The organism is Allobosea sp. WAO (assembly GCF_001509835.1).
Classification (GTDB): Bacteria; Pseudomonadota; Alphaproteobacteria; order Rhizobiales; family Beijerinckiaceae; genus Allobosea.
On the sequence record NZ_JXTJ01000010.1, the window covers coordinates 1 to 113,735 of the forward strand.

Consider the following 113,735-nt stretch of genomic DNA (forward strand, 5'->3'; position numbering starts at 1 on the left):
GAAAATCCAGAAAGCGCAAAACGTTGGGCGGCCGGGCCTCTCAGTGCCGGCATTGGCGCAGGTTTGCCGCCCGAGATCGTCACCACCTCGATTGGGCGTGAGAAACTCGATGTCGACACGAGAACAGCTTGAGCGCGCCCGAACCAACATTTGAGGAGAACGCGCCAACTCCGGACATTCGAGGCCTGCCGGAAAGCGGACTTTCAGCCCAGGCCAGAAGACCCTCCTGATCCTGCCTGGCTTCGGTAGCGCAAAGCGTCAACAACGACCTTGAAGGCGGGAAGGTTCTGGCGGCGGCTGGGATAGTAAAGGAAATAGCCGTCGAAAAAGGGCGACCAGTCGTCCAGTACCAGGACCAGTTCGCCCGACGCGATCTGCCGCTCCACTATGTCGTCGGGGACGTAGGCGATGCCATAGCCGTTCACCGCCGCATCGATCATGGCGTAGGAGTTGTTGAAAGTGAGCTGGCCGCTCACCCGGACACGCAATTCCTTTCCGGCTTTTGCGAACTCCCAAGCATAAAGCCCGCCGGCTGTTTCGTGGCGCATGTTGATGCAGACATGCCCGACTAGGTCCTGAGGATGGTCCGGCACTCCGTGCGCAGCGAGATATCCGGGCGAAGCGACCGCTACCAGCCGCCAGTCCGGGCCGATGCGGACCGCGATCATGTCCTTCTCGACGCTCTCACCCAGACGGACCCCTGCGTCGAAACCCTCCTCGACGATGTTGCGGAAGGTGCTGTCGAGGATCAGTTCGACATTGATTTCGGGATAATCCCGCAGGACCGGCCTGAGCTTCGGCCAGACCACGCTTTCAAGCGCATGGTCGGATAGTGTCAGCCTGACCAAGCCCGACGGCTTGTCGCGCAACGCCGTCAGCGCCGCGATCTCGTCCTCGATCTCCGCGATCCGCGGCGTGATCGTCTGGAGCAGGCGCTCGCCCGCGGTCGTGGTCGCGACATTGCGCGTGGTCCGGGTCAGAAGGCGAACGCCCATGCGATCTTCGAGCTGCTTGATCGCGTAGCTGAGAGTCGATTGCGCGACGCCAATCTTCGCCGCCGCCCGGGTGAAGCTGTGCTCCTCGGCCACGATCTGAAACCACCGGAGCTGGTTGAGATCGGTCTTGTCCATGAGAACTCTCGGTGTCTGCCCGCCGAGATTAATCGATCACATCGATCAGTGCATTCCAATTTCGGCGGGTAATCGTTCCGAGCCTGAACCGCTATTTTGCACCGCATCAACAGATGCAGGAGCGACCCAACATGGCGGCTACCGCCGTATCGGAGGAAGGAACCAAGCCGACCGCCGCCTGGGGCGCCGTCCTCTCGATGGCGCTTTGCGTGGCGATGCTGATCGCTTCCGAGTTCATGCCGGTCAGCCTGCTGACGCCGATGGCCGAGGGGTTGCGCGCGACCGAGGGCCAGACGGGTCAAGCGATCTCGATCAGCGGTCTCTTCGCGGTGGCGGCGAGCATGGTCATCACCACGGCCGCCGGGACGCTGAACCGGAAATGGGTCCTGGTCGCGATGACGGCCTTCATGCTGGTCTCGCTGGTCCTGGTCGCGGCCGCCCCGAACTTCGCGGTGCTGATGCTCGGTCGCGCCCTGCTCGGGATCTGCATCGGTGGCTTCTGGGCGCTCGCGACGGCCGTGATCATGCGCCTGGTTCCCGAGAGCGAGGTGCCTCGCGCGCTGGCCCAGATGTATGGCGGGCAAGCGATCGCGGCAGCCTTCGCCGCGCCCGTCGGCAGCTATCTCGGCGGTCTGTTCGGCTGGCGCGCGGTGTTCTGGGCGCTGACGCCGATCGTCGCCGTCAACCTCGTCTGGCATGTGATCGCCCTGCCGTCGCTGCCCGCGCGCCAGCCGCAGGATTTCCGGACCATGTTCGGCCTGCTGAAGCGCCCTTATTTCCTGCGCGGCCTGATCGCGTCGATGCTGTCTTGGGGCTCGGCCTTCACGATGTTCACCTACCTGCGCCCGTTCCTCGAACAGGTGACGGGAGCCGACGTGACGACGCTGTCGATCCTGCTGCTGGTGCTCGGCTGCGCTGGCTTCGTTGGAACCTGGGGCTCCGGCCGCTTCCTGCATGGCAGCGTCGCTCCTCTCCTGAAGCTGCCCGCGCTGCTGATGGGCGGCTGCACGATTGGTCTCCTGCTGCTCGGCGGCTCGGTCGCCGCAGTGGGCCTCTTCCTGGCTCTCTGGGGTGCGATGAACACCGCCATGTCGGTGATCTGGATGACCTGGATGTCGCAGAACGTCGACGATGCGCCGGAGGCCGCCGGAAGCCTGATGGTGGCCGCGATCCAAGCCTCGATCCTGCTCGGGGCCGTGGTCGGCGGGATCCTGCTCGATGGCCTGTCGATCTTCGCGACCTTCCTGGGGAGCGTCGCCCTGGCCGCCATCGGCATCGCGCTGATCGGCAACGGAAAACGTCTGCTGAAGCCCGAATAGTCACAGAGAACGGGGAGATAACGATGGATACCTGCAACACGATCACAGCGTCGTCCGCACGACTGGACCGTCGCGACTTGATGAAGCTGACCGGTGCGGGCGTCGCCGCCTTGGCAGCCGCATCACTCTTCAAGCTCTCCAAAGCAAAGGCTCACGGCATGACAGCGGACTGGGACAAGACTTTCCCGAAGAGCGAGAAGGTCGATCATCGGAAGGTCACCTTCAAGAACCGATACGGCATCACCCTGGCGGGCGATCTCTATTTGCCCAAGGGCCAAGGCGATCGGCGGCTGGCGGCGCTGGCCGTTGGCGGGCCGTTCGGAGCGGTGAAGGAACAGTCGTCAGGCCTCTACGCGCAGACGATGGCGGAGCGCGGATTCGTCACGCTGGCCTTCGACGCGTCCTTCACGGGTGAAAGCGGTGGCGAGCCCCGCAACGTCGCCTCGCCGGATATCAACACCGAGGATTTCAGCGCGGCGATCGATTATCTCGGCCTGCACCCCTCCGTCGACCGCGAGCGGATCGGCGTCATCGGCATCTGTGGCTGGGGCGGCATGGCCTTGAACGCCGTCGCCGTGGACAAGCGGGTCAAGGCCGTCGTCGCCAGCACGATGTATGACATGACCCGCGTCATGTCGAAGGGCTACAACGACAGCGTGACGCTCGAACAGCGCACGCAGATGCTGGAGCAGATGAGTCGGCAGCGCTGGGAAGACGCCGCGAACGGAACCCCGGCTTACCAGCCGCCCTACAATGATCTGAAAGGCGGCGAGGCGCAGTTCCTGGTCGACTACCACGACTATTACCGGACGCCGCGCGGCTACCATCCGCGCGCGGTCAACTCGGGCACTTCCTGGACCCGGACGACGCCGCTCTCGTTCATGAACATGCCGCTCCTGACCTACATCAAGGAGATCTCGCCGCGCCCGGTTCTGCTGATTCACGGCGAGAAAGCCCATTCGCGCTACTTCAGCGAAACCGCCTATGTGGCGGCCGCGGAGCCGAAGGAACTGATGATCATTCCGGAAGCCAGCCACGTCGATCTCTACGACAAGGTCGACGTGATCCCGTTCGACAAGCTGGCCAGCTTCTTCGGCCGGCATCTCGTCGCCTAATCTCGACCGGACACGAAGCGATGGGGCCGCCGCCCTCGGGGGTCGGCCAAAGGCTCGCAGGCCGAGCTCCCGCCGCTGGACCGGCGGGAGCTCGGTGAACGACAATCACTACGGAGGATCGGACAATGCCGCTCAAAGCCACTCGGATCGCCGGCGCCATACTCCTCGCAACGATCGGAACAGCCGTGGCTCAGGAACGCATCAAGATCTCGTCGGAGTGGGGTTCCGTTACGGCGGAGCTCGCCGATAACGCCGCGACCAAAGCGCTGCTTGGCATGCTGCCCCTGACCATTCCGATGACGGACCACCTTCGTCAGGAAAAAACGGGAAGCTTGCCGTCGGGTCTGCCCGCCGCAGCGCGGCAGCGCGCCTTCAAGAACGGGACGATCGGGCTTTGGGGCCCGGACCACTTCGTCGTCTACTATCGTGTTGGCCAGGTCCCTCAGCCCGGTATCGTCATCCTCGGCGAAGTGAAGGGCGGGGCTTCGATCTTCGACCGACCCGGCTCTATCTCGATGCGGGTCGAGCGGGCGGATTAGATGGCTGGGAGGCGGCAGTGACCAGACTGATGGCTTGAGCCAAAGTTGCGGACAACCTTAGGCCACTCCGGAGCGCATCATCGAACGATATCGGCGGCCGAGCGCCAACAGGGGACCTTGGGGCGTTGCCTTAAAGCGGACGCCACAAATCCCGCCGCGGCACCAGACCAGGAGTCGCGCCTGCGCTCCGCGATCGAGCAGCCTGCTGTCGCTCGCCCCCATTGCGCCCGCATCCGGCTACCGCAAAGATGATCGCATAGATTCTCGGGGGGGATACGTGCGCGTTCGCTCAAGCAAGACCGCAGCCAGTTGGGCGGAGCTCTCTTTTCCGAACGGAGACGATGAGCTCCTTGAAATTGGCTATTCGGAAGCAGTTCGTCATTTCTCCCAGGCCGTCCGATCCCCCAATCTGGCGATCCTTTCTGGGCTCGGAACATCGCTATGTGTGTTGAACGGCAGTGTCCGAGTGGCACCAACGATGGATCAACTCAGGAACCTAGTTGTCGAGAAATTCAAGGAACTCGATGAACAAAGCCCACTGGAAGATCGCTCCACGCGCTGGGAGACATTCAAACGGCTGGCAAGAGTCGATGATGATCACCTCAATCTCGAAGCGCTTCTATCGAAAGCAAAGATTGCCTCTGATTTTCTAGGGGGCGCTGACGGCAAAGCTGAGGCCGAACTGCTTGAGATCGCCGAGACTGTCATATGTGAGTCAGTCGACTTCATTACAGAGAAGACCAAACTTGGATTTCATGAAACCTTTCTTCGCAGGATAGCGAGACGGTCCAGCCGCAAGCCAAGAGTGAAACTGTTCACGACAAACTATGATAATTGCTTTGAGGAAGCTGCGGCTCGGTCCGGTTTCATGGTAGTCGACGGGTTTTCGTTCGGTTCGGATGGCCAATTCAATCCTGATCAGTTCAATTTTGATGTCGTGAGGCGATCGTCCGACGAGCGTGCTGATTACGTCGAGAATTTATTCCATCTCTTCAAAATTCATGGGTCCATTGACTGGGAATGGAACGAGGCGACAGGCAGCATCCGCAAATCCCCCGGCACGAAGAAACCTGTGCTAATATATCCACGGTCCACAAAATACGAAATGTCGTTCAGCCAACCTTATGTTGACATGATGGCGCATTTCCAGAGCACTCTAAGAGTGAGCAACACCACGCTTCTTGTTCTCGGATTTGGCTTCAACGACAAACACATTGCCGAGCCAATCATTTCGGCTGTTCGCTCAAACTTGTCTTTCAGTATGATTGTGGTTGACCCTCAACTCGGAAATAAATGCGAGAAGGGCCACCATCTCGAAAACGAGTACCTAACCAACATTAGCAGCTACATCGACAGCGGGGACGGCCGATTCGCATTATTAGAAGCCAAATTCGAAGATATAATCCCCCTGATACCTGATATGGTTGCCGAGACAGAGCTTGAACGTCATCAAGACCGGATGCGGAAGGGCACGAAGAATGCCTAGGCTTCCTGTCGCTCCCTTTGAGCGATCCCGATACATTGGCAGCGTCACTTCAGTCTCTCCATCAGAAATTCGGGTCAATCTTCCTTTCGCGACTGAAATCAGCGCTGCTCAGTATGCTGGCCATGCCATCGCTCGCGGCCAAGTTGGAGAGCTGGTGACGGTCGAGGGACAGGGCTTCGCTGTTCTCGGCCGGATAACCGAGATACGCCTTCCCGACCACGATCGGCTGTCCGTTGAGCCAGAACGAGAAGACAAAGGCGAGATCGCCAATCCCGTCGGAACAATCAGACTCCTGGGGTCAATAGACCTCGCTACCGGCAAGGCCTCACGCGGAATTCCCGAGCCGCCCCGCGTAGGTGAATACGTCTATGTCGCGCACCCCGACTTCATACGCCATGCCTTGGATGCATCTGCCAGCACCAGCAATCGAACTGTCCAGTTAGGTTACCTCAGCGGCTCGCCAGACAGTGATATCTCAATGTCAGCCGCCACGATTTTTGGACGGCATTGTGCGGTCCTCGGCTCTACCGGTGGTGGCAAGAGCTGGACCACAGCGAGGCTTGTCGAGGAAATATCTCGCCTCAAGGGGAAAGCACTGTTGGTCGACCCAACAGGCGAGTACCACGAACTAGAAGGCGCAATTCATGTCCATCTCGGTGGCCGCCGGATAAATGACAAGGATATGCGGACTTTTGTCTCCTTTCCTCATCAGCACCTGAGTGAACTGGATTTATTTGCGCTTTGGCAGCCAAGCTCGGGGGTCCAGGCACCTAAACTTAGGGATGCGCTGCAAAGCTTGAAGCTTTTAGAAATCGAGCCGAGCTTGGCAGAGGATGGCTGTCTTATAAAGCAACAGAGGGAGAAGAAGCCGATAAATCAAGCCCTTATGCGGAATGACGCCAAAATTCGCGCCGCGGGAGCAGCCTACAATATCAAAAGACTGAGCGCTCAAATTGCCAGGGAATGTGTTAACCCATCGGGTCAAAACTATAAATCTTGGGGCGGCGTGCATGAGATATCAATGAACAGTTGCGTATCTCTATGCATGAGGATCGAGAATTCAGTCAATTCTGAACATCTAAAGCCAATATTCTCGCCGGACGATTACATGTCTGACGTGACCGAAATCATGAGTGAATTCCTAAGAGGGAATAAGACCGTCCTTCGCGTATCAATGCAGTATATGCCGTTCGAGCACTCAGCGAGAGAGCTTGTTATCAATGCTCTCGGCAGATACCTGCTATCGCAAGCTCGCGAAGGCGCGTTCCACGATAACCCGCTTGTAGTTGTCCTGGATGAGGCTCATCAGTTTCTGAATAAAACCGTCGGAGACGAGGTCAACAAGGTTCAACTCGACGCGTTTGGGCTTATCGCCAAAGAGGGCCGCAAATATGGTCTGACATCGGTGTTGGCGACGCAGCGCCCCCGCGATGTGCCGGAGGATGTGCTGAGCCAGGTCGGCACGTTGATTGTCCATCGACTGATAAACGAACGTGATCAGAGCGTCGTAGTCAACGCGAGCGGAGCGATTGACGGTTCGATGGCTTCGTTCCTGCCGAACTTGGGCGAAGGAGAAGCAATCATCGTCGGATCCGGCACTGTTATGCCTCTGCCAGTACAGATGTATGCCCCGACGATGCGGCCTTCAATCCAGCAAGGCGAAGGCGGATCGTGGATGCGAGAGCCTCGCGCGAAAGCTCCTGACCGAACAACTGAATAAGCACCGCCCGCCTTGCTCCCGTTCGGCGCCAGGCTGCCCTGAAGCAGACATTCCAGGCGTCGGCTATGGGCCAACTTCCGCCAGGACCCGGCACACGATCGAATGTCTGACTTGGGTTGGTTTTGCTCCTTCGACCTCGCCTCACCGTGGTGAGCTATCCGATGAAATGAGCTCGGCATAACCAGCAACCCGACGATGCCGACGATCAACGCGAGAACACCCAGTTCAAGCCGCTTCTCGGCCGTCGTCAGAGCGGTGTACGCATTCTGGAAGGGAGCCTGAAACTGAAAGCCCAACAGGATCCGGGCTCAGCGAGTTGCAAAGCCTGCTGATCGATGAGGTGAGGGCTCAACCCCTACGCGCCCTTGCGTGGGCTGCGGCCGCCGGGGTGGTCATCGGCTTCTGGGCGGCGAAATAGGCTATGGGCGGCCTTGTCGCCCAACTCGTGTCATCGGCGACGGCAGCTCTCAAGCGTCGGGCAATCGTTTACGGCCTCTGGGTTGTCAGCGGCCCGTTCGTACTCTTCGCGGCGGGCTACGCGCTTGATGCGCTCCAAGCCTGGCTCATGTTCCGGTGGGGTTCGATAGCGGCCAGCCTGGCTGTGGCGGGCGGTCTGCTGCTCTGCGCGATCGGCCTGATCATCACCAGCTATCTTCTCTCGCGCACAACAGCGCCGACGCTGTACCAGCGTCTGGAAGCGTTTCCGGAGATCTCCAGAACGGCGAAGCTCCTGATGCGCCCGAAGCGAACGATGGCGCCGGCCGCTGCCGGGGCGATTGCGGGCGCCGTTGCGGTCGGCACGTTGGCCTTCTTGAGGAGGCGCAGGCCTCCGTCCAAGAGGCTGTTTCGCCGGTGGGCTACCGGATTCGACTAGCGCAGGATCGGCCTGACGGCGGCCAGGTCGTTACGGATTGTGGTGGCGGCGACGCCGGCCTCACCCATCGCATGGCTGATTTGGTCCAACCCCACCACGACATCGCCCGCAGCGTACAATCCCGGGACATTCGTCCGCTGATGGGCATCGACCCGGATGCATCCCTCGTCGGTCAAGGTGGCACCGAGCGATGCGGCCAGTTCCGAATGGATCTCGGAGCCGAGGGACGGGTAGACGGCATCGAATGCCATCCGTCGGTCACCGACAGCGAAGTGGATCCGGTTTGGACCGAGGGCGAACTCGCTCGGCCGTCCTCGAGCCAACCTGATGCCGACCTTGTTGATCCGGTCGGCATCCTGCTCGGTCAGTTCACCGTCTTGATCGAGGATCAGCGTGACCCGATCGGTGAAGGACCTCAGGAAGATGGCTTCGGTAACCGCGCGATCACCGCGGCCGATAACGGCTACGTTCTGGTCGGTCACTTCAAAGCCATCGCACACCGGGCAATAGCGCAGCCTGCCCGTGTGCAGTGCCTCGGCATGAAGGTCCTCGGCAATATCAGGTCGCCTGTTGGTCACTCCGGTTGCGAGAAGCACAGTTTTCGCAGGGCCTATCAACTCACGACCGCGAGACACGAACCCGAGGGGACCTGTCACCAACTCGTCGACATGCCGCTCGAGCAGGCGGGCCCCGTATTTGAGCGCCTGTTCACGCATGCGCTTCAAAAGCTCCGCTCCGGCAATGCCGTCCGGAAAACCGGCGTGATTGTGGGTGCAGGGGATCTGTCGCGCGCGGCTGTTGCCATCGTCGGCCACGGCCACGGAAAGATGGAAGCGCGCCAGGTAGATCGCCGCAGTCAGCCCCGCAGGTCCGCCTCCGACGACCAGGGAATCAAGCACTTCGGGCATCGCTCGCCTTTCACCGCGTGAAGTTCGCTCCCTGTCGGCCCTTCGCGTCTTCAGGCGCCGGTCTCGTCGTTGCCGGTCGCCACCGGTTTGGATTCGGGAGAGCCACGTTGTCGCAGGAAAATCGACAGGATGACCAGAAGTCCCGTCGAGAGGAATTCGGACTGCCAATTCTGGAAGGACTCGAACCAGAGCTGGGAATCACCCAGGTATCCGTATGCCGACTGAGCCGCCCGGCCATGAAGCGCCGCCTCCTGATTGGCAGCGACCAGACTGAACCACCAGTGCAGCAGGAACGACGCAACGAACAGAATGCCCAAGGTGATGCCGAGCGAACGTTCGTAGACCCAGGCCAGGACCGGATGACGGTCGCGCCAAGGAACTTCGTCTCCCTCGCGGTGGGGATCGTCCGGATCGCGCGACTCTGCCGAGCCGCGCTGGAAGAGCATTGCCGTCAGGACGACGTAGACCGCCATCTGAAGAAATTCGCTCTCCCAGTTCTCGAACAGGGCCGAAAGGAAGACGCCTCCGGAAAGGTAGGCGCTCAAGCCGATTGCAGTTTGACCATGGTCTCTGAGTTCTTGGTTCCGGGCTGCGTGACCGGTCAGGGCCATGCCTGCCAGTGAAGCAAGGAACATCGCCGAGAGCGCCAACGTTAGGCTGTTGTCGCGCAGGAAGTGCCGCATCTGACGCCGCCCCAGTATTCATGGATCCGGTTGGAGAACGCCGCCCGTGAATCCATGTTCCGCGTCGATGGACTTCCCGGAACTTCACGAGCGAGCTCCGGGTTGGGCTGCATTGGCCCAAGCACGGAGACTGCCGTGGATCGTATCGCCATCATCGGAGCTACGGGGCTGATCGGGAGCAGTATTGCGACCGCGCTAGCCACCCGCGGCAGCCGCGTCGTGGGCGTTGCCCGTCATATGGGGTGCGCCCCCCGACGCCACCCGGCGATTGAATGGACCGCTGCCGAACTGGGACGTACCGACAGGGGTGAATGGAAGATCCTGCTCAAGGACGTGACGGCAGTCGTGAACTGCGCAGGCGCTCTTCAAGATGGGCCGTCTGACGATCTCGAGCAGACCCATCGAACGGGGCTGGCCGACCTTGTCGCTGGATGCAGCGCAGCGGGGGTCAAACGTTTCGTCCATTTCTCCGCGATGGGCGTCGATCGAGCGACGCCGACGCGGTTCTCGGCGACGAAGCGGGCAGGTGACGATGTGCTTTCGGCCAGTGAGCTGGACTGGATCATTCTGCGTCCATCCGTCGTGCTTGGCCCGTCTGCTTATGGTGCCAGCGCGCTCATTCGCGGCCTGTCGAGCTTGCCGTATTTGCCCGTCATGCCGGATACGGGTGCGCTCAGACCGGTCGCACTCGAGGACGTCGTCGCGACGGTTGAGTTCTTCCTCCGGCCGGGCGCAGCGACACGGCTCGCGGTGGAACTCGCGGGGCCCGAGCGCTTCGAGTTCGTCGAACTCGTCCGGCTGTACCGTAGTTGGCTTGGCCTGCCGCGCGCGGTCGAGTTCGCCATACCGAGGTGGCTGGCAGCGCTTGCGTATCTTAGCGGCGATCTTGCAGGAAGACTGGGCTGGCGACCGCCGGTCCGCAGCAATGCAAGGCAGGAAGTGGCAAGAGGTGCGATTGGGGACGATGCCGAGTGGAAGAGTATTACCGGCATCAAACCCAGACGCATCGGCCAGACCCTCGAAAGCCGACCCGCATCGGTCCAGGACCATTGGTTTGCCGCACTCTATCTGCTGAAGCCCGTCGTCATCGGCAGTCTCGCGATATTCTGGATCGGCTCCGGATTCGCCTCGCTTGGTCCGGGCCTGCCCACCGGCATGAGCTTGATGGGGCAGGGTGGCGTCGCCGAGCCATTGGCAAAGCTCGTCATCGTCGGCGGCGGCGTCGCGGATCTGTTGATCGGCATGGGAATCGCATTCAGGAAGTCCGCGCGCCTCGCGATGCTCGCCGGGATAGGTGTTTCCCTTGCCTACGCTCTTGCTGGGTCGGTGGTGACGCCGTGGCTCTGGATCGACCCGCTGGCACCGCTTCTGAAGATCGGACCGGTTATTGCGTTGATGTTGGTCGGCCTCGCCACCCTGAGGGATCGCTGATGACCTATCTGCTCCTCAAGTACCTTCATTTGCTCGGCGCGATCGTGCTGATTGGGACCGGGGCCGGGATCGCATTCTTCATGGTAATGGCCCACTTCACCGGCAATGTGAGCAAGATCGCCGGTGTCGCCCAGATCGTCGTGACCGCTGATTTCGTGTTCACCGCCAGCGCGGTCATTGCCCAACCGATCACGGGGGTCCTCCTGGCCCGGGAGGCGGGTTATGACCTGTCAGAGGGCTGGATCGTGTTGTCGATCATCCTCTATTTCGTCATCGGAATTTTCTGGCTGCCCGTCGTGGTCATGCAGATGCGGATGCGCGATATCGCCGCGCGAGCCGAGCACGCAGGCACTGCATTGCCGCGGCGATATGACGTGCTGTTCTGGACTTGGTTCATCTTCGGGTTTCCAGCCTTCGGCGCGATCCTGGCCATCCTGTGGCTCATGATAGCCAGGCCGTCGATCACTCTGTTCGCGTAGCCGCGTCGGTGTCCCACGCTCGCCCGATCTCAACGACCAAGCTCTGGTAGTCCAGTTGCGCTTCTGCCTGGCGGAGCGCGTCCCTCAGAAACCGGATCCGAAACCGGGTCGCTTCGGCGTTCGCGGCGGGAAGATCGGTCGTCCGCTGCGAGGCGCCCCGTTCGGCTCCGTCGCGCCGCTTCGATCTCCGTAAGGTCGAGCGAACCCTTTCGCTTCATTTCGCCAAACAGCGCGGCGACCGCGAGCATCAGGCCCTCGGGTTGCAGATTGGCGGAGTTCATCCATGACCCTCCGGACGGTCCTTCAGTCGCTTTTCGGTGCTGGTGGATCGAGAAAAGCTCGCGGTTCGCGAGCGTTCCAGTTCCCGCAAGCTAGCGGTCAACGCAGCCCCCCACACGAGATGCGCGATCAGCATCAGGCCGTTGCGACGGGCAGGGTGACGCGTTGCGGCCTTGAGACGCCGCGACGCGGGAATCCAACCGAGGTAGCTGGCGACCCAAACCGCGATTCCGTATGCGGCGCCTGCCGGGAGGTCCCTGCGTCGGCTGAACCCTCCGAAGAGAGCTCCGGCGGCGGCTCCATACAGAAAGTGGAAGACCAGCGTGGCTGTTGCCGTGCCGACCGCCAGAGATGGCAGGTCCTCGGCCAACTCACGGGGTGGAAGAGGGTATCGCTCCGACGAGGGGAGGGTCTGGTGAAGCCGTGACATCGTGGCCGTCATTGGCAGGGTGGCGACGAACCCCGCCAAGGCACCGAGGACCACTGTTCCCCGGCTCATCGGTTGGCCTTCCGCGCCGATGTTGCCCAGAGGGCGAGCGCCATCACGCCGTATGTCAAGGCGATCGAGCGCGGGGAGACAACCTTCTCCCATCCCGGCGTCAGGCGTTTGGGAACGACGACGTAATCGACGAAGGCAGCCAGGGCGGACACGCTGATGGCATCCACGGCAGCCGGGCGCCGAGGGCCGAGTTTCTGGAAGCCTTGGAAAATCGCTGCCCAGAAGATCGAGGCACCTTCGTGCGTCGCGAAACCGAGCAAGGTATGCTTGGCATCGACGTTTCGGGAGGCCGCCGCCTCATCGCCCCGAAACCAGTGTCCGGTCGCATTGGTCGGACGGACGGGATGTCGGCCCTCAGCCTTTGCTGCGAGCGCCAGTGCGATCGTTGAAGCGACACTCACCGCCGTGCCGGATAATGCGGCTCTTGCGAAGGTCTCAAGCATCTGCACCTTCCTTTTTTCATTTCCCGTGATGCGTGACGGCCTCGATCTTGTTGCCGTCTGGGTCGAGAACGAAGGCGCCGTAGTAGTGAGGGTCGTATTCGGGCCGCAACCCCGGAGCTCCCGCATCCGTTCCGCCGTGCTGCAAGGCGACCCGATGGAACGCGTCGACCATTTCCCGCCCTCCGGCGTCGAAGGCGATGTGGACGCCGTTACCAGCGGAAGCCGGTTTGCTGTCCACGGGGGTTTCGATACTGAATATGATTGTCGACACTCCATAGTCGGCGGATTCGTCGGATGCTTTGAGGAGACGCAGTCCGAGGACTTCCATCACCGCGTCGTAGAAGCGCCTGCTTCGCTCGACGTCTTTCGTTCCGACCGAGACGTGGTGGATCATCGGCCTTCTCCGGAATCCGTCGCTTCGACATCAGTGAGTGGACCGATTGCCGGAGCGTTGAGAACAGTCCCGTCCGGCGCGAAATGAGATCCATGGCATGGGCAGTCCCAACACATCTCGAACGAGTTCCAGTGGAGATGACAGCCGAGGTGAGTGCAGGCGGCTGACTTCTCGATGACGTCGCCGTCCTCGGTCCGGAAGGCCGCGACCTTGCTGAGCCCGCGCCTGATGATTGCGCCCTGGCCAGCTTCCAGTTCATCGATCGAGGCAAGTTCTCCGGGAGCGAGATATTCGGCGAAGTTCTTCACAGCCGTGATGTTCTCGCTGACATAGGTCGTCGCAGCCTTCAGCGGCTTCCGGTCGGGATCGTAGACCGCGATGTATTCGTTCTCCTGTCCAAGGATGAGATCGGGGATCAGCAAGCTGGCCACAATGCCGTGGGTGATGCCTTGCCCCGAATCCCCGGTGGAGACGAGAACGCGTTCGCTGCCCGACACGCGCCCGATGAAGCCGCAATAATCGAGCGTATCCATGACTTGACCCGACCAGCGATAGCGTTCTGGGCCGAGCTCCGGGACAAGCGTCTTGATCCAGGAGGTGAGGGCAGCGAACCGAGCATGAGCATCGTCGGCCTCGCCCGTCTTATGGTCCTCGCCCCCGACGATAAGGATGTCCTTGCCGTCGTCACCGGATGTCAACCGGACATAGTGATAGGGCTCCTCCGTGTCCCAGTAGAGCGCGTCATCGAACGTCCCGGTCTCGATTTCAAACCCCATCGCGTAGGTGCGATACGGCGCCTGCTTTGTGTGCAGGGCAACGAGATCGTGGATCGGGGAATTCGTCGCGATAACGGCGTGGCCGGCGGTAACCGTGTGGCCGGACACCAATTTCAGCTCGACCCTGTCGTTCTCCTCCTTCACCTCCACGACGGCGGTGTTGGCGTGCAGACGCGCGCCTTTGTCCGTCAGTGCCGTAGCCACGCCCCGCAGATACTTCAGCGGATGGAAGGTCGCTTGAGCGGGGTAGCGTAGGTACGAGCGATCCTCCAGCGTTCGCAGCGGCAGACCCTTTCCGCGCTTGACGGTGACGCCGATGTCCTTTGCCGCCGAGACCTCGTCATCCAACACGCTCTCTTCGCTCTCGGGATCCAGGAACAGGATTCCATCGAGACGGCGGAATTCGCAGTCGATTTCCAGCTCCGCTTGAATGGCCTCAATTCGGTCGACGGCCGCGCTTTGACTCATCTGGAACGCCTTCGCCAGATCCTGCCCCCGCATCGACAACAACTCGCTGAGCGAGTCATCACAGATGGGCGCAAGATGGGCGGTCGTGCGCGCGGTCATTCCGCCGGCGATCTCACCACGGTCGAGCACCACCACGGAAAGGCCGCGCAAGACCAGCTCGTAGGCGATGGACAAGCCAGCGATTCCGGCACCCACCACGGCAACGTCTGTGGAATGATCTTCCTCGAGGGGCGCAGCTTCCGGAGCCACCTCGACATGCATCCAGACCGACCGACTGCGTTCCCGTTTCGCGTTCATGGCAGACCTCCCTGGTCTGCCTCAAACGTCTCCCTGCAAATTAAGTTCGAACCGTTCTGAAGTTGATGAGCGAGAAGGGTGAAGCCTTCCGTTCAAGCTGATTTTTTCCCCTGCACCCTGTTTTCGAAGCTGGCGTTCCCGAGCCCGGTCCCGATTGTGAGAACGCCCCAATGCTGGACCTCCTGCATGAAGGGCATTTCGCTGAGGCCCTGGATCACGGCATCGTTGTGCATCGTCACCATGGTCTCATGCTTCCCGATCATCGGGACGGTCTCCCTCACGCTGTCGATCAGATTGAAGCGACTGCTTTCCCAGTTTCCCGGGAGATTCTGGGCGCCGCGATCGATGGTGCCATCCGGTTGAATGATACCCGGGCACCCGATGCCGATGAACGGCGCCACCCTTAATCCAGCACGCTCCGCGGCCTTGATCTGGCTGCGGATCATCTCACCCATCCGCTCCACCGCACGATCACGATCCGTGGTTTCGTCGGCATGGCGCCAGAGTTCGAACCCGAACACTTTCGCCTTGCTCAGATCCGACGCCTTGGCCTGGCGCAGTTCCACGATGCCTGCCCGGATGTTGGAGCCGCCGATGTCGACGGCAACCAGACTATCGAACGCCTCGAACATCCACTTCGGGGCGATGTGTGCGTTTCCGATGAGACCCGCTTCATCGGGATGATGCCTTATTGGTTGTAGTTCGATAGCCTGGCTTTGCGTGCGCAGGATGATGCCGGCTCTTGCTATCGCTAGTTCCCCGACGCGGCTTTGCCGAAACCCGCCTCCCACAATGACCCGTTCTATCTGCGACCAAGCCTTGCAGCGGCAAAATCGGCGAACGACCGTCGCCAGGGATTCCGCGTATCGCTCGACGGCCGTGTGGACTACCGCAGCCTCCTGAGGGTCGCCTTCGGCGAGCAGAGCGTCCAAATCCTTCTTCTTGAGGTCTTCGCTGGGTACTTCGAGCGGATCGTCGCCGTTCTCGCGCAACACCTCGCGCACGTCCTCCAGATGCTCGAAGATCGCCGCTCGCCTCGCCTTGTCGCCAACAAAACCGTCCTCATCGCGAGCTTCAAGATTATAGCTCGTCACCAGGACGGAGGGCAGTTGCGACGCGCCATGAGGTCCGTCGCCGGGTTTCGATTTCGCGTTCTTTGCCATGGGAATCTCGTGGCTGCGAGATACTCAACCGAGCCGAAGCGTCCAGGTTCCAGCCATTCGAAAGGCGTGGCCCCTTCCTAATCCTGGCTCGCGTCTTGGCGTTTGAAGCATGTAGACCGGTTGAGAGAACTGCCGAGCTTCGTGCCGGGCGCGTAGGGCGTTTCTCAGGACGGCAGATATCCATTCCTGCTGCCTCGGAAGAAGTCATCGAGGGCCTGAGCCAGCTCTGCGGGGGCTTCCTCCGCCATATGATGTCCGCTCGAGATCGAGGCGCCCCGAACATCGTCAGCCCACCTTTTCCAGACTGCCACGACGTCGCCGTAGAGGTCCGGCAGATCGTCCCGCTCCGACCAGAGAGCCAGCATCGGACACCGAATCCGACGACCCTGCGCACGGTCCTCGCGATCATGCTGCGCATCGACGCTCAGGCCCGCGCGGTAATCCTCGATCATCGTGTGGATCGTGACCGGGTCCGAGATGGCGCGGATGAAATCAGCGAAGTTCTCCTCGCCCATGGCTTCAGGTGAACCTCCGTACCAAGCCAACGGATCGGCGCCGATAGCGCGCTCTGGCTTCGCCGGTTGAGCATAAAAAAACCAGTGCCACCAGCGCCGGGCAAAATCCGCGCGACAATGGTCGAGCGCCTCTAGGATCGGAACGCCGTCGAGTACCGCTAGCCTTTGGATTCGTTCCGGGTGATCCATGGCCATCCGGAATGCGACGTAGGAGCCTCTGTCATGGCCGGCGACGCCGAACGTGTCATGTCCCAGGCTGCGCATCATCTCGACCAGAGCCTGAGCCTTCGCCCGCTTTGACGAGTTCGCGTGATCGGGCCGGTCAATTGGTTTGAACGATCCTCCGAATCCCGGCAGATCCGGACAGACGACCGTATATCCGGTCCGGAGCACTCCGGCGACTTCATGCCAAGTTGTGTGGGTACGAGGATGCCCGTGAAGGAGTAAGAGGGGCGGGCCGCTTCCGCCCACGCGGAAGCGGATCCTTCCATCGGTCGTCTCCACAGTTTCAAGGGTGAAGCCTTCAAACATAGGAAGCGCCCTCCATATCGTTGCGACCCTGGCTCAGCCGTCTGGCAAAACCCACTTAGACCTCGATAGAACGGGCGAAAATGCGGCATTAGGTAGTACAACCACCAGATTTGATCGCGCTTGTTTGATCGGTCTGCTTCCCGCTTTCGGACGTTTCAGTACGACGGCTGGTGGCCACTTTACGCGCTGAGATTGCGCGGTTCAGGCAGCTCAAAGCCCAGTGGCGAGGGGGAACCAATTTTTGGATGCACCGTTCTCCCCGAGCATGGGCCTTCAGGCTTGGCCCGCTTGGGAGGAACGCTATGAGAAAACTTGTCATTACCTCGATCATCGCATCGGTGCTTTCTCTGGGGGCTTACGCCCAGACATCCACGACCTCGCCCGCCCCGACGCCAGCTCCGGCCGATGCCAATGCGCCTCTCCCGGGCGCCAACAGCTTCACCGAGGGCCAGGCCAAGAGCCGCCTGGAGGCCAATGGCTATAGCGCTATCAGCGAGCTCAAGAAGGACGACAACGGCGTCTGGAAGGGCAAGGCCACACATGGCGGCCAGCCGGTTACCGTCAGCGTCGACTATCGCGGCAACATCACTCGCCACTGACCATAGCGCCTGGAGGAGATTTGCAATGACCCGCACGATCACCCGTTCTTACGATGATTATGCAGACGCGACCGCAGTCGTGGAGGATCTCGAACGTGCCGGCTTCTCGAATTCAGAAATCAGCGTGATCGGCCGGCGCGGCGAGGACGTTGACGACAGCAACGCCGGCGAAGGCGCAGGCATCGGCGCAGGTGTAGGCGGAGCCGCCGGGCTTCTTGCGGGCTTGGGCATGATTGCCATTCCGGGCATCGGACCAGTCGTGGCGGCAGGATGGCTTGCGGCAACGGCCGCCGGGGCGGCGGCCGGAGCGGCTGCTGGGGGAATTATCGGTGCCATGACGAGCGCTGGCGTCGACGAGCGCGACGCTCACGTCTACGCCGAAAGTGTCCGACGGGGCGGCTCGGTGGTTTCGGTCCGAGCCGCTGAAGGCCGGGCCGCCGAAGCTGAGGCGATCATGGATCGAGCGACGCCGATCGACATGGCAACGCGTCGCGCTGATTACGAGCGCGAGGGGTGGACGCAGTTTGACGCGAACGCCAGCCCATATGCGAGGCCCGTAATCTAACTGGTTTCGCTTCTTCATCCCTGTCAGGCATCTGCCTGACAGGGCGCTTCATATGGATGGCCTGCCTTCGTTGGGCGTCCAAATCAATTAGTTTGAAGCCCCACAGGAAAGCCCGCGTCCCTCGCTCCTTTGATCCGGATCGCACGGTCACGGGCGTTAAAGTTCCGGGCCGACGGCTCGCGACTGAAATCGTCAAAAAACCGTGGCCTCATCGCCATGAACGCTGAGGCGCTCGCCTTTGCATCCCGTTCGAGGCCCGAGCGAGCAAAGATGAGGGCGGCGACGAAGTAGTAGATTGAGAATTGCTTCAGGTCGGCTCGCCTGATCCACTCGACGGCGCAACTATTGTCGTCTTGCATGTAGTAAGCGAGCGCAACCGTCCCGACATAATAACCAGACTGAACTGCACCTCTCGCGATGGCCTCCTCCATCATGACTGCACCTCGCCGCCAGCCCTCGCTCTCAACCCCAACGACACGCTTGCGGAGTTCGGATCACGGCTTGCCCACAATGTCGCCCTGGGATGCCCGGGTGCGCAGCGGGTAGCTCTTGGCCAGGCGGGTCTTTAACAACCGGTTCTCGCGACCATCGCGCCTTCGCGCCGCGTAAAGGTCGGGGTGTAGGTGCCCTTCGGAATGTCGATGATGACCGGGTCGTCGCTGGCCGACAGCAGATAATAGCGTTCCAGCGCTCGGCGCAGCCGTCCGGCTTCAATACGCACAACCGGATCGTTCATCGCATCAAAATCGAGGCCGCGGCCGAAGACATCGGTCGCAATGGCTATAGCCTTCAATCGATCGCCGCGGCCCGTCAGGGTCTCCTCAACCACGTAGGGAGAAAGCCTTGCACCCGCTGGGGCACCACAAAATCGCGACTTGCAAGGATTCGCGCTAATTGGTCCCGAACTGCTTGACGTTTAGGCGTAGCATTCAGGAGGACACTACTCGGCTGCATGTATAGCCCTGTCCGCATTCACTCGATTGTAGCCACAAGCATCCTCCTGGCGCAACGCAACATCGATACGACGCCGCTCGCGGACAGCTTGTCCAGCGATGATTGCCGCCGTCAACGAACCCATCGGCTACGAGTTCTCGTGACGACTTAAGTGCCCAACTACTCATCAGCTAATATCGAGCGCTCAGTCTTCCCCTAAGGCCAATTGACCGAAAGGTGCCGGCTGTCAGCGTCGCCTGATGGTCAGCTCGGACAAACCCAATAGAGCGACACTGTGCGAGCACGGGCGGCAGCGCCTCATGCTTCGCATGCCGCAACACCGCCGCGCTTTGGCCGTTGCAGGGGGCGAGAACTTTCTCGATTTGTGTGAGGGCTATGAGCTGGCATGGGCCGGCGTCGATCACTGGTCACACAGGGCTCTGACGGGCGACGAGATCCGGGAATATTTCGTCCTGATCGAAGCCCTAGAGGCCGAGGTGATCGCTCTTGTTGCCAAGCATTGAAGGGAAGAGCTCGCTACCCGTGAGGGTAGCGAGCAAGTTGTCCGCCCGCCGGTTACCTCCAGGGCAGAAGGCGACCGGCGTGACCGGCACCCGCCAAGGGCCGATCTTGCGGAAAACCGTCTCGTCTCAACAAGGTTCCTGCACTAGGGAGTGCATACCTAACGCAGGCGCGGAACCAGCGGGCGAGAGGACAGTTCCGGGGATGGCTAACTGGTTTCGGAGGCCCCGCTGATGTCATCTCCGACGGCCCTCTGGTTGCTCGCAGTCGTGCTCGTGATTGCCACGATCTGCATCATAAGCTGCGGGATCCCTGGCCTGAACGGCGCTCCCGTCAGCTTGCTGAATCGCTAGTTGCGTCCTGAGGCTCGCTGCGCGACTTCCCCCGAAAGTGCGCGATGGCCCGCTCGACGAGATCATCTTCGTCTAGAGCGAGGGGCGCCAAGGACGCCACGATGAATTTGAGACGTGTTTGCTCGGCCTCCTCCGAGCCAAACATCATAATCTGCTCGTCTTTGACCCTTGCCCATGCGGCCTCCGAAGCCGACAACGCCCGTGCAATTACGACCGGATCGCTCAACGAACTGAACGGCATGGTACCCTCCTCCTTCCCAGGGCACTGTTTGAGATTGCGGCCATAATAAGATGACAGTTCGCCTCGTTTTCAAGAGGCCGCGCATGCCTATAGGGGCCAGCGCCGGGAGGCCCACCAAGTCACTGCGGCGACGCCTAGCATTCCGCCGGTGACAATCAGCGCGGTCCAGATTTTAGCCTCCTGGCTGGAAAGGACCAGGGCGTCTACGATCGGACCGTTGCGTCACTTCAACAGTGAAAGCTGGCCGGCGGCGAAGCGCCGCAGTCGGCGGAGCGCGGGCGATTACTTGGTCGATCCGCCGTCCACACCTCGTGCCTTTATATCGGCGGCTGTCTCGCCTCGAAATGTCAACGAGGCCTGATAGATGATTGTCCCCGCAGCGTCCTCGACAGCAATGCGGTATTCGGCGCGAGCGCCAGCCGGCAGATCAGCACCAGCTCGGCAAGAGCTCGGTGAGCGTCCTTCACGGCGACGATGTCGCTGGGGGTGTTCAATGGCGTCAGCCAGATCAAGATGACGTCCATCATTCACGACAAACCGGTATAGGGGCACAGGCACCTCCGACCAATCCGACCCGAGAAGAATTCAGACCCCGCTTGCCGGTGCCAGATCGAAGGCGGCTTTGCAGAAGGTCATCGGGCGCCATGCAACTTCCCTGCCTGTTCCGCATTGGCATCGAGCGGAGGGCCGATGATGGACTTCGACGTTTCTAGGACTGCGCCCGGCCATTGGGTACTTACCGACCTCTTGGGACGGCCTGCCGGACATATCGGCACCCGCTTGTTCCGTTTTGCCCCGGTAGGACAATCAGGCAGCGCCCTGCGCGAAGTCGCCTCACATACATTCGAGAGCCTCGATAACGTGCTCCGCGCCGTTGAAATCGTCAGCCGCGGGTCATGCCATCTGAAGCCGTAGCGCTTCAGCTAATGCGGAAACACCGGCTACAAATCCGTCCCAACGGTCCGCAGGGTAGCTTGGCGATCGAAGTCTATGAAGCGCGTCATCGCGGTGAAGACAGCCGGTGACGGCCAGTCCTAGCCTCAGGATAACCCCGCAGGTGGTTTTATCGACCGTGACGCAAGCTCGAAAACCCGCGCGTCGTAATACACCTCCGCGGCCCTCCGGAACCGCTGCCACGCGGGCAGTGGACTTCGAGCGGGCGACATCAACGCATAATCGAGTTCAGGAGGAAGAACGGCATCAGGGTCGAAGCCGGCCGACCGGCAAAGCGCCCTGGCTATGGCCTCTACGCGATCTGCTTCCATGACACGCCACCCAACGCGACACAGAGCGCCTGCCGCCTTCCCCGGCAATTGAGACAGGCGGCAGGCTTGGCGCTCGGAAGGGGCATGAGCGCCATCGTCCGAAACGCACGATGGAGCGGGCGGTTCCGTTCTGCGCTAACGAAAAAAGCCCGGCCCCGCGTGAGCGAGACCGGGCCTTTGTTTTTGGCTTGCCCTGCTTACTCGATGACCTGGACGATCTTGCGAGTCTTCGGCTCGACCAGGACCGTGCGGTTGTTAACGACGGTATAGCGGTAATCCTTCACGCCATACTCGGCCGGCACCGCGTGGTAGGTCACGCCGCGCTCGGGCAGGACGGCGCCGACCCGAACTTCTTCACTGTAGGTATAGGACGGGACGCGCTGCTCGGTGACATAGGTTTTGAAGCGCGGCGTGTTGTCGCCAATGATGCCTCCGACGACAGCACCGCCAACGCCACCGACGACGGCGCCGACCGGGCCGCCAACGACCGCTCCACCCACCGCGCCAGCAGCCGCACCACCGGCCGCACCACCCTGGGCGCCAGAGGGATTCTGAGCGAAGACCGCCATCGGCGCCAAGGCGATAGCGGCAGCAAGAATGATCCTCTTCATGATCAGAACTCCAGTTGCTCCCCAGTTACCGAACAAACTTAGAATCCTTGTAAAAAGTTCCACTTGGGATCGGTTGACCGACACCTCTATCGAGCGGCCTTTACCAACTGCAATTATCGAGCGCATGGTGGAGCCGGGCATTCACCGGAGCTGCTGCGTTCGCGGCATGAGCCGCGGTCCCGTTCTCTTCGCACTCGTGGCGGAATGGCTACGCAGAGGATAACATAGTCCTCAAATCCCAGGTTCGAATCCAGGGCGAGGTCTCCGGGTACGCACAGTTTGACGCAGCGGAACTCTCTTGAGAAACCCGCGTTGTCAGCCGCCCATTTTTTATCGAGTCCCGCCCATGTCGCTTGCCGCATCGCTATGGCTGGTCACCCTTGCTCTCATCCTCGGGATTCTCGCGGTGTTGTCCTTCGGGTGAACGACGGCGTCAGTCACATCGAAATGACGCAGGGAAGGGAGCCCGCGCAAGGAGAGAGCGCCTGCACGTGGGCTAGGCTCCGCAGAAAGGCGGCCTAGCTTGGCGATGGCTCCGGCTACCATGCCGGAGCCAATCTCATTCCCGCGATGATGAATCAGATGATGGCTCCCAGGGTTCGTAACTCTCTGAAAGCCCCCATTTGGGGGGCGAGCTCGATCGACAAAGTGATATCGAGAGCGATTATGCGCTCTTCTGATGTGCGGCAAAGCAACCCCTGGGTAGTCCGCATTTTGTGGCTGGCGGCGACGCTAATCACTGTGCTTGCAATAGCTATTATCCTGGAGCCGGTGTCGTTTTGAAAGCATCTGACGCCCCACTCTGACACAGACAAGATAGTAAAGGTCGACGACGTCCTAAGAGCGCTTGAAAGGATCAAGCAGCTAGAGGCAAAGCTCCAGCCAAGCGAAATCGAGCGGTACGAACTCGATTGCCTAAGAGAGAGCGTCGAGAATTGGCGTCGAGACCCGATGATTATGAAACGGGGAAAGCGTGTCTGATCGGGACGCCTGGCAACGCTGAGCTGGCCGGCTTCAAACCGCCAGTGGATTGTCAAATGCTAAAGACGGGAGGTTCCGGGCCGACTAGCTTGCCCTTTGGGGGCAAGGGGCAGATGGCGATGAAAATGCGCTCGACGGCCTACTATCGGAGGCGTGAAGCATTTCGGGCTCGAATGAGCAAGAAGCGCGCCTTGCGAAATGCAACAGCTTTGGTGGGGGCCGAAACAGAGCTTGCCGCTCCATCCGAAGAAACCGTTTGGAGCTCGTTGCTTGAACGCGTTCGTCGGCAGATGGCACGCAAATAGGGCCCAGCCGTTCCGGTAGGTTCGCGGCGCCCTTGGCACTTGACCAAGCTGAAGGTCATTTGCCGACTGCGCGGAACAGCGGGTGAGCTGGACCGTTCCACCGCGGGGGGCACAAGGGAGGCTCCCATGTTCAATGGCGGAAATCGCAGGGGCATCGACGCGACGGACCTGGAGAAGATCAACATCGTGCTCAGCACCATGTACCTCTGCATCGACTACGCAATGGGGTACATCGGAACGCGCGGAGGTTCGGCGTTCGCCGCCGACTGCAAGGAAGAGATGCTCAAATCTCTCAAGAGCGGGGATATCAATATGGCGCTGATGGAAGATGCTGCGACCTTTGATTACGTCGTCGCCAAGATCGAAGCGCTACCCCGGCATTAGTTTTCCGAGGCGGGCACGCGTTACGGAAATTCTAGGCCGCGCCGATCGGTCGGAGATGCTCCCGAGTCAGGTACTCCGCGGCCTAGATGGTCTATGCGACCTAACGCCGGAAAAAAGCGTCTGGATCAGGGATGCCAACGGCCGATGATCTCTCCGACCGTGACTGCCGAGATTTGCTGACTGAAGCGTTCCCGGAAGAGCGCTAGCAGGCTGTCGTGTCCGGCGTCGGAGAAGCTGCACACGGCGTCGGTCGCGATCACGACGCGGTAGCCGTGGTCGACGGCTCCCAGCGCGGTGGAAAGAACGCAGACGTCTGTCTCGGCACCGGACAACACGACGGTGTCGATCGAGCGCGCCCGGAGGTATGCGAGCAGCTTGCTGCTCGTGAAGGCCGAGTAGACGGGCTTGTCGAACACGGGGGCCGGGGGCGTGAACCGGGCCAGTTCCGGGACGAGTTCGATGAGCGCGGGGTCCAGCCGTTGACGGGTCGTCTCCGGCCATCGGCGATAGAAGTCGCGCCATGCGCCGATGGTCGCCTCCGGCGAAGCTGGCGTGACGAAGCGTGTGAACAGGGTCGCCAGCGGGCGTGCCTCCGCGAGGGCAACACATTGAGGAAGGACACGTGTCATCCAAGGCGTGGCCCAAGGGCCTTCCGGGGCGAAGAGTCTCTGCATATCCACGCAGAGGTGGATGGTGCGATCGGTGAGCGACGGCAGTTGCTCGCCCATCTCTTCCTCCCCGGGACGGCGCGCCGGCTCCGTAAGAGCCGACGCGCGTTCGGCCTCAGGCAGCTTTGCCCTGCGCGCTCTTGTTGATCATTGCAACGCCGAGCTTGGTCAGAAGCTGGTCGGTCGTCTCCTCCTCCCGGAGCGTCTGATCCAGCAAGTCAGCGGCATCCTTGAGGCCGAGCTGCGCCGCCCAGGTCTTCAACGTGCCGTAGCGGGTCATTTCGTAGTGCTCGACGGCCTGCGCCGAAGCGACCAATCCCGCATCAAGAGCTGGGCTATCTGCGTAGTCCTCGATGATCTCCTTGCCTTCCTCGATGATGCCCAGGATGGCGTCGCAGGTCTTGCCGCGCGGAGCCTTGCCGGCGATCTCGAAGACCTGGGTGAGACGTTCGACATGCGTCTCGGTCTCGTCGCGGTGCTTCTCGAAGGCGGCCTTGAGGTCAGGTGACGACGCGGCCTTCGCCATCTTTGGTAGCGCCTTCAGGATCTGTTTTTCGGCGTAGTAGATGTCCTTGAGGGTGTCGATGAAGAGATCGTTGAGCGTCTTGGGTTCGCTGGCCATGGATTGCGCCTCCGGTGAGGTGAAACCGATCTAACGCCGGCTTCGTATCGAGGTTCCGCTGGCCATAGCCCCACCCACAGCCGGAATGTTTTTCCTCGGAGCATCGCGCCTTTCCCGGCGAACCGGGCGCACCCGGGCGATAACTCGTCGAACCAATTCATGCGGTGGCTCCGACGCTCGCAATGGGAACTCGCCCAGAGAGCGGGCGGTTCAAACGGTGTGCGGACGAAGCCTTCAAATTGCTCTCGAGGTGGCATCATGTCGAGTTACGAACACATCATTCACAAGGACAGCAAAGTGTCCTTGTTCACGCGGGTTGCGCAGTCGGTCTCAAGCTGGACCGGAAAGCCGATCACCTTCTTCGGCGCGGTCGGCCTGATCCTCGTCTGGGCGGTCTCAGGCCCCATCTTCGGCTTCAACGATACATGGCAGCTCGTCATCAACACCTCAACGACCATCATCACCTTCCTGATGGTGTTCATCATCCAGAACAGCCAGAACCGCGATACGGCCGCAATGCAGATCAAGCTCGACGAACTCATCATCCGGCTGGAAGGAGCGCGCGAGGAACTCCTCGATCTGGAAGAGATGGACGAGGAAGATCTCGTCGTCATCAGACGTGACTTCTGCAAGCGGGCATCCAAGGCGCGTCGTGCAGCCGAGGACGGGAACTCGGGTTCTGCCTAAGCCTCCGCGGCTGGTGGAGCCGCCGGCTTCGACGCGATCGAGGTCGCTAACGCCGAGGCGGCGATCGCTCCCTTGAGCAGTATGCCGGGACCAGAATCGTACCGACGGATGTCGAAATGCCCGGTTCGGCTAACGGGGCGAGCTGGCCTTCGCGCCTCCCGTCCACATGATCGTGTTCTCCGGGCGGATTAAACGCGTGGCGGGCGACCTGCCCGAGCACATCCCTTTCAACGCGAAGCCCTATCGCCCCGCCCAGCTCGAAGCCGCCCTGCGCGCAGCCGCTAGCCTAGGATTGCTGTCAGCGGCAGCTTGATCGACACGACCACGCCTTCCCGTCGCCAGTCGTGCGAAAGAGTGCCGCCAAACTGGCGCACGATTGTCGTGTCCAGCAGACGGCTACCGAAGCCGATGCGCTCGGGGACGGCTTCGATCGCGGCGCCCCCACGTTCTTCCCAACGCACATTGAGCGCGTCGTCCTCCGTATCCCACGAGATCGAAACCTGCCCCTCGTCGGATGCCAAGGCACCGTACTTGATCGCGTTGGTGGCGAGTTCGTTGATGACCAGAGCCAGCCCGCTGATCGATTGCGGTCGGACCGCCATCGTCGTTCCGTTTAACAGGAACCGTGTCCCTGCGTCGTGCTCATGGGGTTCGACGATCGAGCGGATGACGTGATCAAGATCCGCAGCGTCGACCTTGTCCTTAGTCATGACCATCTCGTGGGCGCTGGCGAGCGCCAGCATGCGGCCCGTCAACGTCTGGGAAAAATCATCCTTGTCACGAGCGCTTTTGGCCCCGAACCGGATCATCGTGTTGACCAGCGCGAATAGGTTCTTCACCCGATGGCTCATCTCTCGGGAGACGGTTTCCTGTGCCTCGAGCGCACGTTTGAGTTCTTCCTCGGTTCGCTGGACACGCAGAACGGTCCCGACGAACGACGCCAGATCTCCGGCCACCCTCGCGTGCCCGCTGTGGAAGTGGCCAATGCTGTTGGAAACGATCCAGAGCGTGCCAACAGGTTCCGTGCGCCCGACGAAGAGCGGAACGAGCAGCACTTCCGGGACAACGATCCCGGCTTCAGCCACCCAGTCATAAACGCGCTCGACATGCTGCATCAGCACGGGACCGGTCCGATCGAGTGTGACCCCGCAAGGGCTGTTGTTGCGGGGCGTCGTGGCATTATTGAAGCGGGCGAGCTCGCCGATTAGATGGTGCCAGCGGAACACGCCGGGCGCGGGTTCGGGTTCGTACAGGCTTAAGCCCGCGGAGTTGGCTCCCGACATGCGCATCGCGATCTCGACGAAACGCGGCAGCACCTCTTCCGGAGCCTCGCCCAGCCGAAGTGCCAGATCCTGGATGTATTGCTTTTCCTTGAGATGGTCGGCTGATCCGACCGGGCGGCTCGTGAGCTCGTCCGTGATGTCGAATTCCAAGGATTGCGTTACTGCTATCGACATAGGATCCCCGCTGGTGAGTATAGATAATCACCCGAGTCTCTTCTGACCATCCGCGGCTTCAGAATGGCCTCTGGCGTTCAGCGTTCGGGATGCGCCGCTCAGGACAAGCGTTGCCGACAAGCGATGCAAGGCGGCCCCGCCACTGCGCGAGATCGTTCCGTGTTTCCCTGTCCTCAACGACAAATGACTGGGACGAATTCGTCTCCGCCCTGAAACTTGTCGAGCAATTCGGTTGGCGGGGGACCTGCTTCGTCTACGCAGCCATCCAGCGGCCGGCGACAACGAAATGCAGGCGGTCGAGCATCGCCGGGCGCTCACGCGAACTCACGCCTGCCCCACAACCGGCACCTCATCCAACCGTGTCGTGTATCTTGGCGACCGCATCTCGAATTTGGCGGTCCATGCCTTGCGCTGGCGGGCGACCCCCGCCGCCGCCGGGAAGACAACGCCACGTCCGTGCTTCTGGTTGCAAGCATCCAAAGCCTCCATGAGGCGGCCGCTCTTGTCGCGATCGAGGGCGCCGATCAGGGCGCGCTGAGAGTTCTCCAGCGGCACGATGTCGACGGTCATCAGCCCGGCCTTGGCATAGAGATAGCCCGACTTCCAGATCCGCCTCGCGCCCCACTTCGCAGCGCGCACTAGCACAAGGGTGTCGTTGCTTGCCTCCGGGAAATCCACCGTGGTTGAGACCGATCGCGACGGCCCGTTGTCGAAGGGCGAGGTGTGGAAGAACACCGTGACGTGGTCGGTCGCGAGGCCATGGTCCCGAAGCTTCTCGCCGAGCCGCGCGGCATGGGCAGCGATGGCTTCCTGCATCATCTCGAGGGTGTCGACGCGCCCGCAGAAGGAGCGGGTGACGGCGCAACCCTTCCGGGTCGGCGCCACGGCTTCGAGATCGATGCAGGCCTGCCCGCGCAGCTCGTGGATGATGCGCTCGCCGACGACGGTCAGCGTCGTCCTGGCATGCTTGGGATCGAGTGCAGCGACATCGGCGGCCGTCTTGCAGCCGAATGCGCCCAGCTTGGCCTGACTGGCACGGCCAATGCCCCATACGTCCTCCAGCGCGACGAGCGGCAGCCACTCGCGCCTCGCCTCTTCGCTGGTCAGGTCGCAGACGCCGCCGAGTTGCGGCGTGTTCTTGGCGATCTTGTTGGCGAGCTTGGCGAGCGTCTTCGTTGGTCCGATGCCGACGCAGGTCGGGACACCCGTCCAGGTTGACACCCCGGGCGACCGCGCAGCCATCGTTGTTGGACAGCACGATGACGGGCCGCCCCTTCAGTTTCGGATCGAAGACCCGCTCGCAGGAGCAGTAGAAGCTGTTGCCGTCGATCAGGGCGAACGAGCGGGTCATCTCCGGAAGCGCCGCACCGTGTTGGTCACGACGCCGAAGATCTCGATCTCGGCGTCCGGCCCGGGGTCGTAGTCGGGATAGCGCCGGTTGCCGAACGCGAGACTTGATCGGCCCCCGGTGGACTTGAAGATCTTGATCGAACGCTCGCCGTTGACGTCGACGACAACGGCGTCGCCGTCACGCGGCTTCAAGCTGCGATCGACCGTGATCAATGAGCCGTCGAAGATCCCGACATCGATCGCGCTGTCGCCCGCGACCGTCATGATGAAGGTGGCCGGGGCGTTCTGGATCAGCGCCCGGGATAGATCGATCGGGGCGTCGAGGTAATCGTCCGCCGGCGAGGGGAAACCCGCTCGCACTGCCTTCAAATAGACCGGCAGATAGATCGGCGGTCCCAAGACGGCGGGCGACATGTGCATCGGAACGGGCTCCCATTTGAAGGAACAAAATAGGAACATTGCCCTCTGCCAAGTCAAGATGCGAGTTGGCAACAGCCGGGGAGCGCGGCTAGGCGTGCCGAGGCTGGAGAGGGTGAAATGTTCAATGAAAACATCGCCGTCGAGATCAAGGACGGCAGGATCTTCATCGATGACCAGGACCAAGGCTTGGAGCGCGACGATCAGGAGCGCGTTTTGCTGCTACCACGAGCAGGTCGCCGATCCGCTCGTCGCAGGAGGAAACTCTCCAACGGCGAGCCATACCCAGATCGGCCAACCACCTACTAGCGGGCTACCCTGATCCGCAGAAGCAGGAACGTGACGCCGATCGCGTCGCTGTTGTTCTGTTTGCCAGCAGTACCGCTCGCTGATTTCGATTTGATGCTCTCAACCCAAGGTGGAGCAGCCGATTAAAGCGCCGATCGGGTTGGGGGCTCGGTGGGCAAGCGAAATCCAGCCCCTTCGTTCGCAGTAGCCTTTAGAAAGACGATGCCCTTCCGTTCGAGCGCGCGCTCGACGGCGATAGCGCTTCCGAGCGGACGCTGGTCGTCGCCACGACCCTCTACCCGGCTCACGGTCCTGCGATCGATCCCGGCTTCCGCCGCGAGCTCGTCGAGGCTGAGCCCGAGCGCAATCCTGGCCGCTCTCAACAGCTTAGCAGTCGCAACCATTTCGGTGGAATGGCACGCGACCGCCCTGGAATCCAGCTTGTCAACAATTTGTCCCAAACAGGAAAACTATGCCCATGTAAGAATTAATTTGTCCTGATCGGGACATTTATGTATGCGGGATTCAATCCTGATCGGAGACATGCCCCGAATCACGGTTGAGGACGCGTCATGGAACTCTTGGTTTTGGCCAGATCTCGTTGCGCCGTTGGCCGAATGACAATCGGTTTGCTGCTGGCACATGGGATGGTCGAGCTCTGCCTGAAGCCATTGCTCGTGCATGTTCTCGCGGATGGCGAATCCCTCTCCTTAGCGAGCGAGGAGGCGGCGCGGTTCTCGGGGATCACGTTGAGGCAAGTTCATGGGCGCTCAATAGGTGCCGATGCTCGCGCACGCCCGGACGATCATTGCTTACGTCGTGCCGAGCGCGGCGGGCAGTTCGCTAGTCGAGTTCCCGGGTGAATCTAGCAGGAACGGCATTCCGATGGATCCAATAGATTTGGCTTGGGCGGAACGGCGGGCGGGAATTGAACTTGAGATCGAGCGGCTGCTGCGGCTCGTCGCCGATTTGAAGGCGTTCTGCGCGGCGAAGGAGCCAACCGACGCGCAACTCGCGGAAGCGCCTGTAATCGAGCGATGGCGGGTGACGTCGAAGCCCGCCTATTGCCTAGTTGGCGAAGTCTCCGGACATCCGCTGCTGGCGGGATCGGGGCGCAGGGTCGTTACGTCGGATCTCGTGCTGATCGACGGGATTCGTGGCTGGGCGAGAACGCGGTCTCGCTGGTATCGGCTCGGCACGCACATCAAGTCGACGTCCAGCGGCTGAAGTTTCCGCTCAACGAAATCCATCGAGGGGGCCGAGAAAATTATCTCCGGCTTCCAACTCATCGTCGCGCGCGTTCCGCACCCGACGCGGCCAATAGGAGTGATGCATGCGGCTTCTCGTCCTATCCGACATCCATCTGGAATTCGGCCCCTTCGAAATTCCCAGTGACATCGAGGATTTCGATGTCGCCGTATTCGCCGGCGACATCGGGCGACCGATCGCGGACGCGATCGCGTGGATCGATCGGCAACGGCACGGCCCGCTCAAGGGGCGGCCCGTCGTTTTCGTACCGGGGAATCACGAATTCTATGGAGCAGAGCTCGCCGAATCCTTGAGCACGGGAGAGATCTTGGCCCAGCGGGCCGGAATCCACATGTTGGCGCCCGGAATGGTCATCGCCGGCGGTACGCGCTTTATCGGCTGCACGCTCTGGACCGATTACGCCCTTCTGGGAGACGCAAAAGAGGCGCGACGCGCGGCGCTCCTGAGAATGAACGATCACCGCCAGATCGAGGTGGTCGAAGATCGACAAAGAATGCGCTTCCTGCCTCCGCACGCCGCCGCGCTCCACGCCCAGGATCTGAACTTCATCCTGGAGAATCTCCGGAAGCCATTCGAAGGGAACACGGTCGTGGTCACGCACCACGCTCCCCATCCTGGCTCCGTTCAACGCCGATTCCGAGGCAATGCGCTATCGCCTGCTTTCGCCTCCGACCTCACCGAGGTCATTGAGCGGTATCGCCCCGAACTCTGGATCCACGGCCACGATCACGCGTCCTACGACTATTGGGTCGGTGAGACGCGAGTCCTTTCAAACCAGGCTGGCTATCCGAACCGAGGGGGAGGACGCGAGAACCCCGAGTTCAATCCACGGCTCGTCGTGGAACTTCCGCCATTTCGCAATTCTCGCTGACCGGTGCCCAATCCGATGAGAAAACGGAATGGCAGAATCTTGCGGGACCGCGCCAACATTATCCGCAGCGCTGGCCGCCTTCTGGCTTATTGCGCGACGATCCGTGGTTGCCGGCCGTATCTGCGCCGCGGCGGTACCCTCGCACTGGTCCTTATCGTCCCCGACGACGCCGACGTCGAAGACTACCGGCATGCAACCAACTTCGCGTTTTCGAAACCTGATCGGTTCGGCGGCTTTGATTTTGGCGACACCGCGAAGATCGTGGTCGCTCCCGATCACTGGCGAAAAGAGCGAAAAGAGGCCGCTCAGGACGACCTGCTGAAGCACGATTGCCTTGTCATTCTTGCGAAAGATGTGGCCGAGATTCCGAACGCGGTGATGGCAGCAATCGACGACGTGGTGAAGTTGGACCGCCCTCAGGTCCGGCACCTCGTGGCGGCGGGGCGCGTCTGCCTTAAGCAGCGGATGAGCGTGGAGCAGGCCGAGGAGCTTGCTGCCATGCCCCTGGCTCTCGTCGGTTCGATGCTATGGCGCACCCGGCCAGTCTCCCAATCTCTCGATTATATGAGGGAGATTCTGAAGGAGCGCACGCCGGTCAAGGATCGGGAACTCCGGATAGAGAACCTGCATGGCCTTGGCGAGGCAGGGGGCTGGGCGCTCGATCTCGCCCAAGATCTCAATGACTGGCGTGAGGGCAAGATCGGGTGGCAGGACATCGATCAGGGGATTCTTATCAGCGGCCCGACTGGGACAGGCAAGACGACCTTCGCAAAGGCTCTAGCGGCAAGCTGCGGCGTGCATCTCGTTCTAGGGTCACTGGCACGCTGGCAAGCGCACGGCCATCTTGGCGATTATCTTCGGGCGATGAGGGGCGCTTTCGACGAGGCGCGCAAGAATGCACCGTCCATCATCTTCATCGACGAGGTCGATGCCGCTGGCGACAGGGAGAAGTTCAGCAACGAATACAACAGCCAGTATCACAATAAGGAGGTGGCGGCTCTCCTTGAATGCATCGATGGTGCCGAACGGCGAGAGGGAGTGATTGTCGTCGGCGCGTGCAACTATCCGGAGAGGCTGGATGCCGCTCTCGTTCGTCCCGGACGTCTCGATCGTCATGTCCGGATCCCTCTGCCCGATGGCCCAGCGCGCGAGGGTATCATCCGCTGGCATCTGGCTGGGGCACTTCAAAGCGACGATCTCTCTGTCATTGCAGAGCGGACCGAAGGCTGGAGCGGCGCTGCCTTGGAGCAACTCGTCCGCGACGCCCGTCGATCCGCCCGACGGGCTCGACGGATGGTCTCCGTCTGCGATCTCGAAGCATCGCTTCCGCCGACAGTCTCGATTCCCGCCGCGATGTTGCGCCGGGCGGCCGTGCATGAGGCCGGACATGTTATTGCCGCCGTCGCTCTGCAAAAGCCGTTCGAGTTTGCCGAGATCCGGGCCAAAGAAATTCCGGCTGGCGGGCATCAATCATTGGGGGGTGTCCGGATCGGCAAGACGCCGATCACCGAGATCACCGTCCAGAGCCTGCTCGACGAGATTTGCTTTCTGCTGGCTGGCATAGCTGCGGAAGAGGCCATCCTGGGCAATCGTTCTATTGGAGCCGGGGGAACTCGCGGAAGCGACCTCCATCTGGCAACCCTGGCTGCGTTGCGGCTCGAAGCGTCATACGGGTTCGGCGACGGGCTGGCTTTCCTGGCGGGTGACGGAGAGCCGGAGCTGCTTCGATTGCTCCATACATCACAAGCCATTCGCGAGAGGGTCGAAATCGTTCTTGCCGAGCAAATGGCGAGGGCGCGTTCGCTCGTGGAGAGCCACCGAGGCGCGGCGGGACGCGCGGCGGAGAAACTGCTCGAAGGGATGCGGATCACAGGTGCTGATGCAGAGAAGATGTTCGCAAGCGTCAGATCACGGCCGGAGAGCAGCCGAAAACTTGTTGGCACCAGTGCGGCCCGATGAGGATCCATTGCGCGACCAGTTCGCTCAGCGAGTTCGCCGTGCCGCCCGTCGAACGTGTAATCGCCCGGCGTCGCTGCGCAGCATTCAAGCATTGTTCTGCACCCGGCGCTTCACGCAGGAGTGGGCCGGCTACGGCGCTATTGGGGGCGCGCCGGCCCACCCCCGCGTGAACCACCTAATCCCCTTTGCCCTTCAATCGAGCATGGAGCGCAAGAGGGTAGGGTGGCGGGCGAGGGCCCAAGAGTGCGAATGCAGGGTTGGTTGGTATGAGATGGTAGGTCAGAGGAGGGGGGCAAAAGGACGTCGCCCTCTCACGGCGAAAACAGGGGTTCGAGTCCCCTAGGGAGCGCCATAGCGACCAAATGAGCCTGTTTTGTAAGGCTTTTTTCCTCCTCTTGTCCCACCTCGGAATCCGGTGGGACAATTATCGATCCAGCCTGAAGCTTCATCATCGCTGAATCCGCCATCTGCGGTTTGCGTGCTGCGCGGGTGTAGCGTTCCACCTCCTCAAGGGTCCTGTGGCCGGTAACGGACATCAGCTCGTGGGCTGTGGCTTGGCTCTCGGCCAGCCTTGCCGCGATGGCCTTGCGCAGACCGTGGGCGCGGCCAGGAACGCCGGCATCCTTGCATCGCTCGCGGAACCAATTGCCGAAGCCGTTCGGCGTGAACGGCTCGTCGTATTGAGTTTCTAGGAACGTGTCCCCACCGCGCGGGCCGGCGGCGATAGCCTCGAGCAAATGAGGATCTGCTGGGATATCGATATCTACCGGCGAGCGGTGCTCGTTCTTCGCCTGTGTGAAGCGAAGCCGGCCGTTCTGAATGTGCGAAGGTCCGAGCCGCACAGCATCCTCCCGGCGGCCTGCAGAGAAGTAGATCAACATCATTGCGAGCCGCGGCTTTGTGCCTAGTGGCCAACGCTTCTCAAAGCGCAAAACCTCATCGACGGTCCACGAGTGGTGGCCATTGGTCTTGTACCTCACGAGCTTCACGTCGCGGGCCGGATTGGCGGAGACCTCCTCGGCTTCGACGGCCCAACTGAAAAGTGCCTTGATCGCTTTCAGGCGCTGATTGGCGGCGCCCTTCTCGAGTTCGTCGCGCAGCCGCCTGACGTGCTTAGACTCCATGCGATCGACCGGGAGGCTGCCCTTGGTCTGGCAAACCAGATCGAGCGCGCGCTTGCGCCAAGCCCGAGTGCTGACGTCTAGAATCTTGAACTCCGGGCTGGCGTAGTACTTCCCGCAAAGTTCGCGGAAGCTGCCCTTTTCGGCCTTCTCAGGCGCGACCACCTTGCTGGGCGATTTGCCCGCCAGGGCGTCCCGGTAGGCGCCCCAAAACGCATCGGAGCCGTATTCCTGCGTGAGCCGAACCTTTGCTTTGCCAGGCACGCGGACGTACCACCGCACATTGCCGTGCCGGTCCAGGTCCTTGCTAAGCCGAGGAGGGTTTGGGCGAGGCATCAGGCGACATCGTCCCATGGCTTCGCAGCGGACGGGCTGTCTCGATACGGCAGGCTGTCAAACGCGGCATCTAGATCCCGAACATCCCAAACGGTCCGGGTATTGACGGTGCGAGGGGAGGGCGCACGACCCTCCTTTACGAGGCCATCAAACAGCGAGGGAGAGATACCGAAGTAGAACGCTGCTTCGGCACGCGAGAGCCCACGCGGCATGAAGCCATGGTTCCGTCGATTGTCATTGGCTGGCTGCATTCGAGGCTCCGTGGCGGGCGAATGCCCTTACATAGGGCGAATCCTAATTTGCAAAGTCAAGGCAAATCGGCGGGCGAGGCGCTACGCGGCGCGCCAAAATGGGAGCGTAAACACCTTCCAGTGAAGCTCCTCGCTATCCTCTGGGTTGAGGACACCGACTGCCCGACGTAGCGCCGCGAACGCGAGTTGGCCGCCCTCTTGCGCGCGGGGATCAGCGTGCTCGAGCGTGAAATCGAGGTAGCCGAGGCGACCTTCTTTGGCGCCGCCCACCTCCTGCGTAAGGCAGCGGAGGACCATGCCCTGGCCGCAAGGAGTGGGCAGATACTCCGACTCGACGATCTCAAGGGTGTCTGCTCAGGCGGCATGGGCTGGTAACCGCTACACGGGACGTCGGGATTGTAGGTATGTGCGATGCTGGTCACGGCTGGGCTCCTAATGGTGATTATTACACCATTAACGGTAATTCCATCGCCAATTTGATGTCAGCCGCCTTCGGTGATAATTTCACCATATGAAGGGTTTTCAATGCCGAATGGCTCGCGCCGCGCTGGACTGGACAACGGCTGACCTCGCCGCGGCAGCGGTCGTCGGCGTCAATACAGTCAACCGGTTCGAAGCGGGGCAGGACGCGCGTATGAGCAGCGTGGAGAAGCTCAAGGTCGCCCTCCAGTCCGCCGGCGTCGAGTTCATTGACGATGCACGGGGCGAAGGCGTCTTAAAGCTGCGCCTACCGGCCCGCCAAGCGGCCACCGAGGCGGAAATGAACGCCAGCGCGGACACGGTGAGATCACAAGCCGCGGCTGCCGTTGACGAGGCCCTAATCGGCTCTGACGCAACTGCGGAACAGAAGGCGGAACGCCGGGGAGCGCTCACGGACGAACCGGCAGTGATCGGGCGGGCTCGCGGGAAGGGCCGGGGCAAGCTTCTGTGACCGGGCGCCCTGGCCTCGACGTGGCGTTGATGGCTAAGGAATGAGCGAAAACGACGACCGTCCCCGGCTTATGACCAAGCAACAGGCCGCAGCTTATTGCGGCGTGAGCGGCCCGACTTTCACAAAGTGGGTCTTGGCCGGCGATATGCCTGGGCCGTTCAGGTCAACACGCATGTATGACCGTCGGGTGATCGATTTGGTCCTCGACAAGGCCGCAGGGATCTTGCAGGGCGCTCCGCCTAAAGAAGACGCTTTTGACAGGTGGAAACGTGAAGAAGCTGAGAAGGCTGCCGCAGCCGCCAGCATGACGCCCTACCAAGCTGCGCTCGCTGCCTCGGAAGAGACCAGCCACGAGAAATGGTACCGCGAGAGCCAGGCTAGGAAGGCGCGGAAGGCCGAGAGGGCTAGGGCTCGAGAGAAGCAAGAGGCCGAGGCTGAGAAGGTCGCGCCCAGCCGGCAGAACCGCACCCCCAAGCCTTGACCGCGCCCTTGCCTAACCGGTGTTCCGTTGCGAACATGCCGTGCCTCCGGGCTCTTACGAGCTTGAGGCAATCGCTGGCGGAGCGGGAGGTCGAACCGCTCTGTCAGCGATCCCCACCCAACCTGCAGCTACTTTGGCTTCAGGAGTCGGTTGAACATCTCGGTAATCGGGTTGCGAGGGCTGCGAGTCCTGGCGGGAGAGCTTGGCTTGCCCGACCAATCAATTTGCGCCTCGCCTATAACCCGCTCCCGGTCATCCATGCCTCTAACTCGGTATTGCGGATCGCCGTCGTCGCTTGTCGGCAATAGGCGGGTGACGGCATAGGTTCCTACGGCATCTTGATCGTGGAAGCCGAAAGTCAGCCGGACTTGGTCTCCGACCTTAAAATGGTGGTCCATAGCCGCTCCTTTGTGCTGTCAGCATTCAGAGCTGAAAGGCACCTTAACACGCCGGAGGGCTGTGGAGGGCGGATTTCCTGCGTGAGGGCCTCGGATGGCGCAAGGATTTGCGGGGCGCGCTACCCCGCCAGCCAGCGCGGTTGAGCCGTGCCCGGGCAGCCCCTACATACCTGCGATGACAGAATCCCCGAACATCATCCGCTCGCCGCTCTGCCAGAGCTTCACCGCCGACGGTGTCACAGCCCAAATCGAGATCTACCGCCTTGAGGACGGTACCAGCTGGACGCTGGAACTGATCGACGCGGACGGCGGGTCAATCGTCTGGGAAGAACAGTTCGCAACCGACGCCGCCGCGTTCGCCGAATTCACCGAAGGGCTAGAAGAGATGGGCTTAGCTAATCTGATTGAGCCGGATGAGGACGACGTCGCTACGGTGCACTGAGGGCGGCCTGCTGACGGCGCTTTATTCGTCGGCCGGCGTCCCACCAGGTTAGGGAACCCACTGCAAAACCTGGGCTTTCTGACGGATTTTCGTCCCTTTTGAAGGTGGTAAGCCCCTAGGGCGCGCGAATTCGTCCAGCAATTCCCAAGGCTTAGCCGCCGCCTTGGAACTTATCCCCAAAACTCACATCTACCCACCAGATGTCGTGTCAACAGGCTTTGCAGCGCACTAATCCTTGACGCTAGGGGGGATGTGCGCAAGAAAAAGGCAGGCTTGTATCAGCAAGCCTGCCTCGTCTTTCGGGTGGCGCCCGGAGGGCAACCGCCCACTACGTAGTGTGCAAGCACGTGGTAGCGCGGACATGGGGCTCAGATCAAGCCACACGGAGGCCTCAATGGCCACGAAGCAGACTGGAAACAAGGCCTCGACGATCGCCGGTAAGGTGCTCGGTGGGGCCAAGCCCACGCAGGCTCAGGTGAAGACGCTCGCCGCGTCGGTGTTGAGCCAGGACGAGAAGAAGGGGCGTCGCTAACGCGGTAACCTCTTTTGACTAGCGCGCGGCAGGAGCCATCCTGCCGCGTTTTTCTTTCTTTCCTCGGAGGAACATATGAGCAACGAGATGGATGAGGTGCGTCTCAAGCTGGCGCAGACCGCAGCCGAGCTTCATACCTTCACTCTCAAATTTGGAGATGAATTAGGGCGTAAGCCGCCGTACAAGGGCCTGGACGGCATGGACGCGATCGTCCTCTATCTCGTGAACAAGCATCACTGGCTCCCGGCAGATGTGAGGGCGATATCGCAGGAGGATCTGCGGATCGTGCTGAACGAGGAACTCAGCACAAAGCCGTAAGCGCTCAACGGCGTAGCGTAAGATTCCGCCCGTGCACTGGCGGATCCGCAGTCAGGTTAGTGGCTGCCTAAGCGGCTTCCCGCAGTCGGGCAGGCTTTATCCGCCTACCCACCTCATCCTCCAGCCAGCCGTGGATAACGCTACCTGACACGCCGTCCGGCCCTACGATCGCATGCCCAATGAAGCCGCCCACGGCGTGCGCCAGGACGGGCTCAGGGCCTGCGCCATAGCGGATATCCTCGAGACCTTCCCGAGCCCGCTGAAAGGCCGCTATTGCGCGCTGCTCCGACCACTCATCGCCGAGGTCCAGCCGATCGACGCCAAAGCCGGAGCGCTTCCCCATGACGTAGATTACCCCCGGCTCGCAGTCGTCGCCGTCGCGATGATAGGTCTTGCGAAACAGGACTCGCCCGACGTTCTCGGGGTCGGACCACCCTGCGATGACGATCTCTCCAAGGAGGTCGCCCATCAATACGTCGAACACCGCGAAGATGTCGTCGAGTTTCGCAACAAACTCGTCGAAGCCGTTATATTCGATGCATTCGCAGGCTGTTTCGAAGGCTTCGAACGCGAAACGTGCGCCCCGGCTTGAATACGCAGCCTTGGCTCGTGGCACTGCCCAAACCTTCGGCTCGATCGCGGTGAGGATGCCCGTGTCATCATAGAAACAGGCGTCGGCCAGAAGACGCACACGGTCGTGCTCGATCAATGTCGCTATAGCGCTCACGCGAGCACCTCCAAATTGTCTGAGTTTACGGCGCCGGTATATCCGCCGTCTGCGTAGAGGCCGCCTGAGCCCGGCGTCAGGCCGCCTCCTCCGAAGCCGCCGGAGAACATGCCGAACAGGCCGCCGGGCGTACCATTGCTGCCGGTTGTGCCGAAGAACCCCGCCAGCGGGCCTGAGCCCATCAACGACGCCTGCAGAGCAGCTTTGGCTAGTTGTTTGACGAGGTTTTTGAGAACGTCTTCGGCCTTTTCGCCGTTGATGATCAGGTCTTCAAGGCCGTCAGTTATTGCGTCGCCGAAAAAGTTCTGGGCTTCCTGCGCGCCCTCGATAGCCTTCTTGACTTCTTCGACCTTCACTTTGGCGTTCGCATAGCCAGTCGCGGCCCGGTCGATTGCAGCGCGCATTTCATCAGTGATGGGGATGTTTGCGCGTTTCGCGGCAGTCTCTAGCTCAAGCGCCTCGCGGGCCTTCGCCTTCGCGAAAGTGCCCTTTCCCTCCATCTCAGCTTCAAGCTGGAGCGCCTTGGTGCGCTTCTCGCTGGCGACAAGAGCTTTCTCATAGGAGTCCAGCGTGTCCTTGCTGGAGCTGCCGCCGCCCTTGCCTTCTTTACTGCCGGGGACGGCATACTTTGAGTCCTTGATGGAGATAGCCCCGGCAACCGCAGTCGGGGGCTTCGGCGCTGCTGTCTTCGCAGCATCGGCCTGCTGCGCGGCGAAGGCGCTCTCTGCGGCCCGGAAGCTGACCCGGGCTGCATCTGCCGCCGCGCGAGTGGCTGCGGCCTGCTCGGCAGCCACCGTATCCCGGCCGCCGGCGTTGGCCGCTCCCATCTCGCGGGCGGCGCCAACACGGGCAGCACGCTCTTCCTGATAGGAAAGGCCCTGCTGACGCTGCAGCTTGCCGTTGGCGGCGTAGGCTTCGCCGAGCTTGGCAATCAGCGACTGCACGCCGTTGACCGCGCCGGCCGCTGCCGTGCCAATGCCCGCCAAGCTATTGGCGACGCTATCAAGGCCGGTTGCGAGGCCCTTGCTAAGCCCGGTCGCCTTATCGAACTCGCCCGCCGCCTTCTCGAACTCTGTCTTGAGATTCTGGGTAGCCTGGGCGGTCGTAAGGACCGAGCCGGCGAGCTTGTCCTGAATGACGCCAGCCCCGGCGCGAGCGGCGTCATAGAACGCCTTCGATGATACCTCACCGTCCTTTACGAGCTTTGTGAGCTTGGCGACGTCGCCGCCTGCCTCCTTCATCCCCGCCGCCACAGCCTGCAAAAGCGGGTACTGGCTATCGAGAAGCGAATTGTACTCCTCGGCCTGGACCTTGCCGCCCGAGAGCGCTTGGCTCAGCTGCAATAGGCTGCCCGAGGCTTCCGACGCGGACGTGCCAGAAACACGAAGGCCCTGCGCGACCAAGTCCGTGAACTTCAACAGCTCCCCGGAGCTCGTGCCGAGCGTTATCTGCGCCTGGCTGACGCGCCCGAATAGCTGGGCTAGCGCTTCCATCGGCACGGCGTTTTTGATTGCGGACTGATAAACCGCGTCCAAGGTCTTCGGCAGGTCGGCGTCGCCGACACCAGCGACCTTCAGCGAGTTTATGACCTTCTGATAAGAGTCCGCCGCCTTCTGAATATCGTTCAGCGCCGCCCCGACAGCTACACCGGCGAACACGCCAGCGATCCGCTTGCCAAGGGTGCCCAGCGAGCCACCGACGGACTTTTCCATCTGGCTTGCTCGATCTTCGAGCGATTTGAAGATTCGATAGGCCTGCGCATTTTGACGCTTTAGTTGATTCTCAAATTTCTGTCCCTGAACTTCTAGAATAAGCTGTAGTCGTTCGGCGTCTACTGCCATAAAAAAACCTTGTCGTGATGAGCCTAATTATTGGAATTCTGCGCGAATGACCGCGCCACCACAGTGAGAAAAGTGATGAATAAAGAGGAACTGGCAGGTCTGGTCGCTAACGTCGTGTCCGCTTTCGTGTCGCATAACAGCGTCCCTCCCGCCGACTTGCCGGCCTTGATCGCCAGCACGCACGCTGCTCTTGTCGGGCTTGGTCAGCCGCCAGCCCCCGCTCCGGAGGAAAAATTGGCTCCAGCCGTTCCAATCAGGAAGTCGGTCACGCCGTCTGCCATTACCTGCCTCGAATGCGGGCTGAGCTTTCGTACGCTGAAGCGCCATTTGCGCACCTCGCACGAGCTGACGTCCGAGCAATACCGCGACAAATGGAGCCTGCCGGCCGACTACCCGGTGACCGCACCGGCGTACACGGAGGCAAGGTCACAGCTCGCGAAGAAGATCGGGCTTGGACAGGTCAGGCCAAGGCGGGCAGGTAGAAGCAGCGTCTGATTTCGGCAGTCCATTGGGCTGCCTGTGACGTCGCATGCGGCATACCAACCAATAGGGTTGTTAACCATTGAGTTAATCGATAGCATAGGGCTTCCAGCGTTTAGTACAGGAGAGTCCGATGCATCCGATTTTAGTGAAATGTCCCCAGACAGGACGTTCAGTCGAGACCGGCCTCCGTACCACGAAAGCCAGTTTTGACGCTCTGAGTATTCGGCGGATATTGAGGTGCCCTGATTGCGATCAGGATCATGCTTGGTCGTGCACCGAGGCGTTCTTGGGCGAAGAGGAAATGCGGGTGCGCGGAGCCCCGAAGGCGGCTTAATCCGTAGGGACAGGCGCTCCGACCTCAGTGGCTGGAACGCCTGCGCCTGCTGCCCGGCGGCCCGAACTCGCGCTCGGCCCAATAGGGGCGCTCTGGCGGTGCGAAGCCTCGGTAGAAGTCTTCCAGGTACTGGATGACCTGCCCCCCAATGCGGTGCCAGGTCTCCTCAGCGAGAGGCCGCGCCGTAGCCTCGGTGAGGCCGACCCGTTCCAGTTCATCGAAGTAGTCGCGGCCCATTTCCAGATACCCCGCCCAAGCAGGTATCTCCCCTGCGCGAGCCTTGGATTTCCTATGCCGAACCGGCATTAGCGCCTCGCTCCGTAATCGGGCGTCCGCGGCGCGCGCGGTGCGTCGGGAGCGTCAACGCCGTCCAAGGCCAGTTCACGCAAACCGCGGAAGAACGCTGTTCGACTATCCCGCTCGATCGCGACGCATGGATGCGCCTTCGGGATACCGGCCCGGTCGTTGACGGTGAGGCCGCCAACCAGTTGCTCCCGCGCCTGCTCTGACCTGTCCCAAGCCTCCGCGGTCTTCACCAGCACGCGGAAATGGTGCGGCTCCAGATCAAAATCGGCAATGACATCCCGCACCCACTTGCGCGTTTCGGGGCGCAGATGGGCCGGGACCTTATGGTTTTCGGCCATTTATGGCCCTCTTTCTTGATTGTGGGATTACGCATCGATTCGGGGCAAGCGCCGCGCGCACGTTCGGATGGCTCCGTTGCGGGCGGAGCGAGTGCCGCAAGGAATAGACGTCCCCCCGGGGGGCTTAGATTGGCCAGCCAGAGGCGTCATAGCGCACGATGGTCTTGCCGTGGTCCTCGAGTTGGCCTCTGCGCGCATGACAGGATTTACACGTGCTGACGAATGGCCCGGACCAGAACTTGGTCTCGTCCCCGCGATGCGCTTCCGAGTGATGAACCTCAGTGGCCTCGGTGACCCGCTCCGACTCCAAGCACCATTCGCAAAGGGGCTCGGCCATCAGCTGGGCCTCTCTGATGCGCTTCCACCGCGCCAGGCCGTACCACCTCGACCACGGGCGCTTGCCATCCGTCACCCGAGGCAACGGCGGGCCTCGACCTGCTCGACCGTCAGCACGCGCACGTTGAGGGCAAGGTGCCGGCGATTTGGAGTCCGGTATGGTGTGAACTCGACAACAGCTCCGACCTCAGCCTTGCCGTGAAGGAAACAGCTGTTGTGCGCGAAGTTGCCTCTGTTCGTCGCGAGTCCCTCTGGCCGGATGACGGCGCCATTCGGAGTCAGTCGGATAACCTCGCCGATCATCGGCGAGTTGTTGAATGTCATGTGTTTATCCAGTTGCTCTAGGCCAGCGTCAGATCGATCGCCCATTCCTGGCGATCGACATCGCGTGTCGTGCTGAAGGTGACTTCGTCGCCTGGTCGGAACGGTACGGTGCGGTCGCGAACTGCAAACGCCTCATTGCCGCCGTCGCGCCTGACGAGTCCGGTGGTTCGGCTTAGGACCACGACCGAGCCGCGCATCCGGTCCTGCCAATAAACCCGGTCGCCTGGATTGGCCGATAGCACGAGGCGCTGCCCGGCATGGTGATAAGTGAAGTCGGCGGGCTCATTGCCGATCGCTAGGAGTCCGGCTTTGCCGATTTGAATGTCCCAGAATGGCCGCCCGAACCGATTGGCGTCGGGCGCCGCATTGATGGTCACGCCGCCCTCGGTCAGGATTTCCGTCCACGCCGCCTTGCCCAACGGGCCATTGCCCGGTGCCGGGGCATATCCGCATGAAATGCTGACGATCATGCGGAGCGGATCTCCGACTTGAGGCGTTGGAGCTTCTCTAAAATCCTTTGCACTCCGGCTTGGATATTGGAGTGGAGCTTGTCGCGCACGAAAGAGTTGGAACGCGCGGCGGCCCATAACCAAGGGTCTTCGTTATCAAGATCGACGACGGTTGCGTTCGTGCCGGGGACAGCACCTTCTTTGACCAAGGAGATTTCTTCGAGACGTGCCGATGAGACAACGTCGACTTTGTGTCCTGACACCGTAATCGTTTCATAGTCGATGAACTTGATTCCCACAGAAACACATGGGCGCTCCTGATTGTTCACGGTTTCGTAAATTAGCGAGGATTTCGGATTGCTATCGGAAAGAGGCATTCGGAATGCTAGGCCATTGATCTGGTTCGCCGGACTTGTATTCGCGAACTAAAGCCCCGTCTGCGAACTACCGACTTGCTTGCTATCATTGTGGTCCAGCAGGAATTTTTTGTTCTGGTCGTACAAACCGTCAGAGAAGCACCCACTTTTCAGGAAAACGAAGCCTGCATTTGCCAAGAACGTGGTGTCATAGAGGCAGGCGAACCCCTGAATACCGGGCTCCCTCAGGAGCCTGCCGTCTGATCCACGAAACTGCGGATGGGTCGCCGCAGGCTTGCGACTGGGGCCAGCTAGGTAACCGCCTGCACCACCCATCCGCTCACGAAATGCCGCCACACCGCGCGGCATGCTAATCGAAATGGTCATCGCAGCTCCGCCGGAATGTCACGGACTGAGATCGCGCCGGCCTTGGCGGCCTCGGCGAAAAAGCGCGCGAGCGGCCCGTCCTTGTCCTTCGGAGAGCCGATGCTGTTCGGGACGCGCAGGTCTTCATGGTGCCGATTGCACCTAGCAGCTTCTACGGCGTCTTCCAGTTCCCGGAGCGATAGATTGGCAGCATGGACACCGGCGAGCGCCTTGCAGAACATACCCATGCGGCGAAGGAATTCGGGGCGAACATAGGCGCGCTGGACGCGCATGGCTTTCGACCGCTCGACGTAAATCTCGTGCGACAGTCGCTCACTGGCTTGCCGAAGGTCCGACAGTTCGCGCGTCAGTTTACCCAAACGCTCCCGCCTGGAACCGGTTATTGGCGCCGGCGGCCTGCCTAGAAGGGCAGCGACTCGTGCTTCCGCGGGATCGACCGGAGGCGCATCGTCAGGCTCAGCACCGACCGCAAGCTGCTCAGCGAACTTCTTCTCGATGAGCTGGCCGATTTCGAGCTGCTGAGTCTCAAGTCCAGCAAGAACGTCAGAGCAGGTTTTGATGTTTGGAATATCGATTGGTTTCATAGGATCTCAAATAGTGAAGTGAATTTGGCAACGATTGGCAGCGGGATCGTCGTCGTCTGGGAAATGCCTGCCGGGTCTGCGCCGTACCGAATGCATGCGCGTTTTCCGGTCAGCGTCAGGCATTCTAGGGTGACGCTAGTGGGACCGACGTGCAGGAAGCCGTCCTCAACGTCGAAATCGCCTAACACCGGCCCGTTCTTGCGGGCTATCAGGAACGCCGCCAGCATGGCTCCGGCTGTCGGAGGTAAGCTGGTGGCCGAGGTCTGCGGCATGGCTGACAGGGCTCGGACGCGCTCGGGGGCGGCGACGAAGGTATCAGCACTGATAGCCAGGACAATGCTGGCGACATCGGCAGCGGTGGGGATTTCGCCATGCCGCGGGACGAGCCGGGCTTCACGCAGGGCCCGCAGCAACTGCCGCGATGACGAAAAGCTGCGGCCGGTGATTTCGGCTAGGCGCTGGCTATAGGCACGCTCCACGATTGCTCCGTGATGAGGTGCCCGGCGGAGCCGCTTGGCTCAGACGCCGGGCTGCCGCGCAGCGGGACGCACTACACGGTGACGGGTGCGGCACGCCGCATTGACTAGGCGAAAGAAAACGGCCTGCTGGGGACGCGGCGCGTTAGCGCGAGTGAGGGGTTGCGCACACGCATTTCGTGCGCTTACCTAGCGTCGGGTTGCTGTCGGCAACGTCTAACGAGTGAGCGTAGCTCACACCCACACACGTCACGGCCAAGCGTCCTGCGAGGCTGGGGCGGCGGGGCTCAACTCCGCCGAGGTGATGACGGAGACCGCGGGCGTGTACAAAACGTTCAAGTCAAAAGTCGTTCACGTGCGTGACTACTTGCGCGTGAGGTTTGGAAAGCTGGAGCATGTGCGTGCTCATTGGCGTTCCTTGCCGGGGCAGCTGTCTTTCGACTTTTAATCTCAGCTTTGTAAATTGAGACCGCCGGCAGCAACCCACCGAAAAACACGCCCCGGCCGAATGGCCAGGGCGCGGAAGTCGAAGGGGTCTACAGAGAAGATGTTTTTCTACATCTCCTATTATGACCCGTCTCAGTGGCTGCGGAATCGACTCGGCTACGCTGCTTCCGAGCGAATTTCTTGATTATCGTTCGCTGGCGCTCTCATAACGCGCTTAACCACGTCAACGGCAGCCAGCAGCGCTGGCTTCCCGTGACGAGCCGCGGTGCTGGCCGGCGCGCCGAGGTGCCGACCAATGTCCTCAAGCGTGCCGCCGGACAGGGCGATCTCCAGAACAGCCACGGTCTCCGTCTTCAGCTCATCGCGCGGATCGCGCACGGGCATCGGCACTGGGAGCGACTTGTCCGCGTTGTGGGCTTGCGTCACGCCTCCGAACTCAGCACCGCGTGCAATCGCAGGCCGGTGGTGTACCGCAAAGCGGCGTGCTTGAAGCCGCGCGATATCGAACGGAACCGAGCCATCAACGCCAAGCCGCTGCAAAAGCGCCCGGCCTTCCGCCACGCCGAAGCGATTGGCAGACTTGGAGCGAGGCAACCCGTGCAGCCCACCCGTAACCGCGCCGAGAGGCATGCAAGGCCGTGTCCAGCCCTTGGCGGCGGGGTCGCTGGCCGGTAGCCGCAAGTATGCCCAGACAGCCGCATGTGAGCGCTTCGGCTTAGCAGGTCCGCGGTCGCCGTTCATTCGGCATGAAGGGCGGCTGGGCCTGCCCTTCGATGTGCGGCCATATTCGACGATGAAACCCGTATCGATCGGGCGTTCCTGGCCGGGGATAAGGTCAAGCACCACTGTCCCGCATCGGGCAATAACGGGGTCGTCCCGGTGGTCGCGCTTTTCAAACGTGACAGGCGAGCCGGGAGGCGCCGCCGTTAGCAGCTCGTCGACACTCGGGCGGGTGCGCAGAATGCTGTCGGTGTCCATCACGATGCCCGCAGGCTTCGCATGCACATCGGGGTCGGCATATCTGCCGCGCCGGTTGTCATCGTTCTCAACCGTCAGGTCGATGTTGTCATTGGCAGGCGCCGACGTCGCCCGGTCGTACTGAATCAAGGCTAGCGCGCCGGCTGGGTCGGTTCCGACCATCCTTTTGACCAGGCGGGGAAGTTCGGCGCGATAACGCGTAGGGACGAAATCAACGTCCGGTGCGCCTGGATGGAGCATTGAGTTTGTAACCGTCATGTAGTCCCCATTGAGATGAAGCGCCGTTCTCGGCGTCTGAATTGCGCGACCGCGGCCCAGAGCGGGCCGGTGGCGGCGATGTTGAAGTATTGGGTAGGTGGATGGCGGAGACGCGAAGAAGCCCGCGTGCGGCTTTCTCTGGCCTGATGTCATGGCGGGCCGAGCTGGTGCCTTAAAATTTAGTCCTGAGGAGCGGAAAACGTCAAGGATTGGTGCCTGACGGCGCTCCGCGAACGACATCTGGTATGTAGATGTGGCTTTCGCAGGGAATTTTCACGTGCTTCGACTAGCTTACTTCTACTGTAACTCCATTGCCACACAGACCGCAGGTCGCGAGCAAACTAAAAAATGAAAGTTCGGGTTTTAGTTGCGCGTGCGAACAGGGCAGGTGCGTGTTTTTCGCCAATCGCCAAGGATGCCGACACGCACCCCTCTCCAGCAGGTCACACGATTATCCTTGCTATTCGTTATGAAAGGGCGCCTTTTAGAAAGGCAGTTGTCTCCTCCCTTCTGGATATGACCGTGTGCGGCACAAATGATGCCGCCAAGCGGAGACACTTAATGATTACCGGAAATGGATATCTAAACCTGCGCGATGGGCGTGGCGCCGATGTCTCGTACCAATTCGCCAGCGAATACGACGACCAGCGGTCCGGTTATTTAATCTTTGAAACAGAAGATTTTGACGACGGGCTGTTTGGCCATGGAATGACACTGGATTGCGATGACGGCACCACTGTCCTCGTTGTCGTGGTCAACCGTAGCGACCGGCATCTGGCGGTCGCGGGACGCCTAGTACCTGTAGAGGAAGCTCTAGCGGCTTAGTCTGACTGCGCCTGCATTCTCCAACGGCCGACATTGGCAGTGAGGGTCTGATGTTCAAGCGTGTGGATAGGCTGCGATATCTCAGGATACGGGCGCGCGCGCAGGAAAGGCGGAAACGAGCAAATAAAGATGCTCGGGATCTCATGCTTCAGAATGCGAAGATAGCTCTTGATGCGCAGAACGACAACGCGCCTCCGGCGCCTCCACGTCGGACGCTTATTTGACGTTCCGGGAATCGACCGACGCACCGACATCGCACCGCGGGGCGGAGCTAGGTTGATCGGAAGCGACCGCGTTTGGGGCGTCCTGCTGAGGGTTGCGATCGTCGCGGTCCTCGGGGTTAGCATCCTCCTGCCGCTGGTTTTTCTGCGCTAGCCCTCGCGCGCGCTGTGCGTGATCGCGCGCGCATGAGCCCAAAAATCTGCGTTAGCGCTATCGCTCGATTACCCGGCCTTTCCGGTGGCGGGCCGCCGGAGAGATCGAGGCTACCCCTTTGGGGAAACGGCGAATTCACGTAGTCGTAACCATATAAGTCGATGGCTCTGTCACGCCCCGCGTGAGAGTCGCCTATGCCGAGCCGCCGATCCTTTACCCTGTCCTCTTTGTCCCTCGCTGCAGCTAGTCTCGCCGGATGCGGGACTGGGAGCATCGTCGCGCTGCCCGAGATTGGTCCAAGCAGGCGGAGTCTGACTACACGCACACTAGCGCGCCCGAACTACGCCGAGGTCTACGTCGAGTACCCCGGGGAGCGTTTTCCAATCTCTCCGATCGACTATCGGCGCATCGATCCGCAATACCTTCGTCAGACGGTGGCTTTTCCCCGAAATGAGCCGCCGGGCTCGATCGTGGTCGACCCAGCAGGCTATTCTCTCTACTTCGTGGAGTCGCCGCAGGTTGCGACACGCTACGGCGTCGGCGTCGGCCGCGAGGGCTTCGGCTGGTCCGGCACCGCGCGGATCAACATGAAGCGCGACTGGGCGGACTGGGTGCCGCCGCCTGAGATGGTCGAGCGTGAGCCGGAGATCAGGGCACAGCTCGAGATGACGCCGAGAGGTCCTGGCGTACGCGGTGGACCGAAGAGCCCGCTGGGAGCGCGCACGCTTTACCTCTTTGGCGAGGGGCGAGATCTCGGCTATCGCATCCACGGTACAACTGAGCCCTACACCGTTGGCACCAACGTCTCGTCGGGATGCATCAGGATGATCAATCAGGATATCGCGCATCTCTATGCGCGTGTCGCGCTCGGCACTCCTGTGTCGGTGCTGCCAGCGTAGAGCGGAAATCATAAGCGCGCTCCGTTGCTGTTGGCGGCGCCAATTTCACCCGTTCTGGTGAAGGCGCTCGGAGCCCCGGCCGGTACGCTCACGCCGTTTCGAGCCATGGAGCTACACATGTTCAAACGACTGCGCACATTTGGTCTGGTTTCCCTGGTTGCTGTTCCTGCATTCTATTGGGACGTCCAGACTGAAGCTAACGCGCAACGGCAAAGCGTCGGCGAAATGCGCCGCAACATGCAGCGCCGAGCGGAAGAAAATCGGGCATTTCATCGTCGTAATGCCCCACTGTATCAGCAATGGCGGGAACAGAGTGCACGACAGGACGCTGAGGCCCGCCGGCGCGGTCCCAGTCGCGGTGGATCTGGCGTGCCCCGGTAACGTCTGAGACGGGGCACCTCGAGTGCTATCGCGCGCGCGCTCGACTAGCCGGTCGCCCAGTTGCTGGCGGCTGGAGAGTTTTGGCGGTCCCCGGGATGTGCCATGTTCCAAATCCGTTTTGATTGCTGCTCGCTCGCGCCATTCAGATCTGGTTTCTGAGAATTGGAGTTCGAATGCATCGACGCCTGTTTCTAACAACCCTACTTGGAGGCGGCCTTGCGGTGGCGACCAGCCGCTTGGCAGCCAGCGAGTTACCGGCGGATACCGCTAAAACGCTCGACGAAATCCCGGCCCAGTTCACGCAGGGGCCGCCGCAACCGAGACAACCCGGCTCCCCGCCAGCCACCGGATCGCAAGGCCCGACGCGGCGCGTCCACAGCTGGCGAGCGCGCAGACGCCGCGCATTGCCGCCGCCGCCCCGGCATCGGCGGAGATCCACAGCGCCGAACTGATTTGTTTCCCAGGGGGCAGTATCAAACAGTCCCTCGTTGGTAGTGGGGCGGGACATCGTTGAATTCTTCGATATCCACCCATCGGGACAGGGACATCGGGACATACCCTATAGAGGGGTATGTCCCTGTCCCGTTGTCCCGGTCTAAATGGGCACTAGCGGGACATTGAAATGCCCCGATGTCCCGCGTGTCCCGGTCAAATGTCCCGCTTATGCAGGCCACACCCATTGCCCGGTTTCTCGAATAATGTCGCCGCGCAGCAGCGCTGCCTTTGCCCGCTGAAACGACTTCCTCTTTGCATCCGGGCTAGCGTCGCCAGCCGCTGCGTAACAGCGCTCGCGCCACGCCTCTTCCTTCACGACCATCGCGCCATCGCTGAAGTCCGGATCCGGCGGATAGACGCCCTCCGCCGCAATCGCCTCTTGAAGATGGCTAAGCGCTATGTCGCGCTGCGTTGGCTTGGCGGGCTCGACGTCGCGGGTCACCCCGGACAGGTTGCCTAGCTTCTGCGGAATGACCACGGGTGCGCTCGTGCTAGGGCCGACCTCTACGGACTGCATCGTGAAGGCGGCGACGGGGCCAGGCTCGCCGTCGTTCGTGCCGTCGCACACGAGAGTGAAATTCCCGCCGCTGTTCTTGACGTAGAAGCTGGTATCCACCGCGCCGTCGAGGTCGATAGCACCCTTGCCGCGCTCCTCGCCCCAGCCGCTGTGATGGACCACGGTGACGTGGCAATGCAGGGCTCGGATAATCTCATCGACGGACTGCACGTACTTGCCCATGTCCTTCGACGCGTTCTGGTCTCCGCCACCGAAAGTCCGGCTCAGGGTGTCAATGATGACCCAAGCACACGGAACGCCGAAACGCTCCTCCACGCTGCGCACAGCCTGAGTGAGTGCCGCAGCGTCCAGCACGTTCGCGGTCATGTCGAGTTTGCCGCCGAAGACAGCCAGGGGAAGGCCTGAGACGCCGTGGTGCTTCCGAAACGCAGCCATTCGCCGAAGCGTCAGCTTCCGGCGCTCTGCGGCAAAGTAGACGACCAGGCCCTTGCGGACAGCGCGCCCATGCCACGGCATCCCCGCCGCGATGTGACAGGCCATGTCGGTGACGATGACGGACTTGCCGGAGCCGGGCTTGCCAATGACGTCGGTGAACTCTCCCTCGCCAAGGATGCTCTCAAGAATTTCGACCTTGGGCGTCTCCTCCTCGATGTCGTCGAAGAACGTGATCTCGAAACGATCGCGCTTTGCCGAGTTCTTCCGGTTGTCATTACTGGCGGCGGGCATCCAGTTGGACTTGCCGGTCAGGGTCGCGACCTTAGCTAGATCGCCCGATCGAGCCGCGTCCGCGATGTCCCGGTCAAGTCGCAGCTTCGCCATACGCTGGTCGCGCTCTCGCTCGCGCTCAAGGCGCTCAAGCTCTGCCGCGGCCCAGTCCCGCCGACGCATGAACTCCAGATGGTGAGCATGTTCAGCTGCGGACGGCTCTGGAGCGCCCGGCTCGAGGTCGGACAATTCCGCCAGTGGACCTATGAAATGGTAGAGACCGGTGTCTTCGTAATCGTCTTCGTCGATGTCAGGCGCAGTTTCTGTCACTGGCATAGAGCCCTCTGTAAGCCGCCTCAGCGGCCGAATTGATCTGGCGAAAGAGGTCAGGCTTGAAGTTCGCAACGCGCATGCCGTCTGTGGCGGGCGCGGCGACGATGAATGTGCCGTTGGGCCTGAGCCGAAGGCGGAACCCCGAGAGCTTCATGTCGGGAAAGGACAGAGAGAAGCGCGCAACCGTACGCGCCGTGCTGCCGCCTGGATCAGGCAGCGGCACGAAGTCGATGATCTGCATAAGCAGTCTCTGATGTGCGAGAGTGCCCGCCGGCGGATGCGGGCGGGGAGGGGAGTTGTCCAAAAATCAGTGGGACAGTGACGAAAGAAAACGTAGCGATTTCATGGGAAGAAATTTCGTCCCACTTTCCGCTAACTACTTGTCATCACTTGGCTCTTTGGCTCCCCTAGGGAGGGCCAGAAATTTCAGCGACTTAGCGTCGTTCGAGCTGACAGGCCACACGGTCACGCCACATAGCGGACGGACGCGTTGGCGCTTTCGCCTTGCTGCCCTTACGCTATGCCTCGCCGCCGCCGGCTGCACGACGAGCGCCGATCGCCGCACAGCGCGATGTGCAATTCCAATCCCTCGTCGGCGGCACGATGGCCGATTTCATGCGACGAACCGGCCTAACGCCGACTGACATGTAGCAGCAGCATTCGGGATCGCGTTCTGTCTGCGGGAATGACCGGATCGGGTCGATTGCGGTTGCCACGTACCTCACAGCGCGGTCTGCCTTCCGACAACGAGCCAATGTCCGGAAGTGGCGCGCAAGGCCCCTTCGTCGATCCTCAACCGCAGCCGCTGTCCTCGCCTTTCCCCGCATTGAGGATCGGCCAGAAGCCGATGAGCCAGATGGCGAAGGAGGCCGACCACAGCATCGCCGCCAGGGCATAGTGCAGCCCGGCCAGGGCTGCCCCGATGCCGACGTCCGCAAGGACGAGCTTGGAAGATTGGTCTGAGCGCCTATGAAACCCGTGCCATCTGGGCACGGACCCGTTCGAGCAAAGAGCGCCAGACGGTTCCCTCACATGGCGCGGCCGGTTCTGCGTCGGCAGCCAAGGCAGCGGCGGCATCTCGCCGGGCGCGCTTCTTGCTCATTCGAACCCGAAGCGCTTCACGCCTCAGGTAATAGGCCGTCGAGCGCATTTTCATCGCGATATGCCCCTTGCCCCAAAGGCACGCTAGGCGGCCCACGACCTCGCGTCCTTAGCATTTGACATCCCGCCAGCGGCTGGGAGCTGCCATCACCCTAGAGATCATCATGAAGCTGTTCGCCTATCTGGGCGCGCTGGCGTTCGCCTGCGTCGTCGTCATGCTCGCTGTTTCGGCCGAGGCTCAGACGGCTGTGCCGGACCAGACCTTGTTCGGCCTGTTCCGGCCGCTCCTCACCGAGCTGGCGATTGTGGTCGTGCTCGGCCTCGCCGGCTGGCTCTGGAGGTTCATCGTCGCGAAGCTGAAGCTCGCCATCGAAGCTCGCCATCGAGACGCATTTCAGGCTGCGGCGACCAACGCTGCCGGCATTCTCCTGGCCACGGGAGACATGTGCCGAGCGGTCTCCTATCTGGCTGGTGCTGCCGCGGACGCGGTGAAGGCCTTCCGTCTCTCCGAGGCGGCGCTGCCTGAGAAGATCGGGGCCAAGGCGGGTGTGCTGGCAACCTCCACGGACAAGCCTCTCTGAGCCTAAACCTCCCGCCTTCGGAGCAATCATGACCATGCGAGCGAATGAAGACGGTCGTCTTTAGCCGGGGATCGCTGCCGCCGCCATCTCGGCCGGCATCTCCGTGGCGATCTCGATTGGAGCGTTCGCACTCATATTCTGGTCCGAGAGCGAGACGGTCGACGCCAAAACGGCCGATGCGATCACCCGCATCGAGCGCCGGATCGACACTGTCGAGGCTGAGGCCCGCTAGGCTCGCTGCGCGGCTGCCGAGGATCATCAGAAGATCGCGGAGATGGTGGCCGAGCTGCGCAGCACCTCGCGCGGCGTCAGCAGGATCAAAGCCCTACTTGACCGGATGATGATGGAGCGCACGATCAAGCCGCCCTGATCGAATTCCGTGAGCCCCTCCGGCGATCACCTGGCCCTCGCAAGGGGCTACCCTCCCTGGGGCGTTTCCTCCCTGACTGGCCCGGTCTCGCTCACGCGGGGCCGGGCCTTTTTCGTTTGGTCGCCGGATGTCAATAGACCCAGCGGCAGACCCGACGACGGCGACCGAACCGGTCCCGCGTGACAGTGCAGACCTGGCGACGCCGGCGCGGCCCGCGGTAGTACTGCGTGAACTCCGCAGGCGCTTCGTCGAGCTTGGTGGTCAAGTCGAGTGGCAGGTCGGACGCCTTTGCCGCATCGCTCGCGATCACGCTCCCGACCGCAGTGGCAGCGACGCCGCCGAACATGGCGGTGAGAAATGAACGTCGATTCATGGGAAGCTCCTTCGGTTGGGAGCCCCAACAAAGGCGGGCAGAGTTAACAAATGGTTGCCCGGATTGTGGGCTGTTGAGCCTTGACTTGCCTGAATCGCGCGATCTCACCGTGCAGCGCCGCCACTGCTGCTTCCCCTCGCACGCCCTTGATTCCACGCTCCTCGCGGTCGGTCGAGCCTGCCACGCCGTCGAGCACGACGCTCAGCTTCGGCCGCGATAGCCTGGCGGACCAACCGGCTTCAAAGCTCTAGCCCCTTCGGTTTGGCCCCTCCGGGTTGGTCTTGCCCCGCGAGGTAAAAAAAGGCCTGACCGGACCTAAAGATGACGAAGGCAGTCCCCGAGCGTCCCGAACTCTGCATCGTCATAGCTCCTCGACCGAACGCTAAAGACTTGGCCCGCCGACGAAGCTGCCCGCACATCGCTGGGACTGACACCGAACTCGAGCTTAAAGGCGCGTGCAAAACTCGACCCGTCCGGGAAGCAGAGCGCTTCAGCGATTGCTCTGATGGAGCTGTCATTCGACGCGTCCGACAGCTCCGTGTGAGCCTGAAGGAGGCGCAGCCGCTGGATATACTGGGCTATGCCACCATCGTTCTGCAGCAAGCGATAGAGCTGACTTCGGGACATCCCTAGCTCTCGGCATAAGCTGGACGGGTCCAATGAGGGTGAGCGCAGATGGCTCACAATCACCTGCTTTGCCCTCTCGCGCCGGCTGACGTGGATCTGGCCCGCAGCGCCCGGGTCGGCAAGCGGCGTTAGGCAGGCTAGCAGCATCGCCTTCACAGCATCCGCCAGCTTTGCCGCATCTGCTGGAGCGAGTTCCGGAAGGCTCTTTTCAAGGAGGACGAGATAATCCCCAAGCAATCGACCTAGAGGCGTGCTCAGCGCTCGGCCCTGCACAGCGTCGAGCACAGGCGCCAGATCACCAAAATTGTCCCTGGGCAGGTAGAGCTGCAAACGCTCATCCTGAGCCCGCTCGCTCACCAACTCCTGCCCCAACGAGGCAACGAAGGGAACGCCCGCCGGGACCTCGAATGAATTGTCGCCCCCGGCGATTCCGAGAGTTCTTTGCCTACCGACTGTGATGACCCAGTGATCGACGGGGTTTTGACGAGTAAGAGCCTTCGTTCGCACCGCTCTCAATGCCGGAGCAGTGACCCGGCTGAGAGACATGCCATCGAGTGCCCAGTGCACGCTCTTGGCAGAAAAGCCGGCGTTGGGATCCAGCACATGAAGATCGAAGACCGTCTCGAACCACCCGCGCCATGCATCGAGCTGCTGCGCTTCGGGGAGGCCGTACGTCGAGATTTCGATCGGCTCCAAGGTTCCCCCTGATGTCGAGGTTGAGCACCGCGGCGTAACGCTGACATCGCAGCTCACCGCCGTCCATCTACTTTGAGGGGCCAGCCACCCCCTCTTTCGGGATGGCAAGCACATATTTGGGATTCTCGGCGATAGCCGCCTCCGGACCGTCAGCTATGATCTGATCGATAGCGAGACCTTCGAACGCAATGGCCATAAGGGCGAGCCCAATGATCCGAGCAATCATCCTCTTCGGCTTGGCCCTCGGTGCAGCAGGCTGTAACCCCGATTCTCAATCCCAGCGAACACTCGGCGGAGCCGCGATTGGCGCAGGTGGCGGCGCGCTCATCGGCGCGGCGGCGGGGGGCGGACGGGGCGCTGCAATAGGCGCGGTGGCTGGCGGTGTGGCGGGCGCTCTGATCGGGCGAGCGACAACCCCCAACAACTGCATCTACCAGGACGGCGCGGGTCGTAGATTTATGGCAAGGTGCCCATAGCCAGCTTCTGGCTCAGCTAGGCATTTCGCAGGCTTCGGCCGGAATAGTCGGCGGCTCCGGTCGTCCGTCTGACTGCTCCTTCTGAACCAGCCGCCGGTCCCTTCAAAGGGGGTGGCCGCCTTTTTGTTTGGTAGCTGTACCTACCTGATTGTCGCATTGTAGGTCAGCCGGGCGCACCCGGAGGCGCCTGCCGATGAGCCGCAAACGTAGATGACGAACAGGTCCTTGCCTCTGAATCCCGTGTTAGGTTTGTAAAAGAACGAGAAATCACCGGTCTGTGTTATCTTGCCGTTCGCGGGATCTTTCATAATGATGGCTTTCTCAAATACCGTTGCGCGCATGTGAGGCTGGCCTTCAGGAGCACTCGTGTAACTATATCTGCAACCGTTCTCATCCATCTGCGTTGTAAATTCTACTTTGCTGTTCTGGGTTACAAAATACCACGGACCTTGCGTTCTACAGCTTTCTCGTTGGATCTGCGGGCTCGCGGCGCCCACGCCAGCCAGAAATAGGGGAACTGCCAAAACAAGCCGGTCGATCATTGAAGCAGAGCTCCATTTGTCCTTGCAGGGTTAGCTGCAGACGAAGCTTGGTCAATCGGGACGTTGAGGTAGCCCAGTTTGCTTTGCGCACCCCTGTTGATTGGCCCCGCTTCTCGCGCCGGCCGGCCGTTTTTGTTTGCCGAGGACCGCTTACTGTCCACTGTTCGGAGCTCGGAGGTTCCGTTAGGTTCGGCCTGGCGATTTCGCTACAGCGGCTATTCGAGAACGGACGAGGCGAGGCCGACGATACTCGGCGCAAGTTTCGAGAGAAACTCGATTGGGCAATTGAGCCCCATTTCGGGCATCACTATGCCGACGGCGATTTCAGCTTCAGCAGAAAGGCCGCCGCGTGACAGGGCGCGGACATATTCAGCGCTTTTCATATCGAAGTGACTAGCTACTGGGCCCGGTCTCACGCGGGGCCGGGCCTTTTTTGTTTCACGTATCTGGACTTCGATCCGAACTCCAGTAACGTCAACCGCTGTGAGCTATGCACCCGAAGTGGAGCCTGGCATGCGCCTCCCCCATGCACTTTTTCTCGCGTCGTTGGCGTTCTTCGCGTCCCCCGCGGACGCTAGGCAAGGAGGCGGGGGCGGCGGCGATGCTGCCCGCGAGGCCTGTAGAGAGGAAGCCCGCCAAAGCATCAAGCCAGGCAGGACATCCCGGGTCGACCGCGAGCAAATCAGAGAGATGCGCCGCGAATACACGCGAAACTGCCGAAAAAAATCCAGATCAAGCTGATTTTCTGCTGGTCTGTTTTAACTTTTCAGCGACCCCGGTCTTGCTCGCCGCGGGCCGGGGTTTTCGTTCGTCGTTAGCGTGGCGCGAGATCAAATTGCTTCGCGCCTTCTATTCCGATTGGACGCTCCCGGCCGCGACCGCCCCCCACCGCAGCTTCAACGCGAGATGCTGATGACGACGCCTCTTCCCGATTTGCGCCTGAATGGCGCGAGACTGGCCGACGGCCGGCTGCTGTCGATCGACATCGCCGGAGACCAGGTCGCGGCGCTGCGGCCCAACGGTGAGGATGCTCCTGAAGCTCGTCGTTCGATCGAGCTCGGCGGGGCGCTGGTACTGCCCGGCCTCACGGACGGCCATGTCCACCTCGACAAGACACTGCTCGGAGTGCCCTGGCGCCCGCATCAGGCGGCGGCCTCGATCCGTGCTCGGATCGAGGCCGAAAAGGACTACCGACGCTCGACGCGGACGCCGCTGGCGGAGCAAGGCGCGGAGGCTCTGCTCGAAGCGGCGCTGCGCCGGGGCACGACGAGCCTGCGCACCCATGTCGACATCGACGACGTCGCGAAACTCGACAATCTCACACAGCTGCTCACGTTGCGGGAACGCTGGGCCGATCGGATGCAGATCCAGATCGTCGCCTTTCCGCAGAGCGGCATCCTGTCCTGCGCACCCGCGGCGGCCTATCTCGACGAGGCCCTGCGTATGGGGGCCGACCTTATCGGCGGCCTGGACCCGGTCGGCATCGACGGCGACCGGGACGGCCATCTCGCGATCGTCTTCGCGCTGGCGGAGAAACATGGCCGCGGCATCGACATCCACCTGCATGATGGTGGCTCGGAAGGGCTCGACGAGATCGACGACATCATCGCGCGGACGCGGGCCGGGGGCCTCGGCGGCCAGGTTACGATCAGCCATGCCTTCGCGCTGGCTGATGCAGACGAGCGGCACCTCGATGCAACCGCCGACGCGCTCCGCGAGAGCGGCGTCGCGATCCTGTCCAGCATCCCAGGCGGAGATCGCTGCCCGCCCATCCCCCGACTGCGAGCGCGCGGTGTCGAGGTCTTCTTCGGCTCCGACAACATCCGCGACTGCTGGAACCCCTCGACCGTGATCGGGATGGTCGACCGCGCCATGCTCGGGGCGTATCGGTTCGGGCTCCGGCGGGACGAGGATATTGCAGCGTTGCTCGACCACGTCACGACCATCCCGTCGCGCATCTGCGGTCTCGGTGCGGGCGAGATCCGTCCCGGAGCGCGCGCCGATATCGTCGCGTTCGAAGCCCCGCATGCCCCGCAGGTCATCGTCGAGCGCCAGCTCCCCTCGCTCATTGTCTCACGCGGCAAGCCGCAGGAACTTGCGGCCCCACCCGTGCTGAAATGATTGTCAGCTCGCAGGCGACTTCGTAGTAGCGGCTCCTGGCGCTGGCTGCGGTACCAATCCGACAAGCGCGCGGCTCGTCTTCCGCACTGCGAAATGCGGGCGCAAGGCGGTGGGGTCAAAAAAAAGGCCATCGGGGACGCGCTATGGAATTTCTTCTGGTCTTCGCGTTTCTCGCGCTTTTCTGCATGTCCGCGCTGGCAGGCATGGCGCTGCGAAAGCGCCTGCATGAGCGGCATCTGACGGCCGAGAACCTGGACTCGATCCGGCTGGTGACCGGCCTGATGGTAACCTTCGCGGCGCTGATCCTCAGCCTGCAGCTCTCGACAGCCCGGGCACGCTTCGACGAGGCCAGTGCCCATCGTTCGACCTATGCCGCGCGCCTGACCAGCCTCGACCAGTGCCTGCGCATTTTCGGCGACGCCGCAGATCCGATCCGGCTGAAGCTTCGCCAGTATACCGCGGCCGTATTGGCGAGCACCTGGCCGCAGGAAGCGAAGATCGTGGTTGCGGGGATGCCGGACACTGCGAGCATGGCGGTTCGCGGCGAGGACAGCACCCTGTCGCAGCTGACGAACGAAATCGGCGCTGCCGTGGACGCTCTTCAGCGCCCCGGGCTGGAGAACTCCGCGGCCCGCTGCCGGACAGCCTACTCGCTTGCGCTCTCGGCGAGGTGGAACGTCATCGAGGATTCCCACATCCCCTCCGGCGCCTTCTTCATCGGCCTTCTGAGCTTCTGGCTCAGCTTGGTCTTCCTGAGCTTCGGGCTGCAGATACCCCGCCGCGCCCTCAGCGCTGCGGTCTTGGCGATCGGGGTGCTATCGATCTCGAGCATCATGTTCGTGATCGTCGATCTGAGCATGCCCTATCAAGGCGTGTTCCACATCTCCAGCGTGTCGACGCGCGACGCACTGACCGACATGATGCGGTAGGGATCTGCGGCGTCGCGTTGCGCGCACCGTGGGCTCTCACCCTCCGAGGCTTGCAATCGCGCCGCCACTCGCGAGCTAGCGCGGCGCGGGCGGCGGCGGGTTCTGCTTCAGCCTGTCGATCTCCTGCCGTATCGGCCCGAACGGTCCGTAGCGATGCTGATCGACGCCGAAGCCGTCGGCGTAGGGGCCATAGGGCGTTTCGACCGGTTTCAGGAGCAGATCGGGAAAGTCGCGCTCCAGCCCCGGCTTCACCGGCCGCTCATGGGACAGCATGAACGCCGCGACGTCCCAGGCATCCTCCACCGACAGTCGCGGGCTGGAGTAGTCGGTCCCGTGCGGCATGTTGAAGTGGATGAAGTTCGCCGCGACGCTCAGCCGGCCCATGCCGGCGCCGTTGTTGAAGCTGTCCGCGCCCCAGAGCGGCGGCACCATGTAGCCGAGATCGGTCGTGGGCAGGCTTCGCCTGACGCCGAGACCGTCAGTACCATGGCAGGCCGCGCAGCTGTTCCCGAAGATGACGCTCCCCCGCGCCGGATCGGCCGCGCGTGCCAGTTCCGGCATCGATCCCGCGCCGAGGCCGGGCAATGTCTCACCCTTCGCGACATTGGTGGAGAGGAAGTCGATATAGGCGACCAGTGCGCGCATTTCCGGCGCGGTATCGGGCATCTCGCGACCGTTCAGGCTGCGGGTCATACAGGAATTGACGCGGTCCTCGATCGTGATTTCGCCGCCCTTGCGAGCGCTGTACTGCGGAAACAGATGGGCTAGGCCGAACAGGGGCAAGCCGAACTTGCGCGTGCCGGCAGAGAGATGACAGTTGCTGCAGGACAGGTTGTTACCGGCAAAGCGCTTGCTGGCATCGCCGACATTCGGCCCGATCAGGGACGGGGTGGCGACGACGAGCTCGCGACCCTTTCGGATCAATTGGTTGGCAGGGCTGTCCGAAAGCGTCGTCACGTCCGGGACGATCCAGTCGGATGGCCGCTGTTGAGCGGAGGCGCCGCCCGCATAGGCAAGGAGCGCCCAGGCTGCGGCAAGGCCGATGCCGGAAACAAGGCGTGCGCCTATGACGAAGCGGCTGGTCATGATCTCACCATCGATGGAGGCTGCGTCGGTCAGCGCGGTTCCGAACAATGGCGAAGTTCAAGCGTCGTCGCCAGGAAATCGCGCAGCGGGTCGAGCGCCATTGCGCCGATGTAGCCGACATAGCCGTCGGGCCGCAGGAGGATGAGCGCAGGCGGTGCGCCATCGAAAACTGCCTGCAGCGCTTCTGCCTCGGCCCGCACGACTGTGATCTCCGGCCGGTCCGGCTCGGCGCTGCCCTGTCGAAGGATTGCGACGCTGGCGACTTTCCCCGGAAAATCCGCCGACAGCCTCGCCACGATGCTCTGCAGGGCATCGCTGTCGCCATCTCCGGAAAAAGCCAGAAGCGTGAACCAGGGGCCGCGGGTCAGGTCGAACAGCCGTAAGGGGAAACCGACGCCGCGCTGCCGCAGGCCTTGGATGTCGGGCATCCGGTCCCCGGGCGCGAGGCCGGCCTGCGGAGCCCCGCCCACGATCGGCCCCTCGGCATAGCTGACCCGTATCTGCGTATCCTGCAGCCTGTCTGGCGGGGCGGACGGCTTGCCCATGCTCATGCTGCGCTCGACTGTGTCGGCGATGACATGTTCCGCGATGGGCCGCCGCTCTGCCTCATAGCTGTCGAGCAAGACGGGCGCGGCCTCGCCGCGCGCCACGAGGGCGAGCTTCCAGGCGAGATTGTCGGCGTCCTGGATCCCTGTGTTCATGCCCTGGCCGCCGGTCGGCGGGTGGATATGGCAGGCATCCCCCGCCAGAAAGACATTGCCGATGCGATAGCGCGCGGCGAGGCGCATGCTGATCCGGAAGATCGACGACCATCGCAGGTCCGACAGCTTCGGCTGCCCGGGCACCAGCCGGTCTGCCACCGCCTGCAATTGCGAGAGCGAGGCGCCGGGGCGTTCGGACTGGATGCCGTGCGCGACTTCGCCGTCACTCGCGCCCGGCGGCTGGGAGGAAGCCATCATCGAAACCCGATAGCGATTCCGCTCGGGCAAGGGGATCGCCACGAAGAAGTCGGGCGGGGCATCGACCGCCGGCCGGATTCCCTGCAGGCTGGTGCCACGGGGCAGGTCCCAGTCGATCGAGACGTCCCCGAGCATGAAGTCATAGGGGAAGGCGCTGCCTTCGAAGGCGATGCCGAGCGCTTTCCGGACGGCGCTGTGGGCTCCGTCGCAGCCGACGACGTAGTCGTAGCGACGGGTTTCGCTGGCCCCGTCACGCTCGAGCTCCACCGTCTGTCCGTCGGGGCCGGGGATGAGGCGGGCTAGCCTGGAGCCGCGGATGACCCGGATGCCGCGCTGCTCCAGCGCGGCTTCGAGCACGGTCTCCGTCCGATCCTGCGGAACCCCGTACTGGCTATAGGGCAGCTCCGGGAAATCGACCGGCTGATCGTGGACGATCGCTTCCGCCCCGCGATGGACGATCATACGGCGTCCGCTGAGCTGCAGCCCGGCCCTCAGGATATCGCGGGCGACGCCCATCGCCTCGAAAACCTCGAGCGTGCGCGGGGTGATCCCGATCGCCCGGCAGAACCGCGACGGCGCTGACGCCATGTCGATGATGTCGGCGCGAAGGCCGCGCCGGGCGAGGCCAATGGCAAGAGAAAGTCCCACCGGACCGGCGCCGACGATCAGGATGGACGCATGGCTGCCGGTCATCTGCTGGGCTCCAGGCGGCTTCATTGCTGCCGCAGCGGTCTTGTGTTTGCTTCGGCGGGTGCAGAGCATCGGAAATGTAAGAGGCCGGCGAGTTCAACGCCAATGCCCGCTTTGGAACTGTGATGCGCCGCCGTGTGCGGGGCATCAGCAGGTTGAAACCGAACGCCACTATGGCAGCCAAACGGCTGCCCCTCTCTGTCATGGGAATGTCTGGTTTCGTGCTCGTTAAAACGTCTGCTCCTGGCGCGAGTTCACCGCCAGGGGCTACTGTGCTGTGCTCATCGGCTCCATCCGATCACTGACTGTCCACTGGTCAGATCCGCTAGCAGCCGCTCCACGCCACCTGCTTCCGACGTCGGCGCCAACACCGACAGGATCGCGCCGCCCTCCGTGAAAGCCTGAACAGCCACCTGTACGCCCGAAAGCGCGCCCAAACGCACCTGAACCAGTGCCAAATCACTGAACCCGCATGTGACCGTCCCGGAGACGGTTTCGACAAGCACCTCCTTTTCAGCCTCGCGCAAGCATAGGGCCGCCGTTCCGCCATAGGCACGGATCAGACCGCCGCTTCCGAGAAGGATGCCACCGAACCAGCGTGTCACGACAACAACGACGCCATCGAGGCCTTGTCCATCGATTGCGGCAAGGATCGGCTTGCCGGCGGTCCCGCTGGGCTCGCCATCGTCGTTGAAGCGGTATCTCTGCCCCAAGCGCCATGCCCAGCAATTGTGATTGGCTGCCCGATCGGACCGTGCCGCAATGAAGTCTTTCGCTGCCGCTTCGTCTGCGATGGGACCAGCGGCCGCAGTGAACCGGCTCTTCTTGATCTCCTGCTGACGGATAGCGATTTCAACAAGGGTGAGGCGTGCAACCATACGCCCGCATATCACGACCTGAGACCCTGGTCCCTGCAAATGGCCTGCCGCCGGCTTCGTGGACACCGAGATTGGGTGTTTCATGAAACCGGAGGTGGCGTATGCGGCGAAGACAGTTTGGGCGCGAGTTCAAGATCGAGGCGGTCCACCTGATCAAGGATCGCGGAGTGAGTGTGGCGCAGGCGTCTCCGGATTCGGCTGCGTGGCCGGCCGGAGACGATCGTGTCCGACAACGGCACCGAGCTCACCTCGATGGCGATCCTGCGCTGGTGCCAGGAAGCCGGTGTCGCGTGGCACTAAATCTCCCCCGGCAAGCCGACGCAGAACGCCGTCGTCGAGAGCTTCAACGGACGCTTCCGGGACGAATGTCTCAACGACACGTTGCTCTCGACGCTCACCGAGGCCTGCAGCGCCATCACCTCGTGGAAGGAGGACGATAACCGCCGCCGACCACACTCGGGCCTCGGCAACATGACGCCTGCCGAGTTCGCCCTCAAATTCACGCTGGAAAAGCGGGCCGCCTAAGGCCAGATATCTCCCTCAGACCGGAGGAGAAAAGGGTCTCAGGTCATCTGCGGACGGGGATCGTCCTGAGCGCAGGGCGATGTCCGCCGATGCAGGAAAATGTCGCTTCAGTGGGCGGTCGCGCTCCGCCTGGGCAAGAACATGCCGACGCGCTTTTGGACGGGGGCTCGCGAGGGGCGACGCCGTGGCGAGGCTCCGCTCAGGTTCTCAGGCCGGATTGCCGGAGGCCGGTATGGTAGAGCTTCATATCGGAAGCTTGGAGCCTTATCATTTGCTGCGCAGCCTTCGCCACGCTGCCGTCCGGATCGAGAGAGTTCAGTTTTGCAACCACAGCACCGGCGTCTCCTCCGAGCATGGCCGTGGCCGCCGCCTTGACCCGCAATGCGGGGAGATAATTGGGGTGCATTCCAAGCGCTTTGTCGACCAGGGCAACTGCTTCTGTACAGTTACCGTCGAGGTATTCCGCGAGCGCAAGGGAGGTAATATAGGCAAATCGACCGGGGTCTCGTGGATTCAGGGCCAGGGACCTGAAGATCGCCGATGCGGCTGCCCTGTGATCTCCCTGGGACATTCTGAGGATCCCCATCGCGTACCAGCCAACTGCCGAGTTCGGGTTGAGGAAGATCGCTTCTTCTATGATGTTCTTGCTTATCTCCGGTTCGTGACCAAAATAAACGCGCGCCATTCCCGCCAAGCTCAGGGCGGTCGGGTCATCGGGGCCGAGCATGGATGCGAGCTCAGCGAGACGAATGCACTCCTCAGGCGTATCGATGTCCCGGGGCGGCCATCCCTGAGCGCGCCGGAGCACGAGTGTCATGGCTGCGTACCCGTAGGGCAGCGCATAGTCGGGGTCCAGATCGATCGCCTTGTAGAATGCGGTCAGCGCCGAGAGGCTGCTCTTTTCAGATCTATCGTAGAACAAGCTGATGCCACGAAGAGTCTGATCGTAAGCGGACAGATTGTCCGTAGGGCGCCTCTTCTGCCTGATGATTTCAGCGCTCCGCAATTCGGCCTCGAGCGCGCCAACGACTCTCTCCGCGATCTGATCCTGTAGTTCAAAAATATCGCTGTTATCGCCGTCGAAATGGTCAGACCAAAGCGTTGTGCCACCCTCGGCGTCATCGAGATGAACGTTCAATCGAACGCGTCTCTCCGACCTCTGTAAATTACCTCTCAGGATATATCTAACGCCAAGCTTCTTGGCTGCTTCATGAATGTCGATGCCCGTGTCTCTGTACCCAAAGCTCGACCCTCTTGCTATTATGACGAGCGTCTTAGCGCGAGAGAGGGCGGTTATTATTTCTCCAGCCACGCCGTCGGCAAAATAGTCGTCTTCCGCATTTTTGTTTAGATTTTTGAAGGGTAGTACGGCAATAGACGGCCTCTCAATTATCTGTCGTTGTTGCCTTGTTTTGTTTGATTGTGAGCGCGATACAGAAAATACATGGACCGGTGTTTCGATATTTTTTACGGATCGCCGTCCCAGGTCAATGTATCTGGCATCCAGCTCGGTATGGATTTTGTTATAGACGTCGCTTGAAATGACGACTTCTCCGGGCTCTGCGATCGCTTGAATTCTTGCGGCAATATTGACTTCCTTCCCGATTATATCATCGTGGAGAGGCATGACCTGCCCATAGTGGACGCCGATCCGAAAATGCATTCCCTGAGAATTTCCGGGATGCTCAAGATGTCTGGCTGCATCCTGAAATTGAACGGCACATTCCACTGCGTCTGATGAGGTTTCAAATTCGGCGAGGACGCTGTCTCCGGCCGTATTGTTGATGCGGCCATTGTACTGATAAATATAATTCTGCATCATTTCACGATGCTGTAAAAGCGACGAGTACGTCCCTATCTCGTCATTCTCCATCATGCTGCTGTATCCAGCAATATCAGCAGAAAATACAGCGACGTATTTCTTCGTGATGCTGGTATCGATTGACGACATCACTCGTGGCTCCGAAAGGAAGGCGAATGATACACGATGAGCCTTACGTTATATCGCGGGGCCACAAAGCGCTACCGTGGTCGCGGAGCTGCTTTCGCTGGAGCCGGAACTGGCGGGCCTCCTTGCTCGATTGGCCGGGCCAGGCCGACGGATTGGATGACCGCGAGACAAGCTCTTCGACGCCAGGGACCGGGCTCATCGAGACCCCGGACCAGGCAGGAAGATGCCCGAAGAGCGAAGGGCCGATCGTCTTGCCGATCCCGGAAAAGCAATGGGGCAATCAAGTGCAGCGGCGACGTCCGGCGCCCGGAATCGTTGCGTGATCGGAGTTCGTCATGTTCACCGCGACACGCGCTTATCCCGGCATTGCTCTGGCCATGTTGCCGGCGGACGATGCTGCAAATGCGTCTGAGACGACAGGAGCGACAACGGCGAGGCGCTGCCGCTCCTGGTTCTGATGGCTCAGGGCTTGAACTCGTAGCCGGGGCCGATCGCGGCATCCGCCGGGATCGGCGGCAGGTCGTTGAACAGGGCAGGGTGCTCCTGCATCACCTTGAGGATGTGCTTGGGCTCGATGTGCTTGTTGACGTCGAAGGTCGACTTCAGGAAGCCGAGCCGGTTCAGCCGGTCGAGCGCCGCCCACATCGCCCGGTAGTTGTTGGCCGAGAGGCGCCGGTCGGCCTGCTGGATGTTGAACTCCATCGCAGCCTCCGCGATCTCCTGCTTGAGGCCGGGGATCCAGCGCGTGCCGACCTGAGCGGCCAGCTTCGGGTTCTTGCGCATCCACTGGTCGGCCTCGGAGACCGCCGCCAGGAACTTCTCGATCTTCGGCCCGTTGGCGGCCACCCAGGGCCGCATGCCGACGTTGAAGCCGACATAGGCGATGACGTTGCCGCCACGGATGATCTCGACCGCGCCCGGCACGTCCTTGAGAGCGATGATCGGCCAGGGGTCCCAGCCGACGAAGGCGTCGATGCCCTTGGCGAGCAGCGCGACCGTCATGTCCGGCGGCGGCGTGTTGACCAGCGTGACATCGGCCGGCGTCAGCCCGCCCTTCTCGATCAAGGCGAGGATGTAGAGATGGTTGATCGTGCCGAAGGAGGTCGCGATCTTCTTGCCCTTGAGCGAGGCGAGGTCGCCCTTGGTGATCCCGGAATCGGAGCGGGCGACCAGCGCCATGGTGGCGTCCGAGCCGCCGCGGTGGGCGTTGCCGCTGTAGTTGCCGAGCGCCACCAGATCCATGCCGCGCACGACGGCGCCGATCATCGGCACGCCGACCTGGACGATCTCGCTCTCGCCGGCCTGCAGCGCGTTCAGCGCGTCGACGCCGGTCGCATAGGGCCGGGCGATGTCGACATCGAGGCCCCATTTCTCGAAGAAGCCGCGCTCCAGCGCGATAGGCAGGCCGAGTTGGTCGATGCCGGTGACCATGCCGGCCTTCATCTTGACCAGCTGCTGCGCCCTGACGACAGCCGGTGCGGCGACGACCGCGGCTCCGGCTAGCATAGTCCTGCGTGTGATCATGCTCTATCCTCCCAGTTGCAAGGGCTCAATTCTCCTCACCCAGTAGTAGCGGGCGATGGCGTTGAGTTGGTTCTTGTCGATGTTCCTGACCTCGACGCTGTTGCCGTCGGTGCCCGAGACGCGCCCGAAGCGCTGGAAGATCAGGATATGGAAGCGCTCGGGCACGAAAGGCAGGGTGATCAGCGCGTTGACGCGCTGACGATCCGGAAAGCCGCCGGCGACCTTGGACGGGGCGTGAAGCACGAGCCAGCCCTGCCAGAGAAGCCAAGCCACAAGCAGGCCGAGCAGGATGCGGCCTCGCCTCGATTCCAGCGTGGCGCGGACCAGCCTCATGCCGCCCTCACCAGCGCCAGGACCTTGTTGGAAAGCTCCTTGAAGCCGTCATCCTCGACGAGCTGGTCCCAGACGCGCGGCCGTGCCAGCGGGATCTCGACCTGCTCTAGGATATGACCCTTCGACAGCACGACGACGCGGTTCGCCAGGAAGACCGCCTCCGGCACGTCATGGGTGATGAAGATCACAGTCGGCCGGCGCTCTTCCCAGATCCGGGTCAGTTCCTCCTGCAGGGTCATGCGGGTCTGCGCGTCGACGCTGGCGAAGGGCTCGTCCATCAAAAGGATGTCGGGCTTGTTGGCGAGGGCCCGGACCACGCCGACGCGCTGCTGCATGCCGCCCGAGAGCTCGTTGGGATAGCGGTCCGCGGCGTGGGCCAGCCCGACCAGGTCGAGATACTCGCGCGCGATCTCGTCGCGCTCGGCCTTGGCGATGCCGCGCATCTTCGGCCCGAAGCCGACATTCTCCAGCACCGTCTTCCAGGGGAAGAGCGCGAAGGACTGGAAGACCACCCCGCGGTCGGCGCCCGGCCCCTTGACCGGCTCTCCGCCGACCAGGATCTCGCCGCCCGATTGCGGGATGAAGCCGGCGACCATGTTGAGGATGGTCGACTTGCCGCAGCCGGACGGGCCGACGATCGAGACGAACTCGCCGGCCGGCACGTCGAGCGAGATGTCGTGCAGCGCCGTGTGCTGCGAGCCGGCATAGAGGTCGAAATAGGTCTTCGAGAGCGATCTAAGGCTGAGCGATTTCACTGTGTCACCAGTCCCCAGCGACGCCCCGTCGCCCGCTCGATCGGAGCCAGCACCCAGGCGTCGACAATGTACCAGAGGATGCCGAGCACGATCATGCCCAGCACGATTTCAACCACGGAGCCGGCCCGGCGCGCATCGAACATCATGAAGCCGATGCCGCTGGTGCCGACGATCATCTCGGCGGCGATCAGCGCGCGCCAGCCATAGCCGAGCCCGTTGCGCAGGCCGGTGATGATGTTCGGCAGCGCGCCGGGGATGACCACCTCGGTCAGCACCCGCGCCGGCGTTGCGCCGAGGCTCTGGGCGGCGCGGTAGAGCTCTATCCGCACCGAGCGGACGCCGAGCACGGTGTTGAGCACCACCGGGAAGAGCACGGTGTAGACGATGATGATCGTCATCGTGGTCATGCCGAAGCCGAACCAGATGATCAGGATCGGCAACCAGGCGATATCGCCGATCGCCTGGAAGAAGAGCAGGATCGGCCACAAGGCGGTGTAGGCGCGCCGGCTCAGCCCGATCAGCAGGCCGAGCGGAATGCCGAGCGCGATGCCGACGGCCGCGCCGGCGGCCAGCCGGGCGACGCTGTCGCCGAGATATTCCGGCAGGATGCCCTTGTAGATCAGCGAACCGAAGGCGCGCACTACATCCGGAGGCGACGGGAAGAAGGCCGGCGGGAACGGCCCCCAGGCGGCGACGCCCCACCACAGCGCGACGACCGGAACGAAAGGGGCGAGCGTCTGCAGCACCGGCCATTTGGCGGAGGTGCGGACCCACCAGCTCCAGAGGACGAGGGCCGCGTTCATGCGCGCACCAAGCCCCAGCGCTCGATCGTCGCCCGCTCCAGAGGAGCGAGAATCAGCCGGTCGATCAGCAGCCAGAGCGTGCCGATCACGATCATGCCGAAGATGATCACCTCGGTCTGGTAGAAGTCGCGGGCGACGAACAGCATGTAGCCGAGGCCGACATTGGTCGCGATCATCTCGGCCGCGATCAGGCCGCGCCAGGCGAAGCCGAGCCCGGTGCGGATGCCGGTGACGATGTTCGGCAGGGCGCCGGGGAGCAGCACGTCGCTCAGCATGGCGAGTCGGCCCGCGCCGAGCGATGCCGCCGCATTGCGGATCGGCATCGGGATCGTCGAGACGCCGAGCAGCGTGTTGTAGACGACGACAAAGAAGACGGCGTTGAAGATGACGAAGACGATGGCGCCGAAGCCATAGCCGAACCAGAGCGTCGCGATCGGGATCCAGGCGATGCCGGCGAGGACGGAGAAGAAGCGCAGCAGCGGTGTGAGGAAAGCCGAGACGCCCTTGCTGATCCCCATCAGGATGCCGAGCGGCACGGCGACTATGATCGCAAGCACGGTGCCGATGGCGACGCGCGCCAGGCTGGTCGCGACATGGGTCAGCAGGGTGCCGTCACGGAGGCCGGCGATTCCTGCGGCGAAAACGGCGGAGACGCTCGGGAAGATCTGCGGCCTGACCTCGAATGCGGGAACGACCACCGCCCAGATAACGACCAGGAAAGCCAAAGGCGCGACAAAAGTCAGCGCCCCCGCCACGCGGTTGCCTGCGACCATACATCCTCCCTGTTCGCGCGCCGTAGGCCCACGAAGCAATCAATCCGCCCGCACCACGAAGGTGAGTGCAAACTCCTTATGCGCGTCTCCTGCGGCGGTTCGGTCGAGCGAACCCGGAGACTGCGCATCTTGCATACAAGAGAGTATAGGCCGGCTTTCCCTGCGGCAAGCTGCATCTTGTGCATGCCCTCGTCTCCGCTGATGAGACGAAGCCCCCGTTGACCATGCATGCAACCGCCGTCCAGAGGCCTGGCCGAGGTCGTCGGCTCGCCCTCAGAACCGCAGCGCTGCGCGCAGCGAAGCGGTCTGGCCGGTGTAGCGGTCAGCGGCGCGCAGGCTGTACTCGGCGCGCAGCTCGAAGCCGCCTTTGGTCTGCAGTTCGAGGCCGGCAGTCAGGTTGCCATAGACGTCGGGCGCGCCGGTCGTGATCCGGAACGGGGCGATGCCGCTCGCGGCGAACTCGCTGAGCTGCATGCGCGCCGTCCAGTCGCTGCCCGCCAGGAAGCTGACGCCAAGGGTCGCGTAGGGCCGCAGGATGGTGTCGTTGGGAAGGTCGATGCGGCCGCCGATTTCGAGTGCGGGGGTCACCATGAGGTTCGCCCGGCCGGTTGTCTGGGCCGACAGGTTGAACAGCCCGGCGCCGCTTTCGCGATAGGCCTGCTGGTGGGCATAGCCGAGGTCGAAATCGACCAGCGGCCGCAGGTACCAGTTCGGGAAGGCGAACTCGTAGGCGGCGCGCAGCCGGGCGCCGACATGCAGGAACTGCGGCTCGCTTCGCGCCAGGCCGGCAAAGCCCGGCACCAGCACCTGCCGCTTCATCTCGTTGCTTTCATAGCCGGCGCGCAGGCCAGCGGCGAAAAGCCAGGGGCCAACCTGCCGCTTCAGCGCGAGGCCGCCGCTGACGGTGTGGCTGGTCGTCGCGACCACCGAACCATCCGATTTCGTGTCGCCTGCCATGTAGCTCAGTGAGCCGCCGAGGAACCAGTTGGGCGCGATCTGCTTCTGCGCGCCGATCTGATAGGTCGACATCAGCGCGCGATAGCCGCTGTCGTCGCGGCTGCCGCCGCGATCGAGACGGTTGCCCGTCACCCGGCCCCAGACGCATTCCCCCTCGTTGCGCTGCGTGCTGCCATCGGCGAAATAGGGGCAGCTCATCAGGCTGTTGAAGAAGCCGTAGGAGTGATGCGCCTGTGCCGAAAGCCGGCTATGCGCGGAATCATTGGCCATGCCGCCCAGCATGCCGGCGTAGCTCGAGGCATCCTTCAGGCGGGCGAAATAGGTGAAGAGGGGAGCCGCGCCGGTATGGCCGGAATCCCACAGCGCCTGCAGATAATTCGCGAGGTTCGCCTGGTCGGAGGCGAAGGTTGCGCCTGCCCTGGCGAAATTGCCCTGCGGCGACACCGACAGGTCGCGCCCATCCGGGCTGAAGCGCAGCGTGTAGCTGATCGGGAGGCCTTCCAGATCGCCGGTCTTGGCCGAGAAACCCTGCACGCCATGGTCGAAATGCGCGATCGGCAGCGAGTAGCCCTTCAGCGGGTTTCGGGTGTCGAACTCGATCTCGCCGCCGAACTGCGTCGCGCCGCTGACCGATAGGACGTCGCTCTTTCCGCCTCGGAAATCGAGTCCGAAGATTGTCGTGCCGCTGGCGGTCTGGACGAACTGCCCGGTCAGGCGGGTCGTATCGTATTGTCCGGCGATCGGCGCGGTCAGGTCCATGTAGCCGGAATTGGTCAGGACGCCGCCATTCTTGCCGAGGAAGATCGTCGTTCCCGGGCTGAAGTCGCCATTGTTCACGATGGTGTTCAGCGGACCGAAGGACGTGTCCACCGCGAGCCGGACATCACCGTCGAGCGTGCCTCCCTGCGCATTGGTCACGCTGGTGGGGCCGGAAGTGACGATGGCGACGCCGCCGAGCGAGGCGATGGTTCCGGCGTTCGTAATCGTCGTGTTGCCGGTCGTGCTGGTGACGATGGCGGCGCCGCGCGGACCGCTGCCGCCTCGAACGCTCGAACCGCCCCCCACCGAGACGTTGATGTCGCCGCCGTTCGGTCCCGTGGCGCCTTCGCCGCGGCTGATCGCGTAGATGCCGGGGGAGTTTGCGCCATAGGCTGTGACCGCCGCCGCCTTGTCGACGCTGATCGTGATCGCGCCGGCCGCATCGCCGGCGCCCGAGGCCGCGCGCCGCGCTAGGATGCCCTGATCGGTGAGAGCGCCGCCATTGGCGAGGCTGATCGCCAGGATCGCCGGGGCGTTGGCGCCGTGCGTTACGACGCCGGGAACCCTGGATCGGCCGTCGAGATAGCCGATGCCGGTGACGTTGACGGTGACATGGCCGCCAGCACCCGAGCCGCCCGTGCCGCCATCCCTGATCAGGCCGAGATCGTAGCTCGCCGAGGCCATGTCGCCGGCAAGGCCACCGCCACCGCCGATGCTCTGGGCGAGGACGCCGACGGCGCCGTCGCCCATGGTCTGCACCTGGCCGTTGACCGCGAGGCTCACCGCACCGCCTGCACCGGCGGCCGGATTCGACGGATTGACGAGCGTGATCAGGCCCGGCGCGGCTGTAAGGGCGGCCACGCCGCCACCGCCGCCGATGCTCTGGGCGAGGACGCCGATCGCGTTGCGACCTTCCGTGGCGACGAGGCCGCCGGTTGCGAGTGTGACGCCGACCGCGCCGCCATCGCCCCTGGCGCTGGCGCTGGCGCCCAACGTCACCTTGGTCGGCGTGTCGAGAAGCCCGTCGCCGGCGGCCGCGACGGCATAGCCGCCGCCATTGCCGATGCTCTGGGCGAGGACGCCGAAGGCGGCGCCGCCCGACGTGGTGATCGTGCCCGCGATATCGTTCTTCACGGTGCCGCCATGGGACGTGCCCGAGCCGCCGGTCGCGCCAAGCGCGTAGGTCGGCGCGAGGGCCGGGGCCTCGGAGGTCTTGGGCAGGACGAACAGATGAGCCCCGCCGCCGTTCGAGATGCTCTGGGCCAGGACGCCATGCGACAGGACCCCGCGCGTCGCGATACTGCCTGATGTCGTGACCGTGACGTCGCCGCCGGCGCCGGTGGCTCCGTCCGCGCCCATCTTGACCTCGCCGCTGCCGCCGAGGGTTCCGGTCAGGACATTGCCGCCGCCACCGAATATCTCGGCGCTCTTGCCGCCGCCGCCGCCGATGCTCTGCGCGAGAACGCCGGAGGAGCCCGCGCCGCCGGTCGTGACCGTGCCGGCATTGTCGACCGTGACCAGACCGCCGGCGCCGCCGCCGCCGCCCTTGCCACCATGCTGGAAGGTGAGGTTGAGGGTCGCTCCGGCAAGCGTCGGCGCGGCGTGCGCACCATTGCCGCCGCCGCCGCCGATGCTCTGGGCGAGGATGCCGTCCGACGCATCGCCCTTGGTGGAGATGCTGCCGCCGGCGCCGTTGGTGACCGTCACGGCTCCGCCCGTTCCGGCAGCGCCGCCGGAGCCGCCGATGTTGACGTTGGTAGTGGCGGAGAGCTTGAACGGCAGGATGTTGCGGAGAATGTCGAGCATCGCCGACCCTTCCGGCGAGACGTCGAGATCACCGTTCTCCTTGCCGAAGCCGCCGCCATTGCCGCCGCCGCCGCCGATGCTCTGGGCGACGATGCCCGCCGCAGCGTGGCCAGCGGTCGTGATCGCTCCGCTGTTGGTGACCGTGACGGCGCCGCCATCGCCGCCGGCGCCCCCCGAGCCGCCGACGCCGATATTCGCGCCGAACGACAGCGAGAATTTCTTGTAGCTGCTGGCATTGCCCAGGAACTTGGTCAGGGTGTCGTTGAGCGCGGTAAGGTAGGCGGCCTGCATGCCGGCATAGGCATGGCCGCCCTTGCCGCCGCCGCCGCCGACGCTCTGCGCCTCGATGCCGGCGGAACCCGCGCCGCTCGTCGTGATCGGCCCTGTGCTGGAGACGCTGACCGTGCCGCCATGATTGCCGCTGCCGCCGCTGCCGCCGATCGAGACGGAGGCGTTGACGCTGGGCGAGAAGTCGGGGTTGTCCCAGCCTTCCGAGCCGAATTTTCGCAGGAAGGTGACGAGCTTGCCGAGGGCGCTGGCATCGCCGACCAGCGAGTTGAAGGTATCGCCGGTGAGGCGTTCCGCATTGCCGCCCGAGCCGCCGCCGCCGCCGATGCTCTGTGCGAGGATCGCGGTCGCATCGGCGCCGCCGGTGATGACCGTGCCGCTGTTCGTCACGCTGACAGCGCCGCCGATATTGCCCGATCCGCCCTTGCCGCCGACATTCACCGCGCCGCTGAGGGTGGGGATCGACGAGGCGAGGCCCGCTGCGTTGCCGCCCGAGCCGCCTCCGCCGCCGGTGCTCTGCGCCTGCACGCCATACGCCCCGTCACCACGGGTGACGATGCTGCCGCCATTGCTGACGGTAACGGTGCCGCCGCGGCCGCCGCCACCGCCGGTACCGCCGACAGCAACGCTGAAATTGCCGGTGATCTTGGTCGCGACGCTCGGGTCGAGTCCCTTCGGCGGCAGCGAGCCCAGCGTGACCAGGCTCATCGTGTTGCCGCCCGAGCCGCCGCCGCCGCCGACGCTCAATGCCGCGATGCCCGCGGCATGGGCGCCGCCCGTCACCATCGACGGCGGAGCGTCTTCTCCCGTTACGTCCACGACATTGTCGACCGTGACCGTGCCGCCATCGCCGCCGGAGCCGCCCTTGCCGCCCACTGCGGTGGAGACGGCGAGCGAGGCTCCTGTCGCCAGCAGCACGCTGTGCGCGATCGCCGAGCCGCCGGAACCGCCACCGCCGCCGATGCTTTTGGCGAAGATGGCGGTCGCATTGTCGCCGGCCGTGGCGACCCCGCCATTGTTCGTCACGATCACGGCGCCGCCTGCACCGCCGGAGCCGCCGGCTCCGCCGACCACCGTGTTGACACCGAGGCCCGAGGGGTAATTCGGCGGAGCGACGCCAATGGTGAGCTGGTCGGAGCTGGCGGCTCCGCCCGCGCCGCCGCCGCCGCCGATCGACTGGGCGTCGAGGCCGATGCTGCCGGTTCCGAGCGTCGAGATGATGCCGACAGGGCCATTGAAAATAGTCACCGAACCGCCGGAGCCGCCGCCGCCGCCATCGCCGCCGACCGCCGTCGCCACATTCACGAGCGCGCCGGCCGTCGTCATGTCGACGGGGCCGCCCTTGCCGCCGGAGCCGCCGATGCTGTGCGCCAGGATCGCGGTGGCCTGCGCCCCTTCGGTCGTGACGTTCCCTTCATTCTCGACCTTCACGGCGCCGCCATTGCCGGTGCCGCTGCCGTGCGTGGCATCGCCGCCAATGCCGACGCTGACGACCGGAAGCACGTTGACGGAGAACGAATAGGTGCCGCCGGCGTTGCCGCCGCCGCCGCCGATCGACTTGGCGTCGATGCCGGTGCTGCCGGCGCCCTTCGTCAGGATGGTCAGGTTCGTGTCATTGATGACCTGGACGTTGCCGCCATGGCCTGCGGCGCCGCCCTTGCCGCCGATGGCGACGTTGACGAAGCTGACGCCGATCAGGCGGGCCTGGTTGGCGTTGCCGCCGCCACCGCCGATGCTGTGCGCGACGATGCCGGCGGCATCCTTGCCGAGCGTCGTCAGGTTGTCGGCATTCAGGGCGGTGACGGCACCGCCGTCGCCGGCCGCGCCACCGCTGCCGCCGAGGCTGACGCCGACGCCGTAGGGAATGCCCGGCGTCGCGAGCGAGCCGCCGCCGATGCCGCCGCCGCCGCCGATGCTCAGGGCCATGAGCCCATTCGCGCCGTCACCTTTGGTCTGGACCGATGCGTAGTTGGTCAGCGAGATCACACCGCCGCTGCCGGCATTGCCGCCCTTGCCGCCGATCGAGACAATGCCGCCGCTGGCCGAACCGGCCGAGGCGCCGCCACCGCCGAGGCTCTGCGCCACGATGCCGTGCGAGCCGATGCCGAAGGTCGAGATCGCGCCGCTGTTGGTGATGCGCAGGTCTTGTTCGGCGCCGCCGCGGCCGCCGGCGCCGCCCTTCGAGTAGATGATGCCGGAATCCGAGCCGCCGGCGCCGCCGAGTCCCCCAGCGACGATCGCGTTGATGCCGATCGAGTTGGTGCCGCGCGTCTCGATGCCGATCGCGCTGTCGATGGTGATGCTGCCGCTGGAGCCGCCATTGCCACCGGCCTTGCCGGTCTGCGGGTTGCCGGGATGGCTCGATCCGCCATGGCCGCCATTGCCGCCGGTGCTCGTCGCGAATACGGCGTCGACGCCATCCCCAGTGATGGTGATCCGGCCTTGCCCGAGGGTCAGCGCGATGTTGCCGCCGGCGCTGCCATAGCCGCCCGGTGTCTGGTAGTCGTCGCCATTGCTGTCCTGCGCGGCGCTCCCGCCGCCGCCGCCGCGGCTTTCGGCATGGATGCCATAGCGCCGCGACTGGATCGTGCCGGAGAAGTTCAGGCTGATCGTGCCACCCAGCCCGCCGTCGCCGCCGCTCCGCGGCCAGCCGCCGCCGCCATCTCCCGCGCTGTTGCCGCCAGTGCCGCCATTGGCGCTCAAGGTGATCGCGCCGTCGCCGCCGGCACTCGCGGTGGTCAGGTTGCCGGAGATGCTGGCGATGATCTGACCGCCATTGCCGCCGGCGCCTCCGCGCGGGTTGTGCGCGACCGGCCGGATCGCACCATTGGCGCCGTTGCCGCCGCGCACATTGACCCTGACGCCGCCGGCCTGCGTCGCCGTGGTGATGCCGCTGAGATCGACGACGACGACACCGCCGGCAGCGCCCGAGCCGCGGTCGCGCCCGTCATAATCGTTCTCGGCCGCATTGATCGCCGCGGGGCCGCCATTGCCGCCCCGCGCCCAGATGTCGATGCCATAGCCGGCATTGTTGATGACGGTCGTGCCGGTCCCGTGGACGTGCAGCCCACCGCCCGGCCCGCCATTGCCGCCCCAGCCATAGCTCGGCCGGGAACGGTCGCCCCAGCCGCCGTCGCCGCCATTGCTGGCGACCGTCGCGGCGGCCGATCCGTTGGCGTGGACGGTGGTGGGCAGGGTGACGATCCCGCTGCTCCCATAGTCACCCCATTGCCCGTCACCGCCGAGATAGTTGTTGCCGCCATGGCCGTCGGAACCGGCGGCGCCGGAGATGCTGAAACAAAAGCCTCCGGGCAGGGCAGGGCAGTCCGCTTGCGCCGGGGTGATTGCTGCGAGGGCCATCGAACCCACCAGGGCCGTGAGCGCAAGATGGGAGACCGAAAGGCGAAATTCCCTGGCGCGCGAGCGGGCACGGGATTGGGGCCCGCTGCGCCCCGCGGCGCGGCCTGCAACTCCGTCCTGTCTCATAGGCCCAGCCCCGAATCGTCGTTGCGTCGCCACGCTTCGGAAATGGTCCCACAGCCCTGGCGCTTGGCAATCGCGTAAGGACCAATCGACATTTGGGATGGACGAACGGCGGGAGAGCGCGAAACATCGTAAACGAATTCCGGCGCCGGAATGCCGAGATCGTCGATGAGAGGGTCAGATGCCGAGGCGCGAGCGCAGTTCCTGGCGGTGCGGACGGGACACCGGCCAGGCGCGGTCGAGCGCGCGCAGCTTTACCTGCCAGCGGTCGCCGGAGGGCCGTTCGACATCCTGGACATGGAGCAGATTGACGAGCGCGGTGCGGTGGATGCGCAGGAACGAGGCCTGCGGGACGAGCGCCAACCAGAGCGCGAGCGGGCGCAGGTCGAGCACCGAGGACCCGTCGGCGAGACAGACTTCGGTGTAATTCCGCGCCGCCCGCAGGCCGACGATCAAACTTGCTTTCACGCCATGCGCACCGCCGCGCTTGCGAAGATAGATCAGCGGTTCCAGATCCGCCTTGCCAGCGCCGGTATGCGCCGCGTCCGTGCCGCCATAGCGCGCGCTCGCGATCAGCTCGGCGCATTGGAACAGGGCCTTCACCTCGGCGCTCGACCAGCGATGCTGCGCCCTGACCGCATCGAAGCCGATGCAGGCGCGCAAGCGTCCGTCGTGGAAGACCGGCACCGACAAAACGCTCTTGTCGCCCTGCCGCAGCATCTCGACCAGCAGTGCCCGGGCCGCGCGCGGGAGCGCTTCGACGCGGTCGATCATCACCGCCTTTCCGGCGGCCAGGAACTGCTGCAGCCAGGCAATCATGGTGACCGGGGCGTCCTGCAGATCCTCGACGAAGGATGGAATGCCTGAGCGGCACCATTCATGCGTATTGCGGAAGCGCAGCAGCTCGGCATCGTATTCGAACATCCAGGCCCGGTCGGCGGCCGCCTTGTGTCCAAGCTCTTCCAGCAGCGACGAGATCGCCGCGTCGACCGGCTGCGTCAGCAGATGCAGGGCGGATCGAAAGGCCCAGTCCGGCGCGGTGAAGGCTGCAAGGTCGTCGTGCGGCAGTGTCTGGTAGCTGGATATCAAGCTGTTCACCGCTCGCGGACGCGGCAGTCAAGCGCGTGCGCCGTCGCCTGGCAAGCCAAGGTGGCGGTGAAGGCGGCACGAAAAAGCGCCAGTCCCGAGCAAGCTGGGCTGGCGCTTCGCTATCAGGTGCTGCGAGTTTGGAGTTCCCTCGGAGCCCGCAGGGAGGCGATGGTTCCGCCAGAGATCAGCCGGCGATCAGTCGAGCGCCGTGACGCGCAGGCGCAACGCGTTGCCGATCACGCTGACCGAGGACAGCGCCATCGCCGCTGCCGCGATGATCGGCGAAAGCAGGATGCCGAAGAACGGATAGAGCAGGCCTGCGGCAACCGGGACGCCGGCGGCGTTGTAGATGAAGGCGAAGAACAGGTTCTGCCGGATATTGCTCATCGTCGCGCGACTGAGCTGGAGCCCGCGCACGATGCCCTGCAGGTCGCCCTTGACCAGGGTGACGCCGGCGCTCTCGATCGCGACGTCGGTTCCGGTTCCCATGGCGACGCCGACATCGGCGGCGGCGAGGGCAGGGGCGTCATTGACGCCATCGCCGGCCATCGCGACCACCCGGCCCTGGCCGCGCAGCTTGTCGACAACGGCGCTCTTCTCCTCCGGCAGCACTTCGGCCTCGACCTCGTCGATGCCGAGCTGGCGCGCCACGGCCTGCGCGGTCGTGCGGTTGTCGCCGGTCAGCATGACCACGCGGATGCCGGCGTCGCGGAGCGCGCGGATCGCAGCCGGGGTGGTCTGCTTGATCGGATCGGCGATCGCCAAGAGGCCGGCGACCTTGCCGTCGATGGCGACGAAGATCACCGTGCCGCCTTCACCGCGCAGGGTCTCCGCCTCGGCGGAGAGGGCGGAGAAGTCGATGCCGAGCTCGCCCATGATCCGGTGGCTGCCGATGACCAGCGCGCGGCCTTCGACGCTGCCGGTCACGCCCTTGCCGACGGGGCTGTCGAAATCCCGGGCTTCGGCGAGGCTGAGGCCGCGCTCCTTGGCGGCCTCGACGATCGCGTTGGCGAGCGGATGCTCGCTGGCGCGCTCGAGCGAGGCGGAAAGGCGCAGCAGCTCGTTCTGGTCGATGCCGCCGACCGTCCGCATGGCGATCAGCCGGGGCTGGCCTTCGGTTAGCGTGCCGGTCTTGTCGACGACCAGCGTGTCGACTTTCTCGAAGCGCTCGAGCGCCTCGGCATTCTTGATCAGAACGCCGAGGCCGGCGCCGCGCCCGACCCCGACCATGATCGACATCGGCGTCGCCAGGCCGAGCGCGCAGGGGCAGGCGATGATCAGCACCGCGACTGCGGCGATGAGGGCATGGGCGAGGCGCGGTTCCGGGCCGAACATCATCCAGGCGGCGAAGGCCGCGATGGCGATGACGATGACGAGCGGGACGAACCAGCCGGAGACCTGGTCGGCCAGGCGCTGGATCGGCGCGCGCGAGCGCTGCGCCTCGGCGACCATGTTGACGATCCGGGCCAGCATGGTGTCGCTGCCGACCTTGCCGGCGCGCATGATGAAGCCGCCGGTGCGGTTGAGCGTGCCGCCGATCAGCGCCGCGCCGACCTCCTTGGTGACCGGCATGGATTCGCCGGTGACCATGGATTCGTCGAGCGAGCTGCGGCCTTCGATGAGTTCGCCATCGACCGGCACGGTCTCGCCCGGGCGCACGCGCAGGCGGTCGCCGACATGCACGGATTCCAGCGGGATGTCCTCGTCCTCGCCATCCTCGCGCACGCGGCGCGCGGTCTTCGGCACGAGATCGAGCAAGGCGCGGATCGCGCCGCCGGTCTGCTCGCGGGCCCGAAGTTCCAGCACCTGCCCGAGCAGCACCAGCACGGTGATGACGGCCGCGGGCTCGAAATAGACGGCGACCGAGCCGTCGGCGGCGCGCAAAGTCGGCGGGAAAATGCCGGGAGCGAAGGTCGCGATCACGCTGTAGATCCAGGCGACGCCCGTACCCATGGCGATCAGCGTGAACATGTTCAGGCTGCGATTGACGAGCGATGCGAAGGCGCGCTCGAAGAAGGGCCAGCCGGCCCAGAGCACGACGGGCGTCGCCAGGATGAACTGCAGCCAGTTGGAATTCTGCGGCGCGATCAGTTTGTGCAGGCCGATGAGATGGCCGCCCATTTCGAGTGCGAAGACCGGCAACGTCAGGACGAGGCCGACCCAGAAGCGCCGGGTCATGTCGACGAGCTCGTGGCTCGGCCCCTGATCGGCAGTCGGCATCTCCGGCTCGAGCGCCATGCCGCAGATCGGGCAGCTGCCCGGGGCGGGCTGGCGAATCTGCGGATGCATCGGGCAGGTGTAGATCGTGCCTTCGGGCGCGGGCGCCGCAGCGGGCTTCGGCGCGGTCGCTGCGGTCTCGGCGTAGGCGGTCGGCTTGGCCTCGAACTTGCCGCGACAGCCATCGGAGCAGAAAAAATAGCGCTTGCCGGCGTGCGAGGCGCTGTACTTGGCCGTCGCGGGATCGACGGTCATGCCGCAGACCGGATCCTTGACGCTGTCCGGCGTGGCGCGGCCATGGCCGTGATGGTGACCGTGCTCGTGATGTCCGTGATGCTGGTGATCAGCCATCGTGCCGTCCTCCTTTTCCGCAGTGCTGTCAGGCGCAGCCGGCAGCAGCAGTGCCGGCTGCGCGTGCCTTTCAGCGGACGAGCTGCGGGCCGGGCGTGTAGCCGGCGGCGGTAACGATCGACTCGAGCGCCGCGAAGTCAGCGCCGCCGCGGACGCTGACCAGCTTGGAGGCAGGGTCGGCGTCGACGGACGTCCCCGGCAGCTTGCTCTCGATCGCGGTCTTGATGGTGCCGGCGCAATGGCCGCAGGTCATGTCATCGACCCGAAAGCTGATCGCGCCTTCGGGCGGTGCCGCGGTGGTCGCGGCAGTCTGGGAACGTGGCTGGCAGCAGCTCATGACTCGATGTCCTAGTTGACGATGGCAGCAGCCTGCACCTTCCCATAGTGGTAAGGTCAAGGCCTTCTGCACACGCCAAGGACGACGAGCGGGTCTGCTCGCCGCCGAGCCTTCGTCAAGCCGTACCGGCGAGCTCCTTCTGGCGGATGCAGGCGACGCTGTGGCCGGGACCGACCTCCTCGATGTCGGGGATCGCGCTGGCGCAGGCGTCGATCACATGCGGGCAGCGCGTGCGGAAGACGCAGCCCGAGGGCGGGTTCAGCGGGCTCGGAATGTCGCCCTTGAGGATGACGCGCTCGCGTTTGGCGCCGGGGTCGGGCACCGGGGCGGCCGAGAGCAGCACCTTGGTATAGGGATGGCGCGGATTGGCGTAGACCTCCTGCGCCGGGCCCTTCTCCATGATCCGGCCGAGATAGAGCACGACGATGTCGTCGCAGAGATACTCGACCACGGAGAGGTCATGGCTGATGAAGACCATGGTCAGGCCGAGCTCGCGTTGCAGTTCCTGGATCAGGTTGAGCACCTGCGCCTGAACCGAGACGTCGAGCGCCGAGACCGGCTCGTCGGCGATGATCAGCTCGGGCTCGACGGCGAGCGCCCGGGCGATGCCGATGCGCTGGCGCTGGCCGCCGGAGAATTCATGCGGGTAGCGCCGTGCATGCTCGGCGTTGAGGCCGACCCGGCCGAGCAGCTCGGCGATCCGCGCCTCGCGTGCCTTGCCCTTGGCGAGGCCATGGGTGTCGATCGCCTCGCCGATGATCTCGCCGACCCGCATGCGCGGGTTGAGGCTGGAATAGGGGTCCTGGAAGATGATCTGCAGGCGCCGGCGATAGGCGCGCAGCGCCTTCTCCGGCAGGCCGAACAGGTCGACGCCGTCAAACACGGCCTCGCCGCCGGAGGGCTCGACCAGGCGCAGAATGCAGCGCCCTACCGTGGTCTTGCCCGAGCCGGATTCACCGACGATGCCGACGATGCTGCCGCGGCGGACCTCGAAGGAGACGTCGGAGACAGCGCGGACTTCGCCGCCGCGGGTTGAGAAGACCTTCTGGAGATTGCGGACGGAGAGGAGCGGCGTCTCCGAAGCGACCGGGTTTGCGGGCGTGCTTGCAGCCGTCACAGCGCGTCGTGCCTCCAGCAGCGGGTGAGATGGGCGGTCGCGACGTCGAGCAGCGGCGGCACGGCTTCAGTGCAGCGCGCCTCGGCCAGCGGGCAGCGCGGCGCATAGGTGCAGCCCGGCGGCAAAGCGAGGGGGCTCGGCACGCTGCCGGGGATGGCGTTGAGCAGGCGGCGCCCCTGGCCGGGAACGCGGTCGCGCCGCGCATCGGGAATGCAGGAGAGCAGGCCGCGCGTATAGGGGTGGCGCTGCCTTGCGAAGACGCCGGCGACCGGCCCCTGCTCGACGACTCTGCCTGCGTACATCACCGCGACCTCATGGGCGATCTCGGCGACGACGCCGAGATTATGGGTGATGAACAGGATGCTCATGCCGATCTCGGCCTGGAGCCGGCGCAGCAAATCGAGGATCTGCGCCTGGATGGTGACATCGAGCGCTGTCGTCGGCTCGTCGGCGATCAGCAGGGCCGGATTGCAGGACAGAGCGAGCGCGATCATCACGCGCTGGCGCATGCCGCCGGACATCTCATGCGGATATTGCGCGAGGCGCCGCTCGGCCGCCGGGATCTCGACCAGTTCGAGCATGCGCTTGGCCCGCGCCCGCGCCTCACGCCGCGACAGGGGCTCGTGCAGCAGGATCATCTCCATGATCTGATCGCCGACGGTGAAGAGCGGGTTCAGGCTCGTCATCGGCTCCTGGAAGATCATCGCGATCTCGCTGCCGCGAATGGCCCGCATCTGCTTCAGCGGCATCTGCGCGAGGTCGACGACCGCGCCGCTGCGCAGCCGGTAGAGGATGCGCCCGCCGACGATGCTGCCGGGATGGGCAAGCAGCCGCATGATCGACAGGCTGGTCACCGACTTGCCGGAGCCGGACTCGCCGACCACGGCGAGCGTCTCGCCGCGGCGCAGCGAGAAGCTGACGCCGTCGACCGACTTCACCGCCTGCGATCCCAGCAGGAAGTGGGTCTGGAGATCCTCCACCTTGAGCAGGATGTCGTCCTCGACCGCGCGCGTGGCGACGGCTGCTGTTTCCGTGGTCGCCATGATCAGAGGTCCTTGCGCAGGCGCGGATCTAGCAGATCGCGCAGGCCGTCGCCGACCAGCTGCAGCGACAAGACGCTGAGCACGATCGCTGCGCCGGGGAAGAGCATCATCCAGTCGGCCTGGCCGATATATTGCCGGCCGCCGGCGATCATCGTGCCCCAGGTCGGGATTTCCGGGCTGACGCCGACGCCGAGGAAGGACAGGCTCGCTTCGGCCAGCATCGCATACGCGAAGATGAAGGTGGCCTGGACCAGGATCGGCGAGACGAGGTTGCGCAGGACATGGCGCGTCATGATCCGCCAGGTCGGCACGCCGAGCGCCCGCGCCGCTTCGACATAGGGCAATTCGCGGATGATCAGCGTCGAGGCGCGCACGATGCGGGCAAGGCGCGGCGCATAGACGATGCCGAGCGCGACGATGACGGTGGCGAGCGAGGGGCCGAGCGCCGCGACCAGCGAGATCGCCAGGAGGATGTCGGGGAAGGCCATCATCGCGTCGATGATTCGGGCGATGACGCCGTCGGCGCGGCGGAAGAAGCCGGCGACGAGGCCGAGCGTGATGCCGAGGATCGCGGCGAGCGCCGTCGCCGCCGCCCCGACCAGCAGCGAGAGCTGGCCGGCATAGATGGTGCGGCTGAAGATGTCGCGGCCGAACTCGTCGGTGCCGAAGAACCAGCGCTCGCTCGGCGGCTTCAGGCGGTTGACCACCGAAAGCCGGCTGGGCGAATAGGGCGCGATCAGCGGCGCGAGGATCGCCAGCAGCGCGATGATCGCGAGGACGACGAGGCCGATCACCAGCGTCTTGCGCTGCAGGATCAGGCTGGAGAGCCGCGGGCGGGCGGCTGGCGAGGAGGGAGCGGCCATCAGTAGCGCACCCTGGGGTCGATCGCGAGATAGAGCATGTCGATCAGGAAGTTGATCAGCACATAGAGGGCGGCGATGACGAGGAGCGCGCCCTGGATGACCGGATAGTCGCGGCGCAGCACGGCCGAGACGACAAGATTGCCGATGCCCGGCAGGCTGAACACCGTCTCGGTGACGACCGCGCCGGATATCAGCAGCGCCGCGGTGAGGCCGATCACGGTGAGCACGGGAATCAGCGCGTTCTTGAGGGCGTGCTTCATCACGACCCCCCATTCGCCCATGCCCTTGGAGCGGGCGGTGCGGACATAGTCGTCGTTCAGCACGTCGAGCATCGAGGCGCGGGTGAAGCGGGTTATCAGGGCCGAGGAGACGATGCCGAGCGCCAGCGCCGGCAGAACGAGATGGCGCAGCCGCTCGAGGAAGGAGGCATCGGGGCCGCCATAGCCGGAAGCCGGCATCCAGCCATAACGCACGGCGAAGATCTGGATCAGGATCAGGCCGAGCCAGAAGCTCGGAATGCTCGCCGCGAACATGGCGAAGGTGGTGGCGAGCTGGTCGAAGAGCGAGCCGCGCTTATAGGCCGAGAGGATGCCGACCGGCAGGGCGATGGCGCTCGCGATCAGGATCGAGAACAGGGTCAGGAAGAAGGTCGGCTCGGCCCGCTCGGCGAGCGCGCTCAGCACGGGCATGTTGAGGAAGATCGACTGGCCGAGATCGCCACGCAGGAGCTGGCCGAGGAACAGAACGTATTGCGTCGGCAGTGACTGATCGAGCCCGAGCCGGCTGCGCAGGCCGGCGATGTCGGCCGCGGTCGCATCCGGGCCGAGCATGACTGCCGCCGGGTCGCCGGGGGCGACGCGGACGATGATGAAGACGATCGTCACGACCGTGAACATCACCGCCAGCATGCCGAGGATGCGCTGCATCACATATCGCGTCATCGCGTGCCGGTTTCCGTTGTGCTTCGTGAGAGAGTGATTGCGGGTCGAGCGCCGCGCCGGCGGGTGTTGTCATGAGGCCGTTCGGGAATTCACCGCCCTCATCCTGAGGAGCCGCAAAGCGGCGTCTCGAAGGATGCTCCTGATGTCTCGGGAGCATCCTGGACCATCCTTCGAGACGCCATTTCAGACGAAATGGCTCCTCAGGATGAGGCGGAGAGTTTCCGAATGGCCTTTACGGCGTTGTCCGGGAGCGGCCTGAGGCCGCTCCCGAAGCGCGATGCTGTGAGGTGCCGGAAAATCGCTTACGGCTTGAGCGAGGCGTTCCAGAAATACGGCCAGGGCGAGGCGCTGTAGCCGGTCAGGCGCGGCGCCTTGGCGCTGAGGGCGGCGAAGTCGCCGACCTTGTAGAAGGGCGCCTCGTCGAAGATCAGCTTCTGCAGATCGGCGAAGATCGCCTTGCGCTTCTTCTCGTCCGACTCGGCGTTGAGCGCGTTCAGCAGCTTGTTCTTGGCTTCGCTCGCCCACCAGCCGGGATAGCTGTCGGGCAGCGGCGCGATCAGCGCCGGCTCGGCCAGGAACGGGCTGTGCGTGATGAAGATGTCCCAGAGGGCCGGCTCGGCGCGGCGCTGCACCAAAGTCGCCCAGTCGACGACCTGGAGGTCGACCTTGAGGCCGGCCGCCTTGAGGTATTCGGCCGCGACCTGCGCCATCTTGTAGTGGAACTCGTACTGGCGGCTGGTCAGGATGCGGATCGGCGCGCCGTCATACTTGGCGGTCTTCGCCAGCGCCTTGGCCTTGTCGGCATCGCCCTGGTTGTAGGCCTTGATGCCGGCATCGCTGCGCCAGACATAGCCTTCCGGATACATGGCGCCGTCGACCTTGTAGAACTCGGGCTTGCCGAAGGCGGCGGCCAGCATGTCCTCGGCGTTCAGCGCAGCCTGGACAGCCTTGCGCATGTCCAGGTTGGTCATCATGCCCTGCTTGTTGTTCATGATGAACATCGGCCAGCCGAAGCCCTGCATCAGCAACGGCTCGGTCTTGGCCTGGCCCTTCAGCCGGTCGAAAGCCTCGACCGGGATCAGGTCGGCGAAGTCGAACTGGCCGGCGAGCGCGCCCTCGACGCGGGTGTTGGCGTCGGGGACCGGCACGAAGCGGATCTCGTCGAGATACTGCTTGCGGGCGCCGCCGAAGCCGTCCGGCTCGCCCTGGCGCTGCTTGTAGCCGTCGAAGCGGACGAGCTGGATGTACTGGTCGGGCTTGCGCTCCTTGAGCTGGTAGGGCCCGGTGCCGACCACGTCCTTGATCGGGTTTTCCATCTTGTCGGCCGGCATGATCACGGCCGCCGAGTTGTTGAAGGCGAGCAGCGCGGTGAGCGGTGCGAACGGGGCCTTCAGCGTGATCTTGACCGACTTGTCGTCAGGTGCCTCGATCGACGCGATGTTGCCTGCGACGAGCTTGCCGCGCGAGGCCAGCTCGGTCCAGCGCTTCAGCGAGGCGACGACGTCCTGCGCGGTCATCGCCTTGCCGTTGTGGAAGGTGACGCCCTGGCGCAGCGGGATGGTGTAGATCTTGCCGCCATCGCTGATCTGCGGAAGCGTCTCGGCGAGGAGCGGGGTCAGCGCCCAGTTCTTGTCGAAGGTGTAGAGCGTCTCGTAGAAATGCTGGCTGATCATGCCCAGGAGGTCGCCGGCGGCGACCATCGGGTCGAGCGTGTTGGGCTCGCCGATCGTGGCGACGTTGATCGTGCCGCCCTTCTGCTGGGCGAGGGCCGGCGCCGCAGCGCCCAATCCCGCGACGGCGAGCGCGGTCGCGCCGATCCGGGCTAGTTTCGTCAACATTTCAGCTTCCTCCCTGTGGTTTCTTGTCTGTCTGACGTCAAATGAGCAGCGCTTTCCGTCAGCGCTGGCGGATGGTCTCCACGACATGGGCCAGCTGCTCGACCACGGCGGCGGTGATCTGCTCACCCTTCTCGCGCGTGGCCAGCGAGGGATCGCCGACGACGCCGGTGCCGCCGGACATCTCATGCATCGAGCGGAACAGGGCGCCGCGGGCCGGCAGGATCATGTCGGCATTGGCCCAGTCATGGGTGCCGACATAGTTCATCCCCGAGACCAGCGCGGTGCGCACGCTCTTGGGTGCGCCGAGCAGCATCAGCGAGGTCTCGAACTCGCAGGCATGGTTGATGCCGGCGAAGGCGCTCTCGCGGATCGCGCCAAGCTCCTTGGCGGCAAGGCGCCACCAGGTCAGGAAGGCGATGCGGCAGTCGCGATGCTTCGTGCCGAAGGTCTCCAGCAGCACCTGGCCGATCGCCTGGTTGCCGCCATGGCTGTTGAACAGCACGATGTTGCGGAAGCCGTGGCGCACGACGCTTTCGAGGATATCCCCGACATAGGCCAGGAAGGTCTCGTGGCGGACGCTGAGCGTGCCGGGAAAGTCCATATGGTGCTCGGAGCAGCAGACCTTGACCTGCGGCAGGATCAGCACGCGATCGCCGAGCTTCGCTTCCAGAGCCTGCAGGAAGTGATCGCCGATGACGGCGTCGGTCTCGAGCGGCAGGTGCGGGCCGTGCTGCTCGATCGCGGCGACGTTCAGCACGACTGGGATGTCGCGATCGAGCGCGGCGACTTCGTTCGTCGTGAGGGTTTCCCAACGCATGGAAATGAGCTCGCTGTTCAGGAAATCGTGCGGCCGCCGACGCGGAAGCGGGCGATGGCGGCCTCGTCGAGGACGATGCCGAGGCCCGGACCGTCATCGGGGATGCGCACATGCGGCGGCTCGAAGGTGAGCGGCTTGGCGAGCAGATCGTGGCTGCGGATCATCCGGCCGAAAATGTCGCTCGGCCAGACGCAGCTCTTCGCCGCCGCGGCCTGGTGGACATACATCGCCTCGAGGATGCCGAGGTCGACCTCCGAGCCGTGCCAGCAATAGACGCCGGCGGTCGAGGCGATGTGGTCGAGCGTCTGGAACTTGGCGAGGCCGCAATTGAAGTTGAAGCCGTCGACCGCGCCATGGGCGATGGCGTTGATCGCGTCATGCGCGCGCTGGCCCTGATAGATATAGGGCAGCGAGACGTGCAGCACGATCGGGATCGAGGAGAAGCGACGCAGCTCGGCGAAATCCTGCAGCATCCAGCGCGGCAGCGGGTCCTCGAGCAGGAGGACGTTGCCGACCTTTTCGAGCTCCCGGATGATCGGACGGGCATTGCCCGCATTCTCCCAGCGCTGGTTGGGATCGAAGATCACCTTCATGCCGGGCGCATATTCCTTGATGCGGGCGCACCAGCCGGCGACGTCGTCCTCGAGGTCGCATTTAAACTTGATGACCTTGTAGCCCTGCTCGAAATAGCGCTTCACCCAGGGGCCGACCTCGTCCTGCGTGCGATGGCTCGACCAGGCGCTGACATTGACGCGGTCGCGGATGGCGCCGCCGAGCAGGCGGTGCATCGGCACGCCCAGCGTCTTGGCATAGGCGTCCCAGATCGCGCATTCGAAGCCGTCATATTCGCGGCAGAGCGGCAGCGGCAGGTCCTGCAGCGGCAGATCGAAGATCGACTGGCCGATCAGGTTGGCGCAGATCGCCTCCAGGCGCGGCCATTCATGGTCGCGGTAGAATTCGCCGATGCCGACGACGCCGTTCTTCAGCTTCATCCGGACGATCAGCTTGGGCAGTTCGTCGAACTGCACGCTCCAGCCCGCCTTTCCGGCGACCGGCAGCATGTGCAGCGGCTTGGCGAGACTGTCCGAATTGATGACGCCAGGATTCGCGGGGACGATGACCTCGTCGAACTGGAAGGACAGGATCGTTCCGTCGGCTGGCTGCATGGCTCGGCTCGTCTTCTCATCGTTGGCGCTTGGCGCGGCGGCCGGGAATGTAGCTAGATTACATTTACTGTCAATCTAGCCGATGCGATTTGCACGCACGATTGCTTCTGTGGTCGCGGCTACGCGCCTGTCGGTCTGGATGGGGCGCTACCGTCGGTCAGCGTTTGCATGTGTCTATGTAGTTGATTTTACGAATCTTATAATTTTGACAATACGCCGCAGGGCCGCGCCGGATGCCTCGGCTGGCTCTTGGGTCTCATGAATGTAGCAAAACTACCTATTGGGGATATCAGTCGCCGATCGGCTGCCCCTCTGTGCTGCCGTGGAGGGCGATGAGTGTCGCGCGGGCGCGCCAGAGCTTCTTCGAGACGGCCTTCATGCGGCGGGCGCCGAGCAGAGTCGCGATGCAGTCGAGCAGGAAGAGCTGTCCGTAGCGGCCGCGATTGGGCATGTAGAAGAACTTCTCCTCGTCGAAGGCCTGCAGCGGCACGAGCACGCTGGCGAGCTCGGCGAGCGGGCTCGGCGGGTGGGTGACGGCGATGACTCCGGCGCCCTGGCTGCGGGCGATCTCGGCGCTGTCGAGCAGCGAGCGCGGCTTGCCGGTGACAGAGAATATCAGGAGGACATCGTCGGGGCCGCAGGTCGCGGCCATGACGCGCTGCTGATAGGGGTCGGCCGTCGAGGATGCCGCGACGTCGAGGCGGAACAGCCGGTTTTCCGCTTCGGTCGCGACATTGGCCGAGCTGCCGCCGACGCCGAAGCAGAAGACGCGGCGACCCTTGTCGAGCAGGTCGACGGCGGCCTCGATCGCCTTCGGATCATGCTGGGCGAAGGCCATCGACAGCGCCTGCACGGTCGCGTTGTAGACGTGCTCGGCGACCTCGTTGCCGGTGTCGGCCGGCTGCTGGCGCTCGGCGGCGAGGTACATCCGGCCGATCGCATATTCCTGGGCCAGGCGGATCTTGAAATCGGTGAAGCCGTCACAGCCCATGCGTCGGGCGAAGCGCACCACCGTCGGCTCGCTGACATGCGCCTGTGCGGCAAGATCCCTGGTGCTGATCCGCGCCGCGCCGTCGATGTCCGCCAGAATGATCTCGGCGACATTCCGCTCGGCCCGGTTCATCTCAGGTGCTTCGACCCGCATGCGGTCGATCAGGCTGCTCACGTGGCGCATCGTCCCAGTTTCCGGCACTCGCCGCGGTGGCGTCAGATATCCCTCGCCCGGAACCAAGCAAATCCGTGGCGCGCTCGGTTCCACAGCTTCCTGCCGCGAGCGCGGCGCTTCCGGCCATGCAGCTGTCGCGCGCCCGAGTATTTCGATGGGCGGACGATCAGGCAAGGGGCGCGGCTACGAGCGGCTATAGAGCCAAGCACGCCATGCTGTGAGGGCCGATTGTTCGCAAGTACCCGCCATGCATCTGCCGCGACATGGTCACGAAATGACCCGATTGGGTTCAGCCTCAGATCCCATTTCCGGTGTCCAATCGCGCGCTCATCCGCAACCGATGGAAGGAAACTCCATGCGAATGATCACGATTGCCGCAGCCGGTGCCGCGCTCTTGCTGGCTGGCGCCGCCAACTCCCAGACTCGTCCGGCCGACCCGCCTGCGAGCCCGCCCCCGGCCGCCGCGCCGCAGGCGCCATCGACCGCGCCGACGATCAGAGCGATCACTGTGGTCGAGATCGACGAACTTCCCGAGGCGACGCGTGCACAGGTGAACCAGCTCGTGGCGACCCGCACGGCGAACGAGCTGCAACAGCTTCAGAAGGCGATCGAATCTGCTCCGGCCGTGAAGTCCGCCATCGAGGCCAAGGGGTTCTCGACCCGCGATGTGGTGATGGCCGAAGTGAACGACGAGGGCGAGCTGACGGTCGTCACCAGGCGTGTCGGCTGACCGAGGTGCCGCCGGCTAGCGGCTCCGAAGGAGTCGTCTCTCCCAGGTGGCGGAGGACCATTCAGCCCTCCGCCTCTTCCCAATTGGAGTTATCGAGGCAGGGCAGACGGGCGATAGCGCAGCCCAGCGTACTCAAGCCCTGCCTCCGGCGTCGATGATCGACGGATACTGCTTTCAGATGGCAACGTCTGGCACTGCCATTTGAAAGCGTCCGGTACTAGCTCCAGAACCCATCCTGATGGGCGCGTGGCGAGAACGTTTCCGAGTCGTCCTGTTCGGTCGTCTCGATGTCGTTCTCGTGTTCGGCGTCGAGTGCGCCGTCCGAGTCGTGCCGTTCGAGCATGGTTCTCTCCTTTCATAATCTAGGGGGAGGGTTGCTTCAGGCACACCAAAGATAGGGGTTTTTGCTGCGCTGCACAAGGTTTTGGCTGGAGTGTCGGCCTTCCCGAAGGGCAGGTAGAGCTCAGCCATTGCCCTCCGAGCGCGCATCCGTCGCGGTCGCAGACTGGCTCTCCGCGGCACGATCGAGGCATTCGGCCATGGCCGATGTTCCCCATGAGTGCTTCGAGCACTGCGCCGTTCCGACGGTCAGATTAGGGGCGGATCCCTGCGGCTGCTGCGCGCCGCTGCATCCGCCGAGGGCCAGGGCGAGTATGGCCAAGGTCAGTCGCATTTTGCTCTCCGGTTTCGAAACCCGGCCAGCCCATCACAGAGGTGGGGCAGGAGTTTGATGCCGGGCAAGCGCTGGTGGTGGCGCGTGATTTGCGCGGAGCAAGGCGACTATGCCGATGCCGTCCAATTTCGAAACGTTTTGTCCCAAAAACGCGCAATCGGAGACGTCCATGTCGTCGCGCCGCCCATCCCTGCGCCTAGCCCGAATCCTCGACCGACTCGACAGGCGCAAGCGCGCCGCCCGCAAGGCCGCTGCGGCGGCGCGTGCGGCTGAGCAAGCGAACAGTGCCGAGCCATCAGCACAGATGAGCAATGACGACGAGGGGACGAGCCGCGGCAGCAAGTAGCCGGCACGCGCGGCGCCGAACAAATGGCCCGCCGGTCCTTTCGGGCGGCGGGCTATCGTTCCGAGCCCCGCACGGGCAGTGTGCGGGGGTCGTGACATTCGTTCACCAGGTCTGGCGGTTGTACCAGGTATCGACGTCCGTCTTCACGCGGTCCTTCTCGATGCCGTAGCGCTCCTGGATCTTGCCTTCGAGCTGGTCGCGCTTGCCGGCGATGACATCGAGATCGTCATCGGTCAGCTTGCCCCACTGCTCCTTGACCTTGCCCTTGAGCTGCTTCCAGTTTCCTTCGACGCGGTTCCAGTCCATCGGATTTCTCCTGTCAGGGGTTGAGGGTTGAGTGTCTGCTGCCGTGGGAGGGCGATCAGATCAGCGGGCCGCGATAGGGCTCCGCCCTCTCGTCGAACCGGCTCCAGCCGCTCTGGCGGTACTCGGCGAGACGCTCGTCGCGATCGATCGGGGTCGCGCCGTCCATGATCGCTTCGGCGGTCGGAGCGCGATCGTCGCTGGTCCGTACGGAGACGACCGAGCCGCCACGGCGCACGGTTTCGGCATAGTAGTTGGCATCGTCAGCGCTGGTGCCGGCGCTGGTGAGGGCACCGACAATGCCGCCGGCCGCGCCACCGGCCACCGCGCCGGCTGCCGTAGAGGCGAGCCAGCCGGCCGCAACCACCGGGCCGATGCCGGGAATCGCGAGCAGGCCGAGGCCGGCGAGTAGTCCGGCGGCGCCGCCGAGCGTCGCGCCGATGCCTGCACCTTCTCCGGCATTGCTGTCGTCCGTCTCCTCGTGACGACCGACAATGCTAATCTCGGAACTCGAAAAACCTGCGGCTTCGAGCTGCTCGACGACGATACGAGCCGATTCATAGTTGTCGTAGGATCGCGTGATGGTCTGGGTCATGTCTTGTTGTCTCCCGTTGTCCTTGAGGTCGCTCAGTTGCGGGTGATGTTGCCGCGATAGTCGACCGATACGTTGACCTGGGCGCCCGAATGCGTGGCCGTTCCCTTCCAGACGCCGTTGTCGTCCTTCTTGAGACCGCCGACATTCGAGTAGCCATTGGCTTCGAGCCGGCTCTTGGCCTGGCCCTCGGTGAAGCTGTTGGCGCCCGGGAGAGGCGCATTGGCATCGGCCGGTGCATTCGGAGCCGGCATCGGCGATGTGGTCGAGGTCTGCGCCAGCGCGCTCGTCGAAACCAAGGCGCAGAAAATCGACGTGAGAACCACGTTCCGCATCATTATCTCCTTGTGGGTAAACGGCATTTCGTCCGCTGCCGATAAAACCGGCAGCGGCCGCGATGGTTCCCGAAAAAGTGAAGATGCTAGGAAGGTTCTCGCCGTTCGGTGCCGGGCTGCGGCCGGTGGACGCGAATTCCACGCGCATCAGGGCGGCCTGCGGCCTGGCTCAGCCGGGAAGCGCGAAATCCAGGGCGGCGGCGACGTGCAGCGTCGTCGTGTCGAAGACCGGCAGGTCGAAATCGTCCTGCGAGAGGAGGAGGGTCAGCTCGGTGCAGCCGAGGATGACGCTGTCGATCGCCTGCGGGCGCATGCGCTCCATCTCGCGCAGGCAGGTCAGGCGCGATTGCGGGCGGACGACGCCGCGGCACAGCTCCTCGAAGATGATGTCGTTGATCGCCAGTCGCCCCCGCGCGTCCGGGATGACCGGCGCGAGCAGCCCGCTTCGACCCAAACGGTAACGATAGAACTCCTGCTCCATGGTGTAGCGCGTGGCGAGCAGCGCCGGGCGCCGGCATCCCGCAGCCTCGATGGCACGTGCGGTGGTGTCGACGAGATGGATCAGCGGAATGCCGACCGCCGCCTCGATCTCCGGGGCGAGGCTATGCATGGTGTTGGCGCAGATCAGCAGGCCGGCGGCGCCGGCCCGCTCCAGACCGCGTGCGGCAGCCGTCATCAGCCCGCCGAGTTCCGCCATGGCGCCCGCCGCCTGCAGGCGGGCGATCTCGGCGAAATCGAAGGAATGGAGCAGGAGCGGCGCCGAATGGAGGCCGCCGAGCCTTGCGCGCGCGCCTTCGTTGAGCAGGCGGTAATAGACCGCCGTGCTCTCCCAGCTCATGCCGCCGAGCAGACCGAGCGGCTTCACGATGCGACGGAGCCGCTCAGGGCGGCGGCGTTTCCGGCCTTCGTTCCGCTCATCGCTTCTGCGTATGCGCGAAGACGTCGTAGTTCAGCTCGGCGATGCGGAACCATTGCTGGATCTCGTCGCGGAAGCGCGTCCACGGCTCGTAGATCCGCCGGAACTCGGCATTGCGCGCCGATTCCTCACGGTAATAGGCGTCTGCCGCCTTGAACGCGGCTTCCATGACGTCGCGTGGAAAGGAGCGAAGCTGCACGCCAGCGCCGACCAAACGGCGGAGCGCGGCCATGTTCTGGGTGTCGTATTGCGCCAGCATCAGCATGGTCGACTCGGCGCTCGCCGTCTCGATCGCCGCCTTGAAATCGTCGGGCAGGGCGGCCCAGGCTTTGTCGTTGATGTAGAGGCTGATCTGCGGGCCGCAGTCCCACCAGCCCGGCGAATAATAGTAGCGCGCGACCTTCTGGAAGCCGAGGCGCTCGTCATCGGCCGGGCCGACCCATTCGACCGCGTCGATGGTGCCGCGCTCCAGCGCCGAATAGATGTCTCCGGCGGCGATGGTCTGCGGCACGACGCCCATGCGCGACAGGATCTCGCCGCCGATGCCGGGAATGCGCATCTTCAGGCCGGAAAGATCGGCGACGCCATTGATCTCCTTGCGGAACCAGCCGCCCATCTGGCAGCCGGTGTTGCCGAGCGGGAACTGGACGATGCCGAAGCGGGCGAAGAGCGGCCGCAGCAGTTCGAGACCGCCGCCCTGCATCATCCAGGCGATGTGCTGGCGCGAGTTGAGGCCGAAGGGCAGACCGGTGTCGAAGGCGAGCGCCTTGTCCTTGCCGGTGTAGTAGAAGGTCGCGCTGTGCCCGCATTCGATGGTGCCGGCGCCGACCGCATCGAGCACCTGCAGCCCGCCGACGATCTCGCCCGCCGCGAAGACCTGGATCTTGAATCGCCCCTTGGTCAGCTGATCGACCCGGCGTGCCAGGTTCTCGGCGGCGTTGAACAGGATCGGCAGGGATTTCGGGAAGCTCGAGGCCAGCCGCCAGCGCACCTCGCCGGATTGCTGCGCCACCGCCGGTGCCGCGACCGTGCTGGCGGCGGCTGCCCCGGCCAGTATCCTTCTACGCGTGAACGCCATCTTCTTCTCCCCCGAGAATTGCGTCAGCTTCGATTTCGATCAGGATGTCCGGGTGGATGAAGGTGATCCCGGCGAGAAACGAGGTGACGGGCTGGATCTGCCCGAAGAACTCGCCGTGGATGTTTCCGACCTTCTCCCAGTCTTCGGCATGGCGCAGGAAGATGCGCGTGCGGACCGTGCTCTTCAGCCCGTTCATACCGCAGGCCGTCAGCGCTTCGGCGATCTTGCGCAGGCTTTCCCGGGTCTGGATTTCGACATCGCCAGCTCCGACGACGCCGTTCGGCCCGAGGGCTGTGGTGCCGGCGACGACGGCATGGTTGCCGACGCGGACCGCGCGGCAATAGCCGATCCGCTTTTCATAGGGGCCGTCGCTGGCTACCTGCTGTCTCACAACCGTCCCGCCCTCTTATGTTCCGTTCGGAACATAAGAGGGCGGGCATAGATTCCTGTCAATCGGATTCACGGCGCCATGCGAGATTCTGCGAAGGCCATGCTCACCGGCAATGCGATCACCACCGGCTATCGCATCAGCTTCCTGGCCAATTATCTGATGGGCGCCATCTATGCGCGGGTGCAGGCCGATCTCGGCTTCAACCGGGCCGAGGCGGCGATCCTGTTCTGCCTGGCGCATATGACGCCGCTGAGCGGGATCGAGATCGCCGAGATGACCGGGAGGCCGCGCAACAGCATCAGCCCGGCCGTCGGCAAGCTGGTGCGGCTCGGCATGATCGTGAAGGAGCCGGCCGAGCAGAACCGCAAGATCGAGCTGCTCTCGCTGACTGGGGAGGGCCGGGCGATGAGCGAGAAGGTCGTCGCCTATTTCGTCGCGCGCGAGCGCCCGATGCTCGAGCCGCTGGTCTCGCCGGCCGATCGCGAATTGCTGGACGGACTTCTCGCCCGGCTGATCTTCCGGGGCGACGACTGGCTCGACACGACCGTCTAGCGCGACGGCGCCGCCTTTGCGCGATAGTGGGACCGCTCCGCTTTTCAGTCGGGCGATAACGCAATTTACACAACGTCACCCCTATCAACGGCAGCGATGCGGGGGCATCGGAGTGCCGTCTTGCCCCCGGCCGGAGCGGTCAAACGCGCCGCAAAGAGGGGGTAGGGTTCGATGGAGATGTCCGTAAGCGGCGACCGTGCCGGTGTGCTGCATGGTGTCGTGGATCCCTCGCTGCTGCGGGACGAACTGCTCTCCGAGATCTTCGAGGCTTCGGCTGCGCGGACGCCGGACCGGACGGCGATCGTCTTCGAGGACCGGCGCGTCAGCTATGCCGAGCTCAACGCGCTGGCCGACCGGGTCGCGCGGGCGCTGCGCAAGCAGGGCGTCAAGCCGGGCGAGTTCGTCGGCCTCTGGATGTCGCGTTCGCTCGACCTGCATGTCGGCCTGCTCGGCATCCTGAAGAGCGGCGCCGCCTACATTCCCTTCGACGTCGACGCGCCGGCGGAGCGCATCGGCGAATGCCTGAGCGATTGCGCGGCCAAGGTCATCGTTATCGACGCCGTGACCGCCGCGAAGCTCGACCGCGAATTGCCGGCGACGGCGCGCGATTGCCTCGAACTCGTCGCCGAGGGCGGGGAGGGCTCGCCTCTCGACCTGCGCGCAGACGGCGTCACGCCCGAGACTCCGGCCTATGCGATCTACACCTCGGGCTCGACCGGCAAGCCCAAGGGCATCGTCATCGAGCACCGCAACATCTGCCATTACCTGCGCTCGTCCAACGCGATCTACGGGATGACGCAGGACGACGTCTCCTTCCAGGGCGCCTCGGTCGCCTTCGACTTGTCGCTGGAGGAGATCTTCGTCCCTTACCTCGTCAGCGCGACGCTCTGGGTCGCCTCCCAGAAGGTGCTCGGCGAGGTCGAGCGCCTGCCGGAGCTGATGAACGCGGCCGGGATCAGCGTGCTCGACACCGTGCCGACCCTGCTCGCCATGCTGCCGCAGGACGTGCCGAGCCTGCGCATCATCATCCTCGGCGGCGAAGCCTGCCCGCCCTCGGTGAAGCAGCGCTGGTGCCGGCCGGGCCGGAAGATCTTCAATTCCTACGGCCCGACGGAGGCGACGGTCGTCGCGACGGTCGACGAGGTCACGCCCGAGGAGGTGGTGACCATCGGCGTGCCGATCCCGAACTACACCTGCTATGTCGTCGATGAGCAGATGCGGCTCGTCGGGGCCGGCGTCGAGGGCGAGCTGCTGATTGGCGGGCCGGGCGTAGCGCGCGGCTATCTCGGCCGTCCCGACCTGACCGCCGAGAAGTTCATCTCGAATCCCTTCCACCCGATGGCCGGCGACCCGGTGCTCTACCGTTCGGGCGATGCGGTCAGCGTCGCCGAGAACGGCAAGATCCTGTTCCATGGCCGCATCGACGATCAGGTCAAGCTGCGCGGCTTCCGGCTCGAGCTCGGCGAAATCGAGGCGCGCCTGTCCGACCTGCCGGGGATCGCGCAGGCGACAGTGGTGCTGCGCCGCGATGACGGAATCGACCGGCTGGTCGCCTTCGTGGTTCCGACGGCCGGCGTCGAGCTCGATCGCGCACAGATCCGCAGCGCGCTGAAGCAGACGCTGCCGCCCTATATGGTGCCCTCGCATTTCGAGGAGATGGCCGAGCTGCCGCGCCTGACCTCGGGCAAGGCCGACCGCAAGGCGCTGAAGGCTGCCCAGCTCAGCACTCCGGCCGAGGCGGAGGAGCAGGAGGAGCCGCAGACGCCGACCGAGGCTGCGCTGCTGGCGGCGGCCAAGCCGCTCTTCCCCGGCCAGAACGTCGGCTTCGATGCCGATTTCTTCGCCGATCTCGGCGGTCATTCGCTGCTGGCTGCGACCTTCCTGGCGGCCGTGCGCGGCAATCCCGATCTGCCGGCCATCACGCTGGAAGACATCTACAGCCTGCGCAGCCTGCGGGCGATCGCCGCCCGGCTCGACGAGCGCGAGCAGGCCGCCGGCGGTCGCAAACAGCTCGACCTCAGCTTCACGGCGCCGCCGCTGATGCGTCGCGTGCTCTGCGGGCTGGCGCAACTCACCTGCATGCCCCTGCTGCTGCTGGCGCTGACGGGGCCCTGGCTCACCATCTTCGTGACCTATGAGCTGATCACGGTCGACGAGAAGGTCGAGTTCCGCGAAGTCCTGATGCTGATGGGCGTCTACATGCTGGTGACGCTCGCCATCCTGATCGCCGGCATCATCGGCAAAAGGCTGGTGTTGTGGCGGACGAAGCCGGGACGCTATCCGGTCTGGGGCGTCTATTTCTTCCGCTGGTGGCTTGCCCGGCAGCTCACCTCCTTCATTCATCTCAACCGGATGCAGGGTACGCCGCTCGGGCCGTTCGTGCTGCGCCTGCTCGGCGCCAAGGTCGGCAAGCGCGTCTTCTTCAGCGGCTTCGAGGCCGGCGCGGTCGACCTGATCGAGATCGGCGACGACGTCACGCTCGGCGGCAAGCTCAGCATCGCCAATGCCGAGGTGATCGGCAACGAGCTCGTCATCGGCAGGGTGACGATCGGGCGCGATGCCTATATCGGCACCTCCTGCGCGCTCGGCCACGACACGGTCGTCGGCGATGGAGCGGAGCTTTCCGACCTGACAGCGCTGTCGCCGGGCATGCGCGTCGGCGCCTTCGAGCATTGGGACGGCTCGCCCGGTCACAAGATCGGCACGGTCGACCCGGCGAACTGGCCGCAGCACGCGCCGGCGCCTTCCGCCCCGGTCCAGACCCTGCAGACGCTCTATTACGCGCTCCTGGTGCTGGCGATGCCGGCGCTCAGCCTCCTGCCGATCTTCCCGGCCTTCTACCTGTTCGACCGCTACGACACGGTTCTCCAGCAGATGGTCGGCGTCGATTATCACTGGTTCCTGCCGGTGCTCACCTGGCCGACTGCGATGCTGATGATGCTCGGCACCGTGCTCCTGGTGACAGCGATTCGCTGGATCGTGCTGCCGAGCGCGCCGGCCGGCACGAAGTCGATCCATTCCGGCTTCGCGGTGCGCAAATGGACGGTCGGGCTCGCTTCGGACGTCATGCTCGACAGCCTGAGCTCGCTGTTCTCGACGATCTACATGCGGGTCTGGTACCGGCTGATGGGCGCCAAGATCGGCAAGGACACCGAGATCGCCACCAATTTCGCCGGGCGCTACGATACGATTTCGATCGGCGACCAGTGCTTCGTCGCCGACGAGGTGGTTCTCGGCGACGAGGATGTGCGCCGCGGCTGGATGACTTCCGGCCAGGTGAGCACCGGCTCGCGCGTCTTCATCGGCAATGATTCCGTGCTGCCGCCGGGAGCATCGATCCCCGATGGCGCCCTGATCGGCATCAAGTCGAAGCCGCCTGCCGACAAGCCGATGCAGCCCGGCGAGACGCGCTTCGGCAGCCCGCCGATCCTGCTGCCGGGTCGCCAGCGCTTCGACGATGCCGATGTCGCCAAGACCTTCCGCCCGCCGGTCTGGCGGCGCGTGCTGCGGGCGGTGTTCGAGCTGTTCAGCGTCTCGATGCCGACGATGATGTTCATCACGCTCGGCACCTTCGCCGCCGAATACGTGCTGTTCCCGGCGCTGGAGAAGTCGCAGAGCTGGGCCGAGTTCGCGCCGGTCTTCATCGCCACCGCCGTCGCCTGCTCGATCATCCTGGCGAGCGTGGTGCTGGCGGTGAAATGGCTGCTGATGGGGGTCTACCGGCCCGGCAATCACGGGCTCTGGTCGTGGTGGGCGCTGCGCACCGAGGCGATGACTACCTTCTACTGGGGAACCGCCGGGGCGCTCTTGCTCAACGCGCTGCGCGGCACGCCGATGCTGCCTTGGGTGATGCGCCTCTTCGGTGCGAAGATCGGCAAGGGCGTTTTCCTCGACAGCACCGACATCACCGAGTTCGACTGCGTTTCGATCGGCGACCATGCGGCGATCAACGCGACCTCCAATCTCCAGACCCATCTTTTCGAGGACCGGGTGATGAAGATCGGGCAGATCGAGATCGGGCAGGGCGTTGCGATCTCGGCGCTGACGACGGTGCTCTACGACACCCGCATCGGCGACTACGCCAAGCTCGGCAACCTCACGATCGTGATGAAGGGCGAGGCGATCCCGGCGCATACGCAATGGGCCGGTGCCCCGGCGCAGCCGGCGGCGGCGTAGAGAGGGGGCGGGTCAGCGCAGGATGCTGGCGGCGAAGTCGCGGGCGATCTCGTCGATGCTCATGCGCTCGGGCCGGTACCACTCGCCGGCCCAGTTGACCGCGCCGAGCAGCAGGAGGCGCACCGAATCCTGCGAGACGCCGGGGGCGAGCAGTCCCGCATCGGCCGCCTCCGCCACCAGCCCGCGCCAGATCTCCTCATAGCGCCGGCGCTCGACGCGGCAGCCCTCCTGCACCGCGGCGGGCAGGAAGGAGAAGGCGCGGATGCTGGCCGAGGTATAGGCGCTGTGCTCCAGCGAGGCGTGGAGATGCGTCCGGATCGCCGCCTGAACCCGCTCGCGCGGCGAGGCCTGCGGCCCAAGCGCGTCGAGCGCTGACGTTACCGCCTCGTGGACGACCCGCACGCCCTCGTTGACCACGGCGCTGACGATCGCCTCTTTCGACTCGTAGTGGTGGTAGATGCTGCCGGCCTTGATGCCGACGCGGGCGGCGATCGCCCTCGTCGTCGTCGCGTCATAGCCGTGGCGCAGCAGGTCGGCGGCGGCGTCGAGGATCTGGCGGCGCGCGCCGACCGGCGCCGTGGCGCCTGCGCTTGGCTCGCCCTGCGAACCTTGAACCGCCGTCGACGTCACGAGATGGGCTCTGCCGGCTGTTCGCCCCAGCCGGTTCCGGCAATGCGCTGGCGCCGCATCAGCAGCCGGGCCGAGCCTTCCTGCACCACGGTGCCGGCCTGGTTCTCCAGCGCGATGGCAAGCCCGAGGAAGCCACGATCCGGGTGCTTGACTGCTCGCATCTCGGTCACCTCGATGACGGCGCGGATGGTATCGCCGGAGCGAACGGGGGCGCGGAAATCCCAGTTCACGCCGAGCAGCGCGATCACCGTTCCGTCGATCAGGTCTAGCCGCGAGGCCAGCCCGAAGGCAATGCCGATGCCCATCGGTCCATGGGAGACCGGGGTCCTGAACTCGGTCTTCGCTGCGAACTCCACATCGGTGTGGACCGGGTTGTAGTCGCCGGTCAGGCCGGCGAATGCGCCGATATCGCCCTCAGTGATCGTCCGGCCCGGCGTGACGAAACGCTGGCCGAGCGAGAACTCGTCATAGACGCGACCCATCGAAATCCTCCCGGTTCGCGGCAGGGCGCCCGCCGTTCAACCGCGCGGATGGGCCTTGCCTTTTCTATCTCCCTAACGGTAGTTAGGTAGCAATGGAGCGGCGCACTGGCAAGGCATTGGCAGGCCTGGGCGCCGCGACGGCGAGGCTGGACGAGGCGGCGGCGAGCCCTGGCGGGCTGGCCGGACGCGTGGTGGGAGGCGCAGGCGGATGCCAGTGATCGAGAGCAGGGTGCGCGGCGGCGCCGAGCAGGATGGCAGGCGCTCCGCCTATGCGGCGCTGATCGAGACCTTGCGCGAGCGGCATGGGAAGGTGCTGGCCGGCGGCGGCGAGAAATTGCGGGCGCGTCATCGCGAGCGCGGCAAGATCCCGGTGCGCGAGCGCATCGACCTGCTCGTCGATCCGCTTTCGCCCTTCCTGGAATTGTCGCCGCTGGCCGCCTGGGGGCTCTATGGCAACGCGGTGCCGGCGGCCGGGATCGTCACCGGGATCGGCATGGTCTGCGGCACGCCCTGCATGATCATCGCGAATGACGCGACGGTGAAGGGCGGCTCCTTCTTCCACGAGACGGTGAAGAAGCATTTGCGGGCGCAGGAGATCGCCTTCGAGAACCGTCTGCCCTGCCTCTATCTCGTCGATTGCGGGGGCGCCTTCCTGCCCGAGCAGGACCGCGTCTTCCCGGATCGCGACCATTTCGGTGGCAGCTTCCTGCAGCAATGCCGCATGTCGGCCGCCGGCCTGCCGCAGATCTCGGCGGTGTTCGGCGGCTGCACCGCCGGCGGAGCCTATATCCCGGCGCTCTCCGACGAGGTGGTGATGGTACGGGGTACCGGCCGCATCCATCTTGGCGGGCCGCCGATCGTCAAGGCGGCGATCAACGAGATCGTCGATGGCGAGACGCTGGGCGGGGCGGAAATGCACACTCTGGTCTCCGGCGTCAGCGACTATCTCGCCGAGAGCGAGTTCGCAGCGATCGCCAAGCTGCGCGACATCGTCGGCGCGCTGAACTGGCCGCCCGCGCCGCGCCCGCAGTCGCGCCTGGCGAGCCCGCCACTCTACGATCCCGCCGAGATCGAGGGTATCGTCGGCACCGATCTGAAGCAGCCCTTCGACGTGCGCGAGGTGATCGCGCGCATGGTCGACGGCAGCGTCTTCGACGCCTTCAAGCCGGATTATGGCGCGACCTTGGTCACCGGCTTCGCCCATATCCATGGCCAGCCGGTCGGCATCCTCGCCAATAACGGCGTGCTGTTCTCCGAGAGCGCACTGAAGGGTGCGCATTTCATCGAGCTTTGCGACCAGCGCCGGATTCCACTGCTCTTCCTGCAGAACATCACCGGCTTCATGGTCGGCACAGAGGCCGAGCGCGGCGGCATCGCCAAGCATTCGGCGAAGCTCGTCTACGCCGTCTCGAATGCGCGCGTGCCGCGCTACACGGTGATCATCGGCGGATCCTATGGCGCCGGCAACTACGGCATGTGCGGGCGGGGCTTCCAGCCGCGCTTCCTCTTCGCCTGGCCCAATGCCCGGATCGCGACCATGTCGCCGGAGGTCGCGGCGACGGTGGTGACCGAGCTCAGGCGCTCCAGCCTGACGCGCGGCGCGGCCGATGAAAGCGAGATCGAAAAGGTCGACAGGGCGACGCGGGCGCAGTTCGAGGAGCAGAGCACGCCCTATTACGCCGCCGCCCGCCTCTGGGATGACGGCATCATCGAGCCGGCCCAGACCCGCGATGTGATCGGGCTCTGCCTCGCGCTCGCCGCGCGCGAGGTTGAGCTGCCGGGGCACCGCCCCGTCTACCGGATGTGACAGCGATGATCGGTTCCCTCCTGGTCGCCAATCGCGGCGAAATCGCCGTGCGGATCATGCGCACCTGCCGGCGTCTCGGCATCCGCACGATCGCGGTCTTCTCCGATGCGGATCGCGATGCGCTCCATGTCGCCTGTGCCGACGAGGCGGTGCGCATCGGCCCGGCTGCGGCGCGCGACAGCTATCTGCGCGCCGAGGCGATCATGGAAGCGGCGGCGCGCAGTGGCGCCGAGGCGATCCATCCCGGCTATGGCTTCCTGTCCGAGAAGCCGGATCTGCCGCTACTCTGCCGGGAGGCCGGGCGCATCTTCGTCGGTCCATCCGCCGAGTGTATCCGCGCCATGGGGCCGAAGATCGGCTCGAAGCTGATCGCCGAACAGGCTGGCGTGCCGAGCGTGCCGGGCTATGCCGGCGATGACCAGTCGAATGCGGCGCTCGCCGAGGCGGCGGCGCGGATCGGCTACCCCGTGATGATCAAGGCCTCGGCCGGCGGCGGCGGCAAGGGCATGCGCCGGGTGTTCTCCGCGGCGGAACTGGCCCCGGCGCTCGACCTCGCCCGCGCCGAGGCGCAGGCCGGCTTCGGCGATCCGGCGCTCCTGATCGAGAAGCTGGTGCTGCGCCCGCGCCATCTCGAAGTGCAGGTCGCCGGCGACAAGCATGGGAATGTCGTGCACCTGTTCGAGCGCGACTGCTCGGTCCAGCGCAACAACCAGAAGGTGCTGGAAGAAGCGCCGGCGCCCAATCTTGCCCCGGCCATCCGCGCCAAGCTCCTGGAGCGCGGCGTCGCGCTCGCCCGGACCATCGGCTACGACAATCTCGGCACCGTCGAGTTCATCCTCGAGGAGGGCTTCGACGAGCCCTGGTTCCTAGAGATGAACACCCGCCTTCAGGTCGAGCATCCGGTGACGGAGGCGATCACCGGGTACGATCTCGTCGAATGGCAGATCCGGATCGCGGCTGGGGAGCGGTTGCCGGCGCTGCAGCACGAAATCCGCGAGAGTGGCCATGCAATCGAGGCGCGCATCACCGCCGAACGGGCCGATCAGGGCTTTCGCCCCGATGCCGGCCGGATCGAAGGTTATCGTGAGCCCGCTGCGATCCGCATCGACAGCGGCGTGCGCGCCGGCTCCGAGGTCACGTTGTTCTACGATTCGCTGCTCGCTAAGGCGATCGCCGCGGGAGCCGACCGCGCCGAGGCCTGCGCCCGGCTCGCGGGCAGCCTGCGTGATTTCGCCATTCTCGGCCCTGCGACGACTCTGCCCTTCCTGGTGGACGCGGTCGAGCATCCGCTCTTCGCCGAGGGCCGGGCGACGACGCGCTTCATCGAGGAAGCCTTTCCCGATGGCTGGGCAGCAAAGCGCCCGAACCAACGCCTGGCGCGCGCCGTCGCAGCCTTGCTCTGGCTGCGGCGGCAGCGTGAGGCGCGACCGGCCGCCGACGCCTGGACCGGGCTTTCCGGCTTCCGTGTGCTGGCCCCCGCCGGCGGCCTCGCCACCGCCCGCCTGGTGGCGCGCGAGAAGGCGGAGACGACTGCGCTGGAGGTCCGGCAGGCGCCGGGCGGCGGCTGGCTGGTGCGCGATGCCGAGGGCGATGTCGCGCTGACGCTGTCGGTGAGCGGCGAGTCCTTCGAAGTCGCCAGCGCGGACCGGGTGCTGCGCGGCACGCATGCGGCCGGGGCAGAGCGCGTGCCGCTGGTGCTCGCCGGCGAGGGCTTCGACATCGCGATCGAGAGCGAGGTGCGGATCGCCGCCGGGGGTAGTGGCGCCGCGTCCGGATCGGGTGCGGTGCTCGCCGCGATGCCGGGCGTGGTCGCTGAGGTCAGGGTTGCCGTGGGCGAGCAGGTCGAGGCCGGGCAGGTCGTCATCGTGCTCGAATCGATGAAGCTCTTCACCTCGCTCAGCGCCGAGATCGCCGGCACGGTCGCCGACATCGCCTGCCGGACCGGCGAGACGGTCCCGGCCGGCAAGCGGCTGGTGCTGATCGAGGCGGCGACGAGCTAAGGCGCGCGACTTCCTACCCGAACGCAGCAGCCGCCCTGTCGGGCACTGCCTCTCAACGCCCCGCGAAGAGAGGCTGGCGCTTCTCGATGGCGGCTTGGGTCGCCTCGCGCGCATCCTCGGTATGGAGGAGGCGGAGGCTGTAGCCTTGCTCCAGCGCGTAGCCGTCCTCGACCGGCAGGAACTCAACGCGGTTGAGCGCTTCCTTGCCCATGCGTAGGGCGAGCGGCGCCTTCGAGGCGATGACGTCGGCGAGCGTGCGGGCCGCGTCGCCGAGATCGGAGAGCGGGAAAACGCTGTCGACGAAGCCGGCCCGCCAGGCTTCCTGCGCGCCGATTGGCTTGCCGGTGAAGACCATGCGCCGCAGCAGGCCCTGCGGCAGGTGGCGCCCCATATGGGTGATCCCGGCACAGCTGCCGACATTGATCTCGGGCAGGCCGAAATTGGCGTTCTCGGCGGCGAGGCGGATATCGCAGGCCGATGCGATGACGCAGCCCGCACCGAGCGCCGGGCCGTTGACGGCGGCGATCACCGGAATGGCGCAGTTGCGGATGGCACTGAAGACGCGGCGGACCACGGCGGCGTGGGCCTCGTCATCCTCGGCCCTGTGGGTCCTGAACTCGTTGAGGTCGAGCCCGGCGCAGAAGGCCTGAGCGCCGGTTGCGCCCAGTATGGCGCATTGCACGTCCGTGCGTTCGCCGGTCTGCTCGAAGATGTCGGCGATCTCGGTACAGAGCGCGAGGGACAGCGCATTCACCGGCGGCCGGTTCAGCGTGAGATGGACGACATTGCCTCGGGTCTCGACCAGGATTGCGCTCATCAGCATGGCCTTTCGCAGTGGCGGCGGGTCAGTCGGTTTCGATTCAGAGCAGGTTCCGGGGATTGTCGGCAGGGAGCGGCGGCCGCAGCCCGTCCTTGCCGTGCCAGTCGTGGGGCGGATGGCTGGGACAGGGCTGCAGCGGCCATGTTGGCACGCGATCGGCGCGCGGCGGAAGTACCATGAATCGGTATGGCCGGGCGCTGAGCCTTGTCTTCCTTCCGCAGGATGCGGGCGGTCGCGAGGCGTGACCGGGCCGGAGGACCGGCCCGGCCGGATCGCTCAGTGGCTGGCTAGAGCTTCCAGCAGCGCGGCGGTGTCGAGCAGGCCGCGGCGGCGCGCGGCTTCGGCCGGCGTCAACCCGGCGTCGTTGCGGGCCTGCCGATCGGCGCCGGCCGCCAGCAGGAATTCGGCGAGGTCGGCGGCGCTGGCATCGTCATCCGGCAGGCAGAACAGCGGCGGCTCGCCGGAACGGGTCGGTGCATTGGCAATCGCGGGATCGTCGGCGAGCAGCGTCTCAAGCCGTTCGCTCTCGCCAGCGCGGCAGAGCGCGCCGATGTCGCGACTATGCGCGGCGAGAAGTGCCTGCGCGGCCTGCGCTCCCTGGTGATGGGCCCAGCCGAGCGGGGTCGCGCCATAGCGGCGCTCCACCGGGTCGATCTCGGCGCCGGCCTCGGTCAGCAGCGTGACGATCGCCGCTGCATCGGCACTGGCCGCCTCGTGCAGCGCTCGCACGCCGTCACGGCTTTCGGCATCCGGGGACACGCCGAGCCGCAGCGCCAGCGCCGCGATTTCGGGGCGGTGCTGCCGGATCGCGACCTGCAGCGGGCCGGGATCGCGGTGAAACTCCGGATGCGCCTGCAGCAGCCGGGTCGCCTCGGCCTCGTCGGTGCGGGCGACGGCGGCGATGAAGGCCTCGCGCTCGCTGAGCTCGACCGGAGCGGCGCCGTGCTCGCGCAGCAGCGCGACGAGGTCCTCGCGTCCGTCCAGTAGCGCCTGCCTGACCAGGCTTTGCTTCGAATGCGCGTTGACCGCGTCGGCGCGGGCGCCATGGGCGAGGAGCCAGGCGGCGCGCTTCGGCTGGCGCGGTACGGCGTTGCCGAGCAGGTAGTCCAGCGGCGGTGCCGGCAGTTCGCGGATCGGCTCGCGCCAGCGCCCCTGCTGACCGCGCTTGGCCGTCTCCTCCCAGAACAGCTCCAGCCACAGCGTCTCGTCGGCGCCGAGCGAGCTGTTGTAGAGTGCCTGCCCGTCGAGCGGATCGGCGCCATGGGTGATCAGCAGCCGGGCCAGCGCCTCGGCCTGTGGATGCGCCGGCTGACCGTTCTCGCCGCCACCGACGGCACCGGTCAAGGCGGTGAAGTGGTTGCTGCCATCGCTCCAGAAGCCGTTGGCGGCGGCACCATGAGCGAGGAGGAGCTCTGCGATCCCCAGCGCATTGGCAGATGGCGCGTGGTCCGGCAGCCGCGTGAAGGCGAGGCGGAGCAGCGGCGCCCAGCCGTCGAACTCGCTAGGGCGGGTCGCGAGCGCGGGATCGCTGGCGAGGAAGGCGCCGACCGCGTCGAGGTCATGGGCCGCGACGGCGGTGTGGATGCTGTCGCGGGCGATCTCGGGATGGCGTTCGAGCAGGCGCAGGGCAAGGGCGCCGCGGGCAGGGCGGTCGGCCTCGTAGCCGCCCCATTCCTGCGTGCCGGGCCTGACGCCATAGCGCAGCGCCGACTTTTCCAGGAAGAGCGCGATGAGGGCGGCCTGGCCGCGGCTCGCGATCTCGCGGGCGGCGAGCTCCTGCTTCAGGGTCGCCCAGCTGGCGAAGCCGTATTCGCGGGCGAGCGCATGCTGGACCTCGCGCAGCTTCGGCGGGCCGGCGGGGTTCTGGATCTGGGCACGGAAGCGGGCGAGCGCGGCGGCGTCGCCGGTCTCGATCTCCTTCAGCCAGCGCTTGGCCTGGCGGCGGATCGTTTCGAGGTTCGAGCGGGCGGTGAGTTCGCGGATGTGCGAAGACATGGTTCTTCCTTCCGGAAAGAGCCTGATGTCCGCTTCACAGGCCGGAAGAAAGCGATGGTGAGATACGCTCTAGCCGATTGGGTGGGAGCAGGCTCCCTTGCCGCGGACAGGTGGCGCCCCAAGCGCTCTGCCGCGATGAGAAGCGCAAGGCCGTGGTGAAGTCAACCGAGCCCCGCGCGCTCAGACACCGAGCAAGGCGCGCCGCTCCGCCGCCGACGGCGAGCCGAAGATGCGGGCCCGCCCGGGCTGCCGGAGCACGCCGACGGCCCGCGTGCCGCCGGGCGCGAACAGCACCTCGAAGCGGTTGTCGCCGCAGTCATGGCGCTTGCAGGTATCGGCCCGCTCATAGCTGCGCCCGGCGATCCAGACCTCGCGGCTCGGCCCGCCGGGGCCGGAGAGCCGGTCGGCCCGGAGCCAGCGTTCGCGCGGCCCGGGACTGCCGATCATCCGCGACCAGGCCCGCCGATAGACAGGATCCTTGAGGATATCGAAGAGATAGCGGCCTTCGGTCGCCTGCGGGGCCGCGGCCTGTGCGCCGTCGACGAACAGGAAGGCGAGGACGAGGAGCCCGGCTGCGCGGCGCAGGAACCAGCTGGCTGGGATCATCGGCATCGACCTCGGCAGTACATGTTTCGCCCCTCGCACCATCCGGCGCGAGGGGGCAGTTTCAATCAGCACGTCAAGAGTGTCACTTGGCCCGCTTGGCGCCGACAAGCTCGTCCCATTTGCGGAAGGCGACGACCATCTTGTCGGGCTTCAGCGGCAGTTCGATCGGGTTGTTGGCGATCAGGTCGGCATATTCCGGCCGGCCGAACTCGGCGATGACCTTCTGGCTCGCCTCCGGCGCCAGCGAGAGCGGCACATTCTTCACCGCCGGGCCGGGGTAGAGATAGCCCTCGTCATAGGAATAGGCCTGCATCTTCGGCGTCAGCACATGCGCCATGATGTCGAGGACGACGGCGAGGCGATCGTTCGGGACGCCCTTGGGCACGCACATGAAGAAGGCGTCAGAGACCCAGTGGAAGCCCTTCAGCGTCTGGATCTTGGCTTCCTTCGGCACGATCCCGAGCGCGCGCGGATTGATGTCCCAGCCGGTGGTCGAGATGATGATGTCGCGCGAGCCGTCGCCGAACTCCTTCATCGTCGCGCCGGTGCCGGCCGGATAGTACTCGATGTACTGGCCGAGCTCCTGGAGATAGGCCCAGGTCTTGTCCCAGCCATTGACCGGGTCCTGCGGATCCTTGTCGCCGAGGATATAGGGCAAGCCCATCATGAAGGTGCGGCCCGGGCCGGAATTGGTCGGGCGGGCATACATGAACTTGTTCGGGTTGGCCTTGGCCCAGGCGAGCAGCTCCTCGGCCGTGGTCGGCACGTTCTTGACCCGGTCGGGCATGTATTCGAGCAGCGGGCCGGACGGGTAGTAGTTGACGACGACGCCGAAGCCATCGCCCTGCGCCTTGTGCAGGTTGAGCGCCGCCGGCTCGTAATTGGCCTCGATGTTCGGGAACTTGTCGGAGAAATCGGGCAGGATCTTCTGCCAGAGCTTCTGCTCGAGGCCGGCGGCGAGACCGTCACTGCCGGTCAGGATCAGGTCGAGATCGACCTTGCCCGCATCCTGCTGCGCCTTGAGTTTGCTGGCGAGCTCGGGCGCCGGGGCCTTCACGAAGGCGATGCGCGAGACCAGCTTGGGATTGGCGGTGCGGTAATCCTCGAACGCCCTCTGCATCAGGGCGAGCGCACCGCCGACATCCATGATGCTGATCACGACCGGGCTGGTCGGCAGCGGCGGCGAGGCCGCGAAGGCCGGGCCGCCGGCAGCGACAGCCGCGAGACCGCCGAGCACCGTGCGGCGGCTGATGGCATTGAAATCGTCGGTCATCGCGTTCCCCTGTTATTGGCTCGACGTCTTGCTATGGCGTCGCGGCAGCTTAGTGCCGGCGTTCGTAGCGGCGCTCGACAGTTCCGATGCGGACCCGCTCGACGAAGAGACCATCCGACCACTCAACCGCGCCTTCGGCAAGGGCGAGGCCATGCGCGTCGAGCGCGGGCCGGATTGCAGCGAGCGGATGGCGCGAGGCCATGGCGAGGGCCTCGTCGGCGGTGGCGATGCCCCAGGCGACGAGATTGCGTACCGCCTGGTCGAGGCAGAGTGCCGAGCCGGCGAGCAGGCCTTCGCCCTGGCGGACCGAGCCGTCTTCCGTGAGGTCGACCGCCATGCCGGCGAAGTGATAGCGGCCAACGGGCGCGGCGGCGGCGACCACCGCATCGGTGACCAGGATCGAACGTTCGAAGCCCTTGGCCCGGATCAGCGCCTTCAATGCCTTTGGATGGAGATGGATGCCGTCGGCGATGAAGCCGGCCATCAACCGGTCCTCGGCGAGCTGGGCGAAGACCGGGTTGGCGAGCTTGTGCAGGGTCTGCGGCAGGCCGTTGCCGAGATGGGTCGAGAGGCTGAGCCCGGCATCGGCGGCCGCAGCGACCACCTCGAAATCGGCCGCCGAATGGCCGATGGCGACGATCTTGCCGGCCTGCGCCAGCGCCTTGGTCAAGGCAAGGGCGCCTTCGCGCTCGGGAGCGAGGGTCACCATCAGGATCGGCCGGGAGAGATCGCGCTCCAGCCCCGCGACGAGGTCGAGCTTCGCCGCGGTCATCGCGTCAGGCGGATGGCAGCCATGATAGCCTGGCGCCGGATTGAGGAACGGGCCTTCGAGATGGTAGCCCGGGCACATCAGCTTGCCGAGCCGGCTTTGCGAAACCGCTGCATCGAGCGCCCGGAAACGCTCCTGCAATTCGTGCGGATGGGCGGTAATCAGGGTCGGCAGGCAGGCGGTGACGCCGGTCGCCAGCATCGCCTCCAGCGCCCGGTCGAGATCGGCGGCGGTGATCGCGGCGTCGTTGAAGTCGACGCCGCCGAAGCCGTTGACCTGAAGGTCGACGAGGCCGGGCGAGACTGGCATCGCTGCCTCAGCCCTGCTTCAGCAAGGACGCGGCCGGCGGATCGATGAACATCACCGTATTGGGATGCTCGCGCAGGATCGAGGCCGGGTATTGCGGCGAGATCTCGCCTTCGAGCGCGTGCTGAACCGCCTTGGCCTTGCGGGTGTCCGAGACCGACAGGATGATCAGCTCGCTCTTCAGGATCTGGCGCACGCTCATCGAGATGGCGCGTTCCGGCACGGCGGCAAAGCTCTCGAACCAGCCCTCGCCGAACTGCTGGTTGCGACAGGCTTCGTCGAGCGTGACGACGATATAGGGCTCTTTCGTCTCGAAATCGGCCGGCGGATCGTTGAAGGCGAGATGGCAGTTCTCGCCGATGCCGGCGAAGCAGAGATCGATCCGCCGGCCTGCGATCAAGGCGTTGAGACGCTGCGTCTCGGCCTTTGCGTCACCCTCGCCATTGACCGGGACGAACGTCACCTTGCCGCCGAGCGGCGCGACGAAACGCTCCTGCAGATAGCGCCGGAAGCTCGCCGGATGCGATACGGGCAGGCCGACATATTCGTCGAGATGGAAGGCGGTGACCTTCGACCAGTCGATGCCTTCGGCGACGACGAGGTGCTGCAGCATCTCGAACTGGCTGGCGCCGGTCGCGACGATGATGTTCGCCTCGCCATGGCGGGCGATGGCGGCGCGGAGCGTCTCGGCGCCGAGCGCCGCAGCCTGCCGGCCGAGCTCCTGCTTGTCGGCGAGAATGCGGATGTCGATCATGCGGCCTGCCCTCGAAGCTCGGCGCAGCGCGCGCCACGAATTGCGGATCGAGGTCTAGCACAGGCGGGGACGAAGGCATCGGGCAAGATGTCGGGGGCGGTCCCATCTGCCGGCATGGCGGCGCGGGTTCGTGAGTGGCGCGGAGAGGCCTGTCGCTAGCCTTCCCCTGGCGTAAGCCGCTGCAATTGCCGCTCGAGGAAGCGGCGCTCGGCCGGTTGCCGGGTGAGGTCGAGGGCGCGCCGGTAGGAGGCTGCGGCGGCCTCGTCCTGGCCGAGCCGTCGGTGCAGGTCGGCCAGCGCCGCATGGGCGAGGGGATAGCCGTCGAGGGCGCCGTCGAGAAGAGCGGCTTCGACCGCGACGAGCCCCGCCTGTGCTCCATCGCGCTGGCTGATTGCGGCGGCGCGGTTGAGGGCGCCGACCGGGGAGGGATCGAGCCGCAGGAGCAGGTCGTAGAGACCGACGATCCGGTTCCAGTCCGTGCCGGCGACGCTTTCAGCTTCCGCATGCGTCGCGGCGATCGCCGCCTGCAGCAGATAAGGGCCGAGGCGGCGCTGCGCGAAGCCCTGCTCGATCAGGCTGGTGGCTTCGGCGATCGCCGCGCGGTCCCAGAGCGAGCGGTCCTGATCCTCGAGCAGGATGAGGTCGCCGGCGTCGTCGGTCCGCGCTGTGCGGCGCGATTCGTGCAGTAGCATCAGCGCCAGCAGGCCCATGGCTTCGGCGTCGGGCAGCAGGGCCGTGAGCAGGCGGCCGAGCCTGATCGCCTCGGCGCAGAGATCCTGCCGAGTCAGCTGCGGGCCGGCTGTGGCGGAATAGCCTTCGTTGAAAACGAGGTAGACGACCCGCAGCACGCTTTGCAGGCGGGAAGGCAATTCGGTGCGCCCGGGCACTTCATAGGGCAGGGCCTCGTCGCGGATCCTCGCTTTGGCCCGGACGATGCGTTGGCCGATTATCGGCGGGCGGGTGAGATAAGCGCGGGCGATCTCCTCCGTCGTCAGGCCTGCGACCTCGCGCAGGGTGAGGGCGATCTGCGCGTCCGGCGGTAGCGCCGGATGGCAGCAGGTGAAGATCAGCCGCAACTCGTCGTCCTGGATCTCCTCGGGCAGGGCGGGTTCGATGGCGGGGTCGGCCAACGCCGCGAGCTCTGTGGTCGCTGCCGCCAGCCGGGCTTGGCGGCGCCAGCGATCGATCGTTCGGAAGCGGCCGGCCGAGACCAGCCAGGCATAGGGATTGGCCGGCACGCCCTCGCGTGGCCAGCGCTCGGTGGCGGCGGCAAAGGCTTCTTGAAGCGCCTCCTCCGCTGCTTCGAAGCCGCCGAGCAGGCGGATCAGCGTCGCGAGCACGCGCCGCCGCTCGCCGCGATAGGCGGCCTCGACTGCGGCGCGTGCCTCGGACGTGCTCACAGTCGTGGCGGCGGCGTGCTGAAGTCGACGACCGGGCGGACCTCGATCGAGCCGATGCGGGCGATCGGGTGGCCGGAGGCGACGCGAACGGCCTCGTTGAGGTCCGCCGCGTCGATCAGGACGATGCCGCCGAGCATTTCGCGGGTCTCCATGAACGGACCGTCGGTCGCCGACATCTTGCCGTCGCGCATCTGCACGGTCATCGCCGTGTCCGGCATCTCAAGCGCCTCGCCGGCGACGAAATGGCCGGTCTCGGTCAGCTTGACGTCGTAGTTCGCGCATTCGGCGAGAACCGCATTGGCCTCGGCGCCGCCGCCGAACAGGGTCTTGGGATCGTAATAGATCAGGCAAGCGTAACGCATGGGGGAACTCCTCTCCTTGTGCATCGACGCAGCTTGTCGTTCGGCGGCGATCGATTTCGACAAGGGCCCGTTTCTTTTTACTGGCGTCGGCGGCGGGGTCACCTGGGCGGTTCCGAAAAGGACGCGCTGGAGCCGCATTCGCACCTGCATGAATCAAAGATCGGATGTTAAACATCGGATGAATGGTTGCGAGTGGCGCTCTGCTGTGCGAAGGAACTCGCACGAAGCCAACAAGGCGAAGTCAGGGAGGCGGAATGCGGCGCGGCGCCAAGCCCGGCAAGATCGGTGCGATCGTCGCCCATCTCGGCGCGGCGATCGTGCGTGGCGAGGTCGCCCCCGGCGAGGCGCTGCCGCCCGAGCACGAGCTCGAGACGCGCTACCAGGCCGGTCGGGGCGTTGTCCGCGAAGCTGTGAAGATGCTCGCGGCCAAGGGACTGGTCAGCGTCCGCCCGCGCCACGGCACCCATGTCCGCCCCGCCCATGACTGGTCGATGCTCGACCGCGACGTGCTCGGCTGGCTGCGCGGCGGCGACGGGCTCGGCCGGGAGATCCTGCTGGCGCTCGACGAGACGCGCGCCATCATCGAGCCGGCAGCGGCTGCCCTCGCCGCCGAGCGCGCGACGGCCGAAGACTGCGCCCGGATCGAGGCGGCTCTCGCTGCGATGGAGCACGGGCAGGACGATCCTGCCGCCGCGATCGCCGCCGACAAGGCCTTCCACCTTTCGATCATCGACGCGACCCACAATCCG

Annotated in this window: 105 protein-coding genes and 4 pseudogenes (1 of these 109 running past the window's edge); 37 read left to right on the forward strand and 72 right to left on the reverse strand. The window is 64.4% G+C overall.

Annotated features, from left to right (window positions below):
* Positions 1–203: 203 nt before the first annotated feature.
* Entirely contained in the window at positions 204–1,130 is a 927-nt protein-coding gene (locus DK26_RS19175; RefSeq protein ID WP_066475849.1) for a LysR family transcriptional regulator, read from the reverse strand.
* A 131-nt stretch (positions 1,131–1,261) separates the two neighbouring features.
* On the opposite strand from DK26_RS19175, the gene DK26_RS19180 reads away from it, so the two are divergent.
* From DK26_RS19180 to DK26_RS19205, 6 genes are all read left to right on the forward strand, one after another.
* Positions 1,262–2,449 carry an MFS transporter gene (locus DK26_RS19180; protein ID WP_066475851.1) on the forward strand — a complete coding sequence of 396 codons (1,188 nt, stop codon included), beginning with the start codon at positions 1,262–1,264 and terminating at the stop codon, positions 2,447–2,449.
* Positions 2,450–2,472: 23 nt separating this feature from the next.
* Positions 2,473–3,564: an alpha/beta hydrolase gene (locus DK26_RS19185; RefSeq protein WP_066475853.1), complete on the forward strand. Its 1,092-nt coding sequence runs from the start codon at positions 2,473–2,475 to the stop codon at positions 3,562–3,564.
* A gap of 125 nt (positions 3,565–3,689) precedes the next feature.
* On the forward strand, positions 3,690–4,103 hold the full coding sequence (locus DK26_RS19190) for a cyclophilin-like fold protein (RefSeq protein WP_066475854.1): 414 nt from the start codon (positions 3,690–3,692) through the stop codon (positions 4,101–4,103).
* Positions 4,104–4,380: 277 nt separating this feature from the next.
* Positions 4,381–5,589 (forward strand): SIR2 family protein, encoded by a 1,209-nt coding sequence (locus DK26_RS19195; protein WP_066475858.1) that lies wholly within the window; start codon positions 4,381–4,383, stop codon positions 5,587–5,589.
* On the forward strand, positions 5,543–7,309 hold the full coding sequence (locus DK26_RS28625) for an ATP-binding protein (RefSeq protein ID WP_248310034.1): 1,767 nt from the start codon (positions 5,543–5,545) through the stop codon (positions 7,307–7,309). Before DK26_RS19195 ends, DK26_RS28625 begins: the two co-directional genes overlap by 47 nt.
* A 421-nt stretch (positions 7,310–7,730) precedes the next feature.
* A complete protein-coding gene (locus DK26_RS19205) occupies positions 7,731–8,183 on the forward strand; it encodes a tryptophan-rich sensory protein (RefSeq protein ID WP_066475862.1) in 453 nt (150 codons plus the stop codon).
* Here DK26_RS19205 and DK26_RS19210 read toward each other — a convergent pair.
* On the reverse strand, positions 8,180–9,091 hold the full coding sequence (locus DK26_RS19210; protein ID WP_066475864.1) for an NAD(P)/FAD-dependent oxidoreductase: 912 nt from the start codon (positions 9,089–9,091) through the stop codon (positions 8,180–8,182). The two genes, DK26_RS19205 and DK26_RS19210, sit on opposite strands and share 4 nt — an antisense overlap.
* A 50-nt stretch (positions 9,092–9,141) precedes the next feature.
* A complete protein-coding gene (locus tag DK26_RS19215; RefSeq protein ID WP_066475867.1) occupies positions 9,142–9,774 on the reverse strand; it encodes a DUF6766 family protein in 633 nt (210 codons plus the stop codon).
* Between the two features lie 135 nt (positions 9,775–9,909).
* Here DK26_RS19215 and DK26_RS19220 point away from each other — a divergent pair, with 135 nt between their 5' ends.
* Both DK26_RS19220 and DK26_RS19225 read left to right on the forward strand, forming a co-directional pair.
* Complete coding sequence (locus DK26_RS19220; RefSeq protein ID WP_066475869.1) at positions 9,910–11,205, forward strand: SDR family oxidoreductase; 1,296 nt, start codon at positions 9,910–9,912, stop codon at positions 11,203–11,205.
* A complete protein-coding gene (locus tag DK26_RS19225; protein ID WP_066475872.1) occupies positions 11,205–11,684 on the forward strand; it encodes a DUF2269 domain-containing protein in 480 nt (159 codons plus the stop codon). The genes DK26_RS19220 and DK26_RS19225 overlap by 1 nt, the downstream gene beginning before the upstream one ends.
* Before the next feature lie 774 nt (positions 11,685–12,458).
* Here the strand turns inward: DK26_RS19225 and DK26_RS19235 are convergent.
* From DK26_RS19235 to DK26_RS19255, 5 genes are all read right to left on the reverse strand, one after another.
* Positions 12,459–12,905, reverse strand: coding sequence for a hypothetical protein (locus DK26_RS19235; RefSeq protein WP_066475875.1), 447 nt, complete (start codon positions 12,903–12,905; stop codon positions 12,459–12,461).
* A gap of 16 nt (positions 12,906–12,921) precedes the next feature.
* On the reverse strand, positions 12,922–13,299 hold the full coding sequence (locus DK26_RS19240; protein WP_066475876.1) for a VOC family protein: 378 nt from the start codon (positions 13,297–13,299) through the stop codon (positions 12,922–12,924).
* Entirely contained in the window at positions 13,296–14,840 is a 1,545-nt protein-coding gene (locus tag DK26_RS19245; RefSeq protein WP_066475877.1) for an FAD-dependent oxidoreductase, read from the reverse strand. The genes DK26_RS19240 and DK26_RS19245 overlap by 4 nt, the downstream gene beginning before the upstream one ends.
* Positions 14,841–14,932: 92 nt before the next feature.
* A complete protein-coding gene (locus tag DK26_RS19250; RefSeq protein WP_066475878.1) occupies positions 14,933–16,003 on the reverse strand; it encodes an ROK family protein in 1,071 nt (356 codons plus the stop codon).
* Between the two features lie 164 nt (positions 16,004–16,167).
* Positions 16,168–17,049 carry an alpha/beta hydrolase gene (locus tag DK26_RS19255; protein ID WP_066475879.1) on the reverse strand — a complete coding sequence of 294 codons (882 nt, stop codon included), beginning with the start codon at positions 17,047–17,049 and terminating at the stop codon, positions 16,168–16,170.
* Between the two features lie 302 nt (positions 17,050–17,351).
* Between DK26_RS19255 and DK26_RS19260 the strand changes: the two genes are divergently transcribed.
* On the forward strand, positions 17,352–17,648 hold the full coding sequence (locus DK26_RS19260) for a PepSY domain-containing protein (RefSeq protein WP_066475881.1): 297 nt from the start codon (positions 17,352–17,354) through the stop codon (positions 17,646–17,648).
* Positions 17,649–17,673: 25 nt separating this feature from the next.
* Positions 17,674–18,213: a general stress protein gene (locus DK26_RS19265; protein ID WP_066475886.1), complete on the forward strand. Its 540-nt coding sequence runs from the start codon at positions 17,674–17,676 to the stop codon at positions 18,211–18,213.
* Positions 18,214–18,296: 83 nt separating this feature from the next.
* On the opposite strand, the gene DK26_RS19270 is transcribed toward DK26_RS19265, so the two are convergent.
* Both DK26_RS19270 and DK26_RS29730 read right to left on the reverse strand, forming a co-directional pair.
* Positions 18,297–18,647, reverse strand: coding sequence for a hypothetical protein (locus tag DK26_RS19270; protein ID WP_066475888.1), 351 nt, complete (start codon positions 18,645–18,647; stop codon positions 18,297–18,299).
* A gap of 164 nt (positions 18,648–18,811) precedes the next feature.
* Positions 18,812–19,167, reverse strand: a pseudogene (locus DK26_RS29730) (adenylate cyclase); the annotation flags it as partial.
* A gap of 299 nt (positions 19,168–19,466) precedes the next feature.
* On the opposite strand from DK26_RS29730, the gene DK26_RS19280 reads away from it, so the two are divergent.
* A complete protein-coding gene (locus tag DK26_RS19280) occupies positions 19,467–19,670 on the forward strand; it encodes a hypothetical protein (RefSeq protein WP_157089730.1) in 204 nt (67 codons plus the stop codon).
* A 331-nt stretch (positions 19,671–20,001) separates the two neighbouring features.
* Here DK26_RS19280 and DK26_RS19285 read toward each other — a convergent pair whose 3' ends face one another.
* The 3 genes from DK26_RS19285 to DK26_RS19295 form a co-directional block, all read right to left on the reverse strand.
* Positions 20,002–20,262 (reverse strand): hypothetical protein, encoded by a 261-nt coding sequence (locus tag DK26_RS19285; RefSeq protein ID WP_066475894.1) that lies wholly within the window; start codon positions 20,260–20,262, stop codon positions 20,002–20,004.
* A gap of 347 nt (positions 20,263–20,609) precedes the next feature.
* Positions 20,610–20,789, reverse strand: coding sequence for a hypothetical protein (locus DK26_RS19290; protein WP_066475896.1), 180 nt, complete (start codon positions 20,787–20,789; stop codon positions 20,610–20,612).
* 935 nt (positions 20,790–21,724) lie between these two features.
* Positions 21,725–22,141, reverse strand: coding sequence for a DUF1236 domain-containing protein (locus DK26_RS19295; RefSeq protein WP_066476425.1), 417 nt, complete (start codon positions 22,139–22,141; stop codon positions 21,725–21,727).
* A 1,322-nt stretch (positions 22,142–23,463) separates the two neighbouring features.
* On the opposite strand from DK26_RS19295, the gene DK26_RS19300 reads away from it, so the two are divergent.
* On the forward strand, positions 23,464–23,808 hold the full coding sequence (locus DK26_RS19300; protein ID WP_157089731.1) for a hypothetical protein: 345 nt from the start codon (positions 23,464–23,466) through the stop codon (positions 23,806–23,808).
* 125 nt (positions 23,809–23,933) lie between these two features.
* On the opposite strand, the gene DK26_RS19305 is transcribed toward DK26_RS19300, so the two are convergent.
* On the reverse strand, positions 23,934–24,536 hold the full coding sequence (locus DK26_RS19305; protein ID WP_066475900.1) for a cysteine hydrolase: 603 nt from the start codon (positions 24,534–24,536) through the stop codon (positions 23,934–23,936).
* Between the two features lie 55 nt (positions 24,537–24,591).
* Positions 24,592–25,098, reverse strand: coding sequence for a ferritin-like domain-containing protein (locus DK26_RS19310; protein WP_066475905.1), 507 nt, complete (start codon positions 25,096–25,098; stop codon positions 24,592–24,594).
* A gap of 159 nt (positions 25,099–25,257) precedes the next feature.
* On the opposite strand from DK26_RS19310, the gene DK26_RS19315 reads away from it, so the two are divergent.
* Positions 25,258–25,785, forward strand: a complete 528-nt coding sequence (locus tag DK26_RS19315; protein WP_248310035.1) for a low affinity iron permease family protein — start codon at positions 25,258–25,260, stop codon at positions 25,783–25,785.
* A gap of 281 nt (positions 25,786–26,066) precedes the next feature.
* Here the strand turns inward: DK26_RS19315 and DK26_RS19320 are convergent, their stop codons facing one another.
* From DK26_RS19320 to umuD, 3 genes and pseudogenes are all read right to left on the reverse strand, one after another.
* A complete protein-coding gene (locus tag DK26_RS19320; RefSeq protein ID WP_248310036.1) occupies positions 26,067–27,218 on the reverse strand; it encodes an HWE histidine kinase domain-containing protein in 1,152 nt (383 codons plus the stop codon).
* Positions 27,219–27,566: 348 nt separating this feature from the next.
* A pseudogene (locus DK26_RS19325) lies at positions 27,567–28,593 on the reverse strand (Y-family DNA polymerase).
* Positions 28,590–29,195 (reverse strand): translesion error-prone DNA polymerase V autoproteolytic subunit, encoded by a 606-nt coding sequence (gene umuD / locus DK26_RS19330; RefSeq protein WP_349236329.1) that lies wholly within the window; start codon positions 29,193–29,195, stop codon positions 28,590–28,592. The pseudogene DK26_RS19325 and the gene umuD overlap by 4 nt, the downstream one beginning before the upstream one ends.
* An 885-nt stretch (positions 29,196–30,080) precedes the next feature.
* Between umuD and DK26_RS19345 the strand changes: the two genes are divergently transcribed.
* The 3 genes from DK26_RS19345 to DK26_RS19355 all read left to right on the forward strand — a co-directional run bounded on the left by DK26_RS19345 (position 30,081) and on the right by DK26_RS19355 (position 33,396).
* The gene (locus DK26_RS19345; protein WP_066475914.1) at positions 30,081–30,524 is read left to right on the forward strand and encodes a DUF6634 family protein; all 444 of its coding nucleotides are present in this window, start codon (positions 30,081–30,083) and stop codon (positions 30,522–30,524) included.
* 106 nt (positions 30,525–30,630) lie between these two features.
* The gene (locus DK26_RS19350; RefSeq protein WP_066475915.1) at positions 30,631–31,437 is read left to right on the forward strand and encodes a metallophosphoesterase; all 807 of its coding nucleotides are present in this window, start codon (positions 30,631–30,633) and stop codon (positions 31,435–31,437) included.
* 39 nt (positions 31,438–31,476) lie between these two features.
* A complete protein-coding gene (locus DK26_RS19355) occupies positions 31,477–33,396 on the forward strand; it encodes an AAA family ATPase (protein ID WP_066475916.1) in 1,920 nt (639 codons plus the stop codon).
* Between the two features lie 311 nt (positions 33,397–33,707).
* On the opposite strand, the gene DK26_RS19360 is transcribed toward DK26_RS19355, so the two are convergent.
* Complete coding sequence (locus DK26_RS19360; protein ID WP_248310037.1) at positions 33,708–34,781, reverse strand: site-specific integrase; 1,074 nt, start codon at positions 34,779–34,781, stop codon at positions 33,708–33,710.
* Between the two features lie 855 nt (positions 34,782–35,636).
* On the opposite strand from DK26_RS19360, the gene DK26_RS29405 reads away from it, so the two are divergent.
* From DK26_RS29405 to DK26_RS19385, 5 genes are all read left to right on the forward strand, one after another.
* A complete protein-coding gene (locus tag DK26_RS29405; RefSeq protein ID WP_210179285.1) occupies positions 35,637–36,035 on the forward strand; it encodes a hypothetical protein in 399 nt (132 codons plus the stop codon).
* A gap of 40 nt (positions 36,036–36,075) precedes the next feature.
* Positions 36,076–36,516 (forward strand): hypothetical protein, encoded by a 441-nt coding sequence (locus DK26_RS19375; protein WP_066475920.1) that lies wholly within the window; start codon positions 36,076–36,078, stop codon positions 36,514–36,516.
* 573 nt (positions 36,517–37,089) lie between these two features.
* Positions 37,090–37,356 carry a hypothetical protein gene (locus DK26_RS19380; RefSeq protein WP_066475922.1) on the forward strand — a complete coding sequence of 89 codons (267 nt, stop codon included), beginning with the start codon at positions 37,090–37,092 and terminating at the stop codon, positions 37,354–37,356.
* 394 nt (positions 37,357–37,750) lie between these two features.
* Entirely contained in the window at positions 37,751–37,888 is a 138-nt protein-coding gene (locus tag DK26_RS29410; RefSeq protein WP_184231713.1) for a hypothetical protein, read from the forward strand.
* Positions 37,889–37,963: 75 nt separating this feature from the next.
* The gene (locus tag DK26_RS19385) at positions 37,964–38,206 is read left to right on the forward strand and encodes a hypothetical protein (RefSeq protein WP_066475924.1); all 243 of its coding nucleotides are present in this window, start codon (positions 37,964–37,966) and stop codon (positions 38,204–38,206) included.
* A 67-nt stretch (positions 38,207–38,273) separates the two neighbouring features.
* Here DK26_RS19385 and DK26_RS19390 read toward each other — a convergent pair whose 3' ends face one another.
* Positions 38,274–38,933, reverse strand: a complete 660-nt coding sequence (locus DK26_RS19390; RefSeq protein ID WP_066475929.1) for a hypothetical protein — start codon at positions 38,931–38,933, stop codon at positions 38,274–38,276.
* A complete protein-coding gene (locus tag DK26_RS19395; protein ID WP_083533373.1) occupies positions 38,930–40,774 on the reverse strand; it encodes a tape measure protein in 1,845 nt (614 codons plus the stop codon). The genes DK26_RS19390 and DK26_RS19395 overlap by 4 nt, the downstream gene beginning before the upstream one ends.
* 75 nt (positions 40,775–40,849) lie before the next feature.
* Between DK26_RS19395 and DK26_RS19400 the strand changes: the two genes are divergently transcribed.
* Positions 40,850–41,269: a MucR family transcriptional regulator gene (locus DK26_RS19400; RefSeq protein ID WP_066475931.1), complete on the forward strand. Its 420-nt coding sequence runs from the start codon at positions 40,850–40,852 to the stop codon at positions 41,267–41,269.
* A gap of 627 nt (positions 41,270–41,896) precedes the next feature.
* On the opposite strand, the gene DK26_RS19410 is transcribed toward DK26_RS19400, so the two are convergent.
* The 8 genes from DK26_RS19410 to DK26_RS19450 form a co-directional block, all read right to left on the reverse strand.
* On the reverse strand, positions 41,897–42,235 hold the full coding sequence (locus DK26_RS19410; protein ID WP_066475935.1) for a hypothetical protein: 339 nt from the start codon (positions 42,233–42,235) through the stop codon (positions 41,897–41,899).
* Between the two features lie 408 nt (positions 42,236–42,643).
* Positions 42,644–42,895, reverse strand: coding sequence for a hypothetical protein (locus tag DK26_RS19420; RefSeq protein ID WP_066475939.1), 252 nt, complete (start codon positions 42,893–42,895; stop codon positions 42,644–42,646).
* Between the two features lie 17 nt (positions 42,896–42,912).
* Positions 42,913–43,365, reverse strand: a complete 453-nt coding sequence (locus DK26_RS19425) for a hypothetical protein (protein WP_066475943.1) — start codon at positions 43,363–43,365, stop codon at positions 42,913–42,915.
* Positions 43,362–43,721 carry a hypothetical protein gene (locus tag DK26_RS19430; protein WP_157089732.1) on the reverse strand — a complete coding sequence of 120 codons (360 nt, stop codon included), beginning with the start codon at positions 43,719–43,721 and terminating at the stop codon, positions 43,362–43,364. Before DK26_RS19430 ends, DK26_RS19425 begins: the two co-directional genes overlap by 4 nt.
* A gap of 48 nt (positions 43,722–43,769) precedes the next feature.
* Positions 43,770–44,087, reverse strand: coding sequence for a hypothetical protein (locus tag DK26_RS19435; protein WP_066475945.1), 318 nt, complete (start codon positions 44,085–44,087; stop codon positions 43,770–43,772).
* Positions 44,084–44,671: a hypothetical protein gene (locus DK26_RS29095; protein WP_157089733.1), complete on the reverse strand. Its 588-nt coding sequence runs from the start codon at positions 44,669–44,671 to the stop codon at positions 44,084–44,086. The genes DK26_RS19435 and DK26_RS29095 overlap by 4 nt, the downstream gene beginning before the upstream one ends.
* Positions 44,668–45,150, reverse strand: a complete 483-nt coding sequence (locus tag DK26_RS19445; protein ID WP_066475949.1) for a hypothetical protein — start codon at positions 45,148–45,150, stop codon at positions 44,668–44,670. Before DK26_RS19445 ends, DK26_RS29095 begins: the two co-directional genes overlap by 4 nt.
* Positions 45,151–45,750: 600 nt before the next feature.
* Positions 45,751–46,701: a hypothetical protein gene (locus DK26_RS19450; protein WP_210179286.1), complete on the reverse strand. Its 951-nt coding sequence runs from the start codon at positions 46,699–46,701 to the stop codon at positions 45,751–45,753.
* A gap of 477 nt (positions 46,702–47,178) precedes the next feature.
* Between DK26_RS19450 and DK26_RS29100 the strand changes: the two genes are divergently transcribed.
* Both DK26_RS29100 and DK26_RS29740 read left to right on the forward strand, forming a co-directional pair.
* A complete protein-coding gene (locus DK26_RS29100; RefSeq protein ID WP_157089735.1) occupies positions 47,179–47,655 on the forward strand; it encodes a hypothetical protein in 477 nt (158 codons plus the stop codon).
* An 845-nt stretch (positions 47,656–48,500) separates the two neighbouring features.
* Entirely contained in the window at positions 48,501–48,929 is a 429-nt protein-coding gene (locus DK26_RS29740; RefSeq protein WP_248310039.1) for a L,D-transpeptidase, read from the forward strand.
* Between the two features lie 1,042 nt (positions 48,930–49,971).
* On the opposite strand, the gene DK26_RS19460 is transcribed toward DK26_RS29740, so the two are convergent.
* Both DK26_RS19460 and DK26_RS19465 read right to left on the reverse strand, forming a co-directional pair.
* Complete coding sequence (locus DK26_RS19460; RefSeq protein WP_066475953.1) at positions 49,972–51,363, reverse strand: AAA family ATPase; 1,392 nt, start codon at positions 51,361–51,363, stop codon at positions 49,972–49,974.
* Complete coding sequence (locus DK26_RS19465) at positions 51,338–51,601, reverse strand: hypothetical protein (protein ID WP_066475954.1); 264 nt, start codon at positions 51,599–51,601, stop codon at positions 51,338–51,340. The genes DK26_RS19460 and DK26_RS19465 overlap by 26 nt, the downstream gene beginning before the upstream one ends.
* Before the next feature lie 1,024 nt (positions 51,602–52,625).
* Here DK26_RS19465 and DK26_RS19475 point away from each other — a divergent pair.
* Both DK26_RS19475 and DK26_RS29910 read left to right on the forward strand, forming a co-directional pair.
* Entirely contained in the window at positions 52,626–53,042 is a 417-nt protein-coding gene (locus tag DK26_RS19475) for a hypothetical protein (protein WP_066475957.1), read from the forward strand.
* 103 nt (positions 53,043–53,145) lie between these two features.
* On the forward strand, positions 53,146–53,274 hold the full coding sequence (locus DK26_RS29910; RefSeq protein ID WP_282568048.1) for a hypothetical protein: 129 nt from the start codon (positions 53,146–53,148) through the stop codon (positions 53,272–53,274).
* Between the two features lie 268 nt (positions 53,275–53,542).
* Here DK26_RS29910 and DK26_RS19480 read toward each other — a convergent pair whose 3' ends face one another.
* Positions 53,543–53,785, reverse strand: a complete 243-nt coding sequence (locus DK26_RS19480; protein ID WP_157089736.1) for a hypothetical protein — start codon at positions 53,783–53,785, stop codon at positions 53,543–53,545.
* Positions 53,786–54,100: 315 nt separating this feature from the next.
* Positions 54,101–55,108 (reverse strand): helix-turn-helix domain-containing protein, encoded by a 1,008-nt coding sequence (locus DK26_RS19485; RefSeq protein ID WP_066475961.1) that lies wholly within the window; start codon positions 55,106–55,108, stop codon positions 54,101–54,103.
* Between the two features lie 209 nt (positions 55,109–55,317).
* On the opposite strand from DK26_RS19485, the gene DK26_RS28635 reads away from it, so the two are divergent.
* The gene (locus DK26_RS28635; protein ID WP_184231714.1) at positions 55,318–55,584 is read left to right on the forward strand and encodes a YMGG-like glycine zipper-containing protein; all 267 of its coding nucleotides are present in this window, start codon (positions 55,318–55,320) and stop codon (positions 55,582–55,584) included.
* A 140-nt stretch (positions 55,585–55,724) separates the two neighbouring features.
* Here the strand turns inward: DK26_RS28635 and DK26_RS29105 are convergent, their stop codons facing one another.
* The gene (locus tag DK26_RS29105; protein ID WP_157089737.1) at positions 55,725–56,126 is read right to left on the reverse strand and encodes a hypothetical protein; all 402 of its coding nucleotides are present in this window, start codon (positions 56,124–56,126) and stop codon (positions 55,725–55,727) included.
* A gap of 912 nt (positions 56,127–57,038) precedes the next feature.
* Between DK26_RS29105 and DK26_RS19490 the strand changes: the two genes are divergently transcribed.
* Both DK26_RS19490 and DK26_RS19495 read left to right on the forward strand, forming a co-directional pair.
* Positions 57,039–58,247, forward strand: coding sequence for an amidohydrolase (locus DK26_RS19490; protein ID WP_066476430.1), 1,209 nt, complete (start codon positions 57,039–57,041; stop codon positions 58,245–58,247).
* A gap of 143 nt (positions 58,248–58,390) precedes the next feature.
* Positions 58,391–59,176: a DUF4239 domain-containing protein gene (locus DK26_RS19495; RefSeq protein ID WP_066475964.1), complete on the forward strand. Its 786-nt coding sequence runs from the start codon at positions 58,391–58,393 to the stop codon at positions 59,174–59,176.
* Positions 59,177–59,251: 75 nt separating this feature from the next.
* Here DK26_RS19495 and DK26_RS19500 read toward each other — a convergent pair whose 3' ends face one another.
* The 3 genes from DK26_RS19500 to DK26_RS19510 all read right to left on the reverse strand — a co-directional run bounded on the left by DK26_RS19500 (position 59,252) and on the right by DK26_RS19510 (position 62,789).
* The gene (locus tag DK26_RS19500) at positions 59,252–60,262 is read right to left on the reverse strand and encodes a c-type cytochrome (protein ID WP_066476434.1); all 1,011 of its coding nucleotides are present in this window, start codon (positions 60,260–60,262) and stop codon (positions 59,252–59,254) included.
* Positions 60,263–60,291: 29 nt separating this feature from the next.
* Complete coding sequence (locus DK26_RS19505; RefSeq protein WP_248310040.1) at positions 60,292–61,914, reverse strand: FAD-dependent monooxygenase; 1,623 nt, start codon at positions 61,912–61,914, stop codon at positions 60,292–60,294.
* A gap of 278 nt (positions 61,915–62,192) precedes the next feature.
* Entirely contained in the window at positions 62,193–62,789 is a 597-nt protein-coding gene (locus tag DK26_RS19510) for a YigZ family protein (RefSeq protein WP_066475966.1), read from the reverse strand.
* Between the two features lie 101 nt (positions 62,790–62,890).
* Between DK26_RS19510 and DK26_RS29745 the strand changes: the two are divergent.
* Positions 62,891–62,983: pseudogene (locus DK26_RS29745) on the forward strand (transposase); the annotation flags it as partial.
* A 7-nt stretch (positions 62,984–62,990) separates the two neighbouring features.
* Positions 62,991–63,287: pseudogene (locus DK26_RS19515) on the forward strand (integrase core domain-containing protein); the annotation flags it as partial.
* 226 nt (positions 63,288–63,513) lie between these two features.
* Here DK26_RS19515 and DK26_RS28645 read toward each other — a convergent pair.
* The 18 genes from DK26_RS28645 to DK26_RS19605 all read right to left on the reverse strand — a co-directional run bounded on the left by DK26_RS28645 (position 63,514) and on the right by DK26_RS19605 (position 89,699).
* Positions 63,514–65,265: an adenylate/guanylate cyclase domain-containing protein gene (locus tag DK26_RS28645; RefSeq protein WP_083533378.1), complete on the reverse strand. Its 1,752-nt coding sequence runs from the start codon at positions 65,263–65,265 to the stop codon at positions 63,514–63,516.
* 462 nt (positions 65,266–65,727) lie between these two features.
* Entirely contained in the window at positions 65,728–66,789 is a 1,062-nt protein-coding gene (locus tag DK26_RS19525; protein ID WP_248310041.1) for an ABC transporter substrate-binding protein, read from the reverse strand.
* Between the two features lie 3 nt (positions 66,790–66,792).
* Positions 66,793–67,122 (reverse strand): hypothetical protein, encoded by a 330-nt coding sequence (locus DK26_RS19530; RefSeq protein WP_066475973.1) that lies wholly within the window; start codon positions 67,120–67,122, stop codon positions 66,793–66,795.
* Positions 67,119–67,877 carry an ABC transporter ATP-binding protein gene (locus DK26_RS19535; RefSeq protein WP_066475975.1) on the reverse strand — a complete coding sequence of 253 codons (759 nt, stop codon included), beginning with the start codon at positions 67,875–67,877 and terminating at the stop codon, positions 67,119–67,121. Before DK26_RS19535 ends, DK26_RS19530 begins: the two co-directional genes overlap by 4 nt.
* Complete coding sequence (locus DK26_RS19540; RefSeq protein WP_066475976.1) at positions 67,874–68,680, reverse strand: ABC transporter permease; 807 nt, start codon at positions 68,678–68,680, stop codon at positions 67,874–67,876. The genes DK26_RS19535 and DK26_RS19540 overlap by 4 nt, the downstream gene beginning before the upstream one ends.
* The gene (locus DK26_RS19545) at positions 68,677–69,453 is read right to left on the reverse strand and encodes an ABC transporter permease (RefSeq protein WP_066475977.1); all 777 of its coding nucleotides are present in this window, start codon (positions 69,451–69,453) and stop codon (positions 68,677–68,679) included. Before DK26_RS19545 ends, DK26_RS19540 begins: the two co-directional genes overlap by 4 nt.
* A 273-nt stretch (positions 69,454–69,726) precedes the next feature.
* Positions 69,727–76,623 carry an autotransporter outer membrane beta-barrel domain-containing protein gene (locus DK26_RS19550; RefSeq protein ID WP_066475979.1) on the reverse strand — a complete coding sequence of 2,299 codons (6,897 nt, stop codon included), beginning with the start codon at positions 76,621–76,623 and terminating at the stop codon, positions 69,727–69,729.
* 300 nt (positions 76,624–76,923) lie between these two features.
* Positions 76,924–77,844: a LytTR family transcriptional regulator DNA-binding domain-containing protein gene (locus DK26_RS19555; protein WP_157089738.1), complete on the reverse strand. Its 921-nt coding sequence runs from the start codon at positions 77,842–77,844 to the stop codon at positions 76,924–76,926.
* A 186-nt stretch (positions 77,845–78,030) separates the two neighbouring features.
* Positions 78,031–80,403 carry a heavy metal translocating P-type ATPase gene (locus DK26_RS19560; protein WP_066475981.1) on the reverse strand — a complete coding sequence of 791 codons (2,373 nt, stop codon included), beginning with the start codon at positions 80,401–80,403 and terminating at the stop codon, positions 78,031–78,033.
* Between the two features lie 70 nt (positions 80,404–80,473).
* On the reverse strand, positions 80,474–80,740 hold the full coding sequence (locus DK26_RS19565) for a heavy-metal-associated domain-containing protein (RefSeq protein ID WP_066475983.1): 267 nt from the start codon (positions 80,738–80,740) through the stop codon (positions 80,474–80,476).
* A gap of 115 nt (positions 80,741–80,855) precedes the next feature.
* The gene (locus DK26_RS19570; protein ID WP_066475985.1) at positions 80,856–81,857 is read right to left on the reverse strand and encodes an oligopeptide/dipeptide ABC transporter ATP-binding protein; all 1,002 of its coding nucleotides are present in this window, start codon (positions 81,855–81,857) and stop codon (positions 80,856–80,858) included.
* Complete coding sequence (locus DK26_RS19575) at positions 81,854–82,900, reverse strand: ABC transporter ATP-binding protein (protein WP_066475986.1); 1,047 nt, start codon at positions 82,898–82,900, stop codon at positions 81,854–81,856. Before DK26_RS19575 ends, DK26_RS19570 begins: the two co-directional genes overlap by 4 nt.
* Before the next feature lie 2 nt (positions 82,901–82,902).
* Positions 82,903–83,763: an ABC transporter permease gene (locus tag DK26_RS19580; RefSeq protein WP_066475987.1), complete on the reverse strand. Its 861-nt coding sequence runs from the start codon at positions 83,761–83,763 to the stop codon at positions 82,903–82,905.
* On the reverse strand, positions 83,763–84,704 hold the full coding sequence (locus DK26_RS19585) for an ABC transporter permease (protein ID WP_066475990.1): 942 nt from the start codon (positions 84,702–84,704) through the stop codon (positions 83,763–83,765). Before DK26_RS19585 ends, DK26_RS19580 begins: the two co-directional genes overlap by 1 nt.
* A gap of 302 nt (positions 84,705–85,006) precedes the next feature.
* Positions 85,007–86,542: an ABC transporter substrate-binding protein gene (locus DK26_RS19590; RefSeq protein WP_066475992.1), complete on the reverse strand. Its 1,536-nt coding sequence runs from the start codon at positions 86,540–86,542 to the stop codon at positions 85,007–85,009.
* Positions 86,543–86,600: 58 nt separating this feature from the next.
* Positions 86,601–87,359 (reverse strand): creatininase family protein, encoded by a 759-nt coding sequence (locus DK26_RS19595; RefSeq protein ID WP_066475994.1) that lies wholly within the window; start codon positions 87,357–87,359, stop codon positions 86,601–86,603.
* A 17-nt stretch (positions 87,360–87,376) separates the two neighbouring features.
* Entirely contained in the window at positions 87,377–88,525 is a 1,149-nt protein-coding gene (locus DK26_RS19600; protein WP_066475995.1) for an enolase C-terminal domain-like protein, read from the reverse strand.
* 289 nt (positions 88,526–88,814) lie between these two features.
* Positions 88,815–89,699 (reverse strand): MurR/RpiR family transcriptional regulator, encoded by an 885-nt coding sequence (locus DK26_RS19605; RefSeq protein WP_066475997.1) that lies wholly within the window; start codon positions 89,697–89,699, stop codon positions 88,815–88,817.
* Between the two features lie 352 nt (positions 89,700–90,051).
* Here DK26_RS19605 and DK26_RS19610 point away from each other — a divergent pair, with 352 nt between their 5' ends.
* Positions 90,052–90,420: a hypothetical protein gene (locus tag DK26_RS19610; protein WP_066475998.1), complete on the forward strand. Its 369-nt coding sequence runs from the start codon at positions 90,052–90,054 to the stop codon at positions 90,418–90,420.
* A gap of 217 nt (positions 90,421–90,637) precedes the next feature.
* Here DK26_RS19610 and DK26_RS29915 read toward each other — a convergent pair whose 3' ends face one another.
* The 7 genes from DK26_RS29915 to DK26_RS19645 all read right to left on the reverse strand — a co-directional run bounded on the left by DK26_RS29915 (position 90,638) and on the right by DK26_RS19645 (position 95,054).
* Entirely contained in the window at positions 90,638–90,763 is a 126-nt protein-coding gene (locus DK26_RS29915) for a hypothetical protein (protein WP_282568049.1), read from the reverse strand.
* A gap of 778 nt (positions 90,764–91,541) precedes the next feature.
* Entirely contained in the window at positions 91,542–91,745 is a 204-nt protein-coding gene (locus tag DK26_RS19620; RefSeq protein WP_066476002.1) for a CsbD family protein, read from the reverse strand.
* Positions 91,746–91,800: 55 nt separating this feature from the next.
* A complete protein-coding gene (locus DK26_RS19625) occupies positions 91,801–92,337 on the reverse strand; it encodes a general stress protein (protein WP_066476003.1) in 537 nt (178 codons plus the stop codon).
* Between the two features lie 32 nt (positions 92,338–92,369).
* Entirely contained in the window at positions 92,370–92,669 is a 300-nt protein-coding gene (locus DK26_RS19630; protein ID WP_083533380.1) for a PepSY domain-containing protein, read from the reverse strand.
* A gap of 169 nt (positions 92,670–92,838) precedes the next feature.
* Positions 92,839–93,534 carry an aspartate/glutamate racemase family protein gene (locus DK26_RS19635; protein ID WP_066476007.1) on the reverse strand — a complete coding sequence of 232 codons (696 nt, stop codon included), beginning with the start codon at positions 93,532–93,534 and terminating at the stop codon, positions 92,839–92,841.
* 49 nt (positions 93,535–93,583) lie between these two features.
* Positions 93,584–94,663, reverse strand: coding sequence for a TRAP transporter substrate-binding protein (locus tag DK26_RS19640; RefSeq protein WP_066476009.1), 1,080 nt, complete (start codon positions 94,661–94,663; stop codon positions 93,584–93,586).
* The gene (locus tag DK26_RS19645; RefSeq protein ID WP_066476011.1) at positions 94,647–95,054 is read right to left on the reverse strand and encodes a Rid family hydrolase; all 408 of its coding nucleotides are present in this window, start codon (positions 95,052–95,054) and stop codon (positions 94,647–94,649) included. Before DK26_RS19645 ends, DK26_RS19640 begins: the two co-directional genes overlap by 17 nt.
* 78 nt (positions 95,055–95,132) lie before the next feature.
* Here DK26_RS19645 and DK26_RS19650 point away from each other — a divergent pair, with 78 nt between their 5' ends.
* On the forward strand, positions 95,133–95,606 hold the full coding sequence (locus DK26_RS19650; protein ID WP_083533382.1) for a MarR family winged helix-turn-helix transcriptional regulator: 474 nt from the start codon (positions 95,133–95,135) through the stop codon (positions 95,604–95,606).
* 171 nt (positions 95,607–95,777) lie between these two features.
* Positions 95,778–99,782 carry a Pls/PosA family non-ribosomal peptide synthetase gene (locus DK26_RS19655; protein WP_066476017.1) on the forward strand — a complete coding sequence of 1,335 codons (4,005 nt, stop codon included), beginning with the start codon at positions 95,778–95,780 and terminating at the stop codon, positions 99,780–99,782.
* 12 nt (positions 99,783–99,794) lie between these two features.
* Here DK26_RS19655 and DK26_RS19660 read toward each other — a convergent pair whose 3' ends face one another.
* Positions 99,795–100,412 carry a TetR/AcrR family transcriptional regulator gene (locus tag DK26_RS19660; RefSeq protein ID WP_066476018.1) on the reverse strand — a complete coding sequence of 206 codons (618 nt, stop codon included), beginning with the start codon at positions 100,410–100,412 and terminating at the stop codon, positions 99,795–99,797.
* The gene (locus DK26_RS19665) at positions 100,409–100,894 is read right to left on the reverse strand and encodes a MaoC/PaaZ C-terminal domain-containing protein (RefSeq protein ID WP_066476020.1); all 486 of its coding nucleotides are present in this window, start codon (positions 100,892–100,894) and stop codon (positions 100,409–100,411) included. Before DK26_RS19665 ends, DK26_RS19660 begins: the two co-directional genes overlap by 4 nt.
* Positions 100,895–101,102: 208 nt before the next feature.
* Here DK26_RS19665 and DK26_RS19670 point away from each other — a divergent pair, with 208 nt between their 5' ends.
* Both DK26_RS19670 and DK26_RS19675 read left to right on the forward strand, forming a co-directional pair.
* Positions 101,103–102,701: a carboxyl transferase domain-containing protein gene (locus tag DK26_RS19670; protein WP_066476023.1), complete on the forward strand. Its 1,599-nt coding sequence runs from the start codon at positions 101,103–101,105 to the stop codon at positions 102,699–102,701.
* 5 nt (positions 102,702–102,706) lie between these two features.
* Positions 102,707–104,701, forward strand: coding sequence for a biotin carboxylase N-terminal domain-containing protein (locus tag DK26_RS19675; RefSeq protein WP_066476024.1), 1,995 nt, complete (start codon positions 102,707–102,709; stop codon positions 104,699–104,701).
* A gap of 52 nt (positions 104,702–104,753) precedes the next feature.
* Here the strand turns inward: DK26_RS19675 and DK26_RS19680 are convergent, their stop codons facing one another.
* From DK26_RS19680 to DK26_RS19715, 8 genes are all read right to left on the reverse strand, one after another.
* Positions 104,754–105,524, reverse strand: a complete 771-nt coding sequence (locus tag DK26_RS19680; RefSeq protein ID WP_248310042.1) for an enoyl-CoA hydratase-related protein — start codon at positions 105,522–105,524, stop codon at positions 104,754–104,756.
* Between the two features lie 273 nt (positions 105,525–105,797).
* On the reverse strand, positions 105,798–107,516 hold the full coding sequence (locus tag DK26_RS19685) for an ankyrin repeat domain-containing protein (protein WP_066476025.1): 1,719 nt from the start codon (positions 107,514–107,516) through the stop codon (positions 105,798–105,800).
* Between the two features lie 180 nt (positions 107,517–107,696).
* Positions 107,697–108,128, reverse strand: coding sequence for an Ivy family c-type lysozyme inhibitor (locus DK26_RS19690; RefSeq protein WP_066476026.1), 432 nt, complete (start codon positions 108,126–108,128; stop codon positions 107,697–107,699).
* 76 nt (positions 108,129–108,204) lie between these two features.
* Entirely contained in the window at positions 108,205–109,395 is a 1,191-nt protein-coding gene (locus DK26_RS19695) for an extracellular solute-binding protein (protein ID WP_066476028.1), read from the reverse strand.
* A gap of 49 nt (positions 109,396–109,444) precedes the next feature.
* Entirely contained in the window at positions 109,445–110,473 is a 1,029-nt protein-coding gene (locus tag DK26_RS19700; RefSeq protein WP_066476030.1) for an amidohydrolase family protein, read from the reverse strand.
* Positions 110,474–110,480: 7 nt separating this feature from the next.
* The gene (locus DK26_RS19705; protein WP_066476032.1) at positions 110,481–111,224 is read right to left on the reverse strand and encodes a glucosamine-6-phosphate deaminase; all 744 of its coding nucleotides are present in this window, start codon (positions 111,222–111,224) and stop codon (positions 110,481–110,483) included.
* A gap of 155 nt (positions 111,225–111,379) precedes the next feature.
* Complete coding sequence (locus tag DK26_RS19710; protein WP_066476034.1) at positions 111,380–112,624, reverse strand: DUF6596 domain-containing protein; 1,245 nt, start codon at positions 112,622–112,624, stop codon at positions 111,380–111,382.
* On the reverse strand, positions 112,621–112,986 hold the full coding sequence (locus DK26_RS19715; protein ID WP_066476035.1) for a YciI family protein: 366 nt from the start codon (positions 112,984–112,986) through the stop codon (positions 112,621–112,623). Before DK26_RS19715 ends, DK26_RS19710 begins: the two co-directional genes overlap by 4 nt.
* Positions 112,987–113,240: 254 nt before the next feature.
* Here DK26_RS19715 and DK26_RS19720 point away from each other — a divergent pair, with 254 nt between their 5' ends.
* Positions 113,241–113,735: the 5' portion of an FCD domain-containing protein gene (locus DK26_RS19720; protein ID WP_066476036.1), read on the forward strand. It continues 231 nt past the right edge of the window; the window shows 495 of its 726 coding nt (coding positions 1–495); its start codon is at positions 113,241–113,243; its stop codon lies off the right edge, out of view.

Bases quoted from the DNA above. Each gene is read 5' to 3' on its own strand.
- DK26_RS19180 (WP_066475851.1), top strand. From the start codon at position 1,262: ATGGCGGCTACCGCCGTATCGGAGGAAGGAACCAAGCCGACCGCCGCC.
- DK26_RS19650 (WP_083533382.1), top strand. From the start codon at position 95,133: ATGCGAGATTCTGCGAAGGCCATGCTCACCGGCAATGCGATCACCACC.
- DK26_RS19210 (WP_066475864.1), bottom strand. From the start codon at position 9,091: ATGCCCGAAGTGCTTGATTCCCTGGTCGTCGGAGGCGGACCTGCGGGG.
- DK26_RS19525 (WP_248310041.1), bottom strand. From the start codon at position 66,789: ATGATCACACGCAGGACTATGCTAGCCGGAGCCGCGGTCGTCGCCGCA.
- DK26_RS19270 (WP_066475888.1), bottom strand. From the start codon at position 18,647: ATGATGGAGGAGGCCATCGCGAGAGGTGCAGTTCAGTCTGGTTATTAT.
- DK26_RS19280 (WP_157089730.1), top strand. From the start codon at position 19,467: ATGCTTCGCATGCCGCAACACCGCCGCGCTTTGGCCGTTGCAGGGGGC.
- DK26_RS19425 (WP_066475943.1), bottom strand. From the start codon at position 43,365: ATGATCGTCAGCATTTCATGCGGATATGCCCCGGCACCGGGCAATGGC.
- DK26_RS19290 (WP_066475896.1), bottom strand. From the start codon at position 20,789: ATGATGGACGTCATCTTGATCTGGCTGACGCCATTGAACACCCCCAGC.
- DK26_RS19700 (WP_066476030.1), bottom strand. From the start codon at position 110,473: ATGCCAGTCTCGCCCGGCCTCGTCGACCTTCAGGTCAACGGCTTCGGC.
- DK26_RS19265 (WP_066475886.1), top strand. From the start codon at position 17,674: ATGACCCGCACGATCACCCGTTCTTACGATGATTATGCAGACGCGACC.
- DK26_RS19175 (WP_066475849.1), bottom strand. From the start codon at position 1,130: ATGGACAAGACCGATCTCAACCAGCTCCGGTGGTTTCAGATCGTGGCC.
- DK26_RS19500 (WP_066476434.1), bottom strand. From the start codon at position 60,262: ATGACCAGCCGCTTCGTCATAGGCGCACGCCTTGTTTCCGGCATCGGC.
- DK26_RS19495 (WP_066475964.1), top strand. From the start codon at position 58,391: ATGGAATTTCTTCTGGTCTTCGCGTTTCTCGCGCTTTTCTGCATGTCC.
- DK26_RS19185 (WP_066475853.1), top strand. From the start codon at position 2,473: ATGGATACCTGCAACACGATCACAGCGTCGTCCGCACGACTGGACCGT.
- DK26_RS19695 (WP_066476028.1), bottom strand. From the start codon at position 109,395: ATGACCGACGATTTCAATGCCATCAGCCGCCGCACGGTGCTCGGCGGT.
- DK26_RS19240 (WP_066475876.1), bottom strand. From the start codon at position 13,299: ATGATCCACCACGTCTCGGTCGGAACGAAAGACGTCGAGCGAAGCAGG.
- DK26_RS19250 (WP_066475878.1), bottom strand. From the start codon at position 16,003: ATGGCAAAGAACGCGAAATCGAAACCCGGCGACGGACCTCATGGCGCG.
- DK26_RS19490 (WP_066476430.1), top strand. From the start codon at position 57,039: ATGACGACGCCTCTTCCCGATTTGCGCCTGAATGGCGCGAGACTGGCC.
- DK26_RS19620 (WP_066476002.1), bottom strand. From the start codon at position 91,745: ATGGACTGGAACCGCGTCGAAGGAAACTGGAAGCAGCTCAAGGGCAAG.
- DK26_RS19510 (WP_066475966.1), bottom strand. From the start codon at position 62,789: ATGGTTGCACGCCTCACCCTTGTTGAAATCGCTATCCGTCAGCAGGAG.
- DK26_RS19245 (WP_066475877.1), bottom strand. From the start codon at position 14,840: ATGAACGCGAAACGGGAACGCAGTCGGTCGGTCTGGATGCATGTCGAG.
- DK26_RS29410 (WP_184231713.1), top strand. From the start codon at position 37,751: ATGGCCACGAAGCAGACTGGAAACAAGGCCTCGACGATCGCCGGTAAG.
- DK26_RS28645 (WP_083533378.1), bottom strand. From the start codon at position 65,265: ATGTCGTCAATCGATACCAGCATCACGAAGAAATACGTCGCTGTATTT.
- DK26_RS19380 (WP_066475922.1), top strand. From the start codon at position 37,090: ATGACAGAATCCCCGAACATCATCCGCTCGCCGCTCTGCCAGAGCTTC.
- DK26_RS19640 (WP_066476009.1), bottom strand. From the start codon at position 94,663: ATGGCGTTCACGCGTAGAAGGATACTGGCCGGGGCAGCCGCCGCCAGC.
- DK26_RS19430 (WP_157089732.1), bottom strand. From the start codon at position 43,721: ATGCCTCTTTCCGATAGCAATCCGAAATCCTCGCTAATTTACGAAACC.
- DK26_RS29095 (WP_157089733.1), bottom strand. From the start codon at position 44,671: ATGAAACCAATCGATATTCCAAACATCAAAACCTGCTCTGACGTTCTT.
- DK26_RS19395 (WP_083533373.1), bottom strand. From the start codon at position 40,774: ATGGCAGTAGACGCCGAACGACTACAGCTTATTCTAGAAGTTCAGGGA.
- DK26_RS19600 (WP_066475995.1), bottom strand. From the start codon at position 88,525: ATGCAGCCAGCCGACGGAACGATCCTGTCCTTCCAGTTCGACGAGGTC.
- DK26_RS19675 (WP_066476024.1), top strand. From the start codon at position 102,707: ATGATCGGTTCCCTCCTGGTCGCCAATCGCGGCGAAATCGCCGTGCGG.
- DK26_RS19505 (WP_248310040.1), bottom strand. From the start codon at position 61,914: ATGACCGGCAGCCATGCGTCCATCCTGATCGTCGGCGCCGGTCCGGTG.
- DK26_RS19680 (WP_248310042.1), bottom strand. From the start codon at position 105,524: ATGCTGATGAGCGCAATCCTGGTCGAGACCCGAGGCAATGTCGTCCAT.
- DK26_RS19460 (WP_066475953.1), bottom strand. From the start codon at position 51,363: ATGCCAGTGACAGAAACTGCGCCTGACATCGACGAAGACGATTACGAA.
- DK26_RS19670 (WP_066476023.1), top strand. From the start codon at position 101,103: ATGCCAGTGATCGAGAGCAGGGTGCGCGGCGGCGCCGAGCAGGATGGC.
- DK26_RS19560 (WP_066475981.1), bottom strand. From the start codon at position 80,403: ATGGCTGATCACCAGCATCACGGACATCACGAGCACGGTCACCATCAC.
- DK26_RS19350 (WP_066475915.1), top strand. From the start codon at position 30,631: ATGCGGCTTCTCGTCCTATCCGACATCCATCTGGAATTCGGCCCCTTC.
- DK26_RS19305 (WP_066475900.1), bottom strand. From the start codon at position 24,536: ATGGGCGAGCAACTGCCGTCGCTCACCGATCGCACCATCCACCTCTGC.
- DK26_RS19630 (WP_083533380.1), bottom strand. From the start codon at position 92,669: ATGCGGAACGTGGTTCTCACGTCGATTTTCTGCGCCTTGGTTTCGACG.
- DK26_RS19715 (WP_066476035.1), bottom strand. From the start codon at position 112,986: ATGCGTTACGCTTGCCTGATCTATTACGATCCCAAGACCCTGTTCGGC.
- DK26_RS19685 (WP_066476025.1), bottom strand. From the start codon at position 107,516: ATGTCTTCGCACATCCGCGAACTCACCGCCCGCTCGAACCTCGAAACG.
- DK26_RS19690 (WP_066476026.1), bottom strand. From the start codon at position 108,128: ATGCCGATGATCCCAGCCAGCTGGTTCCTGCGCCGCGCAGCCGGGCTC.
- DK26_RS19550 (WP_066475979.1), bottom strand. From the start codon at position 76,623: ATGGCCCTCGCAGCAATCACCCCGGCGCAAGCGGACTGCCCTGCCCTG.
- DK26_RS19545 (WP_066475977.1), bottom strand. From the start codon at position 69,453: ATGGTCGCAGGCAACCGCGTGGCGGGGGCGCTGACTTTTGTCGCGCCT.
- DK26_RS19190 (WP_066475854.1), top strand. From the start codon at position 3,690: ATGCCGCTCAAAGCCACTCGGATCGCCGGCGCCATACTCCTCGCAACG.
- DK26_RS29405 (WP_210179285.1), top strand. From the start codon at position 35,637: ATGGCTCGCGCCGCGCTGGACTGGACAACGGCTGACCTCGCCGCGGCA.
- DK26_RS19575 (WP_066475986.1), bottom strand. From the start codon at position 82,900: ATGGCGACCACGGAAACAGCAGCCGTCGCCACGCGCGCGGTCGAGGAC.
- DK26_RS19665 (WP_066476020.1), bottom strand. From the start codon at position 100,894: ATGGGTCGCGTCTATGACGAGTTCTCGCTCGGCCAGCGTTTCGTCACG.
- DK26_RS19205 (WP_066475862.1), top strand. From the start codon at position 7,731: ATGGGCGGCCTTGTCGCCCAACTCGTGTCATCGGCGACGGCAGCTCTC.
- DK26_RS19260 (WP_066475881.1), top strand. From the start codon at position 17,352: ATGAGAAAACTTGTCATTACCTCGATCATCGCATCGGTGCTTTCTCTG.
- DK26_RS19400 (WP_066475931.1), top strand. From the start codon at position 40,850: ATGAATAAAGAGGAACTGGCAGGTCTGGTCGCTAACGTCGTGTCCGCT.
- DK26_RS19345 (WP_066475914.1), top strand. From the start codon at position 30,081: ATGCTCGCGCACGCCCGGACGATCATTGCTTACGTCGTGCCGAGCGCG.
- DK26_RS19475 (WP_066475957.1), top strand. From the start codon at position 52,626: ATGAAGCTGTTCGCCTATCTGGGCGCGCTGGCGTTCGCCTGCGTCGTC.
- DK26_RS19705 (WP_066476032.1), bottom strand. From the start codon at position 111,224: ATGATCGACATCCGCATTCTCGCCGACAAGCAGGAGCTCGGCCGGCAG.
- DK26_RS29100 (WP_157089735.1), top strand. From the start codon at position 47,179: ATGAAAGTTCGGGTTTTAGTTGCGCGTGCGAACAGGGCAGGTGCGTGT.
- DK26_RS19595 (WP_066475994.1), bottom strand. From the start codon at position 87,359: ATGCGTTGGGAAACCCTCACGACGAACGAAGTCGCCGCGCTCGATCGC.
- DK26_RS29915 (WP_282568049.1), bottom strand. From the start codon at position 90,763: ATGCTCGAACGGCACGACTCGGACGGCGCACTCGACGCCGAACACGAG.
- DK26_RS28635 (WP_184231714.1), top strand. From the start codon at position 55,318: ATGATCCGAGCAATCATCCTCTTCGGCTTGGCCCTCGGTGCAGCAGGC.
- DK26_RS19625 (WP_066476003.1), bottom strand. From the start codon at position 92,337: ATGACCCAGACCATCACGCGATCCTACGACAACTATGAATCGGCTCGT.
- DK26_RS19420 (WP_066475939.1), bottom strand. From the start codon at position 42,895: ATGACATTCAACAACTCGCCGATGATCGGCGAGGTTATCCGACTGACT.
- DK26_RS29105 (WP_157089737.1), bottom strand. From the start codon at position 56,126: ATGATCGACCGGCTTGTTTTGGCAGTTCCCCTATTTCTGGCTGGCGTG.
- DK26_RS19590 (WP_066475992.1), bottom strand. From the start codon at position 86,542: ATGTTGACGAAACTAGCCCGGATCGGCGCGACCGCGCTCGCCGTCGCG.
- DK26_RS19580 (WP_066475987.1), bottom strand. From the start codon at position 83,763: ATGGCCGCTCCCTCCTCGCCAGCCGCCCGCCCGCGGCTCTCCAGCCTG.
- DK26_RS19605 (WP_066475997.1), bottom strand. From the start codon at position 89,699: ATGCGCCACGTGAGCAGCCTGATCGACCGCATGCGGGTCGAAGCACCT.
- DK26_RS19310 (WP_066475905.1), bottom strand. From the start codon at position 25,098: ATGGCCAGCGAACCCAAGACGCTCAACGATCTCTTCATCGACACCCTC.
- DK26_RS19385 (WP_066475924.1), top strand. From the start codon at position 37,964: ATGAGCAACGAGATGGATGAGGTGCGTCTCAAGCTGGCGCAGACCGCA.
- DK26_RS19465 (WP_066475954.1), bottom strand. From the start codon at position 51,601: ATGCAGATCATCGACTTCGTGCCGCTGCCTGATCCAGGCGGCAGCACG.
- DK26_RS19255 (WP_066475879.1), bottom strand. From the start codon at position 17,049: ATGTTTGAAGGCTTCACCCTTGAAACTGTGGAGACGACCGATGGAAGG.
- DK26_RS19610 (WP_066475998.1), top strand. From the start codon at position 90,052: ATGATCACGATTGCCGCAGCCGGTGCCGCGCTCTTGCTGGCTGGCGCC.
- DK26_RS19215 (WP_066475867.1), bottom strand. From the start codon at position 9,774: ATGCGGCACTTCCTGCGCGACAACAGCCTAACGTTGGCGCTCTCGGCG.
- DK26_RS19530 (WP_066475973.1), bottom strand. From the start codon at position 67,122: ATGAGGCTGGTCCGCGCCACGCTGGAATCGAGGCGAGGCCGCATCCTG.
- DK26_RS19235 (WP_066475875.1), bottom strand. From the start codon at position 12,905: ATGCTTGAGACCTTCGCAAGAGCCGCATTATCCGGCACGGCGGTGAGT.
- DK26_RS19285 (WP_066475894.1), bottom strand. From the start codon at position 20,262: ATGCCGTTCAGTTCGTTGAGCGATCCGGTCGTAATTGCACGGGCGTTG.
- DK26_RS19375 (WP_066475920.1), top strand. From the start codon at position 36,076: ATGAGCGAAAACGACGACCGTCCCCGGCTTATGACCAAGCAACAGGCC.
- DK26_RS19315 (WP_248310035.1), top strand. From the start codon at position 25,258: ATGCGGTGGCTCCGACGCTCGCAATGGGAACTCGCCCAGAGAGCGGGC.
- DK26_RS19410 (WP_066475935.1), bottom strand. From the start codon at position 42,235: ATGGCCGAAAACCATAAGGTCCCGGCCCATCTGCGCCCCGAAACGCGC.
- DK26_RS19435 (WP_066475945.1), bottom strand. From the start codon at position 44,087: ATGACCATTTCGATTAGCATGCCGCGCGGTGTGGCGGCATTTCGTGAG.
- DK26_RS19480 (WP_157089736.1), bottom strand. From the start codon at position 53,785: ATGAATCGACGTTCATTTCTCACCGCCATGTTCGGCGGCGTCGCTGCC.
- DK26_RS19225 (WP_066475872.1), top strand. From the start codon at position 11,205: ATGACCTATCTGCTCCTCAAGTACCTTCATTTGCTCGGCGCGATCGTG.
- DK26_RS19565 (WP_066475983.1), bottom strand. From the start codon at position 80,740: ATGAGCTGCTGCCAGCCACGTTCCCAGACTGCCGCGACCACCGCGGCA.
- DK26_RS19585 (WP_066475990.1), bottom strand. From the start codon at position 84,704: ATGACGCGATATGTGATGCAGCGCATCCTCGGCATGCTGGCGGTGATG.
- DK26_RS19655 (WP_066476017.1), top strand. From the start codon at position 95,778: ATGGAGATGTCCGTAAGCGGCGACCGTGCCGGTGTGCTGCATGGTGTC.
- DK26_RS19540 (WP_066475976.1), bottom strand. From the start codon at position 68,680: ATGAACGCGGCCCTCGTCCTCTGGAGCTGGTGGGTCCGCACCTCCGCC.